Here is a 115,343-nt window from a genome sequence, read left to right on the forward strand (position 1 = left end):
AGATGCAGGAGCAGGGTCAGTCAAGTCGTCCGCAGGGACATATACCGCCTGAACAGAGGTAATAGAACCCTTCTTGGTTGATGTAATACGTTCTTGAAGCTTGCCCATTTCACCAGCGAGTGTAGGTTGATACCCCACAGCTGAAGGAATGCGTCCAAGGAGTGCTGACATCTCAGAACCAGATTGTGCATAGCGGAAAATATTGTCGATAAACATAAGCACATCAAGCCCTTTTTCATCGCGGAAATACTCTGCCATTGTCAAACCTGTAAAGGCGATGCGGTTTCTTGCGCCCGGTGGCTCATTCATTTGTCCGTAGCATAGAGCAACTTTATCTAAAACGCCACCTTCTTTCATTTCATTATAGAGGTCATTTCCCTCTCTTGTGCGCTCACCCACACCGGCAAATACTGAATATCCGCTATGCTTATAAGCAACATTGTGGATAAGCTCCATAATCACAACGGTTTTGCCCACACCAGCACCACCAAAGAGTCCCACTTTTCCACCCTTTGAATAAGGAGCCAATAAATCAACAACCTTAATACCTGTTTCAAACATTTCTGTTCTTGTGCTTTGTTGCTCAAAGGTTGGAGCTTCTCTATGAATACCCCATTTGAGTTGGTCGCTACTAAGAGGCTCACCACCATCGATAATATCACCTGTTACATTAAAGATTCTGCCAAGCACAGCTTCACCCACTGGCACTTCAATCATTTTACCACGAGCCTTGACTTCCTGCCCACGGGTAAGTCCCTCTGTCATATCCATCGCAATTGTTCGCACACGATTATCGCCAAGATGTGCAGCAACTTCTAAGACAAGCCTATGCTCTTGCCCTTCAATTTGAAAAGTAACATCAATTGCTTCGTTAATCATTGGTAGATAAGAGCTAAACTCAACATCTACCACCGGACCCATCACTTGTGTAATTTTACCTTGCATTCTTTCTCCTTTGTATATTTATTTAATCGCCTCGACACCGGCATTAATCTCAACAAGCTCTGTTGTGATTGCTTCTTGTCGCGCTTTATTTAGAGCGATTGTGAGGCTTCTCACTAAATCACCCGCATTGTTTGTAGCTGCATCCATTGCTTGGATTCTAGCACTATGCTCAGCTGCTAGAGAATCTACTAGTGCGTAATACATATTGTATTGAATATATTTTCTCGCAAGCGTATCAAGCACCTCATCCTCTCCATCTTCGGGCTCAACATTAAGCGTAGAGACTTGCTCTGCTTCGTTGATATTAATAGTAAGTGGCAACACCGCCTGAACTTCAAGTTCTTGAGAAATCATATTCTTGAAGCCATTATGCACAATAATCACTTCATCTGTTGCACCATTTAAGAAATCATTAACAACATTGTTGATAAAGTTTTCAGCTTTCTCAAAAGTAGGCATAGAGCTTAAACCCACCGCTTTGTCAAGCACCTCTATGTCATTGAAAGCAAAAAACGAAATACCCTTTTTGCCAATGCCCCTTAAGCGCACCTTTATACCCTGTGATTTATAAGATTCCATAAGCCGTACTACTTCTTTGATCGTAGCAGTATTGAATCCACCGCACAAGCCTTTATCGGCTGTGATAAAAACAATATCAAGCTTTTTGATTTCGCGGTCTTTTGACTTTGCAAAATAGGCACTATTGATACTGTCTAATCCACGCAAGCGCACTCTTGCCACGACATCATTAAACATCGCGCTGAGTTGTTTCGCATAGACTCTAGAGCGCCTTGCTAATTCCTCAGCTTTTTTGAGCTTAGAGCTAGAAACGAGTTTCATCGCTCGAGTAGTCTTTTGCGTGTTTTTGACACTCGTTATTTTCTTTCTTATTTCTTTAAGGTTGCCCCCCATTGCAGCTCCTTTTTATGCTCCAAAGTTTATTTTGAATTCTTCAAGTGCTTTGTTTAGCTCTGCCTCAATATCTTTATCAAGTGCTTTCTTTGCGCTGATATTTTCAAGAATTTTGGGATATTTCGCTTCAAGGAATGGATAAAGATCCGCTTCAAATGCTACCACCTTATTAGCAGGGATATCATCAAGTAAACCATTTGCGCCAGCATAAATAATAATTACTTGCTTTTCAATAGCAAGAGGCGAGTATGGGGGCTGCTTTAGAATCTCAACCATTCTTTGTCCTCTTTCAAGCTGTTTGCGACTTGTCTCATCAAGGTCAGAGGCAAATTGCGAGAATGCTTGAAGCTCTCTGTATTGAGCTAGGTCAAGTCGCAATGTTCCTGCTACTTGTTTTGTAGCTTTAATCTGCGCCGCACCACCCACACGAGAAACAGAAAGACCAACATTAATCGCAGGGCGGATACCTGAGTTAAACAAGTCAGTTTCGAGGAATATTTGTCCATCAGTAATAGAGATTACATTTGTAGGAATGTATGCAGCCACATCGCCTGCTTGTGTTTCAATGATAGGCAACGCGGTAAGAGAACCAGCACCTAACTCATCGCTTAACTTTGCAGCTCTTTCAAGAAGTCTTGAGTGTAGATAGAATACATCTCCGGGAAAAGCTTCACGTCCAGGTGGGCGTCTTAAGATAAGCGACATTTCGCGATATGCCACAGCGTGTTTGCTCAAGTCATCATAGATGATAAGCGCGTGTCTTGCGTTATCTCTAAAATATTCGCCAATTGTAACGCCTGTGTAAGGTGCTAAAAATTGCATTGCCGCAGAGAATGAAGCAGGGGCATTTACCACGACTGTGTAATCCATTGCCCCGTATTCTTCGAGACTACGCACCACGTGTGCAACCGTAGATTCTTTTTGTCCCACAGCAACATAGATACATATAACATCTTGTCCTTTCTGGTTAATGATTGTATCAACTGCAACTGTTGTTTTACCAGTTTGTCTATCGCCGATGATAAGCTCTCTTTGTCCTCTACCGATTGGCACAAGCGCGTCAATTGCTTTAAGTCCTGTTTGTAATGGCTGATGCACTGACTTACGTGCCATAATGCCCGGTGCTTTTTCCTCAATAAAGCGGAATTCACTTGCTTCAATCGCACCCTTGCCATCAAGTGGCTCACCGAGTGTATTGATAACGCGCCCTACAACTGCATCACCCACAGGCACTTTCATAAGTTTTTTAAGACGTTTTACAGAAGTTCCTTCTTTAATCGTGCGACCAGAACCAAGCACCACGACACCAACACTACTTTCTTCGAGGTTGAATGCAATACCTGTATCACCTGTGTCAAATTCTACCATTTCGTAATACATTACATTGTTGAGACCATACACTTTTGCCACACCATCAGCATAAGCGATAACCTTGCCAGTTTCGCTAATATCAATATTGATATTGAAGCTATCAATACGCTCTTTGATGATTGAACTAATCTCTTCTGACTTGATTTTTGTTGTCACTTTTCTCTCCTTGTGTTAAATTAAAGTGCTTTTAGAATGTGATATTTGAGATCACTACTAAAACGTTCTTTGGAAAAAGATACCTCAATGCCCAAATCCTCAACGCTCAACTTAATGCCCTCTGCCCCACTTAACTCCTGCATGATGCTAAGCTTTACGCCAAGCTTCTTAGCTAAAGCAGATTGAATCTTGTCCAACGTAGCGCTGTCTAATTCTTCCTTTGTTACAAGCGTGGCTGCATATTCCTTCCTGCGTGCAAGCAGGCACTTCTCTAATTCACTAGCTATGTATGGTATCAACAAGATTCTATCTGCTTCCGCCAAAAGACGGAAAAAGTTTTCTAACTTTGTATCTACCTTACCAACCTTGCTTACACTTTCCAGTAAAAACTGCTCCTTTTGGGACTTGCTCAAAAATGGCGAGGCGATAATGTCTGCATTTTTCTTTTCCCTAAGGACATTAGAAAATCCCTTCAAAATATGGAGCACTTCGTCCAAATCACTTACAGAATCCATAAGGGCTTGTGTGTATTTTTTTGCAACGATATGAAGCATTATGAAATCCTTTTGGTAATGATGTTTACATATTCCTCTTTATTAAGATGAATATCATTGCTCTTAATGAGTGTATTAAGGAGTTTATTGACACTTTCCTGCACCACTTTTCTTCGCTCAAATTCAATATTTGACTCTAAAGCATATTTTAACGCCTCTACATCTTTCTTGATTTGTCCGTTGTATCTCTGCTCTACCAAGTATGCCTCTTGTTTCGCCGCATTAACGATAGATTTGCCCCTTTCTTTACTCTCTTCTAAGCGTTTTTGTGCTTCTTCTTTTTCTTGTTTAGCCTTGTGGAGGTTACTTTGCGCTTCTTGAAGACGAGCAGCTATGGCATTTTTTCTATTGACAAACAAACCTTTGATCGGATCGAAAGCAAAATACCATAAAATTGCTACGAAAATTACAAAGTTTATAATACGTTCCACAAAGTCGCTTCCTTCTATTCCAGCAGAAGCGAGAAGAAAGGACGGGAAAAATAAAAGTAATGCCACACATAGAATCTTTTTCATTATACCCCCTTATATTTGCTCGAGTTTTGCATTAAGTGCATTTTTAAAAACAGGAAGTTGCTCAAGCAGCTCTGCATAAAGCTGCGATTTTTGCTCCTCTAGCTCTTGCTTGGCTTGTGCGAGTTTGCTCTCATTCTCTACTTTCTTTGCATTAATTTTTTCTTCATAGTTAGTTTTTGCCTCTTTTGTAGCACTTTCTAGAATCTGTGCCGCCTCTTTGCGCGCCAAAGACAGAGTTCGTGCAATTTCTTTTTCAATTTCATCTATTTCACCTCTGTAACCCTGTGTATTTGTAATTTCTTGGTCAATAAAGCTATCTCTATTACTCATAAAAGCAAGCATAGGTTTGAAAAGCCATTGATTTAGCAAGAAAATAAGAAGCATAAAGGTAACAAAAACAAGTAGCATTAAGTAAGGATTGAGGGTAATGCTCATTCTATTCTCCTTTGTGAATATTTTGTGAAAACTTGGGATATTCTAACAAGTTAAAATATATTAAACCTTAAAGTGCGTATCATTTTGATATTTTTTTTATCAAGGTTGCAATTTCGGCATCATTTTGGAAACAAATGGTAATTTTTGATGAGCTTGTTTGGCTTTGTATGCCAAGCAATTTGAGTTCATCTTGAAGCTCTGTAAGCAGCTTATTATTGATATTTCGCATATATTCTTTGGGAGATTTTTTAGTCTTATTTGGCTCTTCTTTTATTTTTTTTATGAGTGTTTCGGTATCACGCACATTTAACTTTTGCCCTATGATAGAGTCTGCTACGAGCTTTTGTTTATCTGCATTTAGTGTAACAAGCATCTTTGCGTGTCCTTGCGAGATTTTATCCTCATTCAGCATTTGCTTGACTTCATCACTAAGTTGTAAAAGGCGTAAAGTGTTTGTAATTTGTGTGCGTGATTTATTGATACGTTTAGATAGTTCCTCGTGGGTAATACCATACTCCTTGAGAAGCTCCTCGTATGAGAGTGCCAACTCGATAGGATTAAGCTCCTCACGTTGAATATTTTCAATGATGGCAAGTTCTCTTAAGCGTTTAAAATCAATCTCTGCCACAATGGCTTTGATATTACTCAATCCCGCAAGCTTTGAGGCGCGGAGTCTGCGCTCACCAGCGATTAGAATATAATCTCCATCGCCATTATCATATACAACGACAGGTTGCAATAAGCCATGTTCAAGTATAGATTCAGAAAGTTCTTGCAGGGCTTGAGTATTAAAAGTTTTTCTCGGTTGGTAGGGATTTGGCTTAATAATATCAATATCGAGTTCAAGCACGGGCGAGGAATTATCGCTGAGACTTTGCTCGTAAGCCTCTGCTGTTTCAGAAAGTATCGCGCCTAGCCCCCTGCCGATTGCTAACTTTTTTTTACTCATTGTGTTTATGCCCCTTGTAATATTGTGCGTGCGAGATTCTCATACGCCACACTACCATTTGAGCGATTATCATACAGCATTATGGGTTTGCCAAAGCTAGGAGATTCGGCGAGCTTCACACTACGTGGAACAATGATGTAGTCATCTTCATATTTAAACAACTCTTTACTAAAATGCTCTTTAAGCTCATCAAAGACTTGCCTTGATAGATTGTGTTGTCCAGAATACATAGTAGGCAAGAATCCTTTAATTTTCAATCGTGGATTAATTGTATCCTTAAGGAGCTTGATTGTATTGAGTAGCTGTGCCAAACCCTCAAGCGCGAAAAATTCGCATTGTATAGGCACGATAACAAAATCAGACGCAGCAAGGGCATTAACCGTGAGAGAGCCGAGCGCAGGCGGAGAATCAATAACAATATAATCGTATTCCTCTTTAACCTCATCGATTTTCTTACTAAGGAGGAGTTCGCGCCCTTTCATATTATTCTTATTATAAAATTCTTTTTCGATACCTGCTAGACCAATATTTGAGGGTGCAAGATAGAGGTTTTGAATATCAGTTTTGAGAATAATTTGAGACAGCTTCTTTGAGCCCGTAAGCACGTGATACATATCAGATTCTATTTTATTGCGGCGGATACCAAAGTTTGTAGTTGCGTTTGCTTGAGGATCATAATCAATCACAAGCACCTTTTTATTAGCAGAGGCTAGGGAGGCTGCAAGATTTACAGCTGTGGTTGTTTTGCCAACCCCGCCTTTTTGGTTCGCTATAGCTATTATTTCACACATAATTTCTCCTTATCGTAAGCTATAAATTTTATTTCCATCAATACTTAAAGAGCCATCTTCATTAAGAATAGCGTCCTTTAAACACATCCTCTCTTTACCTAAGTGAAAGAAAAAGGAGCTATTCTTGTAAAATTCTAGCTTATAAATACTAAAAATCTGCTTCCACGATACAAAATTTTCAAAGCTTTTGAAAAAATCTTCCAAAAAGCGCACAGGCTCGATATTTGCGCTTATAGTTTCTTCTAAAGTCGCATATTGCGTGTTTTGTTCGGTATTTGCAGAGTAGAGATTGATGCCTATTCCGCACACAATGTTGCCTTTCACCTTTTGAGTGAGAATCCCGCCAATTTTAGAATCTGTTCTGTATAAATCATTTGGATATTTGAGCCACACCTGTGAGCCAAGGGAGCGCAAATATTCGCGCATAATTACACCAAAAAAATCGAACTCGATTCTAAACGCAAGTCTTGTGGCAGACTTTTTAAGGGCAGGGCAAAGGAGAAAAGTAAAGACTTTGGCACACTATCCCATTGGTTGCCCCTGCTCCCTATGGCATTGCTTTGTGTTTTTGCACTAATGCAAAATGGCACATTGAGCTTGTCTTCTTTAATCATCTCTATGGCGTAAGTCTGTGTGGATTCTAATGTATCAAAGTGATAAATGCGCGAATTAAGAAGCGCGATAAATGCGCTATCAAAGCCTGTAAGGTGAGAATCTAGCATAACACATCGCCTATTTTTAGGTGCTTACCGCGCAGATAGAGTGCTGCTTCAAGTCTGTTTTTACCCTCCTGCTGCAAAGAGTCAATATTTAAGCTCCCGCTTCTGCAGCCCACAACGATACTTGAATCCCCGATTTTTAGAATCTCACCCGCATTGTGAGATTCATTAGATTCTATAAGGCTCACATCAAAGAGCTTGAGCGTGTAGCCTTTCACGCTTTGGATAAAGATATGGGGCCACTCGCAATAGGCAAGGTAGCTTTTATACACATTTTGTGCAGATTCTAAACACATAAAACCATCGCTTTTTTTGATTTTTGTGCAATAGCTTGAATCCGCGTCAATTTGCCTTAAGGGCTCGATTTTTTCAAAGTTTTTCAATACAAATGTCGCGAGTTTTGCTCCAGATTCAGCAAGTTGTGAGGAAAGCTCCGTAATATTTTGCTGTGTATTTGCAACATAAGATATGCCTAGAATATCGCCATTATCGAGTTCTTCACCCATTCTCATCGCACTTATGCCAAAGTATGGGCTTTGAGAGAGAATCATCTGCTGCAAAGGACTTGCCCCACGCCACAAAGGCAAGATAGAAGCGTGGATATTGATACAAGGCGCAATGTCTAAAAAAGCTTTGGGTAGAATCTTCCCATACGCTACAACAAGTATCATATCGGGTTTTAGAATCTGCATATTTTCAATAAAATCTTGCGTAATACTGCTAGGCTGAAAAATATGTGGCATAGATTCAGAATCTTGCTTTAGGTTTGTCTTTATTTTTTGCAGGAGCATTGCCTTTGTGTGTGGAGGTTTTAGCTCGGCTTTTCTCCCAAAGGGTTTATCAGGCTGACAAATAAGCGCAACAATTTCAAAAAAATCATCGTCTAATAGCGGGGCAAAAATTTCCCACGCAAACGCAGGAGTCCCGGCGAGGATAAGTCTCATAGAATCCACTCCTTAATATCACTTGAGCAAAAAAGTGTGCCAGAAGTATGCTTTTTATGCAGGAGAAAATCGCGTAAAATATCGAGTTTGCGCCCATTGCTTAAAAACATCATTCTGTTATGTTTGAGTAAAAAATCAGCCGCTAGAAGTTTGGTTACAATACCCCCTGTGGCAAAGCTCTCATTTGGCGTGTGGTTTTCTTGCAAGGCACTTGGTGCAATACTATGCACGATTGGTAGAATCTTGGCATCAGGGAATTGATGAGGATTCTTATCAAAATAGCCATCAATATCGCTTAAAATCACAAGCAGTTTTGCGCCAAAATAATGCGCCACATACGCGCCTAACCTGTCGTTATCGCCAAATACAATTTCATCTGTGGCGATTGTATCGTTTTCGTTGATGATTGGTAGCACATTATGCGATAAAAGCGTGTCTATGGTGTTTTTGGCAAAATCTGTGTGTCGTCTTGAATCAAAATCGCGCCATACGAGCAATAGTTGGGCGATTGTGATATTGTGCTGCAAAAAGGCATTGCGATAAGATTCCATAAGCAAGGGTTGCCCGATGCTTGCTAGGGCTTGTTTATTTTGTAAGATATTTCTATCAATAGTAAGCTCTGTGTGTCCGCTTGCCACCGCACCAGAGCTTACCAAAATGACATCATATTGCGTCTTTAGCTCACTAATGATATTTGCAAGGGCTTGAATCTGCGTTTTGTCAATGATTTTGCCATTGCAGAGGTTTGATGAGCCTACCTTTAAAACAATGCGTGGCTTTTGCATTTATAGAATCTCCTTTTGTTTGTTAAGATAATGCCTATACACACTTTCTATACCCTCTCTAAGAGAGATTTTTGCCTGCCAACCGAGCTTGTTTAGTCTGCTTGTGTCCATAAGTTTTTGTGGCGTGCCATTTGGCTTAGTGCTATCAAAGACGAGTTTGCCATTAAATCCCACAATATCCTTTACCAATGTCGCAAGTTCGTATATGCTTACATCATCGCCATAGCCGACATTGAGGTGGGTATTGCGAATCTGCGGCGCACAAGTGGTGGCGAGGTCTTTAAAAGATATGCGCTCCATTACAAATACACAGGCTTCTGCCATATCTCGCACGTGGAGAAATTCCCTACGAGGTGTGCCATCGCCCCAAATACTCACTTGTGAATCCTCTATGCCAAATCGCGCTAAATACTCCTGTAAGTCTGTGCCATTTAGCCCTGTATCGCGCTCTAAGCCTTGTATATGCTTTTGCTCTAAGAGTTTTGCAAGGTGCATTTTACGCAAGAGTGCAGGGAGGACGTGGGAGGTTTCTAAATCAAAATTATCATTATTGCCATAGAGATTTGTAGGCATTACAGAGACAAAGTCGCAACCATACTGCAAGGCGAAGCTTTCACACATTTTGATTCCTGCGATTTTAGCAATCGCATAAGGCTCATTTGTGTATTCTAGCTCACTTGTAAGTAGCACATCTTCGCCCATAGGTTGAGGAGCATTTTTTGGGTAAATGCACGAGCTACCAAGGAAAAGGAGCTTTTTAACACCATATTTATAAGCATTGTAGATAATGTGATTTTGTATAGCGAGATTCTCATAGATAAAATCTGCGCGGTAAGTGTTATTTGCTAGAATCCCACCCACTTTTGCAGCAGCTAAAAAGACATATTCGGGGCGATAGGTGCTAAAAAAATCTTCCACCGCGCTAGAAGAGAGCAAGTTAAGCTCATTGCGCGTTTTGGCAATAAGTTGCGTATAGCCCTGCTGCTTGAGATATTCAAGTATGCTTGAGCCTACAAGTCCCCTATGTCCAGCAACAAAGATTTTAGAATCTTTTTGCATTGCAATCCCCTTATGTTTTAAAATATATTTTAAAGGGCGTATTATATCCAACATCACTCTTAAGTCGCTTAAGTTTCTTGCGCATTATGCAAAGGATATGTAGCAAATGTGAGAATCTAGCTTGATTCTAAAATATCAGCAAAAATAGAGCGGTAAGTAGATTTTAAAAGCAAGTTTTGTAAGTTTTAGGGCATTGCTTAGAATCTTCCTTATATTTTATATCGCAATTGCAGCGCATAACTTGCCCCAGCTACACGATAGAAGTCATAGTAGCGATTGTTTGTGATATTAGCAAAACTTGCTGATAAGTCAATGCCATTTTTGAAGTTGTAGCCACATTTTGCATTAAGCGTGAATTGCGCCTCATAATTCCCATAGGTGTTTTTAAGCGCGGGAGTATTCATATCATCTGCGAAAAATGCCGGTGCATAATATGCCCAAATTGAGCCATAGAATCCATATTGTGGAAAGTAATTTAGCGCAATATTTGCCATATGCTTTGGCGTAGCGGCGAGTTGTTTGCCCTCTGTATTAGGCTTTGCGTCATTTTTTAGAATCTTAGTAAGTGTAAGCGTGTAGTTGCCCTCTATAAATACATCGCGCATAATCGGCACTTGCGCGCTTAGCTCCGCGCCGTGAATCCTCCCCCGCCCTGCATTAATATTTTTATATGGATTATTTTGATTTCCCGCGCCAGAGCGGTAAATCATATCCCATAACTCGGTATCGTAGTAGTAGAGTTTGCCCTCAAAGCTTTTGTTGTAGTATTCTGCGCCTATATCAAAGCTTAGCGCACTCTCTTGTTTTAAGTCGGGGTTAATCTCCCAAAAAGTGTTGCCGTGTGTGAATTGATACATATCCCTCATAGTTGGCATTCTAAAGCCCGAGCCAAGCGAAGTTTTAAAGATGAGTCCTTGTGTAGATTCTGGTGTGTAGTTGAGCGAGAGTTTCGGGCTAAGGATAGAGGCGATTGCACCTTGATTGTGGCGATTTGTAGTGGGATTAAGCGTATTGGTGAGATACCCTGCGTAATTACGCCAATAGTCATAGCGGATTCCAAGTGAGCTAGAGAGTGATTGTGAAAGACTAGAATGAAGATTCATAAATGCCGATGCTACGAAAGCCTTGCCGCCATAGCTTCTATAAGTATCTGTGCGTGTGCTGGAGACTTTCCAATTTGTCATATTGCGATTATGCTGCACGAAGTCATAGTAGCGAAATTGCGCGGCACTAATGAGTGTGTGGCGACTGCCAAGATTCATAGTATAGATAATATCTATATAGTTGCTTGTAGAATCTATATCCTGCGTCCCTCCTGCTCCGCCATATCTATTGCCCTCGTCCTGTGTTGCGTCTTGCCAAAGGCTAAAGAGATTCATTGATGAAAAAGAGAGTTTGAGCGAGGAGCTGTCAAAATCGTGCTCATAGGTGAGATTCCCAAGTAGATGAGAATAATTGCCTATACCGCCAATCCCCGAGCCTACAAAATAATCTTTGCCATCTACAAGGTTTGTGCTTTGCCCCGCATTATCGGTGATGTAGCTTGTGAAATGTTTGAATTTATAGCTGTGATTAGAGAAGCTAAGCATAGCGGAGAGCATATGAGAATCGTTTATGCCATATTCTGCTTTCAAGCGCACATCATAAATGTGATAGTTTCGCTTGCCTCCATCACCAATGATGAGATTTCCTGCCTTGTCTGTTGTAATACCGCTTATGTCATTGGGGGCTTGAATGCCACTTGGCAGTGTGGTGGGAAAGCTTGGGTAACCCTCGCTTTGTGTGTATCCCGCACTAAGCTTGAGCCTTAGCTTTTTATCGAAAAACACATCGCCTACATTCGCATAGGCGCGGATAAGATTCTTATCCGCGGTATCTTTGACAAACTCATCACCATAGCTTATGATGATTTGAGATGAAAATTCGCTTGGCATTGCGGTGATGAAATTTACTACACCACCAATCGCACCTGCACCATAGAGGCTAGAGAATGTCCCGCGCGCCACCTCCACGCGTTCTACATCATAGAGTGAAATTTGATTTAAGATTCTGCTCTCTCCTTCCAAATCGCTCAAAATCACTCCATCAAGCATAAGCAGTGTGCCATAATTGATACCGCGAATCTTTATTTTTGGGCGAGGATTGAAACTTGTATCATTATCCACGCGCACACCAGCAAGTTTTTTAAGCGTATCGGTGATTTTGGTATTTGGCATATTTTGAATCTGCCTCGCATTTAGCACACTTGCGTTGCCCGGGATTTTTTCCACATCGGTGGCAAGCGCACTCTCTTTGACGATAGATGGACTGAATGTATAGGACTCTATACCATAGGCATTGACGCAACGTGTGAGGACAAACAAGCTTAAAAATGACAAGGAGGCAACAAAGCGAGGGAGATAAAACATAGTATTGCCTTATGTAATAAGATATAATACATATTTTATTATAGCACAACTTAAATATTACTTATACTTATTTTTTATTATTTTGAATATGATATACTACTGCTTTTTGGGTTTTATAAATCTTGCAAAAGCTTAGAATCTTAAGGATAAATATGCGCGTAATCATCGTATTTTTTATGTATATAGGCGTGGTATGGGGAAAAAATACCCTCATTGTAGCGGTGTCGGAGAATATCGGTGCGCTAAATCCTCAAGGTTATCAGGGTAATGCAATGTTTGCGCAAAATGCGGTGTATGAAGGGTTGGTGCGTGTGGATAAGCGAGGCAAGATTGTGCCAAGTCTTGCTACTATGTGGGAGATTAGCACAGATGCTTTGCAGTATGATTTTACCCTGCGTGAGGGGGTGAGATTCTCAAATGGTGAGGAGTTTAACGCTGACGCGGTGGTGAAAAACTTTGAATCTGTGTTAAAAAATCGAGCAAGACATTCGTGGAGTGGGCTTGCTGTAGCTTTAGAATCCGCACAAAAACTCGCGCCCCACAAAGTGCGCTTGATTCTTAAAAAGCCTTATAGCCCGACATTAGATGAACTCGCAGTGGCGCGTCCTTTTAGATTCTTAGCACCAAGTGCTATGCCTAAAGATTTAGACTTGATAAAGCACAATCCACAACCCATTGGCACGGGCGCGTATATGTTGGCTAAAAGTGTGTATGGTGTGAGTGATACATTGGTGAAAAATCCTCACTATTGGGATAAGGACGCCTATAATGGCATCTATTATGATGAGGTAATTTTGAAAGTGATTTATGACCCGAGCTCAAAAATTGCCGCACTAAAGAGTGGGCAGATTGATATGATCTATGGGAACGACCAGATTCCGTTAGAAATTTTTAAGAGTATGCAAAGGGGCGCGCAGTTTCATACTTATCTAAGTCCGCCCATTTATACAACTAATCTTGTGATTAATTCCGCCTCACCCGCTTTCAAGCTCGGTAATACGGAATTAGAGCGCACCTTGCGTAAGGCTCTAGGCTATGGCATAGATAAGCAAAGGTTGATAAAAGCGGTGTATAGTGGCTTACAGGATACAACAGATTGTATGTTTCAGCCAAGCAAGGCTTGTGAAGAGGCGCATAGTATAAGCGCGAGTGAGCAAGAGGAGGCATTGGCATTTTTGCGAAAACATTTTGCAGATTCAAGGCAAAGGGGTATAGAAATCCTCTATATAGGTGATAATCCGGCGCAAAAGATGATGGCTGAAATTATCCAAAGCGATTTGAAAGCATTTGGCGTGAAAGTGCATATAAGCGCGAGTGAGTATAGTATCTATATGAATAGACTACTCAATGGGGCATTTGACATAGCTTTTAGGGATACTTGGGGTGCGCCCTATGATCCTTTGACTATCTTGCACTCTATGCTTATACCTAGCCACATCGACTATGCCGCGCAGCAGGGGCTACCAACAAAGCCTCTCATTGATGAGGAGATAAGAAAGCTCATCGCGCTTAATCCTCATATTAAGGCTTTTAAAGACACATTAGAGCGCATTATCTTTATGCTAGAGGATAGCGGTGTGTATATGCCCCTTAGCAATCAAAGAAATAAAGCTATAGCACACAAAAAGATTAAAGGCATTGATATGGGTGTTTCTAGCTATGAAGTGCCATTTTGGGAGTTTTATGAGGATTCTAAAAAATAGGGTAAGGCTTTTTACAAATGTTTTTCAAAAAGAAGTGCGGATTCTAAAAATGGATTCCAAGATAAGAATAGACTTTTAAAGTAAAAAGCAAGAATTTTTAAGATTCTAAAACTTAAACGAGGTGTGTATGAAAAAATTTGTGCTGTATAGGATAACGTGGATAGTGCCTATCGTGTTATTTGTATCTTTTGGGGTATTTGTGCTTTTGCGGCTTGGCGGGAGCGACCCTGTGATGAGCTATCTTATAGCTTCAAATCTCCCCGCCACGCCCGAACTTGTGGAGGAACTTCGAGCAAGTTTTGGACTTGATAAACCAATTTTGACACAATATTTCCTATGGCTTCAAGACGCTATAAAGCTTGATTTTGGCACATCGTATATGACCGGACGGAGTGTGAGCGAGGATTTTTTACATTTTTTACCAAACACACTTTTGCTTGTGTTGTGCGGATTCATTTTGACTTTCATCTTTGCCCTGCCTTTAGGAATATTAGGAATGTATTATCACAATCGATTCATAGATTTTGTAATTAGAATCTTTTGCTTTGTTGGTGTGAGTATGCCAAATTTTTGGTTTGCCTTTTTGCTTATGCTCTTTTTTAGTGTGTATCTTGGGTGGCTTCCTGCGGTGGGAATTGAGGGTGCGCAAAGCTTTATTATGCCAAGCCTTAGTATCGCGCTTATGTCTATTTGTGTCTTAGCGCGTCTCATTCGGGCAAATATGCTTCAAGTGCAGGAGGAGAGGCATATTGTATATGCGAGAATGCGTGGAATAAAGGGATTGAGGCTTTATATCACGCATATTTTTTATAACGCATTCTTGCCAATTCTTACCGCAATGGGTATGCATATAGGTGAGCTTATAGGCGGTGCGCTTGTGATTGAAAGCGTGTTTGGACTGCCCGGCATTGGGCTATATAGTATTCAGGGCATAGCAAATCACGATTTTCCGGTGATTGAGTGCTTTATTGTTGTGCTGGGTGCAACCTTTGTGCTGTGTAATGTGCTTGTTGATATACTCTATGCGCTTTTTGACCCGCGTATGCGTAGGCAAAATTACGCACTTGATGCAAAGGGCGAGATATGAGGGCGATGAGCTGGTGGGGCAAATGCGCTCTTGTGGGTATGGGTATCATCGCGCTTTTAGCATTTTTTGCACCTTTTGTTGCGCCTTATGCGCCTGATATGCAGGATTTGGATAATATTCTTGCTCCTGCGAGTGCGGCGCATTGGTGCGGGAGCGACTATTTGGGTAGGGATATTTTCTCTCGTATTCTCTATGGAGCAAGACTCTCATTAGGCTGTGCTGCGGTGATTTTGGCTTTTATTGTGATTTTGGGTATTAGTGTGGGAGGATTGTCTGGCTTTGTTGGTGGGAGGATTGACGCGCTGTGTATGCGTATATGCGATATTTTTATGAGTGTGCCAACTATCGCACTTTCTCTCTTTTTGGTCGGTGTGCTTGGGAGTGGGCTAGAAAATGTGATGATTGCGATTATTCTCACACATTGGGCGTGGTATGCGCGGATTGTGCGTAGTATCGTCTTTAGTCTCAAAAATAAAGAATATGTCCTGCTCTCTTTTACCTTTGGGGCGGGGAGTTTGCAGAGATTCAAAAGGCATTTGATGCTCCCTATCATCAGTCAATGCGCTGTTTTGGCAAGTATGGATATAGGGCACATTATGCTTCATATTGCTGGATTATCTTTTTTGGGGCTTGGTGTGCAGTCACCCACTGCTGAATGGGGCATTATGTTGAGCGAGGCAAAAGATTATCTATGGGATTATCCTATGTTGATTGTGTATCCGGGCTTGGCACTTTTTGTTTGTGTGGCTTTGGCAAATATGATAGGGGAGAGTCTGCGAGATAGCTTTGGTTTTGTGCATAAGCTTGAAGACTTTGTGTCAAAAAATACGCAAATTATAGAATCTGTGCAGATTCAAAGCGCAAAAAGCTTAGAATTAGAACATTTGCGCATCAAATCTTATGAAAATGAGCTTGTTAGTGTGGATTCTGTGCGAATTTATAGGGGAGAGTGTAGCGCACTGCTTGGCAAAAGTGGTAGTGGTAAGTCTCTTAGCGCATTTGCCTTGCAGGGCTTTATCTCTCCTAACCTTACACAGCAAGATGGGAGCGTTAGGCTCGATGATAAACTCATAAATCCTGCCTTGTATCGAGGCGTGATTTTTGCGTGTATTATGCAGAATCCGCGCACTTGCTTCAATCCGCTTTTGAGTATCAATTATCATTTTAAAGAGACTTGCAAGGCACTATATAAGCCCTATGATAGTGATTTTATTAGACAATGTTTATTGAATGCGGGGCTAGATTCTAATATTTTATCTGCTTATCCATTTGAGCTAAGCGGGGGAATGCTCCAGCGCGTGATGATAGCTCTTGCTTTGCTTACACAAGCACCATTTATTATAGCCGATGAGCCTACAAGCGACTTAGACAAGCCCATAGCCTATGAGATTTTGCGCACATTGCGAGACTTGAAAGATTCACATAATCTTGGTATTTTGCTTATCACGCACGATTTGGCGGCGGTAGCGGATAATGCAACATATGTCTATGTAATGGAGCAGGGGAGGATTATAGAATCTGCGCAGATTCTGCAGGGCAAAATAATGAAAGAGGGCGCACAAACACCTACAATGAGGCATTTAGCGCAAATATGCGCACAAAGGAGTGAAAATGCTCGAGCTTAAAAATGTGTCCTATTCCTACACCTCTTATCGTCTCTTTGGCACACGCACAAAGCAGGTGTTAAGGCATATTAACTTGCGTATGCAATCTCATCAAAGCCTAGCGATTATGGGGCAGAGTGGTTGTGGTAAGAGCACATTGGCTAAAATCGCGTGTGGGCTTTTGCACCCAAGTAAAGATGAAAATGGTGCGCGTGGTGTCGTGGAGTATAATTCTGCTTTATTGAAACTTAAAAACATAGAGACAAGAAGGGATTTTTATAGGCAAGTGCAGATTCTATTTCAAGACTGCATAGGCTCACTGAATCCTTATTATTCCTGCCTTGAAAATTGCCTCGAGTCGCTTCAATACCTCTCGCATTTAAGCAAGGAGGAGAGTATAGCGCGACTAAAGGCTTTGGCGCGAGACTTGGCATTGCCAGAGGATATATTTTCTAGGCAGGTTGGAAGTATCTCGGGTGGAGAGGCACAGCGAATATGCCTTATTCGTGCCCTCTGTGTCGAGCCAAAATTACTTATCCTTGATGAAAACACTTCCGGACTTGACTATGAGCTATCTTTGGCGGTGGTGGAATATTTAAAGCAGTGGCAAAAGCGCACAGGAGCGAGTATTTTGCTTATCACACACGATGAGGAAGTGGCGCGTAGATTATGTGATGATGTGCGCGTGATGAGCGCACAAGGTGAGTTAGAATCTTAAGCACAATCTCCTTGCCTTATATAATAAATTTCATCAAATCCTGCCAATAGCTTAAGGCACTTCAAAAATATAATCTCTAAGTGGTAGCCTAAAGAGATTTTGATTGCCAAGCGTAACATCTTTTAATGTTTGCGAGTTAGCAAAAAATGCTTTAAGCAGTGGCTTTATGGCGATGTAGGGAATCCCAAATGCGCTGCTTGTGTAGATAAGGCGATATTGTTGGGCTAGATTCTCTATATATTCCGTATTTGCATTATAAATTGTGCTGCTATTAAGGATAATTAAATCCCCGCTTTGTGGCGTAGTGATAGCATCGCTATTATACGCACTTATTGTTGAATATGGGTCATAGCCCCATAAGCGCATTTTTTCCCATAATGTCGGGGAATTTTCATCTTTGATTTTTATATCAACATTATGTGTATGATATATTATTTCTAAATATTTTGCGAAATATCCCCAATACCAAGTGGCGTAATTTTCGCCGCGCCCGTTGCCCTCAAAATAAATGTTAAGCGTTTGATGAGATTCTGCTCTCTTTTTTGCTTTATCTGCGACAAAGGCTAGGGCATTGTGAAATTTTACTCCTTCACTTTTGAGAGAGATATAGCTGTAAATACCAGCGGGTAGGGTGTTTATGCAAATGAGAATTACACAGACTATGCTTAGAATCTTAAATATTTTAAATCGTATATAATGAAGCTGATAGAGAAAATAAAGCATTCCAACAAGGCTTACAAAATAAATAGGTATGAGATAGTAGGATTCAAAAAGTTTAAGCTTGATAAAGGCACACGCATATAAGAATCCTCCCAAAAGCAAACTATCCCAAAAGATATGATATCTATCACTTTTCACAATAAACCTATAAATTCTATACAAAAGCAAACTCGGCAATAAAAGTAGTAAAAGGCTGTCATTAAGCATAAAGTTAAAAAGCCCTTTGAGTGTATGGAGCAATTCCTCGTGCGCACTAAGAAATATCCCACGCGCATAAGTTTTTTCTATATTTGGCATAATAAGTAGGGCATACAACACAAGAAACAAAAGCGCACTTGCGAGTAATGCACCATAATAGGCATAGGCTTTTGTGCCTTTTTTGTGCTTAAGAGAATCTATGAGCATAAGCAATCCAACACTACCAATCATTAAAAAGGTAGGCTCTTTGTAATATAAGGCGAGATTCGCACTTATGAATCCAATAATGGCACTAGGAATGTTTGTATTTTGATAGAATCTTATACTAGATAGGACAAAGAGGCTTAGAAAAAGCACTTGCAAACGCTCGGGGTAACAGATACCAAGCATTATTGTAATAAAGCCCGGGTGTAAAAATATACAAAGTAAAAGCACCACACGCAAAGTATAGTGCCTCTCCTGTAACACAAGGGCAAATAAAATCCATAGCAAAAGCCCCACGGCAAAGACGATAAGCGCATTAAAGGCAAAAAACATATAAGGATTGTGTGAAAATATCGCAATGAGATTTAAATCCAAAGAAGCCAGAGGAAAAAACCGCCCGCTACTAGGTGTGTAGCCATTAAATATGGGTTGAGATTCATAAATTTTAAGCCACATCCAAATATCATCGAGATTGTAAGTATAGCGCGAGTAGCAAACAATGCCTATGCAATAAAGAGAAAGAAAGGCAAAAAAGAAAAAAGTGTATTTATGGGAGTGCGGGGTAAATGTATGAGAGAGAAGATACTTTATCCCCCCCCCCGCTAGCTTATAAGTATTAGGGGTTTGTATATTTCTTTCCATTTTTATCCTTTGAAGTTGGTATAGGGCGCACAGATTGGGCGTAAAATAAAGGGCTAGTTTTGCATCACTCAAAATAGCTTAGAATCTTATAGCCACCATCTTTGAGGTATTTATCCTTTTGCATAAGTTTCAAATCACTTTGCACCATATCTTTGATGAGTGCATTTAAATCATATTCTGGAATCCACCCGAGTTTCTCTCGTGCCTTACTCGCATCGCCAATAAGCAAATCCACTTCAGTAGGGCGGAAATATCGTTCATCTACGCTCACCACTTCTTTGCCAATTTCTAGCTGAAAGTCCCCATTGCATTTTTTGATATAGCCTTTTTCATTGACGCCCTCACCTCTAAACTCTACTTCAATGCCAAGCTCACTAAACGCCATTTTGACAAAATCACGCACTTCTGTGGTAACGCCTGTAGCAATCACCCAATCTTCGGGCTTTTGAGCTTGTAAAATAAGCCACATCATACGCACATAGTCTTTAGCGTGTCCCCAATCGCGTTTAGCAGAGAGATTCCCAAGATAGAGATTATCTTGCAATCCTAGTGCAATTTTTGCCACGGCTCGTGTGATTTTGCGCGTTACGAAAGTTTCGCCTCGTATGGGGCTTTCGTGGTTAAATAAGATTCCATTACAGGCAAACATATCATACGCCTCGCGGTAATTTATCGTTATCCAATAGGCATAGAGTTTCGCACACGCATAAGGGCTACGTGGATAAAAGGGCGTTTTTTCACTTTGTGGAATCTCCTGCACCAAGCCATAAAGCTCACTTGTGGAGGCTTGATAGATTTTGCTTTTTTGTGTTAATCCTAAAAGTCGCACGGCTTCTAAGATTCTAAGTGTGCCTATTCCATCGGCATTTGCAGTATATTCTGGCGTCTCAAAACTCACGGCTACGTGGCTCATCGCGGCGAGATTGTAGATTTCATCAGGTTGTGTATCTGCAATAATGCGTGTGAGATTCATAGAATCGGTTAAATCCCCATAATGTAGGAAAAAATTGCGATTATCAATGTGCGGGTCTTGATAGAGATGGTCGATTCTATCGGTGTTAAAAAGAGAACTCCTGCGCTTTACCCCGTGCACTTCATAGCCTTTTTTAAGGAGAAATTCTGCTAGATATGCGCCATCTTGCCCAGTAATTCCTGTGATAAGAGCCTTTTTCATTTTTATCCTTTGTAAAAATAGCGTATTGTAGGGTAAATTTGCTTAAGCGAAGTTATTGCCTTAAGGGGAGACTTTTAAATCTACAAAGGATTAAGAATCTAGTTTTTTAAGATGATTTGAAAGCTCATTAAATGAATAAGTGCTTTGCCACATCTTTAAAGGTATCCGTAGGTGAGTGGTATATTGACAAATGATAAAAAATAAGGAGCGTCCTAACTCATACGCGAGAAGTGTTCGATAGCTTTTGCTAATTCACCCAAAGTCTTATCAATATCGCTTCCCTCATCGCATATGTTATCACGCACACAATGATTGATATGTCCTTCAAGCACGATTTGTCCTACCTTGTGTATTGCGCTTTTTGCCGCGTTGAGTTGGATAAGCACATCTGGGCAGGACGCATTCTCGCTGATCATTTTATCAATGCCATTGATCTGGGCAGGACGCATTCTCGCTGATCATTTTATCAATGCCATTGAGTTGTCCTATAATGCGTTGCAATCTTTTGTGAATGTTTTGTGCGTTTTGTTCATACATAATAGCTCCTTATGAGATTCTGCGGTAGCTTAATGCCTCGAGAATATGCGATTTGGATATATATTTTTCATTGGCTAAATCTGCAATGGTGCGTGCCACTTTTTTAATCTTATTTTGTGCGCGATATGAAAGTGAAAATCGCTCACTTGCCTGTTTGAGTAGAGATTCGCATTCATTATCAAGTGCGCAAAAAAGTGCAATATCCTTTTCTTCAAGCTTGCCATTAAAGACTTTTTGTCCTCGCTCCTTTTGCAAGGCAAATGCGTTAAAAACCATTTTTTGCATACTTTGTGAATCTAGCTCCTTGTTGCTTTGTGATGTGTTTTCATCGTATTCGCTCATCTGCACAAATAAATCAATCCTATCAAGGAGTGGTTCGGAAAGTCTCGTGCGATAGGCGCTAATCTCCCTGTCTTGACAGCGACATTCCTTGCTTTTACTGAGTAGATTCCCACAGGGGCAGGGATTAAGCGCACATACAAAAAGAAAATTTGTATCATACTCAAGTTTGGAATGCACACGCGAGATAACAAGCTTATTGTTTTCAAGCGGCTCACGCAAAGATTCTAAAATATCCCTCTTAAAATGTGGCAATTCATCAAAAAATAAAATGCCATTGTGCGCAAGGGCAATCTCGCCGGGCTTGCTCTCAAACTGCGTAGCCGAGCCTAAAATACTTGACTTGCTGGCACTTTGGTGGGGGTTTCTAAAGGGGCGCAGGGGCGTATAGCCTGTATTTTGCTTATTTAGTGCTTGGTGCTTGACATTTTCTATCATCTCCTGCAAGGAGCTAGGGGGCAATATATATAAAAGTCTCTTTGCAATCATACTTTTTCCGCAGCCGGGTGAGCCCTCCATCATAAAGTTATGGAATCCCGCAGCAGCTACGAGTGCGGCGCGTTTAGCAACCTGCTGACCCTTGACCTCCGCAAAATCGTGCATAAAGCTATCATCATAAAAATATTGCTCCCCTGCAATCTCTATATTCTTAAAGCCAAATGTGGGTGCATTAGAATCTTGTGCTTTCGCTATAAAGGCTACTTCTGGTTGGTTTAGAATCTCAATAGCTTCTTTCAAATGCGAGACAAAACACAGAGTGAGATTGGGTATAGGGCTAAGTAAATCTCTCGCACAGGAGGGGACAAAAACCCTTGCTTGTGGATACAAAAGCGCAATATCAAGTAGAAGTGGATAGATAGATTCAAGATATTTGATACTGCCATCAAGTCCAAGCTCTCCAAAGGCAAAATAAGGCTCACTCTCCTGTGTGTTTTTCTGCAGGGCAAGGGCGATGGGTAGATCAAAATGCCCTCCACTCTTTGGCAAATCCGAGGGAGAGAGATTGATATTGACTTTAAGTGGAGGGAGCGTGATACCGCTATTTGCAAGGGCTGATAGGACGCGCTGTTTAGATTCTAAAATGGAGCTATGGGCGAGTCCTGTGATGTTAAATTGCGGTAAGCCCTTGGTAAAAGCCGCCTCTACTTCCACCACTTTCGCGCTTGTGCCAAAACTTGTAGCGGTAAGAATCGTATATGTCATTTATAATCTTTATTCTTTAGAGTTTTTACACTTTTTGAGTTCTTTTTCAAATTTTTTGCGCCTTAAGATTGGGAGCTTATCGACAAAAAGCACACCATTGAGATGATCAATCTCGTGCTGAATTGCCACGGCTAAAAAGCCCTCTGCCTTTAGAATCTTATCATTTCCATATCTGTCTTTATAAGCAATAGAAACTTTATTGAATCTTTTTATGCTCTCATAAAAATTTGGCACAGAAAGGCAACCTTCGTCCCATTCTATACTATCTTCTTGCATCAAAAATGTGGGGTTAATAATCTCGAGTAAATCTTCCTTGTACTGGTTATTGTCCTCACGTGGAATGTTGATAACGAGAATCTGCTTCGCCTCACCCACTTGGATAGCTGCTAGTCCCACGCCATTACGCTCTATCATCGTATCGTACATATCATCAAGGAAACAATGAAGATTTTCATCAAAGCACTCCACCGGCTTGGACTTCTCCCTAAGCCTTTTTGTGTCCTCAGGATAAGTCAAAATCGTCAAAACTGCCAAAGCCATCTCCCGGTAATTCAAAGCTATCTGCGTCATCATCATCACTTGCCAAGCTATTATTGTCTTGCACCTTGGCTTGCGAGAATTTGAGGCTCTCACCCTCTTTTTGCGCGAGCTGTAACTGCTCTTTTGCCTCTTGTATCATTTGCTCTGGTGCTTTATTCACATCAAAGACTATGCCGCCCATAGTAATATTTAAAGACAGCTCCGTGCCATCAATGAAAATATGAGTCGTTTTACATTTGTGTATTACATCTTTGCATAAAGCTATTGCATCATCAATTTGCACATTTTTAAGTAGCATACCGAATCTTCCGCCTCCTAAATATGAGACAATGTCCTTCGTGCCGATGTTTTTTGACACAATCCGCGCAATATTTTTAAAGATAATCACAAGCTGATTTTGCTCATTTATTTGTGATGTGAGCTCTTTTACAGGGGCTAAAACCACCACCGCACAAGCCCTTGGAAAGTCCTTTCCATTTTTGCATTCAAGTTCAAGCGTATGGACGAAAAACGAGCGCGTATAAATGCCAAGGGTCGTATCATACATCGCGCCAGACTTGACATTGGAGGATTGCGCATACATCTCACGATATGAGCGCGTGATAAAATCCGCTTGCACCACAAATTGCTTATGGAACCCTCTCATCTCATTCATCAGCACCTTTATGGCATTTTGTGCACCGAGCGGATTTGTAATTGCAGTAATTTCGGCTAGTCGCTTTTGTGTGTTGCTTTCCATTACAGACATTTGTTTGCAGAGAGTAAGTAAATGCTCAAGTATGGTTCGCAGGGTCGCAAAATTATCATTAAAAACCTTTTCAAGCGCAATAAGGCGCGTATCGTGGTGAGAACTCTCAACAATCGCCTTGATTTTCTCGCGCACATCTTCATCTTGCTCTTGTGAAAGCGTTTTCTCAAAATATGCTTCAAAGTTTTCAGGCAAGGGTAGAATATCATCTTTTTCAAGAGCTTCTAGGGCTTGTTTAGATATGGAGCTTAGCTTCTGTGTTGTCTCGGTGGGAGTAGGCGCTACCTCTTTTTGGAGTTTTTTCTTTTTTTTCTCCTCTAGCCCAGCATCGTCAAGATTCCCAAAAAAGTCATTGTTGCCAATATCATCCAAGTTCAAATCGTCCAAATCCATACCATACCTCCTAAGAATCTATACAATCGCCTACTTCAAGCTTTTTGTAAGCACCTCATCAATTAGCCCGTATTTTTTTGCTTCCTCCCCACTCATAAAATAATCGCGCTCGGTATCACGGCTAATCTTTTCTATGCTTTGCCCAGTATTTTGTGCCATTATTTCATTGAGTGATTTTTTCAAACGTAAAATTTCTTTTGCCTGAATCTCAATATCGGTAGCCTGTCCCTGTGCGCCACCTAAAGGTTGATGAATCATAATGCGTGAATTTGGCAAAGAGAACCGCTTTCCTTTCGTGCCAGAGCTTAATAAAAAGGCACCAGCGGAAGCAGCTTGTCCAATACAAATCGTGCTAATATCCGAGCGGATATAATTCATCGTATCATAAATGCTAAATGCACTCGTAATCACGCCACCGGGAGAATTGATATAAAAATTAATATCTTTTTCTGGGTCTTCTGCCTCTAAAAAAAGTAGCTGCGCCACAATAGAGGAGGCAACATAGTCATTAATTTCGCCACTAAGTAAGATAATGCGATCTTTTAAGAGGCGCGAGTAAATATCATAGCTACGCTCACCGCGACCTGTGCGCTCAATCACATAAGGTATATAACTACTCATTTGCTTCCCCGCTTCCCCCATCTGCTTTGCTTACTTTTGCATTCTTGCTCGTAGATTTTGTAGATTCAAACTTTGTATCAAGCAAATGGTGCAATACTCTATCCTCAATCATTGTCATCTTAATCGCAGGAAGAATATTGTTCTTTTGGTAATATTCGATTGTTGCGCGTGGGTCTTGCCCCATCATCATCGCTTCATAATAAATCGTCTGCATTACTTCGTTATCACTTACCACAATGTTGTATTGTTTCGCAAGGGCGTCCATAATGAATGTAATCTGCACACTTTTTCGCGCCTCATCGCGCTTTTCCTCGCGCTGTTTTCGCGCCTCATCTTTATTATTTTTTAGATTTTCAAACTCCTCTGGCTTAAGCTGTGAGAGTGAATTTCTAAATAAAATATCCATTTCCTGCTCGACAATCAATTCTGGCAAATCAAATGTGATGCTTTTAAGCAGAGATTCTATAAGTGCGGTTTTTAGCTCTTTATTGTAAAGCTCATTTTTTTGCTCTATTTCAAGCTGCTCTTTTATCATATCCTTAAATGTTGTGAGAGTAGCTTCCTCACCCACTACGCTTTTTGCAAAGGCATCATTGATTTTTGTTTCGTCTTTTTGCAAAATTTTATGCAAGGTTACATCAAATCTCGCCTCTTTTCCGGCTAAATGCGCGGCTTGATAATCTGCGGGAAAAGTAACCTTAATGCCCCTTTTTTCGCCCTTTTTCATACCGATGAGCGCGTCCTCAAAGCCGGGTATAAATTGATTCGAACCAATAAGGAGGTTAAAGTTTTCTCCCTTGCCTCCCTCAAACGCCTTATCATCGATAAATCCCTCAAAATCGATATTTGCGGTATCATCTTTTTGTAATGCTCTGTCTTCTGCTACCTCACTTAGCGGAGCGCGATTTTTGGCAATTTCTGCTATGCGTTCATCAATTTGTGCTTGTGTAATGGCTTTGAGTTTGACTTCAGGCACATAATCCTGCACTTTTTCAAGCGAGAAAGTAGGCGTAATACTTACTTTGATTTCAAGCTCGATTTTAGAATCTTGTTTGTCAAATTTCGCAATCACAGGACTACCGATAAGCTCATTAGGCGCGATACCAAGCTCTTTGAGTGCAGAATCTAATAAATCCTGTATTGCTTCTTGTTGTGCATCTTGTTCGACTTGCTCCTTGTAGCGCGTCTTAATCACTTGTGAGGGAACTTTACCCTTTCTAAACCCATCAATCTTAGCACTTTTAGCGATTTTTTTGATAACTTTATCAAACTTCTCCTCAAGTGTTTTTAATGTGATACTACCATTAATGGTAGCATTTGCGTTATTTGTGCGTTTTGTAGTGAAATTCATAGGCTTCCTTAATAAAATAAAAAAGTATAATTTGGTATTCTAACAAAAAAATCTTAAAAGTAGGTTTTTATTATGTCTTTGTCTCAAATCAAGCAAAAGCTTAAAAGCAATATTAATCTTTCTCCAAACTACGGACATCTTGTAAAAGTAATGCAAAATATGCTTGTAGCCAATGGTGTAAAGCCTTCAGTAGGCGATATAGTGAAAATTTTGCCTTATTCTCGTATTCCCCAAAGTGTGGAGCAAGATTCAGTGCTTGCCGAAAATGATTTTATGGACGATACGCATGATTTGGGTATGGTAATAGGTATCGAGGAAGAGCGATTTTTTATTAGCCCATTTTCTTTTGTGGAGGGACATAAAAGCGGCGATAGAGTGGAGATTCTTAATCACGGCTTGTATATTCCAGTAGGCGAGGAGCTTTTGGGACGCGTGATAAATCCACTCGGCGAACCTATTGATGATAAAGGCAGTCTCAACGCCTCTACCAGCATTGCGCTTATGCGCCCACCTATAAGCGCACTTAAACGAGGATTAATTGATGAAGTCTTTGAAGTGGGCGTAAAATCCATTGATGGAATCCTCACTTGTGGCAAAGGGCAAAAAATGGGTATTTTTGCTGGTTCAGGCGTGGGAAAATCTACTCTTATGGGAATGATTGTGCGTGGCTCAAATGCACCAATCAAAGTCATTGCTCTTATTGGAGAAAGGGGGAGAGAAGTCCCAGAGTTTATACATAAAAATCTCAATGATGATTTAACAAATACTATTCTTGTGGTGGCTACAAGCGATGATTCACCGCTTATGCGTAAATATGGTGCATTTAGTGCAATGGCTATTGCGGAATATTTCAAATCTCTTGGCAATGATGTGCTTTTTATTATGGATTCTGTTACGCGTTTTGCTATGGCGCAAAGAGAAATTGGTTTAGCGCTTGGTGAGCCACCTACAAGCAAAGGTTATCCACCCTCTGTGCTTACCCTTTTGCCCCAATTAATGGAGCGCGCGGGGAAAGAGAATGGTATAGGCTCGATTACTGCATTTTTTACCGTGCTTGTTGAAGGGGACGATTTGAGCGATCCTATCGCCGACCAAAGCCGCTCTATCCTTGATGGACATATCGTTCTTAATCGCGATTTGACCGATATGGGCATTTACCCGCCCATAAATATCCTTAACTCCGCTTCGCGGCTCATCAATGATATTATTAGCTCGGAACATTTAGCGGCTGTGCGCAAGTTTAGGCGGCTATACTCGCTCATTAAAGAAAATGAAATGATTATCCGCATTGGCGCGTATCAAAAAGGCACAGACCCAGAACTTGATGAGGCGATTAATAAACAAAAGCTTATGGAGGTTTTTTTGAAGCAAGATGTTGATGAGAAATGGAGTTTTGAATCTTCACTGCAAGAGTTATCCCGCATTATGAATGATTAGAATCTAGTGTGGATAAAGCCATATCTCTTAACTACACTCGTTACAAAGAAATTCAAAGAAAAAATTTCTATTTGAGATTTAATGCGACAACAAAAAATGTAACTTTTTGGAATCTTGAATTATTGTGTCAAACCTCTATAAGAAACATTGATGCTTTGTTGGATTCTGTGCTAATGCCCCATATTTCCCCTGTTAAAACTATTTTTTACCGCACATATCATCAATTAATCATAAAATGCTAGAATCTACGCGCTTTTTTAAGTAGGTTAAAAGAAATTTTACTTTTTGAATGATTTAACATAATAAGGTTAGGAGTTAAAAGATGAAAAAAGTCTATTTAGACAACAATGCCACAACAATGCTAGACCCGAGTATTAAGCCGCTTATGGAGCCTTATTTTTGCGAAAAGTTTGGGAATCCAAATAGTCTCCATAAATATGGCACGCAAACCCACGCAGCCATTGCAGATGCTATTGAAAAACTCTACAATGGTATTAATGCCGATGATGCTGATGATATTATTATCACTTCTTGCGCGACCGAATCTAACAACTGGGTGATTAAAGGCGTGTATTTTGATGAGATACTTAAAAAAGGCAAGAAACATATTATTACCACAGAGGTGGAACACCCCGCTGTGCGTGCTACTTGCGCGTTTTTGGAGACACTTGGCGTGGAGGTTACCTACCTGCCTATCAATCAGCAAGGCACGATTACTGCCCAGCAGGTGCGTGAAGCCCTAAGAGATGATACAGCACTTGTAAGCATAATGTGGGCGAATAACGAAACCGGGCTGATTTTTCCTATTGAGGAAATAGGCGCACTTTGCAAAGAACGCAATGTGCTTTTCCACACGGATGCGGTACAGGCTATTGGTAAGATTCCCGTTGATGTGCAAAAGGCGCAGGTGGATTTTCTAAGCTTTAGTGCGCATAAGTTTCACGGACCAAAGGGCATTGGTGGATTATATATCCGCAAAGGTGTGGAGCTTACTCCGCTTTTTCACGGAGGAGAGCATATGCGTGGGCGGCGTAGCGGCACACTTAATGTGCCTTATATTGTCGCAATGGGCGAGGCGATGAAACTTGCGACCGACTTTTTAGATTTTGAACTTACGCAAGTAAGACGCTTACGCGATAGGCTTGAAGATTCACTCTTGCAAATCCCCGATGTATTTGTGGTTGGCACAAGAGAAAATCGTGTGCCAAATACGACACTCATTAGTGTAAGAGGCATTGAGGGCGAGGCTATGCTATGGGATTTAAATAAAGCCGGAATTGCCGCTTCCACAGGGAGTGCGTGTGCAAGTGAGGATTTGGAAGCAAATCCCGTAATGGTGGCAATCGGTGCAGATAAAGAACTCGCCCATACAGCGATTAGAATCTCGCTTAGCAGATTCAATACAAGTGAAGAAATTGATTACACAATTAATGTATTCAAGCAAGCTGTTGAAAGACTACGAGCGATTTCTAGCTCATACAATGCATAAAAAACAACAAAAGGAAAGAAAATGGCAAAGAATGACTTAATCGGTGGTGCGTTATGGGACGCATATTCAAATAAAGTAAGTGAAAGAATGGATAATCCTACGCATTTAGGTGTTTTGACACAAAAAGATGCTGATGAGAGAGGAGCAAAACTTATTGTAGCAGATTATGGTGCAGAATCTTGTGGTGATGCGGTGAGATTATATTGGCTCGTGGATAAAGACGATAGAATTATTGATGCGAAATTTAAAAGCTTTGGCTGCGGGACAGCGATTGCAAGTAGCGATATGATGGTGGAGCTTTGTCTTGGCAAAAAGGTGCAAGAAGCTGTCAAAATTACAAATCTTGATGTGGAGCACGCCTTGCGTGATGACCCAGATACTCCCGCAGTGCCCGGGCAAAAAATGCACTGCTCTGTTATGGCGTATGATGTGATTAAAAAAGCAGCAGGAATGTATCTAGGTAAAAATGCAGAAGATTTTGAAGATGAGATTATCGTATGTGAATGCGCAAGAGTAAGTCTTTCTACAATCAAAGAAGTTATTAAGCTTAATGACTTAAAAAGCGTAGAGGAGATTACAAATTATACCAAAGCTGGAGCGTTTTGCAAAAGCTGCGTCAAAGCAGGCGGACACGAAAAGAGAGAGTATTATCTTGAAGATATTTTGCGTGATGTGCGTGCTGAAATGGATAGAGAATCTGTCAAAAATGCGGCGCAAAAAAGTGCAAGTGGGAACTTTAGAGAAATGACAATGGTGCAAAAAGTCAAAGCCATTGACAAAGTAATTGATGAGAATATCCGTCCGATGTTGATGATGGACGGAGGCGATATGGAGATTTTGGATATTAAAGATTCAAGCGATGGCTTTATTGATGTGTATATCCGCTATCTTGGGGCGTGTAGCGGGTGTGCGAGTGGGGCGACAGGCACACTTTATGCCATAGAATCTGTTTTGCAAGGACAGCTTGATTCTCAAATCCGCGTGTTACCGATATAAGAGACATTTTATAAGCATAGTTTTTGTGCCTCTCATATCTTAAAGTTTATTGTAACTAAGCTATCATCAAGCATTTTGACACTAAAAAAGAGGGGGATAGTCAAATGAAAATCTTAGGCTTTGATATAGGCACTACAAGCATTGGTTGGGCGTATGTAGAGGATAATGAGCTTAAAGATTGCAGGTGCAAAAATGATTAAAATACGACTTTCTACATCTAAAAGAGGCAAAGAAATATTTTGCGCAATACAAAAAGATTTTATCAACCAAAGATTCCACAATTTTTAAAGGCTTATTATGGTATTGCAACAAATCTACCCCCTCTACAATCAAGACTACCAAACCCATTTTAAATTTGGACTTGATTATAGAATCTTTAGCAAGAATGCTAAGGTGATAGAGATAAAACATAATAATTGTGTTAATTTGAAATTAGGGGTTTTGTAATGGTGCTGCTTTATATGTGGCTCAAGCAGGGAATATCTGATTTTGATAATTTAGTTTTAGCCATTACTTGGATTTTTTATTTTATCATTATGCCTTTTATTATCAGTATGTTGAATAAAACAGAGTTTTTCAATGCTATATTTTATGCTATGGATTATTACGATTTTATTAGGCACAACTTGTGCGATTTTATATTTTGGGTGGGATTGGCTTTTGTTGCTAAATATTGCAGCCACAGGGATAACAACAATTACTCTAACTTTACTCCCTGTTTTAAACACAGATTCTAAGCATAAAATGAATATTCTAGAATCTCTTTTTGTATTTCTTATATTCTGTATTATATTTGTAGATAATGTAATTGCTAGTCCATTTTTTATTTTATTTTATGGCACTTCATTAATTGGTCTTGGGGGTAGATAATGCAAACTACCATCAAACAATCAGCGCAACAAAACAAATACTACATCATCAATCAAAATTACCAAGACTACCAAAATTACAAGAAAACCTTTAACAAAGGCTTAAACTTTAGAGTTTTTTCTAAGGATAAAACAAATGATAAAATTCATAAAGGATTCTATATTCTAAAAGTGCCTGAAGATAAGGCTACACAAACATATTTTAAGGTGGAAATATGATTTGGTTGATATTAACGCCATCATTTTGGTTTATAATAACTATTCTTGCTTATATAGCTTACACTGTTAAAAATAAGGAATTTTTAGCTTTTACTTTAACTCCTGCTTTTTGGAAAAGTTTTTTCTTGGGATTTTTTGTAGGATTTTTTTTGGGTGGAATTTTGTCTTTTGAGTTACCACTTTTCATACTTTCTATTGTATTTTCTATTGTATTTTCTATACTCAAGGCTATTTTTCGTTCACAAAAAATAGTTATTTTAGACACAAAGAAGAAACATCAACGAATAAATTTTGCTTTTATGTGTGGTATGGGTATTCCATTTGTATCTTCAATTATTTTTTCCTTTCCTATTGCGTTCATTCTTTATTTCCTTGACAATAATAAACATGTATTCTTTTGACTACTATAAAACCTTTAACAAAGGCTTAAACTTTAGAGTCTTCTCAAAAGATAAAACAAATGATAAGATTCATAAAGGATTCTATGTGCTGAAAGTGCCTGAAGATAAGAATACACAAGAATATTTTAAGATGGAGTTGTGAATGCTTACCGCGATAATAATACTACTTTGCATTTTATGTGTATTCCTAATCCTAAAAATTAGAAAATGCTTCTTGAAACTTCTAAAAGATAATGACTTTTTGTATTTTATCAAGAGTAGATGTATTTATTTAAGTTCTTTTATTGGAAGCTTTATGTTTCCCATTATACAAGCTGTGTGGATAATGATAATGATGAATGGAGATAAACAAGGCTATATTATTGCATTATACTTTCATACATTGTTTTCAATCGTTGTTTTCATATTTTTTCTGCTTTATTTTTTGAAAAAAAGACGTTTATTATGTGGATTTACAAAAAAGAGATTAAGATATTTTTTTGTGAATACCCTATTAGTATTTGCCTCATATATTGTTTTGCTCCCCATATTTTGGTTTATTTTTGGTTTATTTTCAGTGTTTTACTACGCTTGGCGTTAGGCTTTAAATGAAAATTAATCAAATCTACCCTCTCTACATACATTGTTTCTTTCAAATCTGGTGTAATGCCTAACTGCAATGTTACTAAAGATATAACACCACCAATCCACATAATTACATTTATTAAATGAAAAGTTTTTAATATTTTCATACCTTTATTGCCTAACTTCATAATCGTAACCTCCACATTTAAAATTCAATTGATTTTAGCGCAAAAGACAGAAAAACGCTCACTTCACCAAAAATTACAATAAAATATATTAAAATTATTTGTAATTTTTGGCACTTCATATCTCAAACTTTCGCCAAAGGAGTTCATATGAGCCAACATCTTAACGATGAAGCAAAGTATAAGATTCTATGTAATGCAAAGACCATAGTCATCGTGGGCTTAAGCCCTAATGAGTATAAGCCAAGCTATGAAGTAGCACAATATCTTATTGAAAATGGCTATAATATTATCCCTATTTATCCACGAGGTGGGGAGATTCTAGGCTGTAAAGTCTATACCTCACTGCCCCAAGCTCTACAATCCCTCGCACACGATAATCAAAAATGCGACATCATCAATATTTTTAGAAAAAGCGAGGCACTGCCTGTAGTGCTAGATGAGGTTTGTGCGCTCAAACATAACAACGCTTATGACACGATTTTTTCGTCTAGTCTTTGTGTATGGGTGCAGCTAGGACTCACAAGCCAAGAAGCGAGGCAAAAGGCGCAAGAATGCAATATTTTATATGAGGAAGATAGCTGTATTAAGCTCGAACATCAAAGGCTTTTTGCGCTTAAATAGTGCTAGATTTAAAAAATATCAAGTGAATTAGTTTAGTTAAGCAGTTGCGAGGATAAAATTCGTGTCGTGTTATAAAATACAACACAAAATCAATAGAATCTAGTAGAACTTGTGCTTTTTTAATGTGCCAAAAGCTAGTGGCAGGTTGCCACAACCCTACCACAAACCACAGACTCTATCGTGTTTTTAGAATTTAAAAGGAGATTCAACAACCTTTTTTCTATCCACGATATAGGGGATAAGTGCCATATGTCTTGCGCGTTTAATCGCCACCTCTACGCGCTCTTGCCAACGTTTTGTATTGCCTGTAAGACGTCTTGGCATAATCTTGTATCGCTCTGATAGAGAATGCTTGAGCATATCTATATCCTTGTAGTCGATAAATTCAAGCTTCGCCTCTGTGTATCGGCAGTATCGTTTTGAGTATTTTTTCTTTTCCATAATTGCTCCTTAGTATGATATGAGAAGATTAGAAAGGTATTTCATCTTCATCGATATTGATTTCAGGGATATTTTGCGTGTAGTTTCCTGCTGCCGCATTACCACCGCCATAATTCCCACCATTGTTATAGCCACCACTATTATAACTAGTGCCATAATTTTGTGCCTGATTGTTGTTGCCATATGAAGCATTGCCACCATATTCACCCTGCGTGAAGTTTGCGCTATCTCCTGTTGGTTTGCTATCAAGCATTTGCATAGTTTCTGCTGTAATGGTGTGTTTGCTCCTTTTCGCACCGCTTTGGTCGCTCCAAGTTTCATAAGTCAAACGCCCTTCAATAAGCACCTTACTGCCTTTACGCAAATATTGATTTGCTATTTCAGCACTCCTGCCAAAAAGCTTCACATCGACAAAGCATACTTCCTCGCCTTGAGAGCCGTCTTGCTTTTTGAATCTGCGATTACTTGCTAAACCGATAGTCGCTAGAGCACTTCCACTAGGCAAATATCTTAGTTCCACATCACGCGTGAGATTTCCTAGCATAATTACCTTATTATACATTTGGCGTCCTTTGCTAGATTATTGAGAATCCTCTTGTGTGGCTTGTGCCGAGACTTCCTCTTTTGCAGCTTTTTGAGCTTTTGGCTTGTCTGTCTTACCATTTGCCTTATTGACGAGGCTTTGCCACGCTTTTTGTTCTTTTTTATTTTCGTATTTAATGACGATAAAGCGCAAAACATTTTCATTGATGCGATAATTGCGCTCAATCTCCTTAATCAACTGCGGTTGTGCTTTGAAATAAATCACATAGTAATATCCGCGCTTATTCTTTTTGATTTCATAAGCGAGGTTACGCATACCCATATCAAGGCAAGTTTCAATCTCGCCACCATTTTTGCTAATCACATCTTTAAAAAATGTAATCTGTGTCTTTATCTCTTCTTCTACAAGCGTAGGCTTCAAGATAAACATCGTTTCGTAGAATTTCATTTAAGCTCCTTTTGGTGTAACCGCCCTTTCTCGCGCTGCAAGACAGCATAGAAAGAGCAAGGTGTGAGGGCGGATTCTATCTTATCATTTCTTGAATTTTGATTAAAGTATTCATAGATTGCCTTTGCTTACCTTTGCTTACCTCATATCGCCACGATGAGAGAAGCTCAAAAATCGCGATATATTCTATTTCCCTAAGGCGAATGCAATAACGTGTCAAGCGTGTAGCAGTGTCCAGAGGTGGCGGATATCCTAGAATCTCCTTTGCGTTTGGAGTGCCCTTAATACGAATAAAGGCATAAAACAAAAAGAGCTGATAAAAAAATCTTTGAATCTCACTAATCATTGCTATTTCATTAATGCCCTCATCATAAATACTTTGCAGGATTTCTATAAAAGGTTTTTTATCCATAATCGCATAGCACAGCTCACTTACGCTAAAACTCGCTATGCCATCACAGAGCAGATTCACATCATTTGGTTCAAGCGGTTTGTCTTTATAGACAATAAATTTTTCTAATTCACTAAGCGCAAGGGCAATATCGCTATTTTGCAAAAGTAGGATTTGGTTTAGAATCTTATCATTTGCTTTTAATCCCAGCTCTTTGCTCCTTTGACGCATAAACTCCATACACTCGCCAATAGTTGGCTCAAAAAATCGCACTTCTACAAGGCTATCTTTAGGAATCTTTGGGTGTTTGAAATGCCCCGCACATACCTTGCAATCTCTTGCATAATCGGTTTGAGATTTATTTGGGGCTTGGTAATACTCTATGATGAGCGCATTTTGGGTATTGTGGCAAAGAGATTCGAGAAACAGCCCCACATCAGCCTTGTTGAGTTTATGATTAATTTTTAGCACTACAAGTGAGCTAGAGCCAAAAAGTGAGCCTTGTGAAAGCAAAGCATTGATATTATTTGTATTATATTCATCAAAGTAAAAAGTTATCTTTTCCTCACTTTTTAAACAATGAGCAATTTTTCTACTATAATAGCCCACTAAAAAGCTATTACCATATAAAAAACTCACGCGTGGAGCGGATTGTTTTAAGAGCGTATCAAGTTTATCTTTATACATTTATGTCCTTTAAGTTTTTAGAATCTGTGCGGTGTGGTAGATTTTCGCGGTAGATTCTGTGAGTTTTAAACCTTAACTTAGCTTGAGATTCTAGCATATTTCACGCCTTTATATTACCCTCGCATAAATGCTTCCTTTTGCTAAATCCACATCTACAATTTCAATATTCACTCTGCTAAATCGTTTCAAGGAACAATCAAGCGTGATTTTAGCCTGTGGGAGCTTTTCTAGCGCAATGCAGTGAGATAGCTCATCAATCACAATGCCTTGGGTAATAATGCGCCCCTTTGCCAAAAGCTCCTCGCACAAACGGCACATTTTGAGCATAAAAAATTTATGCTCGATGTGTGTGAAATGCTTTTCTTGTGCATTTAGCATAGTGCTTATGATCTCTAAATCGCGTGTGAGGAAATCTATATTTTTTTGCTTATGCAATATAGCCTTTAAGATTCTATGCACGATAATATCGCTATATCGGCGAATGGGCGAGGTAAAATGCGTATAGCATTCAAAACCCAAACCAAAATGTCCAATATTATGCGTATTATAGGTGGCTTTTGATAGAGACTTAATAAGCAGTGAATCAAGCGTCTCTCGTAAAGATTCATCACATTCTGCTTGTAGAGTGGAAATAATCTCGTGAAGCTGTTTTGTCGGCGGGAGTGTGAATCCTAAATCCTCTAACTCGCACAAAAGTGCCTTAGTGCGTTTTGGCTGTGGGTGGATTCTAAAAAGTGCCTTAGGTGCGTTAGATTCTAACATCTTTGCACTCTCTTTGTTGGCTAAAAGCATTGATTCTTCAATGATACTATGGGCGAGTGTGTGCTTCAATACGCGCACATCGCGCACTTGCCCCATATCATCAAGCTCAAGGGTAATATCTTTTGTGTGAAATTCATAGCCCTTTTGTAGTCTTTGTGCCTTGAGCTTTTGCGCATAGGGCATATATGCAAGAAGCCATTTTTGAATCTCCTTTGGTAAGGCTGATTTTTGCTTTGTCTTGCGTGATGTGCGAGCGGTGGTGGAGAGTGCGGATTCTAAAGAATGTTGAGAATCTGCGTAGGATTGTGTAAAAATATTATTTTCGTGCAAAAATACCTCTACACATCCATAGCTGACATTTGCTTTAGCACTGATGAGTGCCTCAAAAAGGTTAGATTCACATATTTGCGCGTTTTTGTCGAGCTTTATTTGCCACACCATTGCAAGGCGGAGACAATCTTGCTTTAACGAGCAAATTCCACTGCTTAAGTCAAAAGGCAGCATAGGTAGCACTTTATGCGGGAAATAGAGGCTAAATCCTCGCTCCCGAGCCTCTTTGTCTAGACTGCTTTCTATGCTAACATACTCACTCACATCGGCGATTGCAACATAGAGTGTGCGAGTCTTGCCATCAAAATAAATCGCATCATCGTGGTCGCGTGCATTCTCTGGGTCTATCACACAAAAAGGCAAATGGCTTAGATTCACACGATGTGGATACATATTCGCGCATACTTCATCGCCAAAAGCCCCAGCAGTTTGCAAAGATTCTGCACTAAAATTTGTGCTTTTTGCGGTATCTAGCGCGATATACTCGTCAATTCTCGCATCATTGAGGACGCCAAAAACCTCCACAATATCGCCGCTTGCTTTTTCTACTTTTACTACACATTGAGGTGGCAGGGCGCGGAGGGATTTTTGAGAGACTTTGAGCGGGATACAAGCTTGTGTATGAAGCTCATAGGCTTGTATCTTGCCTCCCTTTTCCGTAAGTGTGGCTATGGCAAAGGGTTTCGCACGATAGAGGACACTAATAAATCGCGCCTTGCCTTTTTTTGTGATTTTAGCAAGGACAATATCATTTTTTGCAAGAGCTAGGGGTGGTTGAATATCCTTTTTCTTTTTCACACCTTTTTTTGCCCTGCTTATGCGTTTATTTTGCTCTATGAGGAAATCTTCGCTATGCGTGTTGTTGAGGCTTTTGAGGAAGTATCGATGGGTTGGAGAAACATCAATAACACCTATGAGTAGATTGGGTTTTAAGGAGATAATGTTGTCACGCTCTTCTAGTATGCCAAGCTCTCTACAATGCTCTAGTGCGCTCGTAAAGGATTTTGGAATACGACAAAGGCGCGTGGAATTTGCAATAAGTGCGTAAAAATAAATCATCTTAGATGTGAATCTTATATCGCCATAATTTTAGAATCTCACTTAGTCGCTTTGGTGCAAAGCCTAGCTGTTCGCAGCTCACATTGAAACAAAAGGAATGTTCGCACTGGCGCGAGTGGATATGCCCGTGAATATTGAGAGAACAATCAGCGAGTTTAAAAAGTCTATCGAGTATGTCGCGAGATTCACTAAAGCGGTCGTTTGTCTTGCGATTAAACACCGGAAAATGCGAAAACATAATGCGCTCACCAGCAATGTCTTGCACGATAGCATTTACATATATATCATCTTTAAGTCTTGCTTTGCCAAATTCGCTTTGAAGTGTGTATAAAACCCGATCTTTTTGTGCGATATTGAGCCTCAAGCCCTTTTGTACATACCAACTCTTAAAGTCCTTAAGTTTTTGAAATGTTTTAATGTCGTTATTACCTATAACGAGCGTTTTTGTGCCTTTTAGGTCTTTGAGATAGGGTAGTCCTCCATCAAAATACAAATCTCCCAAATGGAGCACATTATCCTTTTTGCCCACCGCCTTATTCCATAAATCCCTATGCAGCGCATAAAAATCATCATATTTACAAGCCTTTGCATATTGCAAACGCGATGGTTCGCGTTTTAGCACAGCTTTATGTCCAAAATGACTATCGGAGATGAGAAAAATATCCTCTGTAATATTAAAATTCATATTTTACCTCTCATTTGTGTTTTCAAGCGGAGATAGGAGATGTCTAGCGACATAGCCACTGATTTCGCGTGTGCCATTGTCGCTATGAAAGATATAGTGAATCTTAGCCCATTTTTTGTCTGCGCTTAAATCAACAATACGCATTTGCCGACCAAGCGGGGCTTTCGCTACTACTGCACCTGTCATTGATGGGGCATTGCGCACGAGTGCAATACTTACCTTTACTTTTGCATTCGGGGTTTGTTTTATCTCATTGCTAGATTCTGTAAGTTTAGCATCTTGCGAGGTTACATTTTTAGAATCTATAGGTTTTGAATCTTTGATGTGTTTTGCGCTTGATAGGGCGACTTCTTGCGTTTTAGATGTTGTAGTTTGTGGCTCTGTCTGTGTGAGTGCGCTCGTAATGATATAACCCTCTTTATTGTGTATGCTATGATATGTAAATGAAACCTTACTCCACTTGCCGCCCTCTATAAGATTCACACGCGTCCCTTGTGGGAGCTTGACAATGATTTGTGCGTTTGTATTGCCTTGTGTGCGCACATTTACGCCTTTTTCGCTTTTGACAAAATATATAGAATCCTGCGCGTTTTTGCTTAAAGATTCTTTACTCACAATTTCTTTGGTGTTGTCTTTGGTGGCAATGCTTTGCGTGGTTTCTTTGCTTGTGATTTTATGCTCTGGCTTGTTTAGATACTCTTTGGCTGTGCTTTGGGCTTTGGTATCTCGTGTGATTGTGTTTTGTGCTATAACTTGAGAGACTTTTACAGAATCCTTTTGAGTGGTCGCGGGGGTGTAGTGTATGGCGACAAAGGTGGGCTGTGCTTTGGGTTTTGGTGTATCAAAAGAAAATGTAATCATACCGCTAAAGGCTTCCCCGCGATAAAATTCTGCGCGAAAGGTTTTTGCGGTGGTATCAAGGCTGTATTTAGGAAGCAAGTCTTTTTTATAGATTTTCACATTGCTTTCATTGGGCGCATTGCTGCTTTGGTTTGGTAGGACGAAGCCAATCACATTTACGCGATAATCTCCTAAAGATTCAAATTCTATGTTTTCATTCTCATCAAGGTAGATAAGCGATCCTATGGGGACTACGCGCCTTTCCCCGTTGATTTTTATACCAATTTCTTTAAGACTACTATCAAAGCTACGATACTCTGGTATCAAAGTGCTAAGTGTGTGTGAGCCGTGTTTGAGGGCAACTTGAGTTTGCGCTTGATTGAGTGAAAGTAAGCCAAGCAAATGGCTCTCACTCTGTAAATTAATATGTTTGAGTGAGGTGTTTTTTGGGAGTGGAAAATAGGTGATGTGTGGGCGCAAAGATTCTAATGGCAGGGTGATGAGATTATTAATTTGCGCCTCCAAACCTTTGGGCGAGACAAGCGGTTTTATAGAATCTACATCAAGCGTAAAGTCGCGCATAAAGCTAATGCCTAGCTGCCCTAGCAAAGATTCGATAGAATGCAGATGATAATACACGCGTGTGGGTAAATCAAGCTCTTTGCTCGCCTCATTTGTAAGGGCAGGTTTGCCAAGTGAGAGGGAATAGAAAGTGAGGGCTTTGAGTTGTTCTGTATCGTTTTTTGCCTCTGTGTGCGTATTATGTAGGTGGTAGCGATGAATGGGAGCTAAAATATGCTCGTTAATATCTGCTACCATTTGAGACACATAGGATTTCAGATTCCCATATTTTGCGCCCTCTAGTGTTGCTTGGTCGATTACGGAGCAATTCCCCCAACGCAAGGGATTAAGCAAGGAACTAATATAAGTAGGACGCCAATACCCGCTCCCATCGTGCAAATGCAAGGAAATATCGATTTCTGGGCTATGGAGTAGCTCCTTAATTTTTTGTATATTTTTATAATCAGGGTCAGTTGGAGCGAGTGCGGCAAACTTGCGATTCATATCACCATACAAACCACGCACATTTGCAAACATACTATGAGGATTAACAACAGGCACAACCCACACACTACCCTTTGTGATTTTGTAATGACGCATAAAAACATCGGTGGCATAATATGCACCCGGCTCATTGCCGTGAATTCCACCCATTAAAAGCAGGGTAGGGGCTCTTTTGTCGCCTTCATTGATCTTATAGAGTGCAAAATCACGCACGAGATTTTCTGCGTGGAGCGCAGCACAAAAGAAACAAAAGACAATGATGATATTTTTAAGAAAAATGCGCATCATGCTCCCTTAGCTTTCTCTAGCTTTTGATTTCTTTCTTCTTCCATTTCTTTATATAGCAAGGCACAGGCTTTAGCAAGCTCGCGTATTTGCAAAATATAATCTTGTCTTTGTGCGACAGAGATAACGCCTCTTGCGTCAAGGACATTAAAGCTATGACTTGCAAACATCGTATAATCATACGCAACAAGCGGGATTCTCGCTTGTAGGCAGTTTTGTGCTTCCTTTGCATATTGATTAAAGAGTGAAAAAAGCATTTGTGTATCGGCAATTTCAAAATGATATTTAGAAAACTCATATTCACCTTGTAAATGTACATCAGCATATGACATAGGTGCAGCATTTTCAAAGTCATTCCACCTTATATCAAAGATGTTTTCTACTCCTTGAATATACATTGCTAATCGTTCCACACCATAGGTAATTTCTACCGCCACAGGTGAGCAGGGTATCCCACCTACTTGTTGAAAATATGTGAATTGCGTTACTTCCATACCATCAAGCCATACTTCCCAGCCAAGCCCCCACGCGCCTAGTGTTGGGGATTCCCAATTATCCTCTACAAAGCGCACATCGTGAGCGCGTAAATCTAATCCCAAGGATTCAAGACTCTGCAAATATAGCTCCTGAATCTTATCCGGGCTTGGCTTGATAAGCACTTGAAATTGATAATAACTTCCTAAGCGATTTGGATTCTCTCCGTAGCGTCCGTCTGTGGGGCGGCGTGAGGGCGCGACATAGGCTACACTCCACGGCTTAGAATCTAAGCTCCTTAATAAAGTTGCCGGGTGAAATGTCCCCGCTCCTGCGGGAATATCATAGGGTTGCACGATGAGGCAACCTTGATTTTTCCAAAATTCTTGTAGCTTTAATAAAATATTTGAAAAGCTTAGCATACTACTCCTTTGTTGTGCGATTGTGGATAAACATCATTCTGCCTTTTTCCACATCGCAGTATTGCGCCACCACATCGCATTTGACTTTAAAAAGCAAGAAAAGACGTTCATCTTTTTGGGTATTGAGACATTCAAAATTCCCCATTCCCTTTGCTAAAATTACATCGGCATTATCATAAATACCCCGTGTTTGCGCGTTTGCTCCCGCATAGACAAAGCCCGGGCTTCTTACGCCACTATCAAGCAAAGTGCAATATTTTTGTATGTTTTGTGCTAAAGGGTGAGCTAAATCTGTAATAGTCAAGTCATTGATAATAGGTTCTCCGCGCGTGGCATAGAAAATCTGTAAATGTGGATAAATGCTTTTAAGTGATTGAAGTAGCACCTCATCAAAGAGATTTTCCCCCGCATTATCAGCGATATAAAGGAGAGTTTGCGCGCTATTGAGCCTAGAGATAAACAGCTCTAAATCAAAACGCGCAAAATTAATAGTATGAAAGCTAAAGTCGCCTTGCGCGAAATCAAAGCTATGCTGTGAGCCATAATCAATCACATTGCCTAAAATCGCCACGCGCACCGCCCAATTAAGTCTTTTAAAAATAGAATCTGCGCTGAAGTTTGTGGTAGATTCTGTGGGAGATTCTAAGGTGAAGCTTTCACACGCAGATTTGACAATACAATTTGCTTTCTGTTGGGATTCTAAATTCTGTTTAGAATCTACATCTTTACCTATCTCTAAAATCGGCGCAGGATAGGTGCTAAGGAGGCTTTGCACGATTTTAGTAGCTTGAGCTATACTCTCTTTTTTTATCTCTGCAAATGGGTCGCTTAAATGTGTGCTATGTCGAAAGGATTCATACACATCAATAGCGATTTGAGGTGGCATAAGCCCTCGCCCCTTAGCATTTTCAAGCACACTATCTATGTTTTGTCGAATAGTTTTGCTATCCATTTGCAACATAGCGCAGAGATTATCTACTTGGGATTGCAAACAGCTAAAACACGCATTAGTCGCTATCATTTTGTCTCGGTCATATTAGCGACTTTACCCCACATTAGGCGATATTTTCGCTTCATAAATTCTATTTCCTCACGCGCTTTTTCAAGTTCTAAACGTAGGGTTTCCATTGTTTTTTTATCATCATCATAGACTTCTTGCATAGAAATAAGCGCATCCTTGAGGAAGCTATTTTCATTTTTAAAAGCACTTATGGTTTCATCTTTTGCCGAGATGACTTTATCGTGTAGCCCTAAAATCGTAGAGATTGTTTTTTCAACAAAAACAGGGTCTAGCTCCTTGCCACTCATATCAGCAGAGACGAGATTAGATTCTACTTTTTTCACGAGCGCACCCACGCCAGAAGTCGCATCGACAAAGGTTTTTTCTCCGTCTTTTTTGCTTTTGATGCTTCCTTCGCTAATGAGTTCCGTGATTTTGGCTTCATCTAAGCCAGAGAGTTTTACAAACTCTTCTAACTCAACCCAAGTCGTTGCATTCTCCATTAGCCCCTCCTCACCTCAATTTCAGCAGAATCTAACTCGACTTTTTTTGCTTTCATCACGCGGTCTTCTATAAGTTTTCCCGCAAGCTCATCATTTTTAAGGCTTAAGATTTGCATAGCTAAATGCGCTGCGTTTATCGCTCCGGCTTTACCAATACTTACCGTTGCTACAGGCATAGAGCTAGGCATTTGCACGGTGGATAAAAGTGCATCAAGCCCATCAAGCGCACCACCACTTAAGGGCACACCTATAACAGGTTTGCAAGTTTGTGAGGCAATCGCTCCTGCTAAATGTGCTGCCATACCCGCTGCCCCAATAAAAACTTGCGCCCCGCGAGATTGTGCGTCTTTGATGTAGGATTTTGTGCGCTCGGGTGAGCGATGAGCTGAACTAATGATGACTTCATAGGCGACATCAAATTTTTTAAAAACCTCTATGCACTCACTCATTACATTCCAATCGCTTTTGCTTCCCATAATGACACTTACAAAATCCATCTTTGCTCCTTAGATAATATAGCCTAGCTTAAATCGTTGATTCTATCATATTTGTTTTAAATTTTCAGTTTTTATCTCTAAGCCACTGCATAATGCAAGATTCTATCTCTGTGGGAGAAATCACATCATTTTGCACTTCCTCCTTATCAAAAAGTAAGCCAATTTGTGGAGGGATACTCACTTGTGTATGCCCACAAATACCCTCCAATGCTTCTTTATCATTTTTGCATATTCCTTGCACGATATGAGCCTTAGCTAGAGCTTCCCACACACTCGGGGCAAATTTACTCCATTCTGCTGTGGAGAGAAAAATGGTTTTAGTAATAGCACCTTCTTCTTGTAGTTTTTTTGCTCCATAATATGCTATTGCGCTATGTGGGTCAAGCACAAAGCCTTTTTTGAATCCTTGCGCTATACTTTGAAGACATTGTGTATCATCACAAAATAAGGCGAGGAAATCCTCTTGCAAAAGGGCTAATTCATCTTTATTAAGCGCGTAAGTTCCTGTTGTATTGAGTGATTGCATACATTCTTTTGTGCGTTTTGCCCCAAAGAGTGTATATAGCACACGCTCGACATTTGAGCTTTTGAGAATATCCATAGCAGGAGATTTGGATTTGAGGAGAGTGCGTTGAGAAATGTCATACACGCCTGTATTGATAAAATCACTTAAGATATTATTGACATTTGATGCAACGACAAGTTTATCTATGGGCAAACCCATTTTTTTTGCAAAAAATGCTCCCAAAATATTGCCAAAATTACCGCTTGGCACGACAATGGAGATTTTTTCACCAAGTGTGAGTTTGTTATTTTTTAAAAGACTCATATACGCCCAAAAATGATAAACGATTTGAAAAACAATGCGTCCTATATTGACAGAATTTGCCGCAGAAAGAGCAATGTTTTGCTTATGGAGAGATTCTATAAAATGTGTGTTGTTTAGTAGGGATTTGAGTGCATTTTGTGCGTCATCAAAATCCCCATAAATGCCTATCACTTTACAATTACTTGCTTCTTGTGTTGTCATTTGTAGTCTTTGCACATCGCTTGTGCCACCACTTGGGTAAAGACAAACAGCCTTGATAAAGGGCTTATTGGCAAAGCTTTGTAAGGTTGCAGGTCCTGTATCACCGCTTGTGGCGGCAAGAATCATATAAGTTTGCTCTTTTTGTGCGGCAAAGTGCGAAAGCAATGCCCCAAAAGGTTGTAATGCCATATCTTTAAATGCGCGAGTAGGACCAGAGTAGAGATTAAGCATAAAGAGATTTTCATCAAAGCTCATAATTGGGGCAGGATTATTTGGATTATCAAAGCTTTTATAGCATTGTAATATATCTTTTAAAAGCACCTCATCAAGCCCCAAATTAAGAGTTTTAAAAAGCTTGATACACAGCTCTTCATAGCTTAAACTACCTAGAGAGTTGATATCTTGTGTGCTAAGTTCTGGCAGAGTATCAAAAGTGTAGAGTCCTCCCTGTGGTGCGGAGGGATTGAGAATAGCATCTTTGAAATTTTTTGCAAGAGCGGGGTTAGAATCTCTTGTGGAGATAAAAGTGCGGATATTCATAGTATTCCTTGTGAGTGGATTATTACGCAAATTTGCAAGTATTCTACCATACTCAATTAATAACACGGCTAAAAGAAATAAGAAGCAAACTAGGGAGTGTGAGATTCCCTAGCAGAATATTTCTAAGAGATAGAGTTCGACAAAATCTTAGAAAGTGTAGTTGTATCCAATTTGCACGATATAAGTGCGAAGTGTAGCTGTCCCATTTGCCATAGGTAGCATCATAGGATTAGTATCTGATTCGTAATCATAGGCTACTAATGGAATCTTTGCTCCAAGGAGGATTTGACTTGCATCATTGAAGTTATAGGTAAGCCCTACATTTAAAGGCACAGCAAGTCCGCCTTTAGCACCAGCTGAAATACTCATCATTGCTGTTTTCCAAGTAGGGTCATATTGTTGATAGCCTACACCGATACCGATATACGCGCCAAAAGAGCGAGTAAAATTCAACCAATAATCTACATTTGCAGTGATAAGATGTTGATTAATATCAGCATCTACATTGCCAATTGGTGTAGAATTATCTTTAGAGCCTTTGCTTTGATTGTAGTTATAGCTGATATAGTATTTTAAACCATAATTTTCGCTCAAAGCTTGTTTATAGCCTACATCTAGCCCTACTGCCCAACCAAAGCCACTTGTAGGGAAGTTATCTTTTAATCCTGTGAATCCTGTATATGAGGGCGTAGTAATAGGCACACCTGCATTTACCCCGACAAACAAACCGTTACTTTGTGCATTTGCCGCTACGCAGAGGAGACCCGCTAATACTATTGAGATTTTTTTCATATCTTATCCTTTCATATCCTTAAAATTTGCCCCATCAAATTTGAGACAATGGATTTTCTATTGTATTCCAACGACAAAAAAAAAAAAATAAACTTTTCCATTTCCTATAAGAAATATGAAGCTTGTTACATAAAGTGCCAAGTTACGATAATTTTGCTGTATTTGAATCCTAAAATTTTATGCTTTATCTCATTAATTAGTCTATGCTGTATCCTCGTGCTTGAAGCCATTCTGTGCTTTTTGCCCTTACATTTTTATCAAGAGCGCAAATAGATTCTAAACTTCGCAGAGTGCTGAAATCAGTGTCTGCAAAAGATTCTATCATCGCAAGGACAAGCGCACTAATTTCGCCAAAAGGTATGTGCCTAGATAAGAAATGTGCCACGGCGACTTCATTGCTTGCATTAAGCACTACACCTTTTTGCGGTGTGTGTAAAAGTGTATCTTTTAGAGTCCACAAAGGATAGCGCGTAGATTCAATAGGCTTAAAGCTAAGAGAGAGCGAGTAGGGCGAGAGAGGCGAGATAAAACCCTGCTCCATTGCAAGGGCAGGATTTATCGCATAGGCAATAGGGAGTTTCATATCTGGGTGGCTGATGTGCGCGGTTGTGCTGCCGTCTTTGAACTCGATGAGTGCGTGAATGCTTGAGCTAGATTCAATAAGCGCGTCTATATGTGAGGTATCAAAGAGCCACCGCGCTTCGAGCAATTCAAAGAGTTTGTTTGCCATTGTCGCTGAATCTATGGTGATTTTCTGCCCCATTTGCCAATTTGGGTGCTTGAGGGCTTCTTGTGGTGTGGCGAGTGGAATCTTATCAAGCGGATAATCCCTAAACGCCCCACCACTCGCTGTAATATAGAGTTTATGTAAAGGGCGATTGCCGAGCAAATACCATAGCCCAAAATGTTCGCTATCAATGGGCGTGATATGCGAATCTTGCAAGAGCCAACCAGCATTGACAAGGCTTTCTTTGTTTGCGAGGGCGCATTTTTTGCCACATTGTAGAATCTTAAAGCTAGGGGCAAGTCCAACAAAACCCACGAGTGCGTTGATGACAAGCATAGATTGGGAGGATTCTATCATTTCTAAAATTCCGCTATTACCACAAAAGAAGCGGTAATTCCCGGAGATGAGTTTATGCGAATCTGCTTTATCCGCGATACACACATTTTTGGGCTTATGGGCGGCTATTTGCTGATTGAGGAGTGCAATATTTTTTCCCGCACTTAAGGATTCTATGGGAATACCAAAGCGTGTAGCGACTTCAAGGGCGTTTGTGCCAATGCTCCCTGTGCTGCCAAGTATAACCACGAAAAAGCTCTAAAGCATAATATCAAGGTTATTGTATCCGGGCAAAAAGAAAAGTAAAAAGTGCATAACAACCGCACCAAAAAGTATGGCGTCAAATCTATCAAGCACACCGCCGTGCCCGGGTAGCAAAGTGCCACTATCTTTTACATCTGCTTCGCGCTTGAGGTAGCTTTCAAATAAATCGCCAAACACGGAGCTAATCGCCACGACAATGGTAATAATGAGTGAGTAAAAAAAGCCCCCACAAGGACCTATGCCCACAAGTGAGCCAACTATCACGCCACAAGCCACACCGCATATCACACCTTCGATTGTTTTCTTTGGACTGGTGGGGCAAAAGGGTGTTTTGCCAAAGGCTTTTCCCCCAAAATACGCACCTGTATCGGTAAAAGCAACGATAACAATAAGCCATATAAGCACCCATATCCCCGCACCCCCGGCGTCTTTATACAGGGCGTAAATGCTTAAAAATGGCAAGAGTGGATAAAGAAATGGAAGTAGGGTTTTGGGACTAATTTTTTTGCTGTAAGCAAGATAGGAGGCGTAAGCAACCAAAATAAAAAGAGCAGATTCTATCACGCGGTCATTAAAGTAGGCACATACCCACGCCAATGTGGTAGCAATGTAGTAGTGTAGGGCGGATTGTAAGCCATAGAGTTTGAGGGATTCTTGTATGCCAACAAGGCAAAATGCGCACAGAACTACGCAAATAAGCAGCGGAGAATTAATGCTTAGCACAATAGTAAGTGCGGCGATAAGCACAATAGCGGTGATAAAACGCGACTTGTCAGCACTAAAACGCGCGGCTATGTTGCTTGTGATGCTTTGTGATGTGCTCACTTCCTCTATCACTTCGTAATCTTTAATGTTGTGCGCCGATGTAGTATTAGAGTGGCTATCGCTAGAGATATGACTTGCATCTTTTTGCTTAGAATCTACAGATTTCTTAGTATTTTTGCGCGATGTGCGCTTTGAATCTGTATTTTCTATACTTGCTTTATCTTTGGTATTTTTGCTAGGATTTTTCATTTTTATCCTTTATATTTGTGTAGCGTTGATGCAACATTGTATCATTAAAGTTTTTTAGATTCAATAACGCAGTTTTGCGAAGTGGATTGAGTAGCAAAAAATGTCGTAGGAGCGAGTAGTATCCTATGAATGATAAAATAAAGGGAGCGATTTGCGTGTGGCACTAAAGCCACAAACCTCATATCTGTATATTCACTCCCTAATAAGAATCATAGATTCAAATATTAGAAACTAGCTGTATTTTACTATTACTGCTCTTTGGAAAAATCAAAACAACAAAAGGAAGTTAAAGTAAGATAGATAAGGTATGATTATAGGGGTTGAAAAACACATAAAAAATGCTATTTTTGCTTGTTGCTCTCAATTTGTGAAGAATGGATATAACCTAATATAGCGTCCTTACCACTTTTGGCTGAAGGTGAGAAGTAAAAGACTCTTAGCCATTTACCAATACTTCGTCCCCATATATAATAAACAAAAGCATTTTTATTTTTTAAATCTTCCACTTGGATTTGCGCGATAATCTCTCCTGCCTTTTTGCCATCATTTTTTGGCTCACCTCTTAAATTAATATAACTATCCTTTGTTTTAGGGAATTGTTGTAAATGCGGTGCGATGCCAATCTCATAATAATGCTTGGATATTGGAGAAAGTGCTTTAAATTTTTTTATATGCCCTACCTTTATAGGAAAATCTTTTGTTCTATCAAATCCATAATACTTCAATACCACCTGTGCCCTCACTGCGACTGCACCAAAAATTATCTCTTTTGCCTGTAAATCATAAGGGAGGATTTTATATACTTCATCAATCCCTACAAGGATACCCAAATCAATCTTTTTATTAAAAGAAGCGTTCTTATAGTCCCATTTCTTGAGTTGCTTATCATAAACTCCTTGTTTATATGGGTCAAACGAAAAAGGAAGCTCAAGGTTGCTATCAGGGTAAAATACCCAATTCCAAGCACCTTGGTTAAATTCATAAGCCATTTCAAACACACCGGTAAGCCCTACTTCGCCATCAAAATCCACCCAATACCTCCCATCTGCCATTTTAGGCGAGAGTGTATTAGAAAACATCGTCCCATTATTACTTAAAAGTGAAGTATTGTATAATTGTGGAGGTTCATATCCAAGTAATAATGAAGTGAAGCTATCCCTAGCAATATAAATTTTACTTTTTGTAAAAACATTTGCGCTTCTCCCCTTCAAATCTATGAAACAAAAAGCAATTTGGCTTTCTCTAACCCTATTCCTCAATATAATTTTTAAGCTTTCTACCTACTTTTGGGTGCTTGAGTTTTTTAATCGCACTTGATTCTATTTGTCGCACTCTCTCACGCGTAACATTAAGCTCCTTGCCAATTTCCTCTAGAGTCCTATCACTCTCGTCATTGAGTAGTCCAAAGCGCATACGAATCACAGCCTGTTCCCTGTCGTTAAGCTGTTCGAGCACTTCATCAATTTGCACTTTCAAGTCTTCTTTAAGGATAAAGTCCATAGGACCAACTAAGCTTTTATCCTCTACAAAATCTCCAAATTTACCATCATCATCGCTTCCAATAGGTGCATCAAGACTCACGGGTTCTTTTGTGATTTTAATCACATTTTTTACTTTATCAATAGGCAGCCCGACTTCTTTAGCGATAAAATCAATATCTGGTTCTTTGCCTGTTTCCTGCACGTGCTTACGCATAATCTTGTGGATTCTATTAATCGTCTCTATCATATGGATAGGAATACGAATTGTGCGTGCTTGGTCGGCAATCGCACGCGAAATTGCTTGTCTAATCCACCAAGTCGCATAGGTGGAAAATTTAAAACCCTTTTGATATTCAAACTTATCCACGGCTTTCATTAGCCCGATGTTACCCTCTTGAATCAAATCTAAAAAGGGCAAACCACGATTTGTATAACGTTTGGCTATGCTCACTACTAAGCGTAGATTAGATTTTGCCATTTTTGCTTTTGCCTTATCCGAAATAGACTTTCCACGTTTGATTTGCTCTAAAATCTCTTTTAGTTTTTCAGGCTCGAGGTTGAATCCCCCTTCGCTCGCCTCTTTGGTTTGGAAGATTTTTTTAAGCTCCACATACACGCTTACCATAGTCGTTTCTGGCACCATTGCAGCGATTTCATCGCGACTCATATTTGTGATATTTGCAAGGATTTTTTTATGATTTTCCACGAGGGTTTCATTGAAAAGTGGGAGCTTATATTCAAGTCGTTTTAGTTCGCGCTCGAAGCCATCGCCGCTTTTTATGGTGTTTTCCATAGCTTTTACAAGCTCGTTGATAAGCTTACTTGTAGGACCTAAGTCTAAAAGCTTTGTTTTTAGAATATGCTTTTTGTATGAGAGAAGCAAAATATGACTAATCTCGTCCTCTCCCTCTAAAATTGGGCTTTCAAGCACCTTGAGCCATTCTTTTTTTGCCTTATCGAGTGCCTTAAAGCTTTCCATAACCTTTTCTACGCGTTTTTGGTCTTTTTTTGAATTTATTTTTTGCACACCCTCATCATCTTCTAAATCAAATTCTTCCTCTTCTTTATTTTCTTCATCTTCATCATCAAAATTCTTAAAAAGCTCTTTTACGCGCCTTTCACGCTTAATTAGCGCGTCTTTATAATCATAGATAAAATCAATTAAATATGGCACGGAGCAAATCGCGTCAAGTATTGTGTTTTCGCCTAATTCAATTTGCTTGCTTAAGCTAATCTCTTCCTCTTTTGTCAAAAGCGGAATCTGCCCCATTTCGCGCAAATACATACGCACAGGGCTGTCGCTCCTGCTCCATTCGAGTAGCTCTTTGTCTTTCATAAAATCAAACTCATCTTCGAGTTCCTCATCAAGCATTTTTTTCTTATCAGCTTGACGTTTAATCTGCTCTTGAGTATTGAGCATTTTAGCCACTTCTGAGGAACTAAGAAGTTGTTTTTTGTATTTTTTGCTTAAATCTTTGATTTTCTTTACCTGTGTGCTCGTGGGGGCTTTTGTCATAATTTGAGCGATTTTTTCGTAGGTAATGTAATCATTATCAGCTTTTTTAAACAGATTCTCTAATTCAGCATTGATTTCTTTTGATTTTTTGCCTGTTTTATCGGATTTTTCTTGCATATTTCAATCCTCACGGTAAAATTAGTATGGGTGTGTAGAATCGGCGATTGTATATCTTTTTGAATAATAAATAATTAATGCCCCCTAAAAATTTAAGGGAGCTATGTGGGGGGGGGGGCTATTTTGGATTGATTTCCTCTCTGCGTTGGAGATATTCCCAACGTGCCTCTACATCTTTTTGGAATTGCTTGATAATATGCTCATTTTCAGGTTTGAAGAGATGTTTAAATCTGCCTTGTGCGCCCAAATAATCACGCACGGGAATAACATTGCGTGGGCGGTAGGTAATGTGAAGCTCCGTGCCATTAATGATTTCAAACAATGGAAATACAAGAGAATCCACGGCTAAATCGCTAATCTCAACGGTTTTATTAGATTCAAACCGCCATTCTGTGGTGCAGGCACTCATTGCGTTGATAAATGTAGGTCCCTCTGTATCAATAGCGCGCTTAATTTTCTTATTCATATCTTTCCATTTATTTGGAGCGACCTGTGCAACATATGGCGCGTGATGAGCTGCCATAATAAAAAGTATGTCTTTCTTGCGTTCCTTTTTACCATAACTTGCGCTTCCTGCAGGAGTAGTTGAAGTGCTAGAACCAAAAGGCGTAGAGCTACTTCGTTGCCCACCTGTGTTTGCATAGACTTCATTATCAAGGCAGATGTAAGTCATATCGTGTCCGCGTTCAAAGCAGCCACTAATCCATTGGAATCCAATATCATAAGTCGCGCCATCACCACCAAATGCAACAAATTTAGGCTTTTCACCTGTATATCTGCCTTTGCGTGCAAGAGCTTTATACATAGCCTCTGCACCAGCTACTGCTGTAGAACCATTCTCAAAGCCTATGTGAATCCAAGGCACATCCCAGCTTGTATGCGGATACACAGCACTTGAAACTTCAAGGCAACCTGTAGAGTTGCCTAAAACAATGGGTCCATCAACAGCGTTTAACACTTCTCGAACAATCATTCCGTGAGCGCATCCCGGACAAAGCAAATGCGCACCTTCAAATTTCTTTGATGATTTTTGAAACTCTTTGAGATTTTTAACTTCTTTTACCATATCTATTCTCCTTAAAAAAAGCTCATCTTAGGTCCGCGAAGTCCTAACATTTGTTGAAGTGGATGTGTGAGCTTACCAGCTTGTGCATTTGAGTTAAGCTCGACAAAAATACTTTCCAAGTGTGATTGCATTAAATCGCGACCACCAAGCCCATAAATGTAGTTTGACATTACAGGATGTGCATTTGCAGCGAGTGCAGCGGCTGAAAACTCATTGAAAAGCATACCCATAGCACCTGCTGGGAGGCTTCTATCAAGACAAGCAATTGCCTTAAGGTTCTTAATAGTCTCTCCAATGCGCTTAAGCGGGAATGGGCGCAAAGTGCGGATAGAAAGCACACCCGCTTTAATGCCCTTTTCCTTTCGCACTTTTTTTGCTGCCACACGAGCAGATTCTACACTTGTGCCAAGTGCCACAATCGCTACTTCTGCATCATCTAAATCGTAAGTCTCTACAAGATTATATTTGCGCCCTGAAAGCTTTGCAAAAGATTCAAACACTTCCTCTATTATCGCGGCTGAATCCATAATGCCCTTATGTAGCTGCGCCTTATGCTCGAAGTGCCAATCTTCCTCTGTTTGCGCACCATAAGTTACAGGATTTGAAAAATTAAGCATAGGATTATGAGGGATATAATCCCCAATAAACTTGTATGCGACCTCATCGGTAAATGGACGCACTGATTGAGCTGTATGAGAACAAATAAAACCATCTTGATTCACAATTACTGGCACTCTTACGCGTTTATCCTCGGCAATTTTAAATGCCATAAGGTTGAAGTCATAAGCTTCTTGGGGGTTATAGGTGCAGAGATTTATCCAGCCTGTATCACGGCTAAGATACATATCAGAATGGTCTCCATTGACATTAAGCGGTGCGGCGAGTGCGCGATTAACAAGATTCAAAACGATAGGCAAACGCATACCAGAGGCTTGATAGAGCACTTCCACCATAAGTGCAAAACCTTGAGAGCTTGTAGCTGTTGCCACGCGCCCACCTGCTGCCGCTGCCCCCACACACGCACTCATCGCGGCGTGTTCGGATTCTACCATTACAAATTCGCCATCAACATAGCCATTACTCACAAAGCTTCCATAGTTTTGCACAATGGGTGTTGAGGGTGTGATAGGATATGCAGCTACAACATCAATTTGTGCTTGACGAAGTGCTTGAGAAGCCGCAGTATTGCCATCCCATACTTCAATATCTCTTAATTCCATTACTTTAGCCATTATCTCCTCCTCTGCATTACTTTTTAGAATCTTTGCTCGGCCATTCTTTGAGCGCTTCTTCATTGTCTTTGTGGTCGCTAAACATCAAAAGTGACTTAGGATTTGTAGGGCAGACATCTACGCACACACCACAACCCTTACAATGCACATAATCCACACCAGCTAGTTTTTCATCTTGTGTAAGAATAGCCGCATCTGGGCAAAACACCCAGCAGTTAAAGCAATTAATACATATTTCACTATTATGCACCGGCTTTTCTACACGCCAATGCGCTACACTATCGCTAAATGAGCTATCGCCGCTATAAGTTCGCACACTCTTATAAATCTCCCTTGCGCCATCTACGCCTTTTTTAAAGGGGAAAAGCACGGAGCCTATTTCAAATTGGTCCCAATCTTTTAATTTATCCATAATCTCTCCTTGTGAGCGTTACTTTACTTCATCATAGGCTCGTCTAATAGCCACTTTGTTTGCATCAATAATTTTTTGAGGAAGTTTTTTGCCAAGCACTTTAGAGAAAGATTCTAGGAAGAAGTCAATCTCAAGCATACCCGAAACTTTCATCAATGCTCCTAGCATTGGTGCATTTGGCACGGATTTACCTATTGCGTCAATGGAGATTTGAATGCAGTCAAGTGTATAAATCTCCTTGCTTGCGAGCTCTGGCTTTTTGGTAATAAGCTCATCTTTGCTTAAGCGCGTAGTGATGATATACTTTGTTGAGGGTTTGTCATAAAGACAAATGTTTGTGATAAAAACAAGCCCGGGGTCGATAACTAAAATATAATCTGGATTCATAAACTTTTCGTGATTTAAAATAGGTTCTGAATCTATCCTGTTGTAAGCCGTCATTGACGCACCGCGTTTTGCCGAACCATAAAATGCGAAAGCCTGAACTTCTTTGCCCGTTCCCGCAATCACATCTGCTAGACCTTTTGCGCCTGTTACCGCGCCTTGCCCAGCACGAGAATGCCATCGTATCTCAAGCATACTATCTCCTTACCTTGAATTTTCGGTTAAGATTCTAATGAATTTTTGCTTATACTCGTATCATTTTGAAACAATCTTGATAAAGACATTTGAATCTAAAGGTAAATTTTACACATTCTTGCAAAAAGTCGCTCATTGCAAAAAGTTTTGTCTTAAATCATTAATCTTTTGGCGTAGATTATTGGTTTTCGGCAGTAAATGACGTTCTTTGAAAGATTATGATGCTTATAAACCAATGTGCAAATGGATTATAAAGTGTGGCAAAATTCTTTGCACCTGATGAATAGAGTTTGTAGGAGCGCAGATTTAAGTATATAGAATCTTTACGCACTCTTATTTATTATCATCGCTTATATTCCCAAAGATACTATAAAATTCAATAGCCTCACCATTCTTTGCAGTCTTATATTGCAAAAAAAGCTCCTCTACCCGTTTTTTGAGAAATGTAAGTTTTGCGCCATTTGCAATAACGCTCCACATCGTGCCGCCCCCATTACTCTCATAAATGTGTGCGCGGTGCTGACGCAGATATGTCTCATAGCTATCGCGGAGATTGAGCCACGCCCTTTGCTCCTCTAGCAGAGTATCTTGCCCTTTTCCTTGATTTTGCTTTTTGTATTCAGCACGATAGAGATTGTAATACTTATTTAAAAGCTTGTCATACTCCTCGTAGCCATAAGAAAGTGTCTCTATCATTCCTTGCGTGCTACTTAGCACACTAGCACTAAGCATAGCTATTTCGCATTCTAGGCGGGTTATCTCAAACTTATAGGTTTGCTCGTGCGGTGGGGATTGGCGGACTTGCGCCTTTGCCTTTGCCGCATCTTTGGTGCATTCTGTTCCAACATACTCTAGCTTTGCAGGTTCAATACCCACGTTTTTTGCAAGTTGTCGCAAACTCTCACTATCTGCAAAGGCAGTATGACACATCACGCTAAATGCAAACGCCACATTTATGTATTTCACTCTTATTTGCAATCCTTTTTGCTCTTTCTTGCCTGTTAGATTCTATGATTTTATAATGAGAATATTAATATAATTCATATCAAATCATAAGGAAAGTATTTATAGTCTTTAAATTCGTCTTTATTTTAATTATAAAACAAGGAAGGATTTATGGATAAAATGATATATCAATAGGTTCTAATGTGTCAGGCGGAAAATTTAAATGCAATAAATGTAATTATGTTATCACAATGCTTTCTGCTTCTTCTCTGCCACCTTGCCCAAATTGCAAGAGTAACAATACTTGGAAAAACTTATCAGGAAAAGGCGATGCACCAAGCCACCCATACCCCAACGAAAAATAAAATATAAATTAGCGAAAGACCTCATTTCTTAATTTAACCACATTGTCAGTGAATCTTGCAATCAAACTTACGCGAGAGGGAAGAGGGAGATGAAGTCTTATTTTATTACTCATAATGCAAAGATAAGCAAATTTTTGCTATGATTATGAAAACCTAAACATGAGATTTGTGCTTAGTAAGCAAGTAGCATACTCACAAAAGATAAGGGAGATAAAATGACAGCACAAGTAAATGTATTAGCAACGAATAATTATCCAGAAGCCCATAGCCTAGAAGAATCTTTGGCAATTTTAGAATCTTATAGGAACAATCTCACAGAGACACAATATAAAAGCATTCGCTCCAATATTTGCAATTTTGCTATTGAGGATATGTTTGCAAATCAACAAGATATTATTGAGCTTATTCAAATAGAAAAAGGTGAAAAAACCGCTGATGAAATTATAGCCCAGCATAAGAGCCAATGGGGGCTACTTTAAAACAATGTGGGATAGCGATGAGCATCTTAATGATTTTGATAGATTTTTGCTTGAAACTAATCTTGTAGGTGCGACTTCGCTTGATGAACTACGCCATAGAGAAAGATTACTTACACTAAAACGCACGCAAACACTCAAAACTACATATATTAAACGCGACTTTAGCTACAAACACCTAAAAGCTATTCATAAACATATATTCCAAGATGTCTATACTTGGGCGGGACAAGATAGGTATGAAATGGGTTTATATGGATTTATGAGTAAGGGGGATTCTACCTTTTGTAAAGGGAGTTTTCTCCCCAAACAATCTAAAAATATTTTTGAGAATCTAAAGCAATGTAGCTTACACGAAAAACAAAAAGATGTGGATACTCTTGCACAGAATTTAACCACCTTTATGACTGATTTAAATGCTTTGCACCCTTTTAGAGAGGGGAATGGAAGAGTTCAGAGAATCTTTATCAATGAATTAGCTCATAATGCAGGATTTGCGCTAGATTTAAACCTCATACCTAAAAATGATATGATAGAAGCCTCCATACAGGCAATGCAAGGAGATAATACAGAGCTTTTAAAGCTTATCAAAACTAACCTATACAGCAACACCCAAGCCGAACTACAAAGACGACTAGATATTAATCTCAACAACTATGGAAAAGTAAATGATGAAAAACAAAAACAAGAATTTTTAGAAAGAGCAAACGCTATCAAAGAACAAACTAAGAAGTTTAATATCACTTTAGATTCCAAGTCTTTACAGAGATTAGAGAGGATAAATCAAGAGCAAAACAAAGAACGCGGTAGGGGGAGATGAATCGCGAGAATCATCACTAAAGCCTTTCTTTCCCCTTTTTAAAAGTCTCATTTTTAGCTTACTAGGGCAAAACAACGCCTCGCTTTTGTTTTGAGATATTGTTTGTGCGTGGCACTTCTTATTCCATAGCTCCGAAGTGTTTGAGTTTGCTTACGCAAATCTCCACTTCTCTAGCCATAGGCTTTTATTTGCTAATTGATTTTACAGAATATAAAATCAAAGCACCAAATACAAAAATAGTGAAAATTGCTAAAGCTAAACCCATTATTCTAACTCCTCTAGCTCATCAAGATTTTTTTTGAGATACTTTATCAAGAAAAAGAATATTATCACAATGATAACAATACCAATGATACACGCTATTGCCTGAAAAATATTTATTGTGTCAATATTAATAACAATATACGCAAAAATCCCAAACAAAGCAGTGAGCAATGCAAACACTCCACTTTTGATAAAATCTATCGTTGTCTTTACTCTTTCTTTTCTACTCATCTACCCATTCCTTTAGCCCTATCATACTCAAATTCTTTATAAAGTTGCTTAAAATTTTCAAATGTATTAGCTTGTATTTTCTCTTTTAGTTTTGCTTCATAGAAGCTTTTATTGCGTATATCTTGTTTTTTACAATACCAATCTATAAACTCATCAATATCAAGGCGAGAATCTGCAATCATTTTTGTTCTTTCTATTTTGGCAGATGAAATTTTTTCTTGAGTAGATTCAAAAGTATAAGGCGTGTTTAAGAATTGACTTAAAGCCTTAAGCTCATTCTCTTTAAACTTGCTTCTTTCCCCTTTTAAAAGATTATTTTGCTTCTCTTTACAGAGATTTATTACAAAATCTTTATTTTTACTTAGCTTATGGGCATAAGCTTGAATCTTATCGTTTAAATCCAAACTTATATCTATACGATTAATCGCATTGAGATGATATTCTAAGTCTTTTGCCATATTAATAAGTGTAAAGGCATTTGATTTTTTATTGAGTGAATTTGAAAGCAGTAAATCAAGCTCTAAATTCTCTTTAAAGTGCTTCTCTAACTTTGCTTCATTAACAAACAAATCATTTTTAATTTGGGAGATGAGATACACATCATTTTTTGAATAATTTTTGTTAGTAACATTAGATTCTAAGAATTTTAAGTAAGCTTGTTTTTTAGCAAGTGTAGCATAGTCATTTTTATAGCTCAATCGCTCATAGTTTAATTCTTTTTCTATGGCTCTAAGAGCTTTTATCTTAGTTTTATAATCTTGCAATGATTGCTTAAGCTCACTAATCTCACTATTATGGCTTTTAACAAGCTTTAATTTTTTATAATAGAGTTTATTGCCACTTGTCATAAGTTCTTTAGCTTCATTGACAAAGAGAATTTTTGTTGCAACCTTTTGCCTTATTGCTTCATTAATAGTTTGAATTTTACTCTCATAAAGCGAAATTTTATTGACAATGGAGTGCATACTTTTTGAAATCTCGTTATTAATATTAAGCGGTATTTCAAGTGAAGCTCTAGCGTGTTGTTTTAATAAATCGCGCTCAAATTTATACTTATTCTCATAGTTCAAGTTTGGATTATGAAAGTTAAGAGAGTTTTTAAAATCTTCACGCAAGAGATTCCAAAAATCCTTTATATCTTGCTTACTCTTGAAATGTAGTTTCTTACGAGAAAATATATTGTTTTTGTTTAAGATAATGTGGATGTGTGGTTTATTTTGATGAGAGTGAATAACACTTACAAACTTGTATTCAAAGAAATTCTTTTTCATTACTTCACTCACAGAGATTTTTAATGCTTCAAGGCTATGTTTATCCACAGCCTCATCAAGCGAAAATGTGAAGTGCCACGCTTCTTTTGCGTTCTCTTTTGATGAAAAATCTTTTTGCCAATCATTCATAATGTCCTCTAAGCTCACGAGTTCATTGTCTTGATTGAGTGCAAATGTAGATTCAGAATTGCGTATAACATAATTAAGCGCATTCTTAACACCTTTTACAGAAAGATTTGATAAAAGCTTTATCATTACTTGCTTAGCAAATTTTCTTTCTTGAATTGTAGAAAAGAGCCGAGAAGAAAAAAGCTCAAGTCTTTTTTTCGGCGCAACTTCATCTTTGATTTTTTTTCTTTTTTCTTCTTCATAATCAAAAAAAATATTTTTCAAACGAGCAAACTTTTTCATAAAAATATTATAGCGTGTATTTTTGAAACATATCATAAATACTTACTCAATTTAAAATCAAACTTTTGTTAGCAGGATAACCCTAAAGTATATCCTTTTTCACTATCAATCCCCATAAACTAGGGCTTTTTTAGTGAGATTTTCTCATTTTGTAAAAATGAGAAAATATTTTGAGAGAGACATCATTTTTTTATGAAAACTATCAAAACAAAAGTTTTTATATTAAAGGGATAAATTGCGAAAAAAATTTTAACAAAAATTTTGTATATCCTCGCAAAATAGGGAAATAGAGAAGCAGAGAAAAGTAAATATACAAGCAAAAAGAATCACACAAGCAAAATTTTAGATTATACACGCAGAAACACACAATACACGAGCAAAAGCGACTTATACATACAAAAAAAGTATTCGCAATTTATCCCTTTAATAATTTCTATATTCTACGCAAAAATTTTGCAATCAAACTTTGGGGAAGGACACAAACACAATGAAAAAGATACTTGCAAAAATCACATTCTTTTTGATTATGGCTCAAGTTTATCTCTATGGAGCATTTGGAGAAAAACTCAAAAATTCAATAGCAACAGAAGTGAATAGCACAGGAGATATTGTTATGGGTGTAATTCATATTCTAGTAGGCGTATTTGGTGGTTTAATGATTTGTTTTCTTGCTATTGCTGCAAAGTTTAAACCAGAGCTTCTAAAAGACAATATGAAAACAATTATTTGGATAGCAATTATCACAGGTGTGCTATGGGGTGTAACTAATAATGGTGTAAGCGTGTTTCAATGATTGAGATTGATAATTTTAGAGAAATCACAAAAAAAGACAAGGTGTATTTGCCACGCACAAACATAGGCTTAAGCAGAACTTCTTTGCTTATTGCCCTGCTAGGTGGCGGTGTATTGTGGCTCATACTTGTATGGTGGGCAATACCCTTATTTGTTTTGATTCTCGCTACGCTATCTATTTTTGAATATTTTGATGAAGATATTTACGACATTCTCATCATACGCTCAAAGATGAAATCAAAAAATATTTTTTACGCATAAGGAATACAATGCAATTTGCAAAAAAGATTATTCAAAATTTACGCAAACACAAAAATATTGATACTCTCAATGAAGCTTTTAACAAAACAATGAAAGAAGCCGAAGGCATACTTACACTCCAAGAACCAACAATCTATGCGATGAATGAAGAATCTAATATCGCTTCAAAATTTAGTGATAAATACATAGCAACACAAGATGGTAACTTATGTGCGGGATTCAGAATTGAAGGCATAAGCTATTCAGCAATTACACTTAATCAAGAAATAGAGCTTGTTAATACACGCAATAGATTTTGGAGTAAGCTTGATACGAATGTGGAAGTAAATATCTTTGCTAAAAAAGAAAAAATTCATTTAGAATTTGATTCAAGCTCCCCAAATCATTTTGCCGAAGAGATAATAAAAAAATGGGAGAGTGGAATCGTAACATATAAAATCAATTACTACCTCATTGTCTCCACAAAATCAAAACAAGTCGCAGGTTATTTTGAAGCAAAAAAAGAAAAAATGACGACAGAACAAATTGCAGATAATCTAAGCCCAGAGAACAATACTACGAGGTTTGAATTTAAGGCAAAAAAACTTGATGAAGTATGTGAAGAAATAAAAAGTGCATTGGGAGACTTTAAACCTATTCAACTTGACTCTGATAGTATTATCAACTTCTATGCTACCTACTCTAATATGCAATTCACAAATTTACGCTATGGATATGAAAGTATAACAGATTCTTATATCACTTCAAATGTTGAGTTTAAAAAAGATTTCATCATTTTTACTCGCAACGATGGTAAGGAAATCTATGGGAGATTCTTAAGTGTTAAGGCATATGAAACAGAAAATATTTCAAGTATATTACCAACGACCATTCTAAGAGAGAATACAGATTATTTTCTTATTTTTCACTGCGAAGCTCTTGATAGAAACACTTCTCTTAATAAAGTGAAAAATGCTAAGCTCTATGCTGTTGAGCTTATTCAAAATGCCCTTGAAACCTTATTGCAAGAGATTCAAACGGATAGAGAAAAACTCTTGAAGTTTTCTCTTAGCATTCTTGTTTTGTCAGAGTATGGAATGAAAGACCTTGATTCTAAAACAAACTCACTTATAGCCATACTTAAAGCTCAAAATTTAAGTGTTGCAAGGGAGACACTTAATCTTAAACCATTATTTTTTAGCTTTTTCCCATCTCGTGGCAATATTAACGCAAGAATCCGCACACAAACAAGCTCGGTAATAAGCACACTATGCACCTTTGAGAATGATATTTTAGGATTTAAGAACTCGCGATGGGGGAATCGACCCATAACGATTCTAAAACACCTAAGTGGAAGCCCCTACTTTTTTAACTTTCACGACAGCCCTAACGAAGATGCTTCAGGGCATACGCTAGTTATAGGTGGAACAGGCTATGGCAAAACAACGCTTATGCAGTTTTTTATGACAAATCTCTTTAAGTATGATATTAACATCTTTGCAATGGATAAATTGCGCGGTATGCACAATTTTACAAACTATGTTGCAGGAGAATACCACGATTTAGAACTTGATGGTTTTAAGCTTAATCCCTTCTCTCTTGGTGATACAACAGAAAACAATAACTTTTTAAAGTCTTGGTTGTGTGAAATGGGCGAAATAGGTAATGGGGAACACGAACTAAGAAATATCGTAGGAGACACAATAAGGCAAATACGAGAAACACAAGCACAAGATGATAGCCATATTTTTACACTCAAGGATTTTTACGACAGCTTACACTTTCCAAACTCACAAGATGATTTAAAAATAAGATATAGGGATTATCTTGAAGGATTGTTTGACAACAAAGAAGACGCACTTAATTTTAGCAAACAACTTTCAGTGCTTAATATGGACGCCATACTCAAGGATCAAAAGAACTCGGCGTTATGCGCCTTGTATCTTTTTCATAAAATAAAAAATATCTCAAAGAATACAAACAAGGGCTTTTTTATATGGATTGATGAGCTTAGAGATTACCTCAATAATCCAAATATGTGCAATGCAATCATTGAATCCATTATGGAAGTGAGAAAGATAAATGGTGTGATGGCAATGGGAGTGCAAAATCTTGATTTTTTTAAGAATGTGGCAAATGCGGAAGCCTTCATAGAAAATATGGCAAACATTATCATATTTCCAACTACAGACGTGCGAACACTTGAAAGACTTCAAGACCAACTTTCCTTAACAGGAAGCGAAATTAACTTCTTGCAAAATACAAGCAAGGCTTCAAGGCAAATTCTTTTAAAGAGAAAAGATGAATCTGCAATTCTTGATATTAATTTTTCAAGACTAGGCGAACATTTAAAAGTATTCAGCTCTGAATCTAAAAATGTAAATGCGCTCATAGAGTGTAAAAAATACCACCCACAAGAATGGAGAGCAATGTATCTTAAAAATCAAAAATCAATTCTACAAAAGGAGAACCTATGAAGAAATTTTTAACACTCACTATGCTCGGCTTTTTAGCTATAACAATCTTAGGTTGTGGTAGTAGCAAAACTAAGATTCCCTCAAAAAGCCCTTGTGCTTGTTATGACATTATCATTGATATGGATAAACAAGGATAAAAATGACTTTTGAGGATAATGAATACAAAAAGGACGCAAACTTTCTATTTAAGTTAGAAAGGCACATTAAACAATATATGTTTTTTTGGATTATTGCAGAATCTGCGATAATTGCATTATTAATTATTACCATAATGGTAATGCTACCACTCAAGCAAAATGTGCCTTATCTTGTGTTTTTCTCAAATGCAGAGAGTAATTTTGTAAGGGTAGAGCAAGGAAACTTAAATATTAGAAGTGAAGAAGCACTTCTTAAATCTATCCTCGCAAGTTATGTGCAAAAGAGAGAAACAATTAATCGCATTGATGATGAGTTACGATACGAAGACATAAGAGAACAAAGCTCTAATAAGGTATGGGATACTTTTAGAAGAATCGTAACACAAGAAAACTCTATCTATCAAAATAAGGAGATATATAGAAAAATACATATCATCAACCTAAGCGTATTGTCAAAGAGCGTAGCCAATGTAGATTTTATCTCTATCACTCAAAATACTAAAGACAAAGAGCTCAAGCGTTACCGAGCCACACTCAAATATGATTTTATAGAGCAAGGCATTAGTTTTGAATCTGTGCCACGAAATCCCACAGGATTCATAGTTGAAGATTATGCGCTTACTGAAGTTTTTATTAACGACCAATCACAAAAACAGGAGAACAAATAATGAAAAAAATAATCCTTACATTTCCCCTTTTAACCTCTTTTGCTTTAGCCGAACAACCCTCACTAGAAGAACTAACCAATCAAAGAGTGCTAGAAGGGCAAGAACAAATGTTAGAAATGGTAACAAAAATCCAAGACTTGCAAGACCAAAGAGAACAAGATAAAGAAAAAGCCAAAAATAGCCCTATGTTAGATTCTACAAGTAGAGATTTTAGTTCAAGCTCAATTCCTATTCAAATGCAATCACAAACTCAAGAACCACCGACAGAACAAGAAATATTACTTAGAAAACAAGCGGTAAGAAGCCAAAATCTCAATGCAATTCAAGGACAATTCTTTGCCAAGAATTACAAAGGCACAGAAAACACCATAACAATAGATTACGAAAATAATAATACCTATAAAATACGCACAAGAATCGCGATGACAAGCACAATGATTTTTCCACAAAAGATAAAAAATTTTATTTTGGGAGACAATGTAGGCTTTGAAGTGCTAGAAGTGCCTAATTCTCAAAACACCATAGCAATACGACCTAAACTCATAGGTGTAGATACAAGCTTGGCAGTTTTTACAGAAGATGGGAAGCTTTATTCTTTCTATATTTTCTCTACTGATTTTAAATCGTGGAAGAATCCTCATCTCGTTGTGTTTGTAAAAGATAAACGCACCACCATAGAGAAGAGCAAAGACCCATTTTTTGATGAGTATTTTTATGTAGAAGAAGGTATTAATAAGCTAAGAGTGAAAAAGAAAGAGGTATATAAGAGATACAAGATAAAAGCAAAAAAACAAAACACTTGGCTTATGCCTGAAGAAGTCTTTAGCGATAACAACTATACTTTTTTCAAATACGACAAAACACGCTATCCTCAAATTCCTAGCGTATATGTTGTAGTAGATAAACAAGATTCTCCAATAGAAACTAGAGTTATAGGAGATTTTGTTATTGCTGAAACCGTAGCAGATAAATTTACCATACGAATCGGTGAAGCCTATGTTTGCATAGAGCGAGAGAAAGCACAAAAAGGCAAATAATGGTTTATAAGGGAATAGGAATTTTTGCACTTTTAGGTATGGGTATTACCTATGCAAGCGTAAAGGAGAATTTAGATTATCTCTTTGAAAGTAAGTTTCCTATAAGTGATTATGTGTGGCAACAAAAAGGCACACATCAGGGCGACCTTTCAAAAAGTAATATCTTTAATCAATCTCATATACAACCTAATCTCACTATGCTTACCGATGAGTTGGGTAATCCCATACTTGATGAAAATGGAGACCCTATTTATATTGATAAAGAAGGCAATATGTATTCAGGAGAAGGCAAAAAAATTCTTGATAAAAAAATATTGCTTGATAAAACAGGAAAACCAATCCTTGATAAAAATGGAAACCATATCTTTATAGATAAAAATGGCAATCTCAAAGATAAAAACGATAATCCTATTTTAGATTCTAATGGCAACCCTATCAATATCAACAATAAAGAAGCCCTTAATGAGTTTCTTAATAAAAATACACAAAACTCCCCTGAAGAGCAGCTTAGAAGACAGCAAGAACTCTTAGCAGAAGCACAAAGACAAGCAGAACTTCAAGAGCAAATGCGTAAAAAGCTTGAAGAAGAAGCAAGAAAGAAAGCTGAAGAAGAAATGAAGAAACTAGCAGACCCAACTTATCAAGCCTTACTTGCTAAGCAAGAAGAAGAAAGAGCAAGACGAATCGCCCTTGCAAAAGAAAGAGAATTATATAAAAGTGCATTATTAGGTGAAAGAGCAGGGGGAGATTCTCAAATCTTTGCACAACAAAGCTCACGCTATGGAGATGATGGATTCTCCAATCAAAAAAGCATAGATATAGCGACAAACGAACATCGCCTATATCGTATGATACGAGCAGGGAGGCTTATTCCTGCTGTTTTAATGACACCCATTGTAAGCAATATTGAAGGCATAATCACCGCTCAAGTAGAGCAAGATGTTTATGCCGCTCAAGGAAGAGTAGTGCTTATCCCAAGAGGCACAAAGGTAATGGGCTTTTACAAAAATGATAACAAAATAGGGCAATCAAGACTAAGTATAGTATGGAGAGAAATGATAACGCCTCAAGGAGTAAATATCCTTCTTACCAATGCAGTAAGCGCAGATTCAAGAGGGATTAATGGCATTGAAGGCTATTTAGATAATAAATTTGAGCAAAGATATGGCTTAGGATTGTTTTTAAATACTTTAAGCAATGGCTTAATGATAACCATATCAAATGCCACACAAAAAAGTGGCACAGGAGCAAATCCCTATACCACACAACTTTTTTCAAACGCACAAGGAGATTTAAACAATATTTTCAAACAACTTATTTCAGAACAAGCAAAGATTAAACCAACAATAGAGATACGAGCAGGAAGCAGAATCTACATTACACCTACAACACATATGTGGTTTCCCATTCCAAAAAATGGGGAAGTAATGGCTAAGTATTTTAATGATGAATACAATTAAGGAGTAAATATGAATAAAGACGATAGGGCAAATAACAATATTCAAAAAGAAATAGATTTACTAGAAAAAGACATCAAACATCTTAAAAATATCGTAGAAGTAATGGAGCAAAAGATTACAAAACTAAAAGAGCTTGTATGGGAAAGAGAATCTAAAAAAGAAAGTAGCAAAATGTTTAAGGTGCTAGAGAATGAAAAGCCTAGCACCATTGTAAGAAGTAATGTGGGTAATGTAATAGTTGATAAAGAATTTATGGACAAGGAGATTAGCAAACATCTTGATGATACCGCTCTTAGAGGAATGGTAACCACAGAAGAAATGTTAAGCTTTCCTAGAGTGGCTAGGAATGTGGAGGCTAAATATAATGAAGAGATAAATGACTATACTTGGAAAGTAAGGGCTAACGATGAAAGTATCTTAGCTTATGGTAGTAGAGAGTATGTTAAAGAAAACAAGGAGATCAATAGGCTTTTAACAGCACATAGTAAAACAGATGTTGGAGAGAGAAAGCAGAGTCAAGCAGACAGGGTCAGCTCTGCTACCTATTTTAACGACCCCGATTTTCGTGGCTCTGCTACTGAAAGTATAACACAAAAACAAGCCGAATTGCAAAGACGACTAGATATTAATCTTAATAATCATAGGAGAGTAAGCGATGAAAAGCAAAAGCAAGAATACTTAGAAAGAGCAAATGCCATTAAAGAACAAGCTAAAAAACAACATATTGCCTTAGATTCTAAATCTCTAAAAGCACTTGCGAAAGCCTGAACTTCTTTGCCCGTTCCCGCAATCACATCTGCTAGACCTTTTGCGCCCGTTACAGCGCCTTGCCCAGCACGAGAATGCCATCGTATCTCAAGCATTGTATCTCCTTTCTTTCAATAGATTTAAATGTGATTTTAACGAGAATTTGCTTAAATTAGTATCATTTTGAAACAATCTTGATAAAGATACCTTAACACAAAATTATCTTTCCTTGTTTTATCATTCTAGCACGATTAATAAGCGCATAGAGGGCTGTATCCTCATCACTAAATACTTCTTCAAAAGTTTCACTATATCTATCTCCCTCAAACTCAATACTCCTCCACTCTATCACTTCTGCTTTAGAATCTGTGATAAAAAAATATATTTATCTCTTTGTTTATCGTGCTTAATACCCGCACATAAGGGCTTCAAAGCCTCATTGTCCCAAATGACTTGCAAACGTTCCTCTTTGATGACTTGTAAAGCGAGTTCTTTTCTATCATCACCGCTCAAGTCTATTTCATTATCATAATATTTACGCCAATAATTCATTTGCAGCATTTTATCGATTGCTTCTCTTTCATAATCAAAGGCATATTCACGCTCGACACAGCCTCGTTCTCCAATGTAAAGCACCTCGAATTTATTACTTTTAGAATCAAACCACATAGTAAGATGAAATTCTCCTACGTGCTTATAAGAAGGATACCAATCTGTATAAATTAACTGCTCCTCTTTGATGATTAGCTCCGCTTGTTCTCTTGTCATTGTTTTTCCTTTGACTGGGCATTTTCTTGCACAAAAACTATTTCAAAGCTCTTGCAATACAAAGTAATGGATTCCAAATCTTCATCAAAATATAGGCTAAGGAGCATTTCATCATCTTTTTCAATATAGCCTGTCATATTGTCCCAATTCGTCCTTACTAAATCTATAAAATGAGCTTGACATTTCCCTAAATCCTCACAATACGCGCATAAGTGTAATAACTCACAATCCCAAAAAGTCATTTTTACATCGCATATATTTGTTTTATTTGATTTGAAAAACAGCTCCAAAGTCTTTGCGCTGTTTGTGATTTTATACAAGCAAAAATCATTGCGCAAGTCAATGTTTGCACCCTCTAACTCAAACTCTCTTTGAAAGGGGATTCCGTGTTTTATATTCTTAAACTTCATTTTCTTTCTCCTTTTAGAGGATTCCCAAAAGCCCCGTGATTTATTTGCCTTTTGCCTTGGATTCCACAAAGCTTTGCAAATCTTGCCTTAATTCCTCGTCATTAAGATAATTCAAAATCTGCTCATCAGTCCTTGCCATATAAAAAGTATTGCAATCGTAGTCTAAATACATCTTTTTGGCTTGAGATACTATATAATATTATTCTCCAAAGAATAAATCAAAATATCAAATATTTCTACTTCCCCATTATCATATTCTATAGAAATCTTACGTTCTTCATTAGTTCTTGGGTCATTTTTTAAAATCTTAAGTGCTTGTTCTTTTTGATTTAACTCTATAAGAAGTAAAATTTGCATTAGGGTTCTATCTTTCCAAAACACATCTTTATTATTTTCATATTTATAAATAAAATCATAAAGTCCTTGTATCGTGCTAGATGTGTCGATTTTAAAGGCTTCCAAAAGAGATTCTATGCTCTCCTTGTAAGCACTCAAAAAATTATGATAAGAATTACTAGGCATATCATCTAAAGCAAATTCTTGCAATTCTTGCATATTAGAAAATTCCATACTTTTAAAAGAATAAGGAAAAGATCTAACACCATATTCATTTAAGATTTTAAAGTCCAAATCAGGCTCATCAAGCTCTAGGCTAGAGCATAGAATCTCATCACTTTTTACGGATTTCACCCTAAAAGAAACATCAAGACTTATGCAATCTTCCTCTTGTTCTAAATAATGTTCAAAAGTAAAAAGTAAATTATCAAAAACACCAAAAGTTATAAATTCCTCTGTTTTTAAGCCATATTGTGCTGAAAATTTGTCTAGCTTTTTGCAAAAATTTATAACAATTTCATCTAAGAATTCTTGTTGAGACATTTAAAGTGTTTTACTCCCATTATTAAATCTAAAATTATTAATAAAGACTACCCTCTCTGTGTTCATTAAGGTGAAAAATCACAACTTCATCATTACCCAAAACCTCGCCGAAATTACTTTCCTCACCCTGCATTAAAATGTCTATATCATCTTCTACATCTTGTGATGAACGCACCTGAAGCCTTGAAAAAGCCTCCGGATTATTCAAATAATATCTGCCATTATTTATTTTATTTTTAATATGTGTTGAGAGCTTTTCCCCTATATCTAAAATCGCATAGCCCTCTGCCTGACCAAGTAATTCTATTGCACTCTCCCCAAGCAAGATTTGATTACTTCCTTGTCCAAGTTCTATATTCCGCGCCTTAAGCAAGTTCATATTTATCCTGTATTCTTCTGCGTCTTGTCGTTCTACAGTTGGATTTTCGCCACCATCTTTTTCTAACGAATTTAAACCGTCTATCAACATTGATGTATAATAAACAGCGCGTTCCATAGGGCTATATCCCTTTTCTTTAAATGTCGCGTCCTCCATTCGCATAATACTAAATGCTAAATCCATTATACTATGCACTTTATAATTATACCCGCCCCATTGATTGTAAATCCCGCATAAAATTTCGCCATCTTCTATGACGACAACGCTTAATCTTTGTCCCATTTTTTACCCTTCCTTTTTTAATTTAGCATCTTTCATCTGCATATTGTATCATTTTTTTTTTTTTTGTAAAGCAAGGTTAGACATTGAATCTAAAGTGCATTACATCACCATCTCCAAGCTCGCACTTCTTTGACACCTGCAGTAAAATAACTTATAAGCCCAAGTCGTGCAAATCCCTCTCCAATAATCTGCGTTATAATCCACTCTGCTTTGCTCCAAGACTTACTAAACTCTGCTTCCTCATCATCTTCTAGTTCAAAGTTTTCCCAAGGTTCTTCAAAGAGTATCGTATCAGTATCTTCACTTAAAGTGAAATTTACCATTAAACCTTCGGGTGTTTCATAGAGTTTGGGTATAGATTCAAATGCTTCTTCCCAACGCTTTTGTAATTTTGCTAAATCTTCCATTGTGCTTCCTTTTAAAATTTATTTTTAAGCCTTAATGCAACAGATAAGATTCTATATCAAATCATAGGGAAAGTATTTGTAGTCTTTAAATTCATCTTTATCTAAATTCATTATTTTTACCACAGCGGCACCTTGAAGATTCCAAGTATTTATAGGCTCTCTTAATCTCGTGTGTTTTTTCATATATTGATGCAAAAAGTTAATGTCCTTGAGCGCTACAAACTCTTTAATCAGTTCGTGTTCTTTGGCAAAAGAAGCACATTTTCGCTCTAAATTGAGATTTTTACCCTTTGTGCCTATAAAATGCAAAAACCAATCTCTATTGTAAATATCCCTTCTCTTTGCCTCATCTTCCTCTATAAGCTTTAGCAAACAAGAAGTATCCATATCTAACAATATCCTTACACAAAATTCCTCAATATTTTTTCCATACAAAGTAATATCAAATCCCGTTTCTAGGCGGTGTTCTTGCAGCCCTAGCACTGCGATTTCTAGCTCTTTTTTAACCTCCGCTATATCATCTCCACGCGCATATTTTGCTAAAGCTTTTTCTAATCTATCTCCATCTAAAGAAAAATACACTAAATCTTTATTTACATTTTGTTTTGATGAGAGCAACTCTATAGCCTTTTTGATTTCTTCCTCAAATTCCCTTATATGCTCGTCTAATTCTTCTTTACTTCTTTTGGGATCTCTTAGCATTGTGTCCCCTTTAGTGTTGATGTATAATGCCTTAAAGAGCGTAAATCACTTTGCCATTTTAAATATTTTGCCTTATCTCGTGTTTTTAAATGATTGGGTTTATAAAATACCAGAGAGCAACCCCCTAGTATATAAACTTTTTGAAATTCTTTGATATGAAGCTTCACATCACTAAAATTAAGAGTTACCTTAGCCATTACTTAGCCTTTTGCTTGCTCATCATCTCAGCAATTCCTTGATTGACGAGTTTATTTATTTCTTCGCGTTGTTCGTCTGTTAATTTATCCAACGCCGCGTGATAAGCCTCTTTATCTGGTTCATCAAGATCCACTCCAAATGCCAAATGTGCCTCCTTTTCAATCTTGCGAAAACTCCTAGCACTCTTAGCCCCTGCGTCTTTGAGAAGCTTTTTATTTCTAGCTCCTTGTGCGTCATCTAAGGGAGTGTAAGCTCCGGTATAATAATTCACATTTGCCCCAAGCTCTATTAGAATCTGAGTAGCTTTGTAGTTTGAAGATTCTTCTACCGAATGAAACAAAGGTGTTTCTCCCAATTTATCTAACACATCTACATTTGCTCCTGCTTTGGTAACCGCAATTTCAATTGATTTATAATCATTACGCCTAGCCCACCAATGCATACAAGTCCAGCCATAACCATCATCTCCTCTTTTCTCACAAGTTAAGCCCTTATCTAAAAGATATTTGATGACTACTTCATCCTCGCCACCTTTTTCAATGTATGATGTCAAGGCATTCCTTCCATATCCATTGTGGTGGTAATCAATCCTTAAGCCCCATTCTTGTAAAAACTCTATCATTGCAGGGTCTTTATATTTCTCATACGCCATTGCTGCTTTGGCAAGGACATATTCTACTTGAAATAAAAAAAGCTTGTATGTGCCGTCTTTAATATTTGCCTCATAAAAACTCTCTTGTAAGGGATATTCTTGTAAAAATGCCTTTACCCTTTCTATATCATTTGTTTCAATGAGTGCATATAACTCGTCTACAAGAGCATTTCTTTGCTTTCTATCCATAGCCTTAATTTCCTCTAGTGTTTTCATTGTGTCTCCTTTTTTGTAAGATTAATCTTGAAGCCTTAATTCTCTCAAGGCTCACTCCCAGCTTAGCTCTAGTTCTAAACCTAGCTCTTTGCCTAGCACTTCAAAGTATGTTAGAGGCTTATGATTTCTCAGCCAAGTATGCAGTGCCTCCTCATCATCTAAATCACCCTCATAGCCAAACTCATCAGCTTCTTTGTAAGCTTCATACCACCAGTCATCGTGTGTATCTTGCAACATTTCTTTTGTGAATTCTAATGCCTCATTGCAGGGATTTAAATCCCTCATCGCATAGACAATCTTAAAGCTTTCCTCACATTCTTCTTTCAAAGATTCCTCACTCAAATCCTCATCATCAAGTGCTATGCAATCTAAAATTTTGCCAACCGCCATAGCATAATGACTTGCACCCTCTTCACACAAATATTGCTCCCTTGCAAGTTCGCTCTCCGCTTGTTTTGCACTTACTACACCATTTGCGTCTGCTCCATTAGCGATTGCCTCCTCAAACAAATCAAAATCTGAAAGCATAATTGCCTTAAAAAGCATATCATAAGCACCCTCTCTGTCTGTGCTATCTACCTCTTTATTACCCATTTGTCTTTTTGCTTTGCCTCTTTTGTGTAGTATTTGAGAATCTACCCTATTTTTTAGAGAATCTTCATATTTTAAAATATCTTCATAAAAGAGTGTTTGCTCTCCAGATTGTAGAGATTTTTTAAGTTGTTCTATGGTTGCATTATAGGCTTCTTTATAGTTTTGCTGATTTTGCACCCTCTCATAAGAAAGTAATTGCCAATCATAATTGGTAGCTTCCCCACCTATGAAAAGTTCCTCATATTGTTCTTTTGGTTCTAATAAATTTACACCATAAAGCGATTCCGCATAGATTTCCTCCTCTTCTCCTAGTGTATCAAGCAGGGCTAGATAAGGGTCAGTAAAAAAATTATTATCAACATCTACTCCATTAGAATCGTATTCATCGCTAAAAAACAGCACTTGTAGCTTTTTGCCATTATCTTTGACTAGCGCACTAAAGGGTGCATTAAAGCTAGTCATATTGACAAAAGCCAACATATCATCATCAAAATACTCACTTAAAGCCCTTAATGCCTTTTGTGCTTGTTCCTTATTGTATTCATATTCGCTACTATCAATGCCACTTGATACGCCTCGCTCTATATAGCCAAAGATATTTTGCTCCCTTTTATCTTTAAGCCTTTCTCTTATATCAAGTGAGCTAATACTACCCATATGAAAGTATATATCCCCACTATATCGCGTGATAAAGTTATCATACAAAAGCAGACAACTCTTACCACTTAAGTTTTTTGCCTGTGGATAAGGGTTAGCGTTTTCAAAGAGATTCCAGATTTCAAGACTTAAATCATATATATCATTTATCGTTTCATTAGCAAGAATGACATCAATAAGCTCTCCGCTTTCTTTTTCTAGCACAATCAACCCATAATCAGCCTTTGCTTGTGTGATAAATGCAAAGCTTCTTTTAAAATTCTCATTTATATTTTCATCATAAAAACTGATATTAAACGCGTCCAAAACAGCTTTAATGTCTTTTTTCTTAATTTTACAATCCAAGCCAAAGAAAAGAGCGATATTTGGGATTCTCCCGCTCTTTTTGCTTTGCATAAAAAGAAAATCAAGCAAAGTTCTTTTGTTGTGGATTATTGTGTGGTAAATAGAGTTTGGGTCGCTCACTACTTGCTTTAAGTTTAATGTATCCTTCACTAAGCTTTCTTGCTCTTGTTCCTCTGGAAATGTTATCTCAATAGACTCATCACTCCTATCTTGTGCCTCTATCTTTATGGCTTTTTCTTTTGCTCTTTTCGTTGTATGCGCCTCTTTGTTAGATTCTTTATTCTTTTGATTTACTTTGGCTTTTATCATCATAGGAAAGACAAATTTTGCGCAAATCAGCCCCAAAATAAAAATGATAAGCGCAATACTTGTATGGCTTAACTCAAATACATTGACAATCAAAAAGAAACTTGCACAAGCAAGCACAAGAAGCACGGCTGTCAAAACAATAGATTCTAATCGCAAACTTTCTCCTTTTACACCTTTTGAAACTCTTTGATATGAAAGCGCACTTCTGCAAAATTTGTGTTTTCATTTAACATTGTATAAAATTCGTTAGGGATTTACAAGGTTCAATGCAATTTTTAGAATCTTTTGTCTGCAGATTCAACGCCTGGACTTGATTACAAAAAAACAATATAATGTAGCACGCAAGAATGATTCAAGGGAGAAAAAATGAAACAACTTAAAGACATCAAAGCAGTTTGCGATTTTATAAAAGAAGGACCCAGCTCAGAGAAGTTTGGCTCTTATGTAGAGCATTTGCAACAAGCGTTGGGGGACTTAAAGCAAATCCTTGAAAGCAAGAAAAATAAGAAAATCAGCGATAAAGATTTAGCTAGAGTGCTTAAATGTATAAACAATACAAAATACTTTGTGGAGATAAAAGAAAAAACCACCAAAACAAAGTATGCGCTTGAATGTGCGCCTTTAGAGCTTATAGAATTTATTATCCAAAACGCACAGGATAAAGAATTTTTGCTTTCGCAAAAGGGTGGCAAAAAAAGCCGTGATTTTTTAGCAAGTGCCTTAAGATGGTGGCAGGGTAGATATTGCAGAACTTCTTATCAAAAATGGCGTGGAATTTAAGCAAGATTATTTAAAGGAGCTAAGATATGCTTGGTGTGATATACTTGAGCTTGAGGCGCAAACGAAAGAATTTGAGTGTTTAGGGATAAAAAAGGGAGAGACTTTAAAAAAGATATGGGATTTGCTAAGCCCTTTTAGTATTGGTGAAATTTACACCGAGGCGTTTTCTTATTACCATTCGGTGCATAATTACAGAAAAACTTTTACAGGAGCGCAGCAAGTTTTTATCTACGCACTTAAAAACAAGCTTTTTAGCGAGGAAGTGCTAGATAATAGCTTCTTTGCTTTGCCAAAAGCGGGGCTAAGTTTGTTTTTAAACGCAAAAGACCTTAAAGGGCTTAGCAACGATGATGTATATACCAAGCCAGAGGGAGAAATCGTGCCTTTTGTCTTTGCGATGTTTGAGGATAAAACCTTAGAAGTGCTAGAATACGCACTCTTTCTTGGGCTTCACAAGGGCAGAAAAAACGCGCAGGGCAAGGACTTTGAGAGTTTTTTGCAAGGCAAGATTGAGGAGTATAAAATCCTCACCACAAAGGGAAACAAGTATGGCACGATATTTGAAGAGGACGAGTGGGATTTGGCTTATTTTCTTTCTTTGCAAAAATTTATGCAAGGTTTAGAAAGCCTTGAAAAAGGTGAAGCGGTTGTGGTAGATGATGAGACTTCCAAGATGTTTGCGAGGATTGAGGAAATCCCGCGAAATCTCTTAGTATAAGATTGTAAGGCTTTAATCAAAGGGCATTCTCCATTTTCGCCTTTAATGTTTATCTCATAGCAAGATATTTGCGCAGGATAATCTTTTAAAATATCCTTTAGCTTTGCCAAGTCGTTTTGGTCTATTGAAACTAGATTTTCTCGCTTCTCCTTTTACTCAAAGTTATTTAACTTAATATCGAAGTAAAATATATAAGTGATATAAGCTAAAATTGATACAATACTGCTTTTGGAACTTAATTTCTATAAACTTTATTTTAAGGAATAGTATGTCTCACACTTCAAGCAAAAAGCGCGTTTTTTCAGGCATTCAACCCACAGGCAATATTCATTTAGGCAATTATTTAGGTGCGGTGCGGCATTGGGTAGATTCACAAGAGCAATATGAAAATATCTTTTGTGTAGTCAATTCTCACGCCATTACGATACGACAAGACCCACAAGAATTACAAAACAAAACCTATGAACTTGCAGGCATTCTCCTTGCTTGTGGGATTGATACGAAAAAATCACATCTTTTTATTCAAAGTCAAATTGACGAGCACGCCGCATTAGCGTGGATTTTAGACTGCAATATTCCTATGGGCGATATGAGTCGTATGACGCAGTTTAAAGACAAATCAAATAAGAATCCAAAAAATATTAATGTCGGCTTATTTAATTATCCTGCACTTATGGCGGCAGATATTTTGCTCTATCAAGCCGATTTTGTGCCTGTGGGTGAAGACCAAAAGCAGCATTTAGAGCTTACACGCGATGTTGCAATGCGATTTAATCGCGATTATGGAGAGTGCTTCAATATCCCAGAACCAACGATACCTCAAGTTGGTGCGCGTGTAATGGGACTAGATAATCCACAAAGCAAAATGAGTAAATCTGCTCAAGGTGAAAATCACGCAATATTTTTACTTGATAGCCCCGATATCATCACGCGCAAATGCAAGAAGGCAGTTACAGATTCTCAAAGCAATATTGTCTTTGATGAATCTCGCGCAGGGCTATATAATTTGCTTTGCATTTATGAGATTTTCACACAAAAAAGCCGCAAAAGCATTGAGGCAGAATTTGAAGGCAAAGGCTATGGGCATTTAAAAATGGCTCTTGCGGAAGTCATTATAGAATCTTTGCGTCCTATTCAGCAATCCTATGCCAAAATCAGCCAAGACAAAGCATATATCCAATCTGTGCTTGCAAAAAGTGCAGATTCTATCCGCCCTATAGCAAAAAATACTTATGAAAATGCTAAAAGATTAGTAGGGCTTGTATGAGGATTTTTGTTTATTTCCTCTGCTCCCTATGCTTCATAAGCTGTTCGCAAGAAAACAAAGAGGATTTAAAGCAACATTCCATAACAACCATAATAGATAGAGATTCCGCCCAAAATCTAACACAAAAGCCCTTGCAATCAACAAGCAATCTGCAATTAGAAAAAGCTTTTTTTGCCGCCATTACGCAATCAAAAAATTTGCAGGAACTCAAAGCAATAATAAAGCAGGGGGTAAATCTCCACGCATTAGATTCATCAAATATATGTGCTGTGGGAAAGGCAGCGTGGGCTGGGAGTGAGGAGATTTTAACCTATTTGCTTTCACTTGGACTAAGCCCCGATGGCGAGGAGGGGCAGTCGTGGTCTCCACTTCTTATTGCTAAAGATTTTGATATTGCAAAAATCCTCATAGAATCTGGTGCAGATATTAATCAAAGTAATGGAGATTTAACGCCTATTGAGCGGTATTTTGAGCATTTGCCCTATATGCTTTCAAAAGGAGCAGATATTCATCTTATGGGTGAGAGCAAAGCTCTTTTTCTTGCTGCAAATAATGAGCAAACTTTTACCCTTGTGAAAAAGCTTTTGCCTATTGATAGTTACCAAGAAGCCTATAATGACGCACTTTTTTTAACCTTACGAGCAGGAGAAGAATATCCTTATAATCTTAGCTTTCAGCTCTCACTGCCTATCGATAATAATGATGAAGAAGCTAAAAAGGCAAGAATATCTTTGATACAAAACCAAGAAACTAAAATACACAGACTTAAAAATGCAGGAGCGACAATAACACCGCTTTTAGAGCAATTTGCAAATCAATATGATGCTGCCCAAGCAAATATTGAGATATTAGACTTTAATATTAGAGATGATTCAGATGCAAATAAAAGAGATTTTAATGCAAATTGTGATTTTAAAACGCAAAACTTTAGTAAAGAAGATATTGCGCAATTTTTTAATAATGCTAGTGTGCAAAATTCAGGAGGAAATTATCAATTATTATTTGGTGGCTTTTCTTGTGAGATAAAAGGCACACTCAAAGCTTATGGGGAAGTATGGGATTTTGACTTGTATCCCGATGGCAGGGGAATTTGGTATAGTCCTAAAGGCAAAAGGGTTAATGATGGCATATTTAAAACATATTTTTTCTGCGATAAACCCAAATGTAAGCCCTGTATCATAGACCAACACGATGAATACTCATCTTTTAGTGATGAAGAGTTACGAGTTCTTGCTAAAACAACAAGTTGTAGAGCAAGAGATGAGCTAGAATTTCGCAAAACAAATTCAAAATAGCACAAAAATATAGAATCTGTAAAATCAAAATGAAATTGCATTGAAAAACTTTTGTTTGTTGAAGCGGTATTACTTATGCTATAATCCACGCATTTGAGATTCTATCAAGGCATTTTAAGGAGCATTTATGAGTAGAGTAAGTATAGACAAACAAGCAGTGGCGGAATTTTTTAGATTCTGCGATGAAAATGAAGTGGAATTTATTGACTTTCGTTTTAGTGATATTAAAGGCGTGTGGCATCACTTGAGCTTTTCACGCAGTGCGATTAATGAAGAAAGTTTTGAGGGCATACCTTTTGATGGTAGCTCTATCCCTGCGTGGCAGCCTGTGGATAAATCCGATATGATGCTTATCCCCGAACCTGTGCGGTATTTCATTGACCCATTTACTGCGGATACAACTGCGGTGGTATTTTGTGATATTTGGGATATTTATAAAAATGAGCCTTATGAGAAATGTCCGCGTAGTATTGTCAAACGCGCAATGAAATATCTTAAAGAAAGCGGCATTGGCGATGTGGCGTATTATGGACCAGAGAATGAGTTTTTTGTATTTGATTCTATTAAGATTAAAGATTCTGTGAATTGTCAATATTATGAGATAGATTCCGAAGAGGGTGAATGGAATCGTGCGCGTGAATTTGAAGGTGGCGTGAATATGGGACATCGCCCCGGCACAAAAGGCGGGTATTTTCCTGTGCCACCTGTGGATTCTATGGTGGATTTACGCGCTGAAATTGTCAAGGTGCTAAACCAAGTAGGATTAGAAACTTTTGTGCTTCACCACGAAGTCGCACAAGGGCAAAATGAAATTGGCGTAAAGTTTGGCGATATGCTTGAAGCGGCGGATAATGTGCAAAAGCTTAAATATGTTGTCAAAATGGTCGCCCACCTCAATGGCAAAACTGCAACCTTTATGCCAAAGCCACTCTATGGCGATAATGGCAGCGGAATGCACGTGCATATCAGCATTTGGAAAGACGGACATAATCTCTTTGCAGGAGAGGCATATCAAGGCTTAAGCGAAATGGCATTGCATTTCTTAGGCGGTGTATTGAAACACGCTAGGGCTTTGGCGGCTTTTACAAATCCTAGCACAAATTCATATAAACGCCTTATACCGGGATTTGAAGCACCAAGTATCCTCACTTATTCCGCACAAAACCGCTCTGCAAGTATCAGAATCCCATATAATAGCGGTGAGAAAGCAAAACGAATGGAATTTAGATTCCCAGATAGCTCTGCAAATCCTTATCTTGCATTTGCAAGCCTCTTACTCGCAGGAATTGATGGGATAAAAAACAAAATTGACCCGGGCGCGCCTATGGAAATCAATCTTTTTGAACTTACTTTAGATGAAATTCGCGAAAAAGGCATTAAACAACTACCACACACTTTGCGCCACGCTATTGAGGAAATGCTTGTTGATAAAGCATATCTTAAAGAAGGCGGTGTATTTAGTGAAGAATTTATCCAAACTTATAAAGCATATAAGTTTGAAACAGAGATTTGGCCTTGGGAGGCACGCCCTCACCCATTTGAGTTCCTTACTACTTATAGTTGCTAGATTCTAGTGTAGGCAATGCTACTTAAGAACAGCATTGCCCCGTGCTTAGAGTATATAGAATCTTGTTTGTAAATCTTGCGCTTAGAATCTACCTTGTTTTAGTTTGCGCGTTGCAATTCGCGTGAATAGCAAGATTTACAATATATAAATACCTTAAGATTAATTTTTTATCACATTTTCTTTGTCTTTACAATATTTTTCTTGATAGGAAAGCAGTCGGCGACTCTTTTTGTTGAGCTGATAGTCTTTGTCATATTTTTTACGCACGATTTCTTCAATAATCGCAAGTTCGTGTTCTGATTTATCCTCAAATAAATCAAGCACAAGTGCGTAGAGCTGGATATTTATAGAGATACACTCTAGTGCCTTATGACGTTCTTGTAGAAAAAGTTGTTCGTCTTTGTCATATTTTTTGAGCTTAATCACAATATGACTAAAAACGCGCTGGATAAGGTGGGGCTTGAGATAGAGTGCTAAAATCTTTGGTAAATCATCAAGCAGAGTATCGAGCCGTTCTTTTTGCATAAAGAGTATAACGGGCAAGATCATAATAATATACTCTGTGTTTTTGTCTGCCGAGCGAGATTCTAGCTTGAGCCATAACTTCTCTAAAAAGCTGTATTGATATGAATCTAAAGTCATTTTTGCCCTGCCTCATTAATGTGTATCATCGTAAATCTGTGTGCCAATACCCTGCGATGTGAAAAGCTCTAAAAGCAAAGAATGCTCCACGCGTCCGTCTATGATATGTGCCTTTTCCACACCATTTTTCACGCAATCCACACAAGCTTCGAGTTTTGGAATCATTCCACCGCTTATTACTCCCTCTTTTTCAAGTGCCCTAATGCTTTTTGGTGTGAGTGTAGAAATCAATTCTTTGTTTGCATCAAGCACCCCGGCAATATCGCTTAGAAAAATTACCTTTTCTGCTTTCAAAGCTTTTGCGATATGGCACGCGGCAAGATCGGCATTGATATTATAGCCCAAATGCCCCGCACCTTCGCCTGTTGCAATAGGTGCAATCACGGGCACAAAACTATTGTCAATAACTTGCAGTAAAAACTCGGGATTGACTTGTGTAATGTCGCCTGTGTAGCCAAGCGCACCATCATCTTTCGCCACCGCTTGGAGTAAATGAGCGTCTTTGCCACTTATACCCACCGCCTTTGCTCCGTGGAAGTTTAAAAACGCGGTCAATTCTTTATTGATCTCGCCACTTAGCACCATTTCCACTACACGCATAGAATCCGCGCAAGTTACACGATAGCCGTCTTTAAACGAGCTTTGTATCCCCATAGTATCAAGCACTTCATTAATGCGTTTGCCCCCGCCGTGGATAATCACAGGCTTAAGCCCGAGCATATACATAATGACAATATCTAAAGCAAATTTTTCTTTGAGTTCTGGGCTGCTTTGGGCTGCGCCGCCATATTTAATTACGATAATCTTGCCACGAAAGATTCTAATAAATGGGAGAGAATCTAGCAATATTTTCACAACCCTAGTATTTTTTTGCATAAAATAACCCCTATTGAAAAAGTGAGATGCTATTATATCTCAAATTTTATTCAAAGGACTAAGATATGAAAATTGTTATACTTGATGCAGATACTCTAGGTGAATGCAACTTAGGTGCGATTAACGCTCTAGGAGAGGTTACAAGCTATGGTTTTAGCGCACCAAATGAAGTCTTAAATCGTTGCAAAGGCGCGGAGGTGGTGCTTACAAATAAAGTCGTGCTTGATGAGACGATTTTATCGCAACTTAGTGATTTGAAGCTCATTTGTATTACCGCCACAGGTATGAATAATGTTGATTTGGACTTTGCGGCAAAAAAGGGCATTATCGTTAAAAATGTCGCCGGATACTCGACAGATTCAGTAGCGCAGCATACCTTGAGTATTGCGCTGTCTCTTTTGGCGCGACTTAATTACTATGATGAGTATTGTAAAAGTGGTGCGTGGAGCAAAAGCCCCATTTTCGTGCATATCAATGGCGGATTAAGGGAGATTAAGGATCTAAAATGGGGAATTATTGGTTTTGGTAGTATAGGGCAGCGCGTGGCGCATTTGGCACGAGCCTTTGACGCGCAGGTGAGTTATTACTCTACAAGTGGGAAAAATACACAGAGTGATTATGAGCGTAAAAGTTTAGAATCTTTGCTTTCAGGTAGCGATATTATCTCTATCCACGCCCCGCTTAATCCTCAAACAAAAAATCTCTTAAACCGCACAAATTTACATCTCCTTAAAGATGGCGCATTACTCATTAATGTTGGGCGAGGCGGGATTGTGAATGAGGAGGACATAGCCGAGATTCTAAAAAGTAAAGATATGTATTTTGGCGCAGATGTGCTAGAGACTGAACCAATGAGGGTAAATCACCCATTTTTGAATCCTAGCATTACTCATAAGCTCCTCCTTACGCCACATACCGCGTGGGCGTATGATAAGGCAAGGGAGCGTTTAATCGCACTTACAGCAAAAAATATACAAGATTATGTAGAGCAAAAAAACCTTTAGTTTTGTGGCTTCTGGGTGTTTTGATTGAGCTTATGTTTTTGTGGCAACAAAAAAATCAAGCCTGTGTTTTACTTTATAGAATCTAAGATATAGATTCTATAATTTATATCTAGGATTTTAGAATCTGTGGCGGGGATAAATGTGCAGGGTAGCAAGTATTGCAGGGCAAGGGCAAATCATCAATAAGGGGTGCAAAATTGCAGGGCAAAAAACTTTTTTTTATCTTTATATTACTTTTTATCGCGGTGCTTTGTGCTTTTGTGCTGACTTTTAAGCCAGAGAGGATTAGCCAAGAGGTGCTTGATTTGTTTCCGCAAAATGAAAGCAAAACTCTCATTGAGGCGCATAGGTATTTTGCAAGTTCAAAATATGTGCCACTCGCCATTAAAGGCTTTGATGAAAATGCACTCACAGAGCTAAAGGAGATTGAAAAATACCTTTTAGCCTTGCCTAATGTCGCTTCTATTGTTGCCTATGATGTGGGGGCTAAGGCGCAACTCTATGATTTTTTGACGCATAATGAAAAGTATTTGCTTTCATTCAAGCAAGATTCTAAAGCTGTAAGCACAGATGCTAATAATATTTTTGCACCACTTTTGCACCACTTTGCTAATCCCTCAAGCAATTCTTACAATCAACACACTCTGCAAGATACAGCAAAAAATATAGAATCTAGCCAAGATATACCAAAGCATTTAGAGGCTAAGGACTATGGGCTAATGCTTTTTGTAGAGCTAGAGAGTCTCGAGGATAGCGCATTGCAAGGCACATTAGAAGCATTCAAGAATCTTGCAAAGACTTATCCCACTTTGGTGTATTTTTCGCCAGATTTTATGCGTGTAGAGAATTTGCATTTGATTTTGCAGGAGGTCAATTTCCTCTTGAGCTTTGCCTCGCTCGTTTTTATTGTGCTATATTTTGTGATTATTCGCATACCTTTTCTTACATTTTGCACCATTTTGACACTGATTTTTTCAAATACAATAGCGATTTTGCTCACACTTTGTGTGTATCCTAAGGTTACAATTATGGCACTAAGCTTTGGTATGGGGATTTCAAACATTGCCATTGACTATATGATGCACCACCATTTTTTTGGTGCTTACACACATTCATCAAGTTTTGCAAATGCCTCACTGCCACGCCCAAGATTCAATAAAGCAGTATTTTATGGCTATCTCACCACAATGGTGGGCTTTGGCGTGTGCCTCTTTGTGCCTTTTCCGCTTTTGGCGCAACTTGCCCTTTATGCGATGATTTCACTTAGTGTTGCTTATGTGAGTTTTGCATTTATTTATCCACGCGTAGGCTTTAAAGAGCCTAGAATCTTTGCAAGTGTGGCGAAGATTCATAAGGGCATTGTGCCTAGCTTTGTGTTCCTAGTAATTTCACTTGCAGGGTTTATTTTTGTTTTTAACGCGCTTAAGCTTGATTTTGACTTATCAAAGCTTGATTATCAAAATACTACAATGCTAGAGCAAAAGGCATTTTTTGAATCTTTGGCAGATAAAAATCAAAAGCAAGTGCTTCTTTTTGCACAAGAAAAAGAGGGGCTTATGCTCTTTGTGTGCGGACTTTTGCAACATATAGGTGAGATAAAGTTTCATATCAATGAGGGCAACTCACAGCTTTCACAATATTATTATCTCGCCTCATTTTCACACACCCAGCTTGAGGCAATGCGCTCATTGCTTGATGATATTACGCACGGAGAATCTCCGGCATATCTATGGAATACACAAGAATTAGAATCTATCACAAAAGCTCATATTGCGTTTGATTCTCGCTCCTTGCAAGAGATTATGGACGGCTTAGCAGATGATATTTATAAGCCAATGCTAATTGTGCTGCTTAGCGCGTTTTGTATTATGCTTGTAAGTCTTGCTTTTAGCACGGGTAGGGCTTTTCTCCACGCGTGGGCTTTTGTGCTATTTCCACTGAGTATGGCTTTATGTGTTGTGGCAAGCCATAGCGGATTCAATATGATGCACCTTTTTGCATTACTTATTCTTGTTGTTGTGAGTGTGGATTATGGGATTTATGCAATAAAAGAGGGGGAAAATCCCCGATCTACTCACGCGATTTTATTCTCCGCACTCACTACCGGTATAAGCTTTGGGATACTTATTACTTCACAGACAAAGGCACTCAACTCCTTTGGCGAGGTGATTTTTACCGGTATGTGCTGTATGCTCATCCTCCTTATCACTGCGCGTTTAAGCCAAAAAGGCAAGGAGTAATGTTAGAATCCGCGCCTTATCTCACTACATAAAGGAAAAGAATGAAACAGAAAAAATCTCTAGGAAGAAAGATTTTGCGAGAGATATTGCGCCTTCTATACAAGCTTTGCTCTAGATTATGGACTTATGCAAAGGGTGGTAAGCCAATGAGTAAGGCGGAAATCGCACAAGATAAGGCAGACTACACGCGACTTAATGCAGATGAGCGTTTCAAGCTTGATAATGCGTGGGATTATCTTTGTTTAGAAGACAAATATGCCCAAAATGGCACATCTATTGATAAGCAATATTTTATACAAGATATATGGGGTGCGCAAAAGGTGCTAGAGTATAAGCCGAGTGTGCATTATGATGTGGGCTCTAGTGTAAATGGTTTTATCGCTCATCTCCTCGCACAAAAACAAAAGGTTGTTTTGTTTGATATTCGTCCTATGGATAATCAATTTGACACTCGCTTCTTAAAAGCGGGGGGGGGGGGGTAACCTATATCCAAGAAAATGCCACGCTTTTAGCGGGTATTGCGGATAATTCTATAGAATCTCTCTCGGCTTTATGTAGTGTGGAGCATTTTGGGCTTGGGAGATATGGAGACCCTATAGAGCCTGACGCGTGGGAGAAAGCACTCAAGTCATTTCAAAGAGTGTTAAAGTCTAAGGGTAGGTTATTTTTCAGTGTGCCAGTGGCGAGTGAAGATAGACTATGTTTTAATGCGCATAGAATCTACAAGCCACAAAGTATTATAGATGTGCTTGATGAAATGCAAATTATAGAAATGGGCTATATCCCCGATACACTTGATGTTGTAGAATGTATGAAGTGGGAAAATGAGAGTTTGCAAATAAACCAAAATGCAATAGCTTCTCTTCCTGCACCGCATAAGAGAAGCTATTGCACCGGGCTATTTGCCTTTGAAAAGAAGTAGTTATCTATCTTTTAGCTTAAGCTCTGTAATGAGCTTGGCATAGCGATCATATTGCGTTTTTTTAAGATAGCCAAGAAGTGATTTTCTCTGTCCTACGAGCTTCAAAAGTCCTAAGCGACTTGAGTGGTCCTTAGGATTTGCTTTCAAATGCTCTGTCAAATCCGCAATTCTTTGTGAGAGTAGCGCAATTTGCACTTCACTTGAGCCTGTATCTTTGCTGTCTCGTGCAAACTTCGCGATAATCTCTTTCTTTTTCGCCATATCTAAAGCCATTTGACCTCCTTGATTGGTATAAATTAAAGGACGCATTCTATCCTAAAAACCTAAAAAACGCATAAAATAAGCCCCATATCTACAAAGATTCACTATTTATTTAAGTGAAAGTCCTCACTTATGAATCTAGCCATTAAAAAGTATGGCGTATATAGAAAAATGCGTGAGAGCGGTCATCTTTACGATTGTTAGTAAGCACTGCTGGTCTATTTGCTTGATCTACATAAGAACCTCCAAGAGGACTATATCCTGCTTTAGTTGTATCACTAAACCATTCTAATTTTCCACCTATAGAAATATCCTCACGGATTTGATAATTAAGGATAAATGCCACGCTTTGTTCTGCACTTCTTGGGCTATTTGTGCCGCGTCCTAAAATTTTCCAATCAAAATTTCCATAATTTGCACCTAAAAAGCCATAACCTGTAACTGCATTTCTCCCTATAATGTCATTAAGAGCCTGCCCTATATCATACGCACTTCCTGTCCAAATATCAAGTGATAGAGGATTCCCCCAACGCCCTATAAGTTCACTTGCATTACCAAAGTTTTGATAATACCCTGCACCAAAGAAAAACATATTTATTTCAAATTTTTGCTCAATATGAAGTGTATAAGAGTATTTTTCCACCTCACCCCATCTAGCATCTGCATATCCTATCCTACTTGAATCAGCCACAGGAGCAAGAAATCGAATTTTAGTTAAAGATTTGAATCCCTGTGCTTCTTTGCTCGGATTACTATCAAAAGTGATACTTGCCCCAGGTGCGGTATATACACCCGGAGTATAGTAAGAAAATGCAGAGAGTGTAAGCCCACTACTGCTAAAATCAAGTCCTGCTGCATAAATATTACGCGTAGCCCCACCTGCATATGTGCCAAGCACACGATAGAAATCATTAAACCATTGGTCATATGCAAAGGCACGGCGATTTGATAAAAAGCCCCAAAGTTTTACACCACCTGCTTGAAAATAACCTTCTGCCCCTTGAGTGTAGCCGCTAAACCATTCCCCAACCTTTCCAGATTCATAACGACCTGCTTTAAGATACACATTCTCTCCATAGCTATATTCTAAAAAAGCATTTTGCACCATATAGTTTTGCACCCTCTCTTTATCCCACGCAGTTCCAAAATATGCTGTAACAACAGGCGAACCAATATTAGAGACTAATGAGTCATTGCGAGTAGAATCAAAAGCTAATCCACCAATAGCCCCGCCAAGTCCAGCTTTGAATCCTGCTCCTAAATCTGCATTGAGATTAAGCTGTGCGAATAATGTTGTAAAACTCTCTGTTGGTGCTTGATTGTTTGCTTTATCAAACTTTTGGTTGTTAAAACCCCACTTTGTGAAACTCTCTGCTGAACCACTTACTTTATAATCAAAAGCATTGAGACTAGAAGTAAGCAACCCCCCCCCTAAAGCTATATACGCTAAAGTTTTTTTCATTTTCTTTCCTTTGTGTTGTAGAAATTAAAATATTCTTAAAAAATATTGTAAATATTTACATATTTTTAAGAATACAATATGTATTTTAACATTTTATACTTAATTTTTACTTAATACATTACAATAAAACAAGAAACAAAAAAGGCGAAGATAGGCGACTTAAGCACAAATACAAAACTCTAGCACTGCCATACGCACACATACACCATTGGTTACTTGCTCCAAAACCTTGCAACGAGGATCTTTAAGAACCTCATCATCAATATCAATATTACGATGCACAGGTCCGGGGTGCAAAACAATCACATCTCTATCGCCTAAAATTTCTGGTGTAATGCAATATTGTGAAGCATAGTCTTTGAGTGAGCCATAAATTTGCTTATCGTGCCTTTCAGTTTGCGTGCGTAAGCTCATAAATACATCAACTTCCTTGGCAATTTCACGCAAATATGTTGTTGTGTAGAGATTTGTAGGTGGAAGAAAATGTGGTGGAGCAACCAAAATCACCTCCATACCAAAACGTGTAAGCAATTCTATATTACTATTTGCCACGCGTGAATTTTTAATATCACCCACAATGGCAATTTTTTTGCCTTTAAGATTCTCCACATCATTACCAAAATGCTCCTTTAAAGTAAGTAAATCAAGCAAGGCTTGTGTAGGGTGTGCGTGTGCGCCATCACCACCATTAATAATAGAACAACTCACTTGAGATTTGAGATAATACCCAGCTCCAGCGTTTTTATGCCGAATAATGATTGCATTAGGTTTCATAGCGTTAAGATTAGCTGCAGTATCAGACATACTCTCGCCCTTAGCAGTAGAGCTTTTACTCACATCAAGTCGCACTACATCAGCGCTTAAGCGTTTAGCAGCGATTTCAAAGCTAGAGAGTGTGCGTGTGGAGTTTTCAAAAAAAATTGTAATGATTGTCTTGTTTTTTAGGCTTTCCCTATGGCGCATATCTTTATAGATTTGGGCTGATGAGAGGATAGATTCAATTTGTTCTGTGCTTAGGTCGCTTGTGCGAAGGAGATGTTTGGGTGGTTGCATAAAATAGAATCCTTTATGTGAAATCTTGCGCTATTGTATCAAAGTTTGTGATAAAATTACATTGCTTTCTTGCAATATTCATAGAATCTAAGCAAAGTTACGGATATGTTATTTACTAGAATTTTTATCATCATAATGTGTGTGCTGTGTGTGGGTTGTAGTGATTTTCATCGTAAAGATTTCGTGCATATCCCTTCAGCTCATAATAGCACGCAAAAGACACAAAAAGAAAATGCCATTCAGGCGATGCGCAAGGGGCAGATTCTAGATAATAATCGCACACGCGTGTTGATGATTGTGCGCTATATGAATGAAGTGAGCAAAGATTTTGTGAGTGGCAGTGATGAGGTGTTTTTAGTAGAAATGTATGCACGAGATGAAAAAATAGCGCAAAATAGACTTTCTTTCACATTAAAAAATACATACAAAAGCATTGAGGCATATGAAGTGCTTATACAAGACAAGCGAGATTTGGGGCAGTTCGCGCCTGATATTGTGTATAATGACATTTACAAAGTCTCATTTAGTAGCATTGGATTTAGAGGGAGAGATAGCCTAAAGCTCATTGCACATATAAAGGGGATTGGCGATATTAGCTTTGACTTTGGTTATATAAAACTAAAAGGTAATCTCGCAAGGTAATGCAACGATTAGACAATTACTGCTCTAAGATTCTATCCTCACGCACAAAGGCACAAGAGGCTATTGCACTAGGTTGCGTGAGTGTCAATGGTAAAAAAGTTTATAGAAATGCCACATTGTTAGAATCCAGCGATGAGATTCATATTGATACGCAGGGTTTGCTCGTTGGCAGGGCAGGATACAAGCTAAGAAGCTTTGTTAAGAGACTTGAGGAGGCGCATTTGTGGGAGCAAAATCATCTCCACAATAAGCGAGTATGCGATATTGGCTCTAGCACCGGAGGCTTCGCGCAAGTGCTTTTAGAATGCGGTGTGCGTGAGGTGGTGTGTGTCGATGTGGGGACAAATCAGCTTCACGCGAGTGTAAGGGAAGATTCTAGAGTGCGAGTTTTTGAGCAATGTGATGCGAGGGATTTTAATGATGAAATAGGCTTTGACCTGCTTTTGTGCGATGTGAGCTTCATCTCGCTTTATAAGCTTGTAGAGAGTTTCAAGCGCATTTCTAGTAAGGAATATATTTGGCTTTTTAAGCCACAATTTGAAGTTGGTAAGCATATCGAAAGAGACAAAAAGGGTGTGATTAAGGATAAAAATATAGGATTCAAGGCTTTAGAAAAATTTTGTTTTGATGTGCGCGAAGATTTTAACATTATTCACACCGCGCAAAGCGATATAGCAGGAAAGGAGGGGAATATTGAGTTTTTTATCTATGCCGCAAGACGCACAGATTCAGGGTTTGGCACTGGGAAAATTTGATGGTATGCACCTTGCCCATAGGGCGTTAATCACGCATTTACCACCTCAAAGCACCTTGCTCTGCATAGAGAGCAAGGGCGAGACGCTTACACCAAATAAAGCTCTGTATAGCCCTTATCCCGTTATTTCGGTGTGCTTTGAGGAGATTATGGGCTGGAGTGGCGCATACTTTATGGAAATTATCAATGACAAATTTCCCTCTTTGGTTCAATTAGTCGTGGGCTATGATTTTGCTTTTGGCAAAAATCGCGCGTATGGCGTGAATGAGCTTATAGAATTTTTTGGTAAAAAGGTGCTAGTTATGCCTGAATTTCGCGTCAATGGTGTGAGTGTGCATTCAAGCCTCATTAAAGCATCTATCCGCGCGGGTGATATGCAAAAGGCGGCAAAAATGCTTGGTAGATTCTATTATATAGAGGGTGGTATCATACCCGGACAGAATCTTGGTTCAAAGGTGCTTTATGCAACTATCAATATTCGCGCACAGGATTATGTGTTGCCACAAAATGGTGTGTATGCGACTTTCACGCAGCTTGGAGAGGAATTGCTACCGAGCGTGAGTTTCATAGGAAATCGCCTAAGCACCGACAATGCTTTTAGTATAGAGACGCATATACTCGAACGTGAGATTCATATTTTGCCTAACGATAGAGCAGGGATATTTTTCGTGCAAAAAATACGAGACAATCAGCAGTTTTTGAATCTGCAGTGCTTGAAAGAAGCGATTACACAAGATGTGCAAGAGGCTGGGGAGATTTTGCATAATGCGGATAAAAATTTAGCATTGTAGTTGTGGGTGCAACACATTTTGTGAAGTAAAGATTCTAAAATTTTCAAATAAAGAAAGCCTTACAAAATACTTTTTCTCTACATTTTTTAGAATCTTTGCTTTTTGTAGCCTCATTTTGTCGCAATGTTATACATTTTCAATATTTTTGTTTTATTTTATTTATTTAAACTTTGTTTATTAATACAGATTTCGGTAAAAGAGGTCTAAGTCGTTGGAGGATTTATTTAAAAAAGGAAGATTTGAATGGGTGGAGAGAAAATTGTTAGCGGTTTTTTGGTATCAAAAACTGACCCAAAGGGCAAAATAACTTATTGCAATCAAGCATTTATTGATATTTCTGGTTTTACCGAGCAAGAGCTTTTGGGCAAACCTCATAATATCGTGCGGCACGCTGATATGCCACGAAGTATTTTTGCATATTTGTGGAAAAAAATCCAAAATAGAGAAGAAGTCAATGTATATGTAAAAAACCTCTCTAAAGACGGAAGCTATTATTGGGTTTTTGCGAATGTAACACCATCTTTTGATATGAATGACAATATTATTGGATACTATTCTGTGCGGAGAAAACCAAATGCAAAAGGGATAAAAATCGCTACTGAACTCTATGCTAAAATAAAAGAAGCAGAAAAAAATGGTGGTATAGAATCTGGCTTGGCACTTTTTCACAAACATTTTCAAGAGCTGGGTGAAAGCTATGAGGATTTCATTTTGCATACGCAAGTAGAGCAATAAAAGGAGGTGGGAAATGATTATTGCAATTTTAGGCGTTTTATGTGTTCTTTTAATTGGATATATTTTTTATCTCACAGCAAAAATAAAACAAGACAGACAAGCGGTAAAGAAAGTTAAATATTTAATTGATGAGACATTAAAGGGTAATTTTGAGCCAAGAATAACAAATATCGGTAATACCGAAGTTTGCCATATTGCGCGAGGTTTGAATGAATTGCTTAATAATTTGGAAACTTTTATTCGGGAAAATAATATTGTCATTCGTAAATCTTTGGAAATGGGGAGTTTTAGACCATTTTTGACTGATGGGATATTACCAAATTTACAAGCAGTAGGCACATATGTTAATAATAATATCAATGCAAGTAGGGAAGTGGCAAAAATGAGTGCAAAGAGAGAACTTAATTTTGCCCTAAAAAATATCAATAAGAATCCACAACAACAAAAAATCATACAAAATGATTTTTATAAAATTTTGGCAACTCTTAGTGATGTTTTGCAAAAAATATCACTAATGGCAACCTATTCTCAAGAAAATTGTGCCAAGATTTTAGATTCTATGCGTATGCTTGAGCAAGCACGAGAGCTTGTTGTGGTTAATAGTGATTCGGTGAGTGGATTGAGCGAACGTTCTGGTGAGATTAATTCAATTGTTGATGTGATTAATGATGTAGCAGACCAAACAAATCTTTTGGCCCTCAATGCTGCCATTGAAGCAGCAAGAGCAGGAGAACACGGACGGGGCTTTGCAGTGGTAGCCGATGAAGTGAGGAAGCTTGCTGAAAAAACGCAGCATTCTACAAAAGATATTTGGACACAAATTAATCTCTTCCAACAGGCTACAAGTGAGATTTATGAAAACTCTCAGAAGATGACTGAGCAAATGAATGATTTTGGCAATACAATGAATGGATTTGGATCAACTTTTGAAGAAATTAACTCTTATTCATCAGAAATTAAAACTTCCATAATGACTATCAATGCACGTTTGTATAGTAGTATTTTAATGACAGATTATCTCATTTTTAAGAGTGATGTGTATGATGATGTTCTTAAAGAAGTCAATGATGAAAATCTTACAAATAATATTATGTTAGTTTTTGATAATTGGTTGCAAAAACGTGGCAATGTGCATTATGCTGGGACAAAGGTATTAGAAAAAATTGTTGATACTCATAAGAGTATTGTAGAATCTGCCAAAAATGGTCTAAATGATGCGCTTTCTTGTAATGAGAATATGTGTCATCCACACGTCCTTGAATCATTCAAAATAATGGAAGAAACTACCGACACTCTCTTTAAAGAATTTGAAAAACTTGCTGATATGTGGAAAGAAAAAGATAAGTCACAAGAGCAGAGTGCTTGAGCCCTTGAAAACTTATAGGATTCTATGCGGATTTTATTACATAAGGTTTTGTGGGTTTATTCATAGGAGTTTGATATAAATCTTATTCAAACATTTATAAAAGTAGATGAGAGATGTAGGTTTAGAATCTAGGGATATAAGAGTGCGTAGAAGATAACAATGTCTGAATATTATGAATATGGATTACTCGCACTTTTTGCTATTTGTTTTGTGGCAAGCACACTTTATCCACTTGGTTCTGAAGCTTTTGTAGTGGGATTTGTGGGCTTTGGGTTTGAGCCTTTGGCTGTGTGGATTGTTGCGAGTGCAGGAAATATTTTAGGAAGCCTGAGCACCTATTATCTTGCCTATTATGGTGGATACGCGTTTATAGAGCGATTTTTTCCAAAAGCAAAAGATAAAATTAATGCCTTTGCACCAAAAATCAAGCGATTTGGTTTTATCTATGCGTTTTTTGTTTTTGCTCCATTTGTGGGCGATATTTTTGCTTTAACACTTGGTATTGTTCGTTACAATCAAATACTAAGCATTGTAGGTATTGCACTTGGTAAAATGCTACGATATGCTTTAATCCTCGTGCCATTTATGGGGTAAAGCGTAAAATTTTAGAGTATGTTTTGTATCTATATTTGGCAAAAACTAGGTTTAAATTTGTATAATGTTATGCAAAAAAGTGAATATTTGAAAGAGTAAAGATTCACAAAATTATGCAAGGAGTTTTTATGCCATTACTTGATAGTTTTAAGGTTGATCATACAAGAATGCCAGCCCCAGCAGTGCGTCTTGCAAAGACTATGCAAACACCAAAAGGTGATGTGATTAGCGTGTTTGATTTGCGTTTTTCCCGCCCAAATTGCGAGATTCTAAGCGAGAAAGGTATCCATACAATGGAACACTTGATTGCAGGCTTTATGCGAGAGCATTTAAATAATACGCGTGTGGAGATTATTGATATTTCGCCAATGGGTTGTCGCACAGGATTTTATATGAGCGTGATAGGTGCGCCAAATGAATATGATGTAAAAGAAGCGTGGGAGGCAAGTATGCGCGATGTGTTAAGAATCCGCGATGAGAAAGCGATTCCCGAGCTTAATATTTATCAATGTGGCACTGCTAAAATGCACTCTCTTAAAGAGGCGCAAGATATTGCTCAAGTAGTGCTTGATAAAGGCGTAAGTGTAATGAATACACAAGAGTTGCTTTTAAAAGATTTTGCATAATTTTAAGCACAAGGTAATAAGGAACAATCCTCATACTTGCTTATAAGATTCTAAAATATTTAAGGTGTAAATTATTACATATATTTTGGAATCTCGCATATTAGGTTTATTTAGATTTACTTAAAATGCCGATAGGAGATTTTACTTTATATAGTTCATTTTGATTTCACAAACAAGGCTTATGATTGCATATTGCAAAAAAAAAAAAAAAACGATACAATCGCTCAATTTCATAAATAGAAAGGAATTTTAATGCGTTTTTATAATATCATTTTTGGAAGTATAGCTTTTAGCCTTATGTTAGGCTTTATGGCTTGTTCAGATTCTGATAAGCAAGGTAAAGAAATCCCAAGTCTTAAAGTGGAAACTTTAAATATTGCTCATCAAAATGTAAGCTTGAGTTTTGAATATGCTGCAAGATTAAAAAGTATCCAAAGTGTAGGTGTATATGCACGAGTGCAAGGTGTGCTGCTTTCAAAGAATTTTAAAGAAGGTGATATTGTTCAAGAGGGGCAATTACTCTTTAAGATTGACCCTGCACGTTATATTGCAAAAGTGAATCAGGCTAAAGCACAATGGCAATCTGCAGAGGCAAATTTTATCAAGGCAAATCGCGATTGGAAACGTGTGGAAAAACTTTATAAACAGGGTGTTTATACGATTGACCAATATGATACTTCGCGCTCAAACTTTCTTTCTGCTCAAGCAAATGTGGCAAGCACACAAGCTGCACTTGATGATGTAAAAATTGATTTAGGCTATACTGATGTAGTGGCGACTATTAGCGGTAGAATTGGTATGCGTAGCTATGATGTAGGGAATCTTGTAGGTGCAAATGGACAAGAAGTGCTTACGACCATTACGCAATTAAGCCCAATTTACGCAGAGTTTGCCATTCCTAATACAGATTATTATTTGATGCGTGGATTAGAAAATGCGCGTATTCAGGTTGAATTTGTGCTTGGTAATGGCAAAGTATATGACAAATTAGGCAAACTTGATTTTGTTGATAGTGTGCTTGATGCCCAGACTTCCACAGTTAAAGCGCGTTCAATTGTAGATAATGAAGAACATAAACTCCTACCTAATGAATTTGTGAGAGTGCGCTTAAAGGGTTTTGAAGCTCAAAATGCTATCACTATTCCTCAAAGTGCGCTTTTACAAGATTCTCAAGGCAGCTATGTCTATATTATTAAAGAAGGCAAGGCGAAAATTGCACGTGTTATTCTCGGACAGAATCTGCGAAATAATCAAGTGCTTATTGCAAGCGGATTGTCAAATGGTGATACTCTTGTATTAAACCAACTTTCAAAAATTCGTGAAGGCGTGCCACTTAGCCCAATAGGAGCAGATTCCAAAAAAGCCACAAATGTTCAAGGGGGTGCGCAAGAAAATCAAAACAAGATGCAAGATAAAAAACAAGAGCAAAAATAAGGAGAAGCTATGTCAAGATTCTGTATTAATCGTCCTATTTTTGCAATGGTGCTCTCAATCGTCATTACACTTGTGGGTTGTATTTCAATGTTTGTTTTACCCATAGAGGAATATCCACAAGTAGTGCCAAATGAAATTATGGTGCAGGCTACTTATAGTGGTGCAAGTGCAGAAGTGATGGCAAATACGGTAGCAAGTATTATAGAAGATAGTATTAATGGGGTAGAGGGTATGCTCTATATGAAATCTTCTTCAACTTCAAGTGGTGTAATGAATCTGAGTGTATTTTTTAGTAATGATACAAATGCAGATATGGCATTAGTCAATGTAAGTAATCGCGTTCAAGCAGCTCTTGCCCAATTACCAACAGAAGTGCAAAGAGTGGGGATTACTACGCGTAAAAGATCTTCTACTATGCTTGGAGTATATGCGATGTATTCAGATAATCCTGCCTATACTGCAACTTTTGTAGCAAACTATGGTATTTTAAATGTTATTAATGAGCTTAAACGTGTGCCCGGAGTAGGTGATGTAACTCCTTTTGGAACAAGAGATTACTCAATGAGAATCTGGCTTGATATTGATAAACTCTCACAAAATAATCTCACGCCTTCAGAAGTGGCAAAAGTCATTGCCGAACAAAACTCACAATTTGCAGTAGGCTCATTTGGTAAAGAACCAGTGCGCAGTGATATTGCCTTTACTTATTCTGTAACAACACAAGGGCGATTTGTAAGCGCAGAGGAGTTTGGAAATATCATTATCCGCTCAAATAATGATGGTTCAGCTTTGCGTCTTAAAGATGTGGCAAAAATAGAGCTTGGAGCAAAAGATTATAGCGTAAGCCCATTATTTAATGGCAAAGATGCCGCAGCATTTGGTATTGCCCTGCAACCCGGAGCAAATGCACTTGATGTCGCAGATAATGTAGAGAAAAAAATGAAAGAGCTCTCACAAAATTTTCCCGAAGGGCTACATTATAAAAATGTTTATAATACAACTGATTTTGTGAAAATTTCTATTAAAGAGGTAAGAAAAACTTTTATTGAAGCTATCGTGCTTGTAGTCATTATTATGTATTTTTTCTTGCAAAATTTCCGCGCAACTATTATCCCTGTAATTGCTATTCCCGTATCAATTATTGGCACATTTGCAGGAATGTATGCGCTTGGATTTTCAATTAATCTCCTCACACTTTTTGGGCTTATTTTAGCTATTGGGATTGTTGTTGATGATGCGATTATTGTGATAGAAAATGTAGAGAGAATCTTGCATACTGAAAAAAAGGCAAATGGCGAAAAATATTCGGTAAAAGAAGCTACCCTTAAAGCTATGGGTGAAATTCAAGGACCGGTAGTGGCTATCGTGCTTGTGCTTTGCTCGGTGTTTATTCCTGTGGCGTTTATTGGTGGCTTTAGTGGGGCTATTTATAAGCAGTTTGCCATTACTATTGTTATTTCAGTTGTCATTTCTGGCTTTGTAGCCCTAACACTTACTCCCGCACTCTGTGTATCTATCCTTAAGGCAAAAGAACCAAAACCATTTTATATTGTAAAGAGATTCAATGATTTTTTTGATTGGCTTACGCATAAATTTGGTATGCAAATAGGAAGAGCATTAAGGCGAGGCTCAGCTCTTTTACTTTGTTTTGTGGCAATTATTGTGGTTACTTGGGGGCTATTTTCACGATTGCCGAGTTCTCTTGTGCCAAGTGAAGATAAAGGAAGTATGATAAGTTTTATTCAGCTGCCACCCGCAGCTTCACTTTCTCGCACCACTACAGAGGGTAAAAAAGCTTTGGCTATTTTAGAGCAAAATCCAAATGTGGATTATAGTTTTTTAATTTCAGGCTTTGATATGCTTGCAAGTGCAGCACGCTCTTCAGGGGCAGTGATTTTTGTAACGCTTAAAAATTGGAGTGAGCGAAATGAGAGTTCTTTTGAGATGTCTAAAAAGATGATGGGTGTATTTAATGCTAGTCTTGATGCCTTTTCCCTTGTAACTACACCACCAGCGATTATGGGCTTATCCACGGTGGGCGGCTTTGAGATTTATATACAAGATAGAAATGGTGGAAGTATTAAAGACTTAGAAAAATACGCAAATCTTCTTGTGATGGAAGCTAATAAGCGTAAAGAGCTTGTTGGCGTGCGAAGTCTTTTTAGTGCAAATATCCCACAATATCATCTTACCCTTGATAGGGAGCGTGCAAAGGCAAGTAATGTCAATATTGATGATGTATTTACCACTATGCAAAGCACTTTTGGGCAGTATTATGTTAATGATTTTAATCTCTATGGCAAAACTTATCAAGTAAATGTTCAGGCACAAAGTGAGTTTAGAGAATCTCCAGAAGATTTAAGTCGCATTTTTGTGAAATCAGGCAATGGCGATTTAATCCCTATTAGTGCGCTTGTGCATTTTGAGCGCGTTATTGGACCAGATATTGTAGATAGATTTAATCTCTTTACAAGTGCAAAAATTGTTGGCAATCCTAATGAGAGTGAGGGGTATTCAAGTGGTGATGCGTTGCGTGTGATTGAGCAATTAGTAAAAGAAGTGTTGCCAGAAGGTTATACTATTGCTTATTCAGGCACAAGTTATCAAGAGAAAAATGCGAGTGGCACAGGCGAGATTGCATTTATATTTGGGCTTATCTTTGTATTTTTGATTCTTTGTGCCCAATATGAGCGATGGCTTATGCCGCTCTCCGTGTTAAGTGCTGTGCCATTTGCTGTTTTTGGTGCAGTAGTAGCGACAACATTGCGCGGACTTGATAATGATATATATTTTAATATTGGATTAGTTATGCTGATTGCCTTAAGTGCTAAAAATGCAATTTTAATCGTTGAGTTTGCCCAGCATTTACACGAAAAAGAGGGTAAGGGCATTATGGAATCTGCCATAGGTGCTGCAAAATTAAGATTCCGTCCTATCATTATGACTTCACTTGCTTTTAGCATAGGTGTGCTTCCTTTAGTTTTAAGCACAGGAGCGGGAAGTGCAGCAAGACACGCTATTGGCACAGGCGTTATTGGCGGAATGATGGCGGCAACATTTATAGCAATATTTTTTATTCCGCTCTTTTGGAGCTATGTCGCCCGATTATCGCAGTGGATTCAGTCAAAAAAGGGCAATCAATAATATTGCGTGAGGCAGCAAAATATTTAGGGTTCATAAGCTTTATTGCGATTTTTGAATCTTATGCTATGTGTTAAAAAGATGATGAAGTTCGCTTGAAATACTACTCATAAAAAGCGGCGCATAGGGGGTGTTTTGTGCTAGGGCGGTACAAAAATATTTCATATCTTTTTGCGAAGTGAGGCATTCCGCACACATTTTTAGAATCTGTGGCGCGTTATCTTTTGGGATATGCTTTGGCGCGTGGCTTGGGCTTGTGAAGTGCTTGTGGATTCTATGCACGAGCATTTTATTTGTAATCTCCATAATCATCGAATCTATGGGGAGTTTAAAAAACATCAAGTTATCGTGTGGATTGAGCGAGAGATAAGTCGTATCTACGCCAAAAATTTTTGTGCTATATGAATCAAACAAATACAGGCTTTTGTTGTAATTATCCTCAAAACTCTCTATCATCAGCTCAAGCACAGCTAATCGTTCCCTGATGGTGTAAATATTGCCAATGGGTGAGAATGCAAAGCGTAGCAAGGATTCGATACTATACCACTCTATGCTTTCAAAGGAATGTTCGAGCATAAGCTCATATCGTTTTTGTCGCAAATGTGCTGCACGGGGAGAATGTCCAAATTTGTATGGAAAAGTAACAATTTTATCGCGATAGGCAGGTGAGGGGAATCGAGGGTGAATGACAAATCGCTGCTTAGATTCTTTGTCTAAGATGTATTCTAAACCACCCTCATAGCCCTTGTCAATGATACGAATCTCACTTTTTGGAATCTGTGTAAGTAGAGTAAAAAACTCATCATCACTACAATCTTTATCCCAAATGCGTTCCGAATAGCGAAAGTAGTGTGTAATTGCTTCAAGGACTTCATTTGAAGGCTCTTTAGTAACACTTTTATCAATCCACGAGGTAAGTGTGCGTCTATCCTTGCCAATAATCTGTGCAAACCTCGACACGCTAAGATTTGAGCGCTTATAAACAACGAGCAATCGTTCTAAAATGCTGAGTGCCACAGCCATACCTTTATGTAATTTTTATTTAAATATTTTATAGATTCTGTCAAAAGGGTTAGTTTATACGCATTGTTTTATTAGCGCAATGCTTCAAAATTGCACAATTTTTGTGTATAAATAGTGTTTTATGTGTAAAAGTTGCAATAAAATGTCAAAAGTTGTGCAAAACAAACAAAGATATTCAATGTAGAATAGTTCAATCTTAAAAAGCAAGATGAGGTTTGAACTTCTATAGAGTTGGGGCTTCAAATGCGGTAGGAGTGCTTATGGATATACATCAATTATACAAGCAAAAGCTTATGAGTACAGAAGACGCGGTGAGGGTGGTGAAGTCTGGAGATTGGGTGGATTATGGCTGGGCAGTTACTGCACCGGTGGCACTTGATCTCGCTCTAAGTAAGCGCATACAAGAGCTAGATGATATAAAGCTTCGCGGTGGAATCCTCGTGCAAATCCCTGAAGTGTTTAAGGTCGATACGCAAGGCAAACACGTTTCGTGGCATACTTGGCACGCAAGCGGCATAGGGCGGAAGTTCATTGAGCAGGGCTTAGGATTCTATATTCCTATGCGATATTCCGAATTGCCGAGGTATTATAGAGAGACAAAGGCTAAGCCAAATGTGGCAATGCTCCAAGTTGCGCCTATGGATAGCCACGGGTATTTTAATTTCGGTCCTAGTGCTTCGCATTTGAGTGCGTGCATAGAAATGGCTGATGTCGTGATTGTGGAAGTCAATGAGAATATGCCTCGCTGTTTGGGTGGTTTTGGCACAGATGTGCATATCTCACAAGTGGATATGGTGGTTGAGGGGGATAATCCGCCTTTGGTAGAGGTGGGCTCACCAGAAATCACAGATGTGGATAAGGCGGTGGCAAAGCTCATTGTTGAGGAGATACGAGATGGCGCGTGCATACAGCTAGGCATTGGCGGTATGCCAAATGCGGTTGGTTCTTTCATCTCGCAATCGGATTTGAAAGATTTGGGCGTACATACAGAAATTTATGTCGATGCGTTTGTGGATATAAGCAGGGCAGGTAAGATTACCGGTAGGAAAAAAAATATAGACAAGGGGCGACAAACTTATTCTTTTGCAATGGGGAGTAAAAAACTCTATGATTTTTTGCATAATAATCCTGAATGTATGAGTGCACCGGTGGATTATACGAATGACATACGCACGATTGCTGCACTTGATAATTTTGTATCGATTAATAACGCGGTAGATGTAGATATTTTTGGGCAGGTTAATTCTGAATCTTCGGGCACAAGGCATATTAGTGGTGCAGGAGGACAGCTTGATTTCGTGCTTGGGGCATATTTGGCAAAAAATGGTAAAAGCTTTATTTGTTGTTCTTCTACGATGAAGGCAAAAGATGGCACATTAAAAAGTAGAATCTTGCCAACATTGCACGAGGGCAGCATAATCACGGCTACGAGGGCAAATGTGCATTATCTTGTAACTGAATATGGCAAGGCAAATCTCAAGGGTTTGAGCACTTGGGAGAAATGTGAGGCGATTATCTCTCTTGCACATCCAGATTTTAGAGAATCTCTTATTAAGAAGGCAGAAGAGATGAAAATTTGGCGTGCAAGTAACAAAATTCGCCCTTAAACCACACAATAAGGAGGATAAAATTTTTCACAACTTTATTCAATTCACCAAAAAAGGAACACAATGAAAACACAAGGACAAAAATTAAGGGAAGCGATAGGGCAATATAAGCCTTTGCAAATTATAGGTGTGATTAACGCCTATTCTGCAATTCAGGCGCAAAAAAGTGGTGCGAAGGCATTGTATCTAAGCGGCGGTGCATTGGCGGCGATGAGTTTAGGTGTGCCGGATTTAGGTATTAGCTCATTAGAAGATGTGTGCATTGATGTGCGCAGAATCACCGCTGCGAGTGATTTGCCATTGCTTGTTGATGCAGACACAGGCTGGGGCGGGGCGTTTAACATTGCACGCACGATTAAGGATTTGACAAGAAGCGGTGCGGCAGGTTGCCACATTGAGGATCAAGTCGCACAAAAAAGATGTGGACATCGCCCAAACAAAGAGCTTGTAAGCAAAGAGGAGATGAGCGATAGAATCAAAGCCGCAATGGACGCAAAGATAGATTCTAGCTTTGTGGTAATGGCACGCACAGACGCCCACGCAAGCGAGGGGCAACAAGCCGCCATTGATAGAGCATTGGCGTATGTGGAAGCCGGAGCCGATATGATATTTGCCGAGGCAATCCATACGCTAGAGGAATATAAGCAATTCACACAAGTCATCAAAGTGCCTGTGTTGGCTAATATCACAGAGTTTGGCAAGACACCTTATTTCACGCGCGATGAGTTAGGAAGCGTTGGCATTTCTATGGTGCTTTACCCGCTTTCAGCAGCACGCGCGATGAATAAGGCGGCATTGGCAGTGTTTGATGATATTTTGCGCAATGGCTCACAGAAAAAGAGCATTGATTCTATGCAAACACGCGAGGAACTCTATGAAATGCTAGGCTACCACGAGTATGAGCAGAAGCTTGATAAGCTTTTTCAAAGCAAAAAATAATTTTAGATAAGGAGGACACAATGGCAGCACCAACAAAAAAGGTTGGCGGATTAGCAGGTATAAGTGCGGGTGAATCAGCGATTTGCACCTGCGGCACAGGACACGGGCTAAATTATAGAGGCTATGACATTTATGATTTGGCAAGGGAATGTGAGTTTGAGGAAGTAGCGTATTTGCTTTTAAGAGAAAAGCTCCCAAATAAAGCTGAATTAGAATCTTTTAAAAAGGAGCTTATTGCGGCACGAAGTTTGCCAAATGAGTTAAAGCAAACGCTTAAACTCCTACCTAAAAATGCGCACCCTATGGATATTATGCGCACGACTTGCTCAGTTTTGGGTTGTATTGAGCCAGAGGTTTATGATGTGCTTAAACTCTCTTTTCCTAATCAGCAAAAGGTTGCTACGCGCCTACTTGGAATCTTCCCTTCCGCGCTTACCTTTTGGCATCATTACCACGCAAGTGGCAAGGAGATAAGCACAGATTCTAAGCAGGATTCTATTGGTGGGTATTTCTTGGAGCTTTTACACCAAAAAGCTCCCAAAGACTTGTGGGTAAAGGCAATGCACGTAAGCCTTATTTTGTATGCAGAACACGAGTTCAATGCTTCAACTTTTACTGCACGTGTGATTAGTGCGACATTATCAGATTGCTATTCAGCAGTTGGCGGTGCGATTGGTGCTTTGAGAGGACCACTGCACGGCGGGGCAAATGAGGCGGCTATGGAGCTTATCGCAGAGTTTAGCTCTCCAGAATCTGCCACACAGGGCATTAAGGATAAGCTTGCAAGAAAAGATAAGATTATGGGCTTTGGACATCGGGTCTATGTGGAAAAAGATCCACGCAATGTGGTGATTAAAGAATGGAGCAAGAAGCTAGGCGATGATGTGGGCGATACAAAGGGGCTTTATCCTATTAGCGAGGCGATTGAAAAGGTGATGTGGAATGAGAAAAAGCTTTTCCCAAATCTTGATTTTTATAGTGCGTCTGCTTATCATTTTATGGGAATTCCAACGGCATATTTTACGCCTATTTTCATCTTTTCACGCACGGCAGGGTGGATGGCGCATATTTTTGAGCAGAGGGCAAATAACAAGCTAATTCGTCCAAGCTCGGAATATACAGGACCGGACAATAAGGAGTTTGTGCCAATGCAAAATCGCTAGGTGCATCAATAATTTTTTCATTTCAAAGGAGCCACAATGAGCCACGATATGGGTATTTTAGAGACAAAAAGACCAGAATTTGATGAGTTGCTAACAAAGATAGCAAAATACGCGCTTGAGTTTGATATTAAATCGCCTCTTGCCTATGAAACTGCACGATATTGCCTTATGGATACGATTGGTTGCGGACTTTTAGCATTGAATTTTCCCGCTTGCACCAAGCTTTTGGGACCGGTTGTTGAGGGTGCGGAGTTTCGTCCTTTGGGTGCGAAGATTCCCGGGACAAGCTATCAGCTAGAGCCAGAACGAGCGGCGTTTAATGTTGGTGCAATGGTGCGATGGCTTGATTTCAATGACACTTGGCTTGCGGCAGAATGGGGACACCCAAGCGATAATTTAGGCGCGATTTGGGCGGTGGCGGATTATCTAAGCCGCAAGAATATAAGTAAGGGCAAAGAGCCTTTGAAAGTCAAAGATGTGCTAACAGCGATGATAAAAGCACACGAGATTCAAGGCGTTATAGCCCTTGATAATAGCTTTAACAAAGTGGGCTTAGACCACGTGCTGCTTGTGAGAATTGCTTCTACTGCGGTAGCTTGTGTTATGCTTGGCGGAAATTTTGAAGAAGTGCGTAATGCTGTAAGCCACGCTTTTATTGATGGTGGGGCTTTAAGAACTTATCGCCACGCACCAAATACAGGCTCACGCAAAAGTTGGGCTGCAGGTGATGCGAGCAGTAGAGGTGTAAATCTTGCATTAAAAGCATTAAGTGGAGAAATGGGCTATCCAAGTGCGTTAAGCGCGAGTTTTTGGGGATTTGAAGATGTGAAAATGAAAGGGCAAAAGCTCACTATCCCACAAGAATTTGGCAGCTATGTAATGGAAAATGTGCTGTTTAAGATTAGCTTCCCGGCAGAATTCCACGCTCAAACTGCGGTAGAATGCGCGCTTAAATTGCATAATGAAGTCAAAGACAGGCTAGATTCTATTGAAAAAATTGTGATTACTACTCAAGAATCCGGACATAGAATCATCAATAAAGTAGGCAAACTTGACAATCCAGCAGACAGAGACCACTGCATTCAGTATATGGTGGCAGTGCCGCTTGTGTTTGGGCGACTTACAGCTGATGACTATGAGGATAGTGTAGCAAAAGATTCGCGCATTGACGCGTTGCGTGATAAAATGGTGGTAGAGGTAGATGAGCGATATACACGCGAGTATTTAGAATCTGATAAACGCTCCATTGCTAATGCGGTACAGATTTTCTACAAAGATGGTAGCAAGAGCGAGAAAGTGGAAGTGGAATATCCTATCGGGCATAAAAGACGCCGAGATGAGGGGATTCCGGTGCTTGTAGCGAAGTTTAAACGCAATATCGCACTTAAACTTAGCCCGAAAAAATGCGCTGCGATTGAAAAGCTTTGCAGCGACCAAAAAACTTTAGAATCTACGCCATTTAATGAGTTTAGCGATTTGTTTGCATTGTAACAAGATAAGAATCTAGGGGCAATGGCTCTTAGATTCTGCTTATAGCAAACGTTTTTTCTATTCTCTTTAACTTTTGAGTGATTTTTCCCATTCATATGCGGATGTAACAATCACTCTTAAATCATTATGTTTTGGTTTCCATTGAGTAAGAGAGAGAATCTTATCATTCTTAGCACTTAGTTCAATAGGATCACCCTCTCTACGAGCAGATTCTAGTACTTTGAAATTGACCCTGCTCACTTCTTTCACAACCTCAATCACTTCTTTGACGCTATAACCTTGCGAGTAGCCTACATTAAAGATATTTGATGTTTTGGTGCGCTGCAAATATGTGAGTGCTTCAAGGTGCGCGCTTGCCAAATCATCAATATGGATATAATCCCGAATACAAGTGCCATCTTTTGTGGGATAATCTGTGCCAAAGATTCCCATACTTTCCTTTTTGCCACAGGCACACTCACACGCTACTTTGATAAGATGAGTGGCATTTTTGCTCCTTTGCCCTAAGCCTTTATGTTGAGCGAGAATCTGTGCTGTATTATCCATACTCGCCCCTGCGACATTAAAATAGCGCAGTGCCACATATCTAAAGTCTTTTACCGCCTTTGCTGTATCTGCTAAAACTCGCTCACTCATCATCTTTGAAGCACCATAGGGGTTTATAGGCAAAAGCGGTGCGCTTTCATCAATGGGGATAAGCGATATATCAGGCTCTCCATACACTGCGGCTGTGGAGCTAAAGATAAATTTTGTTATGCCACATTCCACGCATAAGGCAAGAAGATTTGTGGTATTGAGCGTATTGTTTGTGTAGTATTCAAGCGGTTTGAGGACAGATTCACCGACAATAAGCGAAGCGGCAAAATGAATGATTGCTTCAAAGTGATATTTTTCAAAGAGTTGGCGCATTTTTACAATGTCATTAATATTGCTTTGTATAAAAGTTACTCTATCCTTAAAGCATTCTTGGAGATATGCAATATTTTCTTTAAAACCTGTGCTTAAATCATCAACGATGACAAGATGATAATCTGTGTTTTGTAAGAAGCAATACGCTGTGTGTGAGCCGATATAGCCACCGGCTCCTGTAAGTAAGAGATGAGACATATTTATTCCTTAGGCTAGAATCTTAAGGACAAGATTCTAGCAAAGTTTGGCTAAATATATCCTGCGACTTTAGCGAGTAAATATCCTGCAACACAAGAGCTAAATACACCGATAAGTCCGGGTAAAATAAAGCTGTGGTTGATGACAAATTTGCCAATATGTGTTGTGCCAGAGCGGTCAAACTGAATCGTTGCCAAATCGCTAGGATAAGTTGGCAAAATATAATAGCCATAACACGCTGCTGCAAAGGCTACGATGATACCGGGTTCTACACCAATACCCAAAGCTAAAGGCACAAATGCCGCAATCGCTGCCGCTTGAGAATTAACAAACTTAGAGATAAGTAAAAGCATAATCGCATAGGTCCAAGGGTGAGATTTCACCACATCACCAAGTGCTTCTTTCATCATTGGCGTATGCACTGCAAACATTGTGTCCGCCATCCACGAGATTCCAAACACCGCCACAAGCGCAATCATACCAGATTTAAAAATTTCATTGCTGCCAATCTTTTTGGCATCAACTTTTGTAAAGATAATAATAAGCGCACCCGCAAGGAGCATAAAAGCCTGAATCACATTCACCATTGAGATAAAATCCATAGAAGGATTGCCGAGTTTATCCTTTTGTGGAAGAGCGGTAATATCGCCAGATTCTAGAGCAGATTTAAATGCGCTCTGCCCCCCCCCCTGTGCCTTTTGGTCAAAACCTAGAGCTTTGAGATCTACAATACCTTTATTTTCACCATTAGGAGTCCATTTGATAGTTGTATCTTGCAAATGCGCCTGATATGCCATTTTTTGCCCCCAATTTGGCTTGAGTGCGTCAAATGCACCTACTGCTGCCACAGCCGCAATCGCACCTAGGAAAATCCACATTGCCACCCAGTTGCTTGTAGGAAGCTTCACGCCGAGCAATGTTTTAGAATCTCCATAGACATATTGTTTGAATTCAGGATCTTTGATTTTTTCTTGAAACTCAGGATCTTTGTCTAAATCTTTGCCCCTAAACCAAGAGAAAATCCCTATACACAATACACCAACAAGTGTGCTAGGAATCGTGATTTGAAGTAGGTTGATGTAGCCATCAAATCCGGCAAGTTTATGCTCTGCATTTAAAAGTAGGGCTGTTAGGCTCACCACTGCCACAGACACAGGAGAGGCGATAATACCCATTTGTGATGAGATAGAAGCCGCCGCCATAGGTCGCTCAGGGCGTATATTATTTTTAATCGCAATATCATAAATAATAGGCATAATCGTATAAACCACGTGTCCTGTGCCGCACAAAATCGTCAAAAAGCAAGTAACAAAAGGTGCGAGAATCGTCAAAAACTTAGGATTGCGTCTTAGAATCCGCTCTGCAATTTGGAGCATTACATCTAAGCCTCCGCTTGCTTGCAATGTTGCACTTGCCACAACGACCGCCAAAATCGTAAGCATAACATCAATAGCAGGTTTGCCCGGTTTGATATGGAAGCAAAATACAAGCATCAAAATCCCAATGCCACCTAAAAGCCCGAGTGCAATACCACCTTTACGCGCTCCGTAAAAAAGACAGACAAGAACTACAAGCAGTTGAATCCCAAACTGCCACCCTTCGCTTAATTGTGTAAGAAAATCCATAAAACCTCCTTAAAGTTGTGGATTTAAAAAGCCGTCATTCTATTTCAAAATACATAAAATAACAAGTTTTTTGAGAGACTTGTTCAAAAAAAGTGATGAAGGTGTTTAAATTAGAAGCTCAAATATGCGTTTTTGCATTTGTATTTTGGAGTAATCCTCAAGAATCTTTTGCTATGATAAGCACTTGCTTCAAGAAGAATCTAAAAAGGATAAAAATGGCTTTTCACATTGTTTTAATCCAACCCCAAATCCCGCAAAATACAGGCAATATCGGGCGATTGTGTGTGGCGACAGATTCTATTTTGCATTTAATCCACCCGCTTGGATTTAGCACATCACAAAAGGAACTCAAACGCGCAGGGCTTGATTATTGGCAACATTTGCAGGTATATGAATGGGAGAATCTTGAGATGTTTTGGGCGCACTATGAGGTGGATAAACATCATTTTTTCTTTACGACAAAGGCGCAAAGCACTCACTATGAGGCAGATATGAGTGAGGGCGGATTTTTGTATTTTGGCAGAGAAGATGCAGGCATTAGTTCTGACATTTTACACACATATAAAGGGCAGACATACAAGCTACCGATGGTTGCAGGGGTGCGCAGTATCAATCTCGCCACAAGTGTAGGAGCAGCTTTGTATGAGGGAGTGCGGCAATCACAATGTTATATGGGGTTTTAGGGTGATTAAGGAAAATGATATTGCGCTAAAGCTATAATGCAACCTTAGATTAGTTTTCTATAAAGGAATTATTATGCTTCCAATTTATCATCTGTTGCCCCCTCGTTTGCGAGAAAAGATAGTAAAGGAAATTCTAGTTTCATTAGGGATTGGTTCTGGTAGTGGAGTAGAGACAAGTGGTGAAAGGGCTGTGCTAGAATTATTAAATAAAAAGTCTCAATCACTTTGTATCTTTGATGTAGGCGCAAATGTAGGTAAATATTTGCAACTTTGCACTTCAGTTTTCACCCCCCCCCCCCCGCAGCTAAATAAAACACAATATGCCATAGATATACATTGTTTTGAACCCTCCACTTTTACTTTTGCAAAGCTGAATGAGACTGCCAAACTCTGCAATGCTCCTCATATACATATTACACTTAATAACTGCGCGCTTAGCAATACACAAGGAAATGCTACCTTATATTATGATACACAAGGTTCAGGTTTAGCCTCTCTAAGCAAGAGGCGTTTAGAACATTTTCAAATTGATTTTAAAGAAAGCGAAGAAATACAGACAATGAGGCTTAGTTCATATTGCAAGGAGCGAGAAATTACACATATTCATCTACTAAAGCTTGATGTGGAGGGGTATGAGCTTAATGTGTTAGAAAGTGCCAAGACATTATTTGAAGCAAAAGCCATTGATATGGTGTGTTTTGAATTTGGTGGTTGCAATATTGATACGCGTAGCTTTTTTCAAGATTTTTGGTATTTTTTCAAAGCATATAATTTTTCACTTTATAGAATCTTGCCTAATAGCACTTTTTTACATATTAAGTCTTATAAAGAAATCTACGAACAATTTACTACGACAAATTATCTTGCTTGTGCGTCTGAAGTGGCTATGGATATTGGGCAATAAGGTTTGTTGTAGGGCAAAATGAATGAGATTTAAAATATCAATTTTTAGAATCTCATTCATAATGAGCTAATAAGCCTCGCAGTTTCCGCAAAAGATTCTAATTACATAGGCTTTTTTGGGCAGATTTTAATCATATTTACAGATTCTATTTTATCAATCTTGCAGTCTCCCTAGCTCCGCAAATATTCTTGCAAGGCATAGGCTTCGTTTATATTACTATTTTGTATCTCTTTGATTGCTTCAATCGCTACACGCGCTGCTGATAGTGTAGTAAAATAGGGGATAGAGTTTTTAATAATCTGTGTGCGGATAAGATGCGTATCACCCTTATTTGAGTGGTGGTCGCTCGTATTGATAGCAAGGGCAATTTGACCATTCGCCATTTTATCAATGATGTTTGGGCGACCCTCACTTACTTTTAGAATCTGTGAAGATTCTATATTGTTCTCGCGTAACGCGCGATAAGTTCCCTCTGTGGCGCAAATACTGAATCCTAGCTCAACAAATTTACGCGCCAAAGCCACACCCTCTTTTTTATCAAAATTTGCGAGAGAGAGGAAAATCTCGCCTTGACTAGGTATAGCATTTTTACTCGCTAATTGACTTTTAGCAAAGCTCAAGCCAAAGCTTTTGCCAATCCCCATAACTTCGCCTGTGCTTTTCATCTCCGGTCCTAGTGAGAGTTCCGCGCCTGTGAGTTTATTAAATGGAAACACAGATTCTTTGAGACAAACATAATGGAGTGGCTTAGGCTTCAGCACATTCGCACTAAAGTCAATCCTATCATATTTATCATAGAAATGTAGTGCTTCGCAGAGTATGCTTGAATCTACTCCTTTTTGTGCGTGTGGATTTTCTGTCTTTATAGAATCTATATTTTTGAGATTGTGATGCCACATCACGCGGGTAGCAACTTTTGCCAAAGGAATGCCTGTGGCTTTACTTACAAATGGCGCGGTGCGTGAAGCGCGAGGATTAACCTCAATGAGATAAAGCTCTTTATTATAAATGGCATACTGCACATTCATAAGCCCCACAACTTCAAGCTTCAAGGCGATTTGTGCGGTCGTCCTCTCAATTTCTTTAAGCATAGATTCACTGATATTTATTGTGGGCAGTGAGCTCGCAGAATCCCCGCTGTGAATCCCCGCCTCCTCTATATGCTCCATAATCCCCCCGATATACACGCTTTTCCCGTCACTGATACAATCTACATCAAGCTCAATAGCATATTCTAAAAACTTATCTATCAGCACCGGTGAGCTATCACTCACTGCAATCACTTCGTCCATATAGGTTTTGAGCTCTTCATCATTAAAGACAATCCGCATAGCGCGCCCACCAAGCACATAACTAGGGCGCACAAGCACAGGAAACCCAATGCCATTTGCGACACTAAAAGCCTCCTCTTTTTTATAGGCTATGCCATTTTTGGGTTGATTAAGCCCTAGCTCACTCACAAAAGCCGCGAATTTCTCCCTATCCTCTGCAATGTCAATCGCCTTTACCGAGGTGCCAATAATCTTAGCGTTAATGCTTTGTAGGGAATGTGCGAGTTTAAGCGGGGTTTGTCCGCCAAAATGCACGATGATTCCATCTGGATTCTCACGCTCAATCACTGAACGCACACGTTCAAAATCAATAGGCTCAAAATACAGCACATCGCTTGTGTCATAATCTGTGCTTACCGTCTCTGGATTGCAGTTATACATAATGCTTTGCACGCCCAAATCACGCAACGCAAAGCTAGAATGCACACAGCAGTAATCAAACTCAATGCCTTGTCCTATGCGGTTTGGTCCTCCGCCAATAATCATTACCTTTTGCAATGCAGTTTTAGATTCTATGTTGTTAGAATCCGCAATTCTAGTATTTGTGGTGTTGCTTTGTGAAATCGTTTCGCCTATTGTTTCAAAATTACCGATTGTGGAATACAAATAAGGCGTAAGGCTAGGAAACTCCGCCGCACAGGTATCAACTTCATTATATCGAGGTATAATGCCTAGCTCTTTTCGTGCCTGATAGACTTGAAATTCACTCACATCAAGTTTATCGTTGCGCTTGAGTAAAAAGGCAATCATTTTATCGCTAAAGCCATAGCTTTTGATGCGCCGCATTAGTGCGCTGTCGTTTAGAATCTGCGTGGTAATGTGTGATTCTGCTTCTATAATCTCGCTTATTTGGTGCAAAAACCATTTATCAATCTTACATAGCTCGTGTATTTCATCAATGCTAAGCCCCTGTCTCAAGCCCTCTGCAACATAGAGGAGGCGATTTGCATTCGGGCGTCTTATCTCTTTTTTTATTATCTCTATATCATCACAGATTGGATTAAATCCATAAACACCTGTTTCAAGGCTACACAACGCCTTTTGCAAAGATTCTTTAAAAGTGCCGCCAATCGCCATTACTTCGCCGATAGACTTCATACCTGTGGTGAGTGTAGAATCTGCTTTGGGGAATTTCTCAAAGGTAAAGCGTGGAATCTTTGTAACAATATAGTCAATGCTTGGCTCAAAACTCGCCGGTGTGCCTGTAATGTCATTTTTAATCTCATCAAGTGAGAATCCAACCGCAAGCATTGTCGCAACTTTGGCAATAGGATAACCTGTGGCTTTAGAAGCAAGAGCGGAGGAGCGCGAAACGCGGGGATTCATTTCAATAACGGTCATTCTGCCATTTTGGGGATTTATGGCAAATTGCACATTGCTCCCGCCTGTATCTACGCCAATTTCACGTAGGATTTTAAAACTCGCATCACGCATTCGCTGATACTCTTTATCTGTAAGCGTGAGGGCTGGAGCAATCGTAATAGAATCTCCGGTATGCACGCCCATAGGGTCAAGATTCTCAATGCTACACACGATAATGCAGTTATCATTTTTGTCGCGTATAACTTCCATTTCATATTCTTTCCAACCAAGCAAGGATTCCTCAATGAGAATCTCGCTAATAGGGCTTGTCTCTAAGCCATTTTTAGCCACTGCCTTAAACTCATCAATATTATATGCCACGCCGCTGCCACCACCTGCAAGTGTGTAACTCGCGCGAATAATAAGCGGGAATCCTATCTCTTTTGCTGCCTCTAAGGCTTCTTCCTCTGTGTAGGCATAGCGGGATTTTGGCAAGTCCATACCAATTTTAAGCATTGCTTCTTTAAAAGCCTGTCTATCCTCGCCCTTTTTAATCGCGCTAGGATTTGCACCCAAAAATGTTATGCCCTCTAACATTCCCTTTTCATACATACTCATTGCTACATTAAGCGCGGTTTGTCCGCCCATAGTGGGTAAAATGGCGTCAATTTTTTCTTTGGCAATAATATTTGCGATAATCTCCTCTGTGATAGGCTCAATGTAGGTTTTATCGGCAAAGTCCGGGTCTGTCATAATCGTGGCGGGATTAGAATTTATGAGTATGACACGATAGCCTAGAGATTTGAGCGTTTTCACCGCCTGTGTGCCTGAATAGTCAAATTCACAAGCTTGTCCTATGACAATAGGACCTGAACCAATAAGTAAAATTGTATGAATGTCGGTGCGTTTGGGCATAAAAATCCTTTATTTGCGCTTAAATGCGTGTAATTATATCTAAAAAGTGCTGAATCTATAATCGTATGCAAAAGGCGAGTTTAGAAAAATTTATTAAGAATTTCTAGCCATTTTTGCGGAATCTTGTCTATAAGATAGATCCCAAATTCCCTATAAAGCAAAAAGAAGAGCCAATACCACAAAAGTAAGGAAAGTAGCCACGATATGCTCCACGAGATAAAAGTGGTAAATGTGAAAATGACATTATATAATGTATCAATAATACGCGCGAATCTTGATGGCTTGGGTTTTGTTTTTCTAGGTTTTTTGAAAAGTGCTTTTTTACGTTCTGCAAATAATTGTTTTATTGATTTAGGTGTTTTAGGATTGTGTGAATGTTGAGAAGTAGGCATTAGAGAAGCGCTTGAATGATTTTATAAAGTGCAAATAATGCTAAAAGACGCAAGGGTAGTGCAAGTCGCAGGGTGTAAAAGTATCTTTTAAATGTGGGATTAGTATGTGCTGGAGGTGTTAAACCAAAAAAGAGATAAGTAATCCATTGTAGTGCATAGAAAATCCCAAGAAGCACATCAACCAATACAGAGAAAGTTTCAGGTTGTATCAACATTGTATTCCTTAAAATATGATAGTTTTGTTGCCATAGACAAAGATTCTATCTTCAAGTGCGAGATTGAGTGCGCGGGATAGGACAATCTTTTCAATATCGCGTCCCGCCCTTTGCATATCCTGCCACGAAAAATTATGATTAATAGCAATCACATCTTGGGTGATAATAGGTCCCTCATCAAGATTCTCATTGACAAAATGTGCCGTAGCCCCGATAATCTTTACACCGCGTTTGTGGGCTTGTTTGTAAGGATTTGCCCCCACAAATGCAGGGAGAAAGCTATGATGAATATTAATGATTTTATTTTCAAATTGTTGTGTAAATTCACTACTTAAAATTCTCATATATTTGGCTAAGACAAGATAGGAAAATTCAAACTGCGCCAACACTTTTAGAATCTCCTCTTCGTGCTGCTGCCTTGAAATATCTTCCGCACTAATGTGAAAAAATGGTATATTAAACTTATTGCTCAAAGGCTTTAGAATCTCGTGATTACTGATAATAGCCTTGATATTAGCATTTAGCTCCCCACTCTCAAAGCGTAGCAACAAATCGCCTACGCAATGATTTTCCTTTGTGCAAAGAATGATGATATTTTTCTTACAAACAGGCTGGATTTTTAATGTGCTATTGGGGGGCAAAATCGCCGAAATTTTCGTATAAAGCAAAGATTCATCACTCTCGCCACTCACCTGTGTGCGCATAAAAAATCGCTCATTTTCTTTATCTACATACTCATCGTTTCGCTCAATATTGAGCCCTAACTCATAAAGCACGGAGGAGATGTGATAGATTAGCCCCTTTTTGTCCGGCGCGCTGATAAGAATAACACTTTGAGGTGCGCATTCACTTAAAAGTTTTGAATCTTGCTTCATAAATATGCTCTTATCTTACAAAGTCGCCTTGAGTTGTGGGGAAAAAAGGGATAGAATCTTGCTACTTGCAGATTCTAAAAACTTATCCATATAGGCTTCAAACTTGTCTTTCTTAAGCCACACGGCGTTTTCAACCCCTGCTTGTGCCTTGAGTGTAGCGACTGCCTCTTGCATAGAAGCGACTTTATCAATGAGACCAAGTTGAGCTGCAATGTGCGCTGAAAATACCTTACCTTCTGCAAATTCTCTATAATCCATCACTTTAAGTTTTGAGCCACGAGCCTGAATCACATCTTGCCTAAAAAGTTCATATTGTTCTAAAATGAGATTTTCTATAAATAGCTTCTCCTCTTCACTCCATTGACGCGTTGAAGTGCCTACTTCTTTGTATTCTCCCGCTTTAACGCTTTGTTCTTTAATGCCTATTTTTGCCATTAGCTCTTCGATATTTACACCGCTAAAAATCACACCAATAGAGCCAACGAGCGCACCACGATTAGCATAAATTTCTTTAGCATACATCCCAGCATAGTAGCTTCCACTTGCCATTGAACCGCGCACATAGGCAATAACAGGTATTTTTTGATTAAGATTTTTTACCATATCGGCGATTTCGATACTCGCACCCACCGAGCCACCGGGCGAATCAATAACAAGCAATACACCCTTAATATTTTTGTTTTTGATGATTTTTTCAATCTGTGCAGCAAAGCTATCACTCTCATAAATTGGCGTAGTGAGATAAAGTTTAGCGAGATTAGGGGGAGTAGAATCCTCCTCATCATAATCTGGCACGAAAATTAAAAGTACGATGAGTAAAAGCACAAAAACCTTGAAATATTTGCTGATAAAATCAAGCGGGGCTGTAAAAATACGACCGATATTACGCAAATCGTCCATTTTGTAAGCCTAGAGTGTAGCGATACATTCAATCTCTACAAGCGCGTTTTTGGGTAGAGTTTTTACGGCAATCGTGCTTCTAGCTGGTTTATGTGAGCCAAAATATCGCGCATAGACTTCATTGAGCGCGTTAAAATCATTCATATCAGCCAAGAATACGCTTGTTTTGAGCACTTTTTGTAGGCTACTTCCGGCAGATTCTAAAATTGCCTCGAGATTTTCAAGTACTTGTGTGGTTTGAGCGACAATATCACCATTTATAAAATCACCTTGAGGTGTAAGCGCGATTTGTCCTGAAGTAAAAATAAGTCCATTGTAAGTGTAGGCTTGAGAATATGGACCTATGGCTTGTGGCGCATTTGGTGTGCTGATTGTATTGCTTGTTTGCATAAGAATCCTTAAAAAGCAAAAATTAAGCTATAATTCTAACACCAAAGTTTAAATCGCAGGGAGTAAAAATGCGTATAAAAAGTGTTTTAGCGGGCATAATTGCAAGTGCAGTAGCGATGTGGGCGGACAATATGATACTTGATTTTGAGACGATTGCACGGATAGAGTTAAATCTCAAACCTAACCAAACATTGATGATAGATCATAAAAGGGGTGTATTGCTTGGTATTATGGAGATTCAGTCCAATGGCTCAATCAAGCGTCTTCCTATCCCAAAAGAGCTGCTCGGCAAAAATGAAGCTGATGTTATGGGCGGAAAAAAAAGTGGTTATGAAAGCACCACAAGCCACTTTGGTGGTGCACAAACAACAATATATAGCAAAACACAAAAGGATAAAAAAGGGGATACATCAAGCAATGTCGCAAAAATCAAGGGCACAGCACAGATTCCAAGTGGTAAGCAAAAGGGTGTAGAGAATTCAAAGGCGGGGAACACAAAGAGGGCAGGGGACTTTGAATGGGATA

At 38.7% G+C, this 115,343-nt stretch carries 121 protein-coding genes and 1 pseudogene (2 of these 122 cut by a window edge); 48 read left to right on the top strand and 74 right to left on the bottom strand.

The features are described 5' to 3' along the window. The 14 genes from atpD to BN2458_RS02360 all read right to left on the bottom strand — a co-directional run. On the bottom strand, positions 1 to 945 hold the 5' portion of the coding sequence (gene atpD / locus BN2458_RS02300) for a F0F1 ATP synthase subunit beta (protein WP_034326858.1). Its footprint begins 459 nt before the window's first position; 945 of the gene's 1,404 nt are visible here — the first part of the coding sequence; it begins with the start codon at positions 943 to 945; its stop codon lies beyond the left edge, outside the window. Between the two features lie 18 nt (positions 946 to 963). Beyond that, positions 964 to 1,857: an ATP synthase F1 subunit gamma gene (atpG, locus tag BN2458_RS02305; RefSeq protein WP_034326859.1), complete on the bottom strand. Its 894-nt coding sequence runs from the start codon at positions 1,855 to 1,857 to the stop codon at positions 964 to 966. Positions 1,858 to 1,869: 12 nt separating this feature from the next. Then, a complete protein-coding gene (gene atpA, locus BN2458_RS02310; RefSeq protein WP_034326861.1) occupies positions 1,870 to 3,384 on the bottom strand; it encodes a F0F1 ATP synthase subunit alpha in 1,515 nt (504 codons plus the stop codon). Between the two features lie 20 nt (positions 3,385 to 3,404). Then, a complete protein-coding gene (locus BN2458_RS02315; RefSeq protein WP_034326863.1) occupies positions 3,405 to 3,938 on the bottom strand; it encodes a F0F1 ATP synthase subunit delta in 534 nt (177 codons plus the stop codon). Next, positions 3,938 to 4,453 (bottom strand): F0F1 ATP synthase subunit B, encoded by a 516-nt coding sequence (locus tag BN2458_RS02320; protein ID WP_034342888.1) that lies wholly within the window; start codon positions 4,451 to 4,453, stop codon positions 3,938 to 3,940. Before BN2458_RS02320 ends, BN2458_RS02315 begins: the two co-directional genes overlap by 1 nt. A gap of 9 nt (positions 4,454 to 4,462) precedes the next feature. Next, positions 4,463 to 4,888 (bottom strand): FoF1 ATP synthase subunit B', encoded by a 426-nt coding sequence (locus BN2458_RS02325; protein WP_034326865.1) that lies wholly within the window; start codon positions 4,886 to 4,888, stop codon positions 4,463 to 4,465. Positions 4,889 to 4,967: 79 nt separating this feature from the next. Continuing rightward, the gene (locus tag BN2458_RS02330) at positions 4,968 to 5,837 is read right to left on the bottom strand and encodes a ParB/RepB/Spo0J family partition protein (protein ID WP_034326866.1); all 870 of its coding nucleotides are present in this window, start codon (positions 5,835 to 5,837) and stop codon (positions 4,968 to 4,970) included. A 5-nt stretch (positions 5,838 to 5,842) separates the two neighbouring features. Next, a complete protein-coding gene (locus tag BN2458_RS02335; protein WP_034326867.1) occupies positions 5,843 to 6,628 on the bottom strand; it encodes a ParA family protein in 786 nt (261 codons plus the stop codon). A gap of 9 nt (positions 6,629 to 6,637) precedes the next feature. Next, entirely contained in the window at positions 6,638 to 7,054 is a 417-nt protein-coding gene (locus BN2458_RS10290) for a lipoate--protein ligase family protein (protein WP_231944827.1), read from the bottom strand. Between the two features lie 2 nt (positions 7,055 to 7,056). After that, positions 7,057 to 7,350: a lipoate--protein ligase family protein gene (locus BN2458_RS10295; protein WP_231944828.1), complete on the bottom strand. Its 294-nt coding sequence runs from the start codon at positions 7,348 to 7,350 to the stop codon at positions 7,057 to 7,059. Next, complete coding sequence (locus tag BN2458_RS02345) at positions 7,344 to 8,291, bottom strand: methionyl-tRNA formyltransferase (protein ID WP_034326871.1); 948 nt, start codon at positions 8,289 to 8,291, stop codon at positions 7,344 to 7,346. Before BN2458_RS02345 ends, BN2458_RS10295 begins: the two co-directional genes overlap by 7 nt. Beyond that, positions 8,288 to 9,076, bottom strand: coding sequence for a glutamate 5-kinase (proB, locus tag BN2458_RS02350; RefSeq protein ID WP_034326873.1), 789 nt, complete (start codon positions 9,074 to 9,076; stop codon positions 8,288 to 8,290). Before proB ends, BN2458_RS02345 begins: the two co-directional genes overlap by 4 nt. Further along, positions 9,077 to 10,135, bottom strand: coding sequence for a GDP-L-fucose synthase family protein (locus BN2458_RS02355; protein ID WP_034326875.1), 1,059 nt, complete (start codon positions 10,133 to 10,135; stop codon positions 9,077 to 9,079). A gap of 209 nt (positions 10,136 to 10,344) precedes the next feature. Beyond that, positions 10,345 to 12,543: a TonB-dependent receptor gene (locus BN2458_RS02360; RefSeq protein WP_034342890.1), complete on the bottom strand. Its 2,199-nt coding sequence runs from the start codon at positions 12,541 to 12,543 to the stop codon at positions 10,345 to 10,347. Between the two features lie 152 nt (positions 12,544 to 12,695). Between BN2458_RS02360 and BN2458_RS02365 the strand changes: the two genes are divergently transcribed. The 4 genes from BN2458_RS02365 (at position 12,696) to BN2458_RS02380 (ending at position 17,655) form a co-directional block, all read left to right on the top strand. Beyond that, entirely contained in the window at positions 12,696 to 14,246 is a 1,551-nt protein-coding gene (locus tag BN2458_RS02365; protein WP_034342893.1) for a nickel ABC transporter substrate-binding protein, read from the top strand. Positions 14,247 to 14,373: 127 nt separating this feature from the next. After that, a complete protein-coding gene (locus BN2458_RS02370) occupies positions 14,374 to 15,333 on the top strand; it encodes an ABC transporter permease subunit (RefSeq protein ID WP_052082121.1) in 960 nt (319 codons plus the stop codon). Further along, positions 15,330 to 16,958 (top strand): nickel ABC transporter permease subunit NikC, encoded by a 1,629-nt coding sequence (gene nikC / locus BN2458_RS02375; protein WP_034342895.1) that lies wholly within the window; start codon positions 15,330 to 15,332, stop codon positions 16,956 to 16,958. The genes BN2458_RS02370 and nikC overlap by 4 nt, the downstream gene beginning before the upstream one ends. Continuing rightward, on the top strand, positions 16,945 to 17,655 hold the full coding sequence (locus BN2458_RS02380; RefSeq protein WP_034326886.1) for an ATP-binding cassette domain-containing protein: 711 nt from the start codon (positions 16,945 to 16,947) through the stop codon (positions 17,653 to 17,655). Before nikC ends, BN2458_RS02380 begins: the two co-directional genes overlap by 14 nt. 51 nt (positions 17,656 to 17,706) lie before the next feature. Here the strand turns inward: BN2458_RS02380 and BN2458_RS02385 are convergent, their stop codons facing one another. From BN2458_RS02385 to tig, 9 genes are all read right to left on the bottom strand, one after another. After that, positions 17,707 to 19,419, bottom strand: coding sequence for a hypothetical protein (locus BN2458_RS02385; RefSeq protein ID WP_034342897.1), 1,713 nt, complete (start codon positions 19,417 to 19,419; stop codon positions 17,707 to 17,709). A gap of 64 nt (positions 19,420 to 19,483) precedes the next feature. After that, positions 19,484 to 20,593, bottom strand: coding sequence for a GDP-mannose 4,6-dehydratase (gene gmd, locus BN2458_RS02390; protein ID WP_034327978.1), 1,110 nt, complete (start codon positions 20,591 to 20,593; stop codon positions 19,484 to 19,486). Positions 20,594 to 20,805: 212 nt separating this feature from the next. Then, positions 20,806 to 21,042: a metal-sensing transcriptional repressor gene (locus tag BN2458_RS02395; RefSeq protein WP_034342901.1), complete on the bottom strand. Its 237-nt coding sequence runs from the start codon at positions 21,040 to 21,042 to the stop codon at positions 20,806 to 20,808. Beyond that, positions 21,014 to 21,130: a metal-sensing transcriptional repressor gene (locus BN2458_RS10650; RefSeq protein WP_162845597.1), complete on the bottom strand. Its 117-nt coding sequence runs from the start codon at positions 21,128 to 21,130 to the stop codon at positions 21,014 to 21,016. Before BN2458_RS10650 ends, BN2458_RS02395 begins: the two co-directional genes overlap by 29 nt. A 9-nt stretch (positions 21,131 to 21,139) precedes the next feature. Further along, a complete protein-coding gene (locus BN2458_RS02400; RefSeq protein ID WP_034327983.1) occupies positions 21,140 to 22,672 on the bottom strand; it encodes a YifB family Mg chelatase-like AAA ATPase in 1,533 nt (510 codons plus the stop codon). Positions 22,673 to 22,681: 9 nt separating this feature from the next. Continuing rightward, positions 22,682 to 23,212, bottom strand: coding sequence for a peptide deformylase (gene def / locus BN2458_RS02405; RefSeq protein ID WP_034327986.1), 531 nt, complete (start codon positions 23,210 to 23,212; stop codon positions 22,682 to 22,684). After that, positions 23,175 to 24,353 (bottom strand): GGDEF domain-containing protein, encoded by a 1,179-nt coding sequence (locus tag BN2458_RS02410; RefSeq protein ID WP_034327989.1) that lies wholly within the window; start codon positions 24,351 to 24,353, stop codon positions 23,175 to 23,177. Before BN2458_RS02410 ends, def begins: the two co-directional genes overlap by 38 nt. A gap of 30 nt (positions 24,354 to 24,383) precedes the next feature. Continuing rightward, positions 24,384 to 24,974 (bottom strand): ATP-dependent Clp endopeptidase proteolytic subunit ClpP, encoded by a 591-nt coding sequence (gene clpP / locus BN2458_RS02415; RefSeq protein ID WP_034327991.1) that lies wholly within the window; start codon positions 24,972 to 24,974, stop codon positions 24,384 to 24,386. Next, positions 24,967 to 26,325 carry a trigger factor gene (gene tig / locus BN2458_RS02420; protein ID WP_034342904.1) on the bottom strand — a complete coding sequence of 453 codons (1,359 nt, stop codon included), beginning with the start codon at positions 26,323 to 26,325 and terminating at the stop codon, positions 24,967 to 24,969. The genes clpP and tig overlap by 8 nt, the downstream gene beginning before the upstream one ends. Before the next feature lie 72 nt (positions 26,326 to 26,397). Here tig and fliI point away from each other — a divergent pair, with 72 nt between their 5' ends. The 7 genes from fliI to BN2458_RS02450 all read left to right on the top strand — a co-directional run bounded on the left by fliI (position 26,398) and on the right by BN2458_RS02450 (position 31,736). After that, positions 26,398 to 27,762 carry a flagellar protein export ATPase FliI gene (gene fliI, locus BN2458_RS02425; RefSeq protein WP_034327995.1) on the top strand — a complete coding sequence of 455 codons (1,365 nt, stop codon included), beginning with the start codon at positions 26,398 to 26,400 and terminating at the stop codon, positions 27,760 to 27,762. A 322-nt stretch (positions 27,763 to 28,084) separates the two neighbouring features. Next, positions 28,085 to 29,251 (top strand): NifS family cysteine desulfurase, encoded by a 1,167-nt coding sequence (locus BN2458_RS02430; RefSeq protein ID WP_034327996.1) that lies wholly within the window; start codon positions 28,085 to 28,087, stop codon positions 29,249 to 29,251. Positions 29,252 to 29,272: 21 nt separating this feature from the next. Next, the gene (locus BN2458_RS02435; protein ID WP_034327998.1) at positions 29,273 to 30,247 is read left to right on the top strand and encodes an iron-sulfur cluster assembly scaffold protein NifU; all 975 of its coding nucleotides are present in this window, start codon (positions 29,273 to 29,275) and stop codon (positions 30,245 to 30,247) included. Between the two features lie 297 nt (positions 30,248 to 30,544). Next, positions 30,545 to 30,694 (top strand): hypothetical protein, encoded by a 150-nt coding sequence (locus BN2458_RS09840; protein ID WP_156407273.1) that lies wholly within the window; start codon positions 30,545 to 30,547, stop codon positions 30,692 to 30,694. A 132-nt stretch (positions 30,695 to 30,826) separates the two neighbouring features. Further along, a complete protein-coding gene (locus BN2458_RS02440) occupies positions 30,827 to 31,117 on the top strand; it encodes a hypothetical protein (RefSeq protein ID WP_231944829.1) in 291 nt (96 codons plus the stop codon). After that, the gene (locus tag BN2458_RS02445; protein WP_034342906.1) at positions 31,117 to 31,335 is read left to right on the top strand and encodes a hypothetical protein; all 219 of its coding nucleotides are present in this window, start codon (positions 31,117 to 31,119) and stop codon (positions 31,333 to 31,335) included. Before BN2458_RS02440 ends, BN2458_RS02445 begins: the two co-directional genes overlap by 1 nt. Next, complete coding sequence (locus BN2458_RS02450; RefSeq protein ID WP_034342908.1) at positions 31,332 to 31,736, top strand: hypothetical protein; 405 nt, start codon at positions 31,332 to 31,334, stop codon at positions 31,734 to 31,736. Before BN2458_RS02445 ends, BN2458_RS02450 begins: the two co-directional genes overlap by 4 nt. Before the next feature lie 536 nt (positions 31,737 to 32,272). Here the strand turns inward: BN2458_RS02450 and BN2458_RS09845 are convergent. Beyond that, positions 32,273 to 32,488 (bottom strand): hypothetical protein, encoded by a 216-nt coding sequence (locus BN2458_RS09845; RefSeq protein ID WP_034342910.1) that lies wholly within the window; start codon positions 32,486 to 32,488, stop codon positions 32,273 to 32,275. 147 nt (positions 32,489 to 32,635) lie between these two features. Between BN2458_RS09845 and BN2458_RS02460 the strand changes: the two genes are divergently transcribed. Next, positions 32,636 to 33,109 (top strand): CoA-binding protein, encoded by a 474-nt coding sequence (locus BN2458_RS02460; RefSeq protein WP_034328004.1) that lies wholly within the window; start codon positions 32,636 to 32,638, stop codon positions 33,107 to 33,109. 186 nt (positions 33,110 to 33,295) lie between these two features. On the opposite strand, the gene rpsR is transcribed toward BN2458_RS02460, so the two are convergent. The 23 genes from rpsR to BN2458_RS09670 form a co-directional block, all read right to left on the bottom strand. Next, on the bottom strand, positions 33,296 to 33,550 hold the full coding sequence (rpsR, locus tag BN2458_RS02465; protein WP_034328005.1) for a 30S ribosomal protein S18: 255 nt from the start codon (positions 33,548 to 33,550) through the stop codon (positions 33,296 to 33,298). A 28-nt stretch (positions 33,551 to 33,578) separates the two neighbouring features. Then, entirely contained in the window at positions 33,579 to 34,112 is a 534-nt protein-coding gene (locus BN2458_RS02470; protein WP_034328007.1) for a single-stranded DNA-binding protein, read from the bottom strand. 18 nt (positions 34,113 to 34,130) lie between these two features. Next, a complete protein-coding gene (gene rpsF / locus BN2458_RS02475) occupies positions 34,131 to 34,541 on the bottom strand; it encodes a 30S ribosomal protein S6 (RefSeq protein WP_034328009.1) in 411 nt (136 codons plus the stop codon). A 76-nt stretch (positions 34,542 to 34,617) separates the two neighbouring features. Beyond that, a complete protein-coding gene (gene holA / locus BN2458_RS02480; protein ID WP_034342913.1) occupies positions 34,618 to 35,619 on the bottom strand; it encodes a DNA polymerase III subunit delta in 1,002 nt (333 codons plus the stop codon). Between the two features lie 108 nt (positions 35,620 to 35,727). Continuing rightward, a complete protein-coding gene (locus BN2458_RS02485) occupies positions 35,728 to 37,770 on the bottom strand; it encodes an RNB domain-containing ribonuclease (RefSeq protein ID WP_034343102.1) in 2,043 nt (680 codons plus the stop codon). Position 37,771: 1 nt separating this feature from the next. After that, positions 37,772 to 38,455: a metallophosphoesterase gene (locus tag BN2458_RS02490; protein WP_034328209.1), complete on the bottom strand. Its 684-nt coding sequence runs from the start codon at positions 38,453 to 38,455 to the stop codon at positions 37,772 to 37,774. Between the two features lie 3 nt (positions 38,456 to 38,458). Continuing rightward, positions 38,459 to 40,645 carry a M99 family carboxypeptidase catalytic domain-containing protein gene (locus BN2458_RS02495; protein WP_034342915.1) on the bottom strand — a complete coding sequence of 729 codons (2,187 nt, stop codon included), beginning with the start codon at positions 40,643 to 40,645 and terminating at the stop codon, positions 38,459 to 38,461. Continuing rightward, complete coding sequence (gene glyQ, locus BN2458_RS02500; protein WP_034328205.1) at positions 40,645 to 41,541, bottom strand: glycine--tRNA ligase subunit alpha; 897 nt, start codon at positions 41,539 to 41,541, stop codon at positions 40,645 to 40,647. Before glyQ ends, BN2458_RS02495 begins: the two co-directional genes overlap by 1 nt. A 1-nt stretch (position 41,542) precedes the next feature. Then, positions 41,543 to 42,562 (bottom strand): damage-control phosphatase ARMT1 family protein, encoded by a 1,020-nt coding sequence (locus tag BN2458_RS02505; RefSeq protein ID WP_034328204.1) that lies wholly within the window; start codon positions 42,560 to 42,562, stop codon positions 41,543 to 41,545. Beyond that, a complete protein-coding gene (locus tag BN2458_RS02510; RefSeq protein WP_034328203.1) occupies positions 42,559 to 43,044 on the bottom strand; it encodes a DUF3972 domain-containing protein in 486 nt (161 codons plus the stop codon). Before BN2458_RS02510 ends, BN2458_RS02505 begins: the two co-directional genes overlap by 4 nt. Continuing rightward, positions 43,044 to 43,541 carry a 5-(carboxyamino)imidazole ribonucleotide mutase gene (gene purE, locus BN2458_RS02515; RefSeq protein WP_034328201.1) on the bottom strand — a complete coding sequence of 166 codons (498 nt, stop codon included), beginning with the start codon at positions 43,539 to 43,541 and terminating at the stop codon, positions 43,044 to 43,046. The genes BN2458_RS02510 and purE overlap by 1 nt, the downstream gene beginning before the upstream one ends. Before the next feature lie 64 nt (positions 43,542 to 43,605). After that, the gene (gene thrC / locus BN2458_RS02520) at positions 43,606 to 45,111 is read right to left on the bottom strand and encodes a threonine synthase (RefSeq protein ID WP_034342917.1); all 1,506 of its coding nucleotides are present in this window, start codon (positions 45,109 to 45,111) and stop codon (positions 43,606 to 43,608) included. A gap of 147 nt (positions 45,112 to 45,258) precedes the next feature. Further along, on the bottom strand, positions 45,259 to 45,903 hold the full coding sequence (locus tag BN2458_RS02525; RefSeq protein WP_034342919.1) for an outer membrane beta-barrel protein: 645 nt from the start codon (positions 45,901 to 45,903) through the stop codon (positions 45,259 to 45,261). Between the two features lie 196 nt (positions 45,904 to 46,099). Continuing rightward, positions 46,100 to 47,215 carry a 1-deoxy-D-xylulose-5-phosphate reductoisomerase gene (gene dxr, locus BN2458_RS02530; protein ID WP_034342171.1) on the bottom strand — a complete coding sequence of 372 codons (1,116 nt, stop codon included), beginning with the start codon at positions 47,213 to 47,215 and terminating at the stop codon, positions 46,100 to 46,102. Positions 47,216 to 47,224: 9 nt separating this feature from the next. Next, complete coding sequence (locus tag BN2458_RS02535; RefSeq protein ID WP_034342172.1) at positions 47,225 to 48,244, bottom strand: phosphatidate cytidylyltransferase; 1,020 nt, start codon at positions 48,242 to 48,244, stop codon at positions 47,225 to 47,227. A gap of 44 nt (positions 48,245 to 48,288) precedes the next feature. Then, entirely contained in the window at positions 48,289 to 48,426 is a 138-nt protein-coding gene (locus BN2458_RS09850) for a hypothetical protein (protein WP_156407274.1), read from the bottom strand. A 159-nt stretch (positions 48,427 to 48,585) separates the two neighbouring features. Further along, a complete protein-coding gene (locus BN2458_RS02540; RefSeq protein ID WP_138117618.1) occupies positions 48,586 to 49,323 on the bottom strand; it encodes a hypothetical protein in 738 nt (245 codons plus the stop codon). Positions 49,324 to 49,492: 169 nt separating this feature from the next. Then, positions 49,493 to 51,358 carry an RNA polymerase sigma factor RpoD gene (gene rpoD / locus BN2458_RS02545; RefSeq protein ID WP_034328252.1) on the bottom strand — a complete coding sequence of 622 codons (1,866 nt, stop codon included), beginning with the start codon at positions 51,356 to 51,358 and terminating at the stop codon, positions 49,493 to 49,495. Positions 51,359 to 51,476: 118 nt separating this feature from the next. After that, complete coding sequence (locus BN2458_RS02550) at positions 51,477 to 52,424, bottom strand: thiamine pyrophosphate-dependent enzyme (protein WP_034328254.1); 948 nt, start codon at positions 52,422 to 52,424, stop codon at positions 51,477 to 51,479. Between the two features lie 11 nt (positions 52,425 to 52,435). Next, positions 52,436 to 53,656, bottom strand: a complete 1,221-nt coding sequence (locus tag BN2458_RS02555) for a 2-oxoacid:ferredoxin oxidoreductase subunit alpha (protein WP_034328256.1) — start codon at positions 53,654 to 53,656, stop codon at positions 52,436 to 52,438. Positions 53,657 to 53,672: 16 nt separating this feature from the next. Continuing rightward, positions 53,673 to 54,068: a 4Fe-4S dicluster domain-containing protein gene (locus tag BN2458_RS02560; protein WP_034328258.1), complete on the bottom strand. Its 396-nt coding sequence runs from the start codon at positions 54,066 to 54,068 to the stop codon at positions 53,673 to 53,675. Positions 54,069 to 54,086: 18 nt separating this feature from the next. Beyond that, positions 54,087 to 54,647, bottom strand: a complete 561-nt coding sequence (locus tag BN2458_RS02565) for a pyruvate flavodoxin oxidoreductase subunit gamma (protein ID WP_034328260.1) — start codon at positions 54,645 to 54,647, stop codon at positions 54,087 to 54,089. Between the two features lie 333 nt (positions 54,648 to 54,980). Continuing rightward, positions 54,981 to 55,613: a lysozyme inhibitor LprI family protein gene (locus tag BN2458_RS09670; protein ID WP_231944830.1), complete on the bottom strand. Its 633-nt coding sequence runs from the start codon at positions 55,611 to 55,613 to the stop codon at positions 54,981 to 54,983. Between the two features lie 182 nt (positions 55,614 to 55,795). On the opposite strand from BN2458_RS09670, the gene BN2458_RS10705 reads away from it, so the two are divergent. From BN2458_RS10705 to BN2458_RS02580, 3 genes are all read left to right on the top strand, one after another. Beyond that, the gene (locus tag BN2458_RS10705) at positions 55,796 to 55,957 is read left to right on the top strand and encodes a zinc ribbon-containing protein (RefSeq protein WP_161594504.1); all 162 of its coding nucleotides are present in this window, start codon (positions 55,796 to 55,798) and stop codon (positions 55,955 to 55,957) included. A 215-nt stretch (positions 55,958 to 56,172) separates the two neighbouring features. Then, the gene (locus tag BN2458_RS02575; protein ID WP_052082037.1) at positions 56,173 to 56,436 is read left to right on the top strand and encodes a hypothetical protein; all 264 of its coding nucleotides are present in this window, start codon (positions 56,173 to 56,175) and stop codon (positions 56,434 to 56,436) included. A 4-nt stretch (positions 56,437 to 56,440) separates the two neighbouring features. Beyond that, entirely contained in the window at positions 56,441 to 57,253 is an 813-nt protein-coding gene (locus BN2458_RS02580; protein ID WP_052082038.1) for a Fic/DOC family protein, read from the top strand. 264 nt (positions 57,254 to 57,517) lie between these two features. On the opposite strand, the gene BN2458_RS02585 is transcribed toward BN2458_RS02580, so the two are convergent. Both BN2458_RS02585 and BN2458_RS02590 read right to left on the bottom strand, forming a co-directional pair. Next, positions 57,518 to 57,748 carry a hypothetical protein gene (locus BN2458_RS02585; RefSeq protein ID WP_034342178.1) on the bottom strand — a complete coding sequence of 77 codons (231 nt, stop codon included), beginning with the start codon at positions 57,746 to 57,748 and terminating at the stop codon, positions 57,518 to 57,520. Then, positions 57,745 to 59,274, bottom strand: coding sequence for a relaxase/mobilization nuclease domain-containing protein (locus BN2458_RS02590; protein WP_138117617.1), 1,530 nt, complete (start codon positions 59,272 to 59,274; stop codon positions 57,745 to 57,747). Before BN2458_RS02590 ends, BN2458_RS02585 begins: the two co-directional genes overlap by 4 nt. Before the next feature lie 643 nt (positions 59,275 to 59,917). Between BN2458_RS02590 and BN2458_RS02595 the strand changes: the two genes are divergently transcribed. The 8 genes from BN2458_RS02595 to BN2458_RS02625 are packed head-to-tail and all read left to right on the top strand — an operon-like array spanning position 59,918 to position 67,009. Further along, positions 59,918 to 60,223 carry a hypothetical protein gene (locus BN2458_RS02595; protein ID WP_034328695.1) on the top strand — a complete coding sequence of 102 codons (306 nt, stop codon included), beginning with the start codon at positions 59,918 to 59,920 and terminating at the stop codon, positions 60,221 to 60,223. Beyond that, a complete protein-coding gene (locus BN2458_RS02600) occupies positions 60,220 to 60,483 on the top strand; it encodes a hypothetical protein (RefSeq protein WP_034342182.1) in 264 nt (87 codons plus the stop codon). The genes BN2458_RS02595 and BN2458_RS02600 overlap by 4 nt, the downstream gene beginning before the upstream one ends. Before the next feature lie 8 nt (positions 60,484 to 60,491). Continuing rightward, complete coding sequence (locus BN2458_RS02605) at positions 60,492 to 62,939, top strand: VirB4 family type IV secretion/conjugal transfer ATPase (RefSeq protein ID WP_052057410.1); 2,448 nt, start codon at positions 60,492 to 60,494, stop codon at positions 62,937 to 62,939. Continuing rightward, positions 62,936 to 63,076, top strand: a complete 141-nt coding sequence (locus BN2458_RS09855) for a hypothetical protein (protein ID WP_156407275.1) — start codon at positions 62,936 to 62,938, stop codon at positions 63,074 to 63,076. Before BN2458_RS02605 ends, BN2458_RS09855 begins: the two co-directional genes overlap by 4 nt. A 2-nt stretch (positions 63,077 to 63,078) precedes the next feature. Further along, complete coding sequence (locus BN2458_RS02610; RefSeq protein ID WP_034342183.1) at positions 63,079 to 63,744, top strand: type IV secretion system protein; 666 nt, start codon at positions 63,079 to 63,081, stop codon at positions 63,742 to 63,744. Beyond that, on the top strand, positions 63,744 to 64,781 hold the full coding sequence (locus BN2458_RS02615; protein WP_034342185.1) for a TrbG/VirB9 family P-type conjugative transfer protein: 1,038 nt from the start codon (positions 63,744 to 63,746) through the stop codon (positions 64,779 to 64,781). Before BN2458_RS02610 ends, BN2458_RS02615 begins: the two co-directional genes overlap by 1 nt. After that, positions 64,781 to 66,241, top strand: a complete 1,461-nt coding sequence (locus tag BN2458_RS02620; RefSeq protein WP_052082041.1) for a DNA type IV secretion system protein ComB10 — start codon at positions 64,781 to 64,783, stop codon at positions 66,239 to 66,241. The genes BN2458_RS02615 and BN2458_RS02620 overlap by 1 nt, the downstream gene beginning before the upstream one ends. Positions 66,242 to 66,250: 9 nt before the next feature. Next, entirely contained in the window at positions 66,251 to 67,009 is a 759-nt protein-coding gene (locus BN2458_RS02625; protein WP_231944831.1) for a helicase, read from the top strand. Here the strand turns inward: BN2458_RS02625 and porC are convergent. The 12 genes and pseudogenes from porC to BN2458_RS02670 form a co-directional block, all read right to left on the bottom strand. Then, positions 66,997 to 67,104 (bottom strand): annotated as a pseudogene (gene porC, locus BN2458_RS10165) (pyruvate flavodoxin oxidoreductase subunit gamma); the annotation flags it as partial. The gene BN2458_RS02625 and the pseudogene porC overlap by 13 nt on opposite strands. Positions 67,105 to 67,196: 92 nt before the next feature. Further along, positions 67,197 to 67,340 (bottom strand): hypothetical protein, encoded by a 144-nt coding sequence (locus BN2458_RS10305; RefSeq protein WP_231944832.1) that lies wholly within the window; start codon positions 67,338 to 67,340, stop codon positions 67,197 to 67,199. Next, positions 67,337 to 67,756, bottom strand: a complete 420-nt coding sequence (locus tag BN2458_RS02630) for a hypothetical protein (protein ID WP_231944833.1) — start codon at positions 67,754 to 67,756, stop codon at positions 67,337 to 67,339. The genes BN2458_RS10305 and BN2458_RS02630 overlap by 4 nt, the downstream gene beginning before the upstream one ends. Next, positions 67,753 to 68,166: a hypothetical protein gene (locus BN2458_RS02635; RefSeq protein WP_034342188.1), complete on the bottom strand. Its 414-nt coding sequence runs from the start codon at positions 68,164 to 68,166 to the stop codon at positions 67,753 to 67,755. Before BN2458_RS02635 ends, BN2458_RS02630 begins: the two co-directional genes overlap by 4 nt. Positions 68,167 to 68,206: 40 nt before the next feature. Further along, positions 68,207 to 68,338 carry a hypothetical protein gene (locus BN2458_RS10540; protein ID WP_011115394.1) on the bottom strand — a complete coding sequence of 44 codons (132 nt, stop codon included), beginning with the start codon at positions 68,336 to 68,338 and terminating at the stop codon, positions 68,207 to 68,209. A gap of 17 nt (positions 68,339 to 68,355) precedes the next feature. Continuing rightward, the gene (locus BN2458_RS02640; protein WP_034342191.1) at positions 68,356 to 69,045 is read right to left on the bottom strand and encodes a hypothetical protein; all 690 of its coding nucleotides are present in this window, start codon (positions 69,043 to 69,045) and stop codon (positions 68,356 to 68,358) included. 37 nt (positions 69,046 to 69,082) lie between these two features. Next, positions 69,083 to 69,706 carry a hypothetical protein gene (locus BN2458_RS02645; RefSeq protein ID WP_034342193.1) on the bottom strand — a complete coding sequence of 208 codons (624 nt, stop codon included), beginning with the start codon at positions 69,704 to 69,706 and terminating at the stop codon, positions 69,083 to 69,085. 104 nt (positions 69,707 to 69,810) lie between these two features. Then, positions 69,811 to 70,113 carry a hypothetical protein gene (locus BN2458_RS02650; protein ID WP_058122032.1) on the bottom strand — a complete coding sequence of 101 codons (303 nt, stop codon included), beginning with the start codon at positions 70,111 to 70,113 and terminating at the stop codon, positions 69,811 to 69,813. Between the two features lie 51 nt (positions 70,114 to 70,164). Next, a complete protein-coding gene (locus BN2458_RS02655) occupies positions 70,165 to 70,815 on the bottom strand; it encodes a PoNe immunity protein domain-containing protein (RefSeq protein WP_034343197.1) in 651 nt (216 codons plus the stop codon). Further along, on the bottom strand, positions 70,809 to 71,012 hold the full coding sequence (locus BN2458_RS02660) for a hypothetical protein (protein WP_034343199.1): 204 nt from the start codon (positions 71,010 to 71,012) through the stop codon (positions 70,809 to 70,811). Before BN2458_RS02660 ends, BN2458_RS02655 begins: the two co-directional genes overlap by 7 nt. Further along, entirely contained in the window at positions 71,012 to 71,881 is an 870-nt protein-coding gene (locus BN2458_RS02665) for an ankyrin repeat domain-containing protein (protein WP_052082151.1), read from the bottom strand. The genes BN2458_RS02660 and BN2458_RS02665 overlap by 1 nt, the downstream gene beginning before the upstream one ends. A 51-nt stretch (positions 71,882 to 71,932) precedes the next feature. After that, positions 71,933 to 73,942 (bottom strand): hypothetical protein, encoded by a 2,010-nt coding sequence (locus BN2458_RS02670; protein WP_034343201.1) that lies wholly within the window; start codon positions 73,940 to 73,942, stop codon positions 71,933 to 71,935. A 210-nt stretch (positions 73,943 to 74,152) separates the two neighbouring features. On the opposite strand from BN2458_RS02670, the gene BN2458_RS02675 reads away from it, so the two are divergent. The 5 genes from BN2458_RS02675 (at position 74,153) to glnA (ending at position 79,413) form a co-directional block, all read left to right on the top strand. Beyond that, positions 74,153 to 74,566 (top strand): hypothetical protein, encoded by a 414-nt coding sequence (locus BN2458_RS02675; protein ID WP_052082152.1) that lies wholly within the window; start codon positions 74,153 to 74,155, stop codon positions 74,564 to 74,566. 121 nt (positions 74,567 to 74,687) lie between these two features. Further along, complete coding sequence (locus BN2458_RS02680) at positions 74,688 to 75,284, top strand: YheU family protein (RefSeq protein ID WP_138117616.1); 597 nt, start codon at positions 74,688 to 74,690, stop codon at positions 75,282 to 75,284. Between the two features lie 268 nt (positions 75,285 to 75,552). Continuing rightward, positions 75,553 to 76,551, top strand: coding sequence for a tryptophan--tRNA ligase (gene trpS / locus BN2458_RS02685; RefSeq protein WP_034343203.1), 999 nt, complete (start codon positions 75,553 to 75,555; stop codon positions 76,549 to 76,551). After that, on the top strand, positions 76,548 to 77,846 hold the full coding sequence (locus BN2458_RS02690; protein ID WP_034343205.1) for an ankyrin repeat domain-containing protein: 1,299 nt from the start codon (positions 76,548 to 76,550) through the stop codon (positions 77,844 to 77,846). The genes trpS and BN2458_RS02690 overlap by 4 nt, the downstream gene beginning before the upstream one ends. Before the next feature lie 127 nt (positions 77,847 to 77,973). Continuing rightward, entirely contained in the window at positions 77,974 to 79,413 is a 1,440-nt protein-coding gene (gene glnA / locus BN2458_RS02695; protein ID WP_034343208.1) for a type I glutamate--ammonia ligase, read from the top strand. Between the two features lie 159 nt (positions 79,414 to 79,572). On the opposite strand, the gene BN2458_RS02700 is transcribed toward glnA, so the two are convergent. Both BN2458_RS02700 and argB read right to left on the bottom strand, forming a co-directional pair. Further along, the gene (locus BN2458_RS02700; RefSeq protein ID WP_034325980.1) at positions 79,573 to 80,055 is read right to left on the bottom strand and encodes a hypothetical protein; all 483 of its coding nucleotides are present in this window, start codon (positions 80,053 to 80,055) and stop codon (positions 79,573 to 79,575) included. Positions 80,056 to 80,070: 15 nt separating this feature from the next. Then, positions 80,071 to 80,931: an acetylglutamate kinase gene (gene argB / locus BN2458_RS02705; RefSeq protein WP_034325982.1), complete on the bottom strand. Its 861-nt coding sequence runs from the start codon at positions 80,929 to 80,931 to the stop codon at positions 80,071 to 80,073. Positions 80,932 to 80,996: 65 nt separating this feature from the next. On the opposite strand from argB, the gene BN2458_RS02710 reads away from it, so the two are divergent. The 4 genes from BN2458_RS02710 (at position 80,997) to BN2458_RS10315 (ending at position 85,097) form a co-directional block, all read left to right on the top strand. Further along, positions 80,997 to 81,935, top strand: coding sequence for a D-2-hydroxyacid dehydrogenase (locus BN2458_RS02710; RefSeq protein WP_034325984.1), 939 nt, complete (start codon positions 80,997 to 80,999; stop codon positions 81,933 to 81,935). Positions 81,936 to 82,132: 197 nt separating this feature from the next. Further along, a complete protein-coding gene (locus tag BN2458_RS02715) occupies positions 82,133 to 84,175 on the top strand; it encodes an MMPL family transporter (RefSeq protein WP_138117615.1) in 2,043 nt (680 codons plus the stop codon). A gap of 41 nt (positions 84,176 to 84,216) precedes the next feature. Continuing rightward, complete coding sequence (locus tag BN2458_RS10310; RefSeq protein ID WP_231944834.1) at positions 84,217 to 84,657, top strand: hypothetical protein; 441 nt, start codon at positions 84,217 to 84,219, stop codon at positions 84,655 to 84,657. A 77-nt stretch (positions 84,658 to 84,734) separates the two neighbouring features. Then, the gene (locus BN2458_RS10315) at positions 84,735 to 85,097 is read left to right on the top strand and encodes a DUF268 domain-containing protein (RefSeq protein WP_231944835.1); all 363 of its coding nucleotides are present in this window, start codon (positions 84,735 to 84,737) and stop codon (positions 85,095 to 85,097) included. Here the strand turns inward: BN2458_RS10315 and rpsO are convergent, their stop codons facing one another. From rpsO to BN2458_RS02735, 3 genes are all read right to left on the bottom strand, one after another. Beyond that, positions 85,098 to 85,370 carry a 30S ribosomal protein S15 gene (gene rpsO, locus BN2458_RS02725; RefSeq protein WP_034325986.1) on the bottom strand — a complete coding sequence of 91 codons (273 nt, stop codon included), beginning with the start codon at positions 85,368 to 85,370 and terminating at the stop codon, positions 85,098 to 85,100. A 133-nt stretch (positions 85,371 to 85,503) separates the two neighbouring features. Then, positions 85,504 to 86,820: an outer membrane family protein gene (locus BN2458_RS02730; protein ID WP_034325987.1), complete on the bottom strand. Its 1,317-nt coding sequence runs from the start codon at positions 86,818 to 86,820 to the stop codon at positions 85,504 to 85,506. Positions 86,821 to 86,979: 159 nt separating this feature from the next. Then, complete coding sequence (locus tag BN2458_RS02735) at positions 86,980 to 87,873, bottom strand: aspartate carbamoyltransferase catalytic subunit (RefSeq protein ID WP_034325989.1); 894 nt, start codon at positions 87,871 to 87,873, stop codon at positions 86,980 to 86,982. 105 nt (positions 87,874 to 87,978) lie between these two features. Here BN2458_RS02735 and BN2458_RS02740 point away from each other — a divergent pair, with 105 nt between their 5' ends. The 9 genes from BN2458_RS02740 to BN2458_RS02780 all read left to right on the top strand — a co-directional run bounded on the left by BN2458_RS02740 (position 87,979) and on the right by BN2458_RS02780 (position 97,959). Next, complete coding sequence (locus tag BN2458_RS02740) at positions 87,979 to 88,515, top strand: hypothetical protein (protein ID WP_034325991.1); 537 nt, start codon at positions 87,979 to 87,981, stop codon at positions 88,513 to 88,515. Beyond that, on the top strand, positions 88,515 to 89,270 hold the full coding sequence (locus BN2458_RS02745) for a TlyA family RNA methyltransferase (protein ID WP_034325992.1): 756 nt from the start codon (positions 88,515 to 88,517) through the stop codon (positions 89,268 to 89,270). The genes BN2458_RS02740 and BN2458_RS02745 overlap by 1 nt, the downstream gene beginning before the upstream one ends. Further along, complete coding sequence (locus BN2458_RS02750) at positions 89,209 to 90,060, top strand: bifunctional riboflavin kinase/FAD synthetase (RefSeq protein ID WP_231944836.1); 852 nt, start codon at positions 89,209 to 89,211, stop codon at positions 90,058 to 90,060. Before BN2458_RS02745 ends, BN2458_RS02750 begins: the two co-directional genes overlap by 62 nt. A 243-nt stretch (positions 90,061 to 90,303) precedes the next feature. Continuing rightward, positions 90,304 to 90,795: a PAS domain-containing protein gene (locus BN2458_RS02755; protein WP_034325994.1), complete on the top strand. Its 492-nt coding sequence runs from the start codon at positions 90,304 to 90,306 to the stop codon at positions 90,793 to 90,795. 565 nt (positions 90,796 to 91,360) lie between these two features. Then, positions 91,361 to 92,161, top strand: a complete 801-nt coding sequence (locus tag BN2458_RS10710; protein ID WP_231944874.1) for a methyl-accepting chemotaxis protein — start codon at positions 91,361 to 91,363, stop codon at positions 92,159 to 92,161. A 159-nt stretch (positions 92,162 to 92,320) separates the two neighbouring features. Beyond that, on the top strand, positions 92,321 to 92,755 hold the full coding sequence (locus BN2458_RS02765; RefSeq protein WP_034325996.1) for a YqaA family protein: 435 nt from the start codon (positions 92,321 to 92,323) through the stop codon (positions 92,753 to 92,755). 128 nt (positions 92,756 to 92,883) lie between these two features. Beyond that, on the top strand, positions 92,884 to 93,381 hold the full coding sequence (luxS, locus tag BN2458_RS02770; protein WP_034343499.1) for an S-ribosylhomocysteine lyase: 498 nt from the start codon (positions 92,884 to 92,886) through the stop codon (positions 93,379 to 93,381). 252 nt (positions 93,382 to 93,633) lie between these two features. Continuing rightward, positions 93,634 to 94,815, top strand: a complete 1,182-nt coding sequence (locus BN2458_RS02775) for an efflux RND transporter periplasmic adaptor subunit (protein ID WP_058122033.1) — start codon at positions 93,634 to 93,636, stop codon at positions 94,813 to 94,815. 9 nt (positions 94,816 to 94,824) lie between these two features. Then, positions 94,825 to 97,959, top strand: coding sequence for an efflux RND transporter permease subunit (locus BN2458_RS02780; protein ID WP_034343536.1), 3,135 nt, complete (start codon positions 94,825 to 94,827; stop codon positions 97,957 to 97,959). A 63-nt stretch (positions 97,960 to 98,022) separates the two neighbouring features. Here the strand turns inward: BN2458_RS02780 and BN2458_RS02785 are convergent, their stop codons facing one another. Next, a complete protein-coding gene (locus BN2458_RS02785) occupies positions 98,023 to 98,973 on the bottom strand; it encodes a hypothetical protein (protein WP_052082189.1) in 951 nt (316 codons plus the stop codon). 266 nt (positions 98,974 to 99,239) lie between these two features. Here BN2458_RS02785 and BN2458_RS02790 point away from each other — a divergent pair, with 266 nt between their 5' ends. From BN2458_RS02790 to prpD, 4 genes are all read left to right on the top strand, one after another. Beyond that, positions 99,240 to 100,586 (top strand): butyryl-CoA:acetate CoA-transferase, encoded by a 1,347-nt coding sequence (locus BN2458_RS02790; RefSeq protein ID WP_034326003.1) that lies wholly within the window; start codon positions 99,240 to 99,242, stop codon positions 100,584 to 100,586. A gap of 63 nt (positions 100,587 to 100,649) precedes the next feature. Continuing rightward, entirely contained in the window at positions 100,650 to 101,525 is an 876-nt protein-coding gene (gene prpB / locus BN2458_RS02795; RefSeq protein WP_058122034.1) for a methylisocitrate lyase, read from the top strand. 20 nt (positions 101,526 to 101,545) lie between these two features. Then, positions 101,546 to 102,688 (top strand): bifunctional 2-methylcitrate synthase/citrate synthase, encoded by a 1,143-nt coding sequence (prpC, locus tag BN2458_RS02800; protein WP_034326004.1) that lies wholly within the window; start codon positions 101,546 to 101,548, stop codon positions 102,686 to 102,688. A 36-nt stretch (positions 102,689 to 102,724) separates the two neighbouring features. Next, entirely contained in the window at positions 102,725 to 104,179 is a 1,455-nt protein-coding gene (gene prpD / locus BN2458_RS02805; protein WP_034326005.1) for a 2-methylcitrate dehydratase, read from the top strand. A 66-nt stretch (positions 104,180 to 104,245) separates the two neighbouring features. Here prpD and galE read toward each other — a convergent pair whose 3' ends face one another. Both galE and BN2458_RS02815 read right to left on the bottom strand, forming a co-directional pair. After that, positions 104,246 to 105,286 (bottom strand): UDP-glucose 4-epimerase GalE, encoded by a 1,041-nt coding sequence (gene galE / locus BN2458_RS02810; protein ID WP_034343540.1) that lies wholly within the window; start codon positions 105,284 to 105,286, stop codon positions 104,246 to 104,248. A gap of 50 nt (positions 105,287 to 105,336) precedes the next feature. Further along, complete coding sequence (locus BN2458_RS02815) at positions 105,337 to 106,911, bottom strand: anaerobic C4-dicarboxylate transporter (RefSeq protein ID WP_034326007.1); 1,575 nt, start codon at positions 106,909 to 106,911, stop codon at positions 105,337 to 105,339. A gap of 215 nt (positions 106,912 to 107,126) precedes the next feature. Here BN2458_RS02815 and BN2458_RS02820 point away from each other — a divergent pair, with 215 nt between their 5' ends. Together BN2458_RS02820 and BN2458_RS02825 are read left to right on the top strand one after the other, a co-directional pair. Then, on the top strand, positions 107,127 to 107,594 hold the full coding sequence (locus BN2458_RS02820; protein ID WP_034326008.1) for a tRNA (cytidine(34)-2'-O)-methyltransferase: 468 nt from the start codon (positions 107,127 to 107,129) through the stop codon (positions 107,592 to 107,594). Between the two features lie 73 nt (positions 107,595 to 107,667). Next, positions 107,668 to 108,498, top strand: a complete 831-nt coding sequence (locus BN2458_RS02825; protein ID WP_082628713.1) for an FkbM family methyltransferase — start codon at positions 107,668 to 107,670, stop codon at positions 108,496 to 108,498. A gap of 170 nt (positions 108,499 to 108,668) precedes the next feature. Here BN2458_RS02825 and carB read toward each other — a convergent pair whose 3' ends face one another. From carB to BN2458_RS02855, 5 genes are all read right to left on the bottom strand, one after another. Next, positions 108,669 to 112,046 (bottom strand): carbamoyl-phosphate synthase large subunit, encoded by a 3,378-nt coding sequence (gene carB / locus BN2458_RS02830; RefSeq protein ID WP_034326009.1) that lies wholly within the window; start codon positions 112,044 to 112,046, stop codon positions 108,669 to 108,671. 391 nt (positions 112,047 to 112,437) lie between these two features. Next, positions 112,438 to 112,653: a hypothetical protein gene (locus BN2458_RS02840; protein WP_011116529.1), complete on the bottom strand. Its 216-nt coding sequence runs from the start codon at positions 112,651 to 112,653 to the stop codon at positions 112,438 to 112,440. 8 nt (positions 112,654 to 112,661) lie between these two features. Next, complete coding sequence (purU, locus tag BN2458_RS02845; RefSeq protein WP_052082163.1) at positions 112,662 to 113,528, bottom strand: formyltetrahydrofolate deformylase; 867 nt, start codon at positions 113,526 to 113,528, stop codon at positions 112,662 to 112,664. Positions 113,529 to 113,543: 15 nt separating this feature from the next. Beyond that, entirely contained in the window at positions 113,544 to 114,428 is an 885-nt protein-coding gene (gene sppA / locus BN2458_RS02850; protein ID WP_034326011.1) for a signal peptide peptidase SppA, read from the bottom strand. A gap of 9 nt (positions 114,429 to 114,437) precedes the next feature. Next, positions 114,438 to 114,818, bottom strand: a complete 381-nt coding sequence (locus BN2458_RS02855) for a RidA family protein (protein WP_034326012.1) — start codon at positions 114,816 to 114,818, stop codon at positions 114,438 to 114,440. Positions 114,819 to 114,886: 68 nt separating this feature from the next. Here BN2458_RS02855 and BN2458_RS02860 point away from each other — a divergent pair, with 68 nt between their 5' ends. Further along, positions 114,887 to 115,343 carry the 5' portion of a hypothetical protein gene (locus BN2458_RS02860; protein WP_034326014.1) on the top strand. The gene runs 53 nt beyond the window's last position, so the window shows 457 of its 510 coding nt (coding positions 1-457); it begins with the start codon at positions 114,887 to 114,889; its stop codon lies off the right edge, out of view.

The sequence above is a fragment of the Helicobacter typhlonius genome (assembly GCF_001460635.1).
Classification (GTDB): Bacteria; Campylobacterota; Campylobacteria; order Campylobacterales; family Helicobacteraceae; genus Helicobacter_C; species Helicobacter_C typhlonius.

Coding starts and splice junctions, on each gene's coding strand:
- atpG (WP_034326859.1), bottom strand. CDS start 1,857: ATGGGGGGCAACCTTAAAGAAATAAGAAAGAAAATAACGAGTGTCAAA.
- BN2458_RS02315 (WP_034326863.1), bottom strand. CDS start 3,938: ATGCTTCATATCGTTGCAAAAAAATACACACAAGCCCTTATGGATTCT.
- BN2458_RS02320 (WP_034342888.1), bottom strand. CDS start 4,453: ATGAAAAAGATTCTATGTGTGGCATTACTTTTATTTTTCCCGTCCTTT.
- BN2458_RS02325 (WP_034326865.1), bottom strand. CDS start 4,888: ATGAGCATTACCCTCAATCCTTACTTAATGCTACTTGTTTTTGTTACC.
- BN2458_RS02330 (WP_034326866.1), bottom strand. CDS start 5,837: ATGAGTAAAAAAAAGTTAGCAATCGGCAGGGGGCTAGGCGCGATACTT.
- BN2458_RS02335 (WP_034326867.1), bottom strand. CDS start 6,628: ATGTGTGAAATAATAGCTATAGCGAACCAAAAAGGCGGGGTTGGCAAA.
- BN2458_RS10290 (WP_231944827.1), bottom strand. CDS start 7,054: ATGCGCGAATATTTGCGCTCCCTTGGCTCACAGGTGTGGCTCAAATAT.
- BN2458_RS10295 (WP_231944828.1), bottom strand. CDS start 7,350: ATGCTAGATTCTCACCTTACAGGCTTTGATAGCGCATTTATCGCGCTT.
- BN2458_RS02345 (WP_034326871.1), bottom strand. CDS start 8,291: ATGAGACTTATCCTCGCCGGGACTCCTGCGTTTGCGTGGGAAATTTTT.
- proB (WP_034326873.1), bottom strand. CDS start 9,076: ATGCAAAAGCCACGCATTGTTTTAAAGGTAGGCTCATCAAACCTCTGC.
- BN2458_RS02355 (WP_034326875.1), bottom strand. CDS start 10,135: ATGCAAAAAGATTCTAAAATCTTTGTTGCTGGACATAGGGGACTTGTA.
- BN2458_RS02360 (WP_034342890.1), bottom strand. CDS start 12,543: ATGTTTTATCTCCCTCGCTTTGTTGCCTCCTTGTCATTTTTAAGCTTG.
- BN2458_RS02365 (WP_034342893.1), top strand. CDS start 12,696: ATGCGCGTAATCATCGTATTTTTTATGTATATAGGCGTGGTATGGGGA.
- BN2458_RS02370 (WP_052082121.1), top strand. CDS start 14,374: ATGAAAAAATTTGTGCTGTATAGGATAACGTGGATAGTGCCTATCGTG.
- nikC (WP_034342895.1), top strand. CDS start 15,330: ATGAGGGCGATGAGCTGGTGGGGCAAATGCGCTCTTGTGGGTATGGGT.
- BN2458_RS02380 (WP_034326886.1), top strand. CDS start 16,945: ATGCTCGAGCTTAAAAATGTGTCCTATTCCTACACCTCTTATCGTCTC.
- BN2458_RS02385 (WP_034342897.1), bottom strand. CDS start 19,419: ATGGAAAGAAATATACAAACCCCTAATACTTATAAGCTAGCGGGGGGG.
- gmd (WP_034327978.1), bottom strand. CDS start 20,593: ATGAAAAAGGCTCTTATCACAGGAATTACTGGGCAAGATGGCGCATAT.
- BN2458_RS02395 (WP_034342901.1), bottom strand. CDS start 21,042: ATGCGTCCTGCCCAGATCAATGGCATTGATAAAATGATCAGCGAGAAT.
- BN2458_RS10650 (WP_162845597.1), bottom strand. CDS start 21,130: ATGTATGAACAAAACGCACAAAACATTCACAAAAGATTGCAACGCATT.
- BN2458_RS02400 (WP_034327983.1), bottom strand. CDS start 22,672: ATGACATATACGATTCTTACCGCTACAAGTTTTGGCACAAGCGCGAAA.
- def (WP_034327986.1), bottom strand. CDS start 23,212: ATGGCTTTGGCAGTTTTGACGATTTTGACTTATCCTGAGGACACAAAA.
- BN2458_RS02410 (WP_034327989.1), bottom strand. CDS start 24,353: ATGGATTTGGACGATTTGAACTTGGATGATATTGGCAACAATGACTTT.
- clpP (WP_034327991.1), bottom strand. CDS start 24,974: ATGAGTAGTTATATACCTTATGTGATTGAGCGCACAGGTCGCGGTGAG.
- tig (WP_034342904.1), bottom strand. CDS start 26,325: ATGAATTTCACTACAAAACGCACAAATAACGCAAATGCTACCATTAAT.
- fliI (WP_034327995.1), top strand. CDS start 26,398: ATGTCTTTGTCTCAAATCAAGCAAAAGCTTAAAAGCAATATTAATCTT.
- BN2458_RS02430 (WP_034327996.1), top strand. CDS start 28,085: ATGAAAAAAGTCTATTTAGACAACAATGCCACAACAATGCTAGACCCG.
- BN2458_RS02435 (WP_034327998.1), top strand. CDS start 29,273: ATGGCAAAGAATGACTTAATCGGTGGTGCGTTATGGGACGCATATTCA.
- BN2458_RS09840 (WP_156407273.1), top strand. CDS start 30,545: ATGGTATTGCAACAAATCTACCCCCTCTACAATCAAGACTACCAAACC.
- BN2458_RS02440 (WP_231944829.1), top strand. CDS start 30,827: ATGCTATATTTTATGCTATGGATTATTACGATTTTATTAGGCACAACT.
- BN2458_RS02445 (WP_034342906.1), top strand. CDS start 31,117: ATGCAAACTACCATCAAACAATCAGCGCAACAAAACAAATACTACATC.
- BN2458_RS02450 (WP_034342908.1), top strand. CDS start 31,332: ATGATTTGGTTGATATTAACGCCATCATTTTGGTTTATAATAACTATT.
- BN2458_RS09845 (WP_034342910.1), bottom strand. CDS start 32,488: ATGAAGTTAGGCAATAAAGGTATGAAAATATTAAAAACTTTTCATTTA.
- BN2458_RS02460 (WP_034328004.1), top strand. CDS start 32,636: ATGAGCCAACATCTTAACGATGAAGCAAAGTATAAGATTCTATGTAAT.
- rpsR (WP_034328005.1), bottom strand. CDS start 33,550: ATGGAAAAGAAAAAATACTCAAAACGATACTGCCGATACACAGAGGCG.
- BN2458_RS02470 (WP_034328007.1), bottom strand. CDS start 34,112: ATGTATAATAAGGTAATTATGCTAGGAAATCTCACGCGTGATGTGGAA.
- rpsF (WP_034328009.1), bottom strand. CDS start 34,541: ATGAAATTCTACGAAACGATGTTTATCTTGAAGCCTACGCTTGTAGAA.
- holA (WP_034342913.1), bottom strand. CDS start 35,619: ATGTATAAAGATAAACTTGATACGCTCTTAAAACAATCCGCTCCACGC.
- BN2458_RS02485 (WP_034343102.1), bottom strand. CDS start 37,770: ATGATTTATTTTTACGCACTTATTGCAAATTCCACGCGCCTTTGTCGT.
- BN2458_RS02490 (WP_034328209.1), bottom strand. CDS start 38,455: ATGAATTTTAATATTACAGAGGATATTTTTCTCATCTCCGATAGTCAT.
- BN2458_RS02495 (WP_034342915.1), bottom strand. CDS start 40,645: ATGCGCATTTTTCTTAAAAATATCATCATTGTCTTTTGTTTCTTTTGT.
- glyQ (WP_034328205.1), bottom strand. CDS start 41,541: ATGCTAAGCTTTTCAAATATTTTATTAAAGCTACAAGAATTTTGGAAA.
- BN2458_RS02505 (WP_034328204.1), bottom strand. CDS start 42,562: ATGATAGCGACTAATGCGTGTTTTAGCTGTTTGCAATCCCAAGTAGAT.
- BN2458_RS02510 (WP_034328203.1), bottom strand. CDS start 43,044: ATGGAGAATGCAACGACTTGGGTTGAGTTAGAAGAGTTTGTAAAACTC.
- purE (WP_034328201.1), bottom strand. CDS start 43,541: ATGGATTTTGTAAGTGTCATTATGGGAAGCAAAAGCGATTGGAATGTA.
- thrC (WP_034342917.1), bottom strand. CDS start 45,111: ATGAATATCCGCACTTTTATCTCCACAAGAGATTCTAACCCCGCTCTT.
- BN2458_RS02525 (WP_034342919.1), bottom strand. CDS start 45,903: ATGAAAAAAATCTCAATAGTATTAGCGGGTCTCCTCTGCGTAGCGGCA.
- BN2458_RS02535 (WP_034342172.1), bottom strand. CDS start 48,244: ATGAAAAATCCTAGCAAAAATACCAAAGATAAAGCAAGTATAGAAAAT.
- BN2458_RS09850 (WP_156407274.1), bottom strand. CDS start 48,426: ATGAGGTTTGTGGCTTTAGTGCCACACGCAAATCGCTCCCTTTATTTT.
- BN2458_RS02540 (WP_138117618.1), bottom strand. CDS start 49,323: ATGTTTTCTAATACACTCTCGCCTAAAATGGCAGATGGGAGGTATTGG.
- rpoD (WP_034328252.1), bottom strand. CDS start 51,358: ATGCAAGAAAAATCCGATAAAACAGGCAAAAAATCAAAAGAAATCAAT.
- BN2458_RS02550 (WP_034328254.1), bottom strand. CDS start 52,424: ATGGTAAAAGAAGTTAAAAATCTCAAAGAGTTTCAAAAATCATCAAAG.
- BN2458_RS02555 (WP_034328256.1), bottom strand. CDS start 53,656: ATGGCTAAAGTAATGGAATTAAGAGATATTGAAGTATGGGATGGCAAT.
- BN2458_RS02560 (WP_034328258.1), bottom strand. CDS start 54,068: ATGGATAAATTAAAAGATTGGGACCAATTTGAAATAGGCTCCGTGCTT.
- BN2458_RS02565 (WP_034328260.1), bottom strand. CDS start 54,647: ATGCTTGAGATACGATGGCATTCTCGTGCTGGGCAAGGCGCGGTAACA.
- BN2458_RS02575 (WP_052082037.1), top strand. CDS start 56,173: ATGACAGCACAAGTAAATGTATTAGCAACGAATAATTATCCAGAAGCC.
- BN2458_RS02580 (WP_052082038.1), top strand. CDS start 56,441: ATGTGGGATAGCGATGAGCATCTTAATGATTTTGATAGATTTTTGCTT.
- BN2458_RS02585 (WP_034342178.1), bottom strand. CDS start 57,748: ATGAGTAGAAAAGAAAGAGTAAAGACAACGATAGATTTTATCAAAAGT.
- BN2458_RS02590 (WP_138117617.1), bottom strand. CDS start 59,274: ATGATAAAGCTTTTATCAAATCTTTCTGTAAAAGGTGTTAAGAATGCG.
- BN2458_RS02595 (WP_034328695.1), top strand. CDS start 59,918: ATGAAAAAGATACTTGCAAAAATCACATTCTTTTTGATTATGGCTCAA.
- BN2458_RS02600 (WP_034342182.1), top strand. CDS start 60,220: ATGATTGAGATTGATAATTTTAGAGAAATCACAAAAAAAGACAAGGTG.
- BN2458_RS02605 (WP_052057410.1), top strand. CDS start 60,492: ATGCAATTTGCAAAAAAGATTATTCAAAATTTACGCAAACACAAAAAT.
- BN2458_RS09855 (WP_156407275.1), top strand. CDS start 62,936: ATGAAGAAATTTTTAACACTCACTATGCTCGGCTTTTTAGCTATAACA.
- BN2458_RS02610 (WP_034342183.1), top strand. CDS start 63,079: ATGACTTTTGAGGATAATGAATACAAAAAGGACGCAAACTTTCTATTT.
- BN2458_RS02615 (WP_034342185.1), top strand. CDS start 63,744: ATGAAAAAAATAATCCTTACATTTCCCCTTTTAACCTCTTTTGCTTTA.
- BN2458_RS02620 (WP_052082041.1), top strand. CDS start 64,781: ATGGTTTATAAGGGAATAGGAATTTTTGCACTTTTAGGTATGGGTATT.
- BN2458_RS02625 (WP_231944831.1), top strand. CDS start 66,251: ATGAATAAAGACGATAGGGCAAATAACAATATTCAAAAAGAAATAGAT.
- BN2458_RS02630 (WP_231944833.1), bottom strand. CDS start 67,756: ATGACAAGAGAACAAGCGGAGCTAATCATCAAAGAGGAGCAGTTAATT.
- BN2458_RS02635 (WP_034342188.1), bottom strand. CDS start 68,166: ATGAAGTTTAAGAATATAAAACACGGAATCCCCTTTCAAAGAGAGTTT.
- BN2458_RS10540 (WP_011115394.1), bottom strand. CDS start 68,338: ATGTATTTAGACTACGATTGCAATACTTTTTATATGGCAAGGACTGAT.
- BN2458_RS02640 (WP_034342191.1), bottom strand. CDS start 69,045: ATGTCTCAACAAGAATTCTTAGATGAAATTGTTATAAATTTTTGCAAA.
- BN2458_RS02645 (WP_034342193.1), bottom strand. CDS start 69,706: ATGGGACAAAGATTAAGCGTTGTCGTCATAGAAGATGGCGAAATTTTA.
- BN2458_RS02650 (WP_058122032.1), bottom strand. CDS start 70,113: ATGGAAGATTTAGCAAAATTACAAAAGCGTTGGGAAGAAGCATTTGAA.
- BN2458_RS02655 (WP_034343197.1), bottom strand. CDS start 70,815: ATGCTAAGAGATCCCAAAAGAAGTAAAGAAGAATTAGACGAGCATATA.
- BN2458_RS02660 (WP_034343199.1), bottom strand. CDS start 71,012: ATGGCTAAGGTAACTCTTAATTTTAGTGATGTGAAGCTTCATATCAAA.
- BN2458_RS02665 (WP_052082151.1), bottom strand. CDS start 71,881: ATGAAAACACTAGAGGAAATTAAGGCTATGGATAGAAAGCAAAGAAAT.
- BN2458_RS02675 (WP_052082152.1), top strand. CDS start 74,153: ATGAAACAACTTAAAGACATCAAAGCAGTTTGCGATTTTATAAAAGAA.
- trpS (WP_034343203.1), top strand. CDS start 75,553: ATGTCTCACACTTCAAGCAAAAAGCGCGTTTTTTCAGGCATTCAACCC.
- BN2458_RS02690 (WP_034343205.1), top strand. CDS start 76,548: ATGAGGATTTTTGTTTATTTCCTCTGCTCCCTATGCTTCATAAGCTGT.
- glnA (WP_034343208.1), top strand. CDS start 77,974: ATGAGTAGAGTAAGTATAGACAAACAAGCAGTGGCGGAATTTTTTAGA.
- BN2458_RS02700 (WP_034325980.1), bottom strand. CDS start 80,055: ATGACTTTAGATTCATATCAATACAGCTTTTTAGAGAAGTTATGGCTC.
- argB (WP_034325982.1), bottom strand. CDS start 80,931: ATGCAAAAAAATACTAGGGTTGTGAAAATATTGCTAGATTCTCTCCCA.
- BN2458_RS02710 (WP_034325984.1), top strand. CDS start 80,997: ATGAAAATTGTTATACTTGATGCAGATACTCTAGGTGAATGCAACTTA.
- BN2458_RS10310 (WP_231944834.1), top strand. CDS start 84,217: ATGAAACAGAAAAAATCTCTAGGAAGAAAGATTTTGCGAGAGATATTG.
- rpsO (WP_034325986.1), bottom strand. CDS start 85,370: ATGGCTTTAGATATGGCGAAAAAGAAAGAGATTATCGCGAAGTTTGCA.
- BN2458_RS02730 (WP_034325987.1), bottom strand. CDS start 86,820: ATGAAAAAAACTTTAGCGTATATAGCTTTAGGGGGGGGGTTGCTTACT.
- BN2458_RS02735 (WP_034325989.1), bottom strand. CDS start 87,873: ATGCAACCACCCAAACATCTCCTTCGCACAAGCGACCTAAGCACAGAA.
- BN2458_RS02740 (WP_034325991.1), top strand. CDS start 87,979: ATGTTATTTACTAGAATTTTTATCATCATAATGTGTGTGCTGTGTGTG.
- BN2458_RS02745 (WP_034325992.1), top strand. CDS start 88,515: ATGCAACGATTAGACAATTACTGCTCTAAGATTCTATCCTCACGCACA.
- BN2458_RS02755 (WP_034325994.1), top strand. CDS start 90,304: ATGGGTGGAGAGAAAATTGTTAGCGGTTTTTTGGTATCAAAAACTGAC.
- BN2458_RS10710 (WP_231944874.1), top strand. CDS start 91,361: ATGCTTGAGCAAGCACGAGAGCTTGTTGTGGTTAATAGTGATTCGGTG.
- BN2458_RS02765 (WP_034325996.1), top strand. CDS start 92,321: ATGTCTGAATATTATGAATATGGATTACTCGCACTTTTTGCTATTTGT.
- luxS (WP_034343499.1), top strand. CDS start 92,884: ATGCCATTACTTGATAGTTTTAAGGTTGATCATACAAGAATGCCAGCC.
- BN2458_RS02775 (WP_058122033.1), top strand. CDS start 93,634: ATGCGTTTTTATAATATCATTTTTGGAAGTATAGCTTTTAGCCTTATG.
- BN2458_RS02780 (WP_034343536.1), top strand. CDS start 94,825: ATGTCAAGATTCTGTATTAATCGTCCTATTTTTGCAATGGTGCTCTCA.
- BN2458_RS02790 (WP_034326003.1), top strand. CDS start 99,240: ATGGATATACATCAATTATACAAGCAAAAGCTTATGAGTACAGAAGAC.
- prpB (WP_058122034.1), top strand. CDS start 100,650: ATGAAAACACAAGGACAAAAATTAAGGGAAGCGATAGGGCAATATAAG.
- prpC (WP_034326004.1), top strand. CDS start 101,546: ATGGCAGCACCAACAAAAAAGGTTGGCGGATTAGCAGGTATAAGTGCG.
- prpD (WP_034326005.1), top strand. CDS start 102,725: ATGAGCCACGATATGGGTATTTTAGAGACAAAAAGACCAGAATTTGAT.
- galE (WP_034343540.1), bottom strand. CDS start 105,286: ATGTCTCATCTCTTACTTACAGGAGCCGGTGGCTATATCGGCTCACAC.
- BN2458_RS02815 (WP_034326007.1), bottom strand. CDS start 106,911: ATGGATTTTCTTACACAATTAAGCGAAGGGTGGCAGTTTGGGATTCAA.
- BN2458_RS02820 (WP_034326008.1), top strand. CDS start 107,127: ATGGCTTTTCACATTGTTTTAATCCAACCCCAAATCCCGCAAAATACA.
- BN2458_RS02825 (WP_082628713.1), top strand. CDS start 107,668: ATGCTTCCAATTTATCATCTGTTGCCCCCTCGTTTGCGAGAAAAGATA.
- carB (WP_034326009.1), bottom strand. CDS start 112,046: ATGCCCAAACGCACCGACATTCATACAATTTTACTTATTGGTTCAGGT.
- BN2458_RS02840 (WP_011116529.1), bottom strand. CDS start 112,653: ATGTTGATACAACCTGAAACTTTCTCTGTATTGGTTGATGTGCTTCTT.
- purU (WP_052082163.1), bottom strand. CDS start 113,528: ATGAAGCAAGATTCAAAACTTTTAAGTGAATGCGCACCTCAAAGTGTT.
- sppA (WP_034326011.1), bottom strand. CDS start 114,428: ATGGACGATTTGCGTAATATCGGTCGTATTTTTACAGCCCCGCTTGAT.
- BN2458_RS02855 (WP_034326012.1), bottom strand. CDS start 114,818: ATGCAAACAAGCAATACAATCAGCACACCAAATGCGCCACAAGCCATA.